104 protein-coding genes (1 of these 104 running past the window's edge) are annotated in these 115343 nt (G+C 27.0%); 95 read left to right on the top strand and 9 right to left on the bottom strand.

Annotated elements, in window-relative coordinates; genetic code table 11:
* The 7 genes from CSBG_RS12130 to tyrS all read left to right on the top strand — a co-directional run.
* A protein-coding gene (locus tag CSBG_RS12130; protein ID WP_008679897.1) for a PhzF family phenazine biosynthesis protein crosses the window boundary here: on the top strand, positions 1-161 show its 3' end. 676 nt of this gene lie to the left of the window's left edge; 161 of the gene's 837 nt are visible here — the last part of the coding sequence; the start codon falls outside the window, past its left edge; its stop codon occupies positions 159-161.
* 258 nt (positions 162-419) lie between these two features.
* Positions 420-938 carry a hypothetical protein gene (locus tag CSBG_RS12125; RefSeq protein WP_008679894.1) on the top strand — a complete coding sequence of 173 codons (519 nt, stop codon included), beginning with the start codon at positions 420-422 and terminating at the stop codon, positions 936-938.
* A 210-nt stretch (positions 939-1148) separates the two neighbouring features.
* Positions 1149-1625 carry a hypothetical protein gene (locus tag CSBG_RS12120; RefSeq protein ID WP_008679892.1) on the top strand — a complete coding sequence of 159 codons (477 nt, stop codon included), beginning with the start codon at positions 1149-1151 and terminating at the stop codon, positions 1623-1625.
* Positions 1626-1783: 158 nt separating this feature from the next.
* Positions 1784-2395, top strand: coding sequence for an NlpC/P60 family protein (locus tag CSBG_RS12115; protein WP_008679890.1), 612 nt, complete (start codon positions 1784-1786; stop codon positions 2393-2395).
* Positions 2396-2483: 88 nt separating this feature from the next.
* On the top strand, positions 2484-3005 hold the full coding sequence (locus CSBG_RS12110) for an RNA polymerase sigma factor (RefSeq protein WP_008679886.1): 522 nt from the start codon (positions 2484-2486) through the stop codon (positions 3003-3005).
* Positions 2989-4377: a DUF4179 domain-containing protein gene (locus CSBG_RS12105; RefSeq protein WP_008679885.1), complete on the top strand. Its 1389-nt coding sequence runs from the start codon at positions 2989-2991 to the stop codon at positions 4375-4377. The genes CSBG_RS12110 and CSBG_RS12105 overlap by 17 nt, the downstream gene beginning before the upstream one ends.
* Positions 4378-5020: 643 nt before the next feature.
* On the top strand, positions 5021-6229 hold the full coding sequence (gene tyrS, locus CSBG_RS12100) for a tyrosine--tRNA ligase (RefSeq protein WP_008679884.1): 1209 nt from the start codon (positions 5021-5023) through the stop codon (positions 6227-6229).
* A 158-nt stretch (positions 6230-6387) separates the two neighbouring features.
* Here the strand turns inward: tyrS and CSBG_RS18325 are convergent, their stop codons facing one another.
* Positions 6388-6558, bottom strand: coding sequence for a hypothetical protein (locus CSBG_RS18325; RefSeq protein ID WP_008679883.1), 171 nt, complete (start codon positions 6556-6558; stop codon positions 6388-6390).
* An 802-nt stretch (positions 6559-7360) separates the two neighbouring features.
* Here CSBG_RS18325 and CSBG_RS12095 point away from each other — a divergent pair.
* From CSBG_RS12095 to CSBG_RS18775, 5 genes are all read left to right on the top strand, one after another.
* On the top strand, positions 7361-8086 hold the full coding sequence (locus CSBG_RS12095; protein ID WP_008679882.1) for a MurR/RpiR family transcriptional regulator: 726 nt from the start codon (positions 7361-7363) through the stop codon (positions 8084-8086).
* A 191-nt stretch (positions 8087-8277) separates the two neighbouring features.
* On the top strand, positions 8278-9873 hold the full coding sequence (locus CSBG_RS12090) for a PTS transporter subunit EIIC (protein ID WP_008679881.1): 1596 nt from the start codon (positions 8278-8280) through the stop codon (positions 9871-9873).
* A 15-nt stretch (positions 9874-9888) separates the two neighbouring features.
* The gene (locus CSBG_RS12085) at positions 9889-11217 is read left to right on the top strand and encodes a 6-phospho-alpha-glucosidase (RefSeq protein WP_008679880.1); all 1329 of its coding nucleotides are present in this window, start codon (positions 9889-9891) and stop codon (positions 11215-11217) included.
* A gap of 186 nt (positions 11218-11403) precedes the next feature.
* Entirely contained in the window at positions 11404-11727 is a 324-nt protein-coding gene (locus tag CSBG_RS12080; protein ID WP_008679879.1) for a helix-turn-helix transcriptional regulator, read from the top strand.
* Between the two features lie 47 nt (positions 11728-11774).
* Positions 11775-11858, top strand: a complete 84-nt coding sequence (locus tag CSBG_RS18775) for a hypothetical protein (protein ID WP_235840812.1) — start codon at positions 11775-11777, stop codon at positions 11856-11858.
* 162 nt (positions 11859-12020) lie between these two features.
* Here the strand turns inward: CSBG_RS18775 and CSBG_RS12075 are convergent, their stop codons facing one another.
* Positions 12021-13223: a YibE/F family protein gene (locus CSBG_RS12075; protein WP_008679877.1), complete on the bottom strand. Its 1203-nt coding sequence runs from the start codon at positions 13221-13223 to the stop codon at positions 12021-12023.
* A 371-nt stretch (positions 13224-13594) separates the two neighbouring features.
* Between CSBG_RS12075 and CSBG_RS12070 the strand changes: the two genes are divergently transcribed.
* The 26 genes from CSBG_RS12070 (at position 13595) to CSBG_RS11950 (ending at position 38767) form a co-directional block, all read left to right on the top strand.
* Positions 13595-14284, top strand: a complete 690-nt coding sequence (locus CSBG_RS12070; protein ID WP_008679875.1) for a response regulator transcription factor — start codon at positions 13595-13597, stop codon at positions 14282-14284.
* A 136-nt stretch (positions 14285-14420) separates the two neighbouring features.
* A complete protein-coding gene (locus tag CSBG_RS12065; protein ID WP_147568006.1) occupies positions 14421-15692 on the top strand; it encodes a HAMP domain-containing sensor histidine kinase in 1272 nt (423 codons plus the stop codon).
* A 281-nt stretch (positions 15693-15973) separates the two neighbouring features.
* The gene (locus tag CSBG_RS12060; RefSeq protein ID WP_008679871.1) at positions 15974-16378 is read left to right on the top strand and encodes a hypothetical protein; all 405 of its coding nucleotides are present in this window, start codon (positions 15974-15976) and stop codon (positions 16376-16378) included.
* Positions 16379-16450: 72 nt separating this feature from the next.
* Positions 16451-17530: an efflux RND transporter periplasmic adaptor subunit gene (locus tag CSBG_RS12055; protein WP_008679869.1), complete on the top strand. Its 1080-nt coding sequence runs from the start codon at positions 16451-16453 to the stop codon at positions 17528-17530.
* Between the two features lies 1 nt (position 17531).
* Complete coding sequence (locus CSBG_RS12050) at positions 17532-18212, top strand: ABC transporter ATP-binding protein (protein ID WP_035285351.1); 681 nt, start codon at positions 17532-17534, stop codon at positions 18210-18212.
* Positions 18202-19410: an FtsX-like permease family protein gene (locus CSBG_RS12045; protein WP_035285348.1), complete on the top strand. Its 1209-nt coding sequence runs from the start codon at positions 18202-18204 to the stop codon at positions 19408-19410. Before CSBG_RS12050 ends, CSBG_RS12045 begins: the two co-directional genes overlap by 11 nt.
* A 165-nt stretch (positions 19411-19575) precedes the next feature.
* The gene (locus CSBG_RS12040) at positions 19576-20727 is read left to right on the top strand and encodes an MFS transporter (RefSeq protein ID WP_008679867.1); all 1152 of its coding nucleotides are present in this window, start codon (positions 19576-19578) and stop codon (positions 20725-20727) included.
* A 380-nt stretch (positions 20728-21107) separates the two neighbouring features.
* Positions 21108-22997 carry an endonuclease MutS2 gene (locus CSBG_RS12035; protein ID WP_008679865.1) on the top strand — a complete coding sequence of 630 codons (1890 nt, stop codon included), beginning with the start codon at positions 21108-21110 and terminating at the stop codon, positions 22995-22997.
* Between the two features lie 168 nt (positions 22998-23165).
* Entirely contained in the window at positions 23166-24314 is a 1149-nt protein-coding gene (locus CSBG_RS12030) for a sugar diacid recognition domain-containing protein (RefSeq protein WP_008679863.1), read from the top strand.
* A gap of 146 nt (positions 24315-24460) precedes the next feature.
* Positions 24461-25609, top strand: coding sequence for a glycerate kinase (locus CSBG_RS12025; RefSeq protein ID WP_008679861.1), 1149 nt, complete (start codon positions 24461-24463; stop codon positions 25607-25609).
* Between the two features lie 3 nt (positions 25610-25612).
* Positions 25613-25954, top strand: coding sequence for a DUF3307 domain-containing protein (locus CSBG_RS18035; RefSeq protein WP_083854771.1), 342 nt, complete (start codon positions 25613-25615; stop codon positions 25952-25954).
* A gap of 60 nt (positions 25955-26014) precedes the next feature.
* Entirely contained in the window at positions 26015-26944 is a 930-nt protein-coding gene (locus CSBG_RS12020) for a sugar ABC transporter permease (RefSeq protein ID WP_235840808.1), read from the top strand.
* Between the two features lies 1 nt (position 26945).
* Positions 26946-27797, top strand: a complete 852-nt coding sequence (locus tag CSBG_RS12015) for a carbohydrate ABC transporter permease (protein WP_008679855.1) — start codon at positions 26946-26948, stop codon at positions 27795-27797.
* A gap of 74 nt (positions 27798-27871) precedes the next feature.
* A complete protein-coding gene (locus CSBG_RS12010) occupies positions 27872-29149 on the top strand; it encodes a sugar ABC transporter substrate-binding protein (protein ID WP_008679851.1) in 1278 nt (425 codons plus the stop codon).
* Positions 29150-29212: 63 nt separating this feature from the next.
* The gene (locus tag CSBG_RS12005; protein WP_008679850.1) at positions 29213-30169 is read left to right on the top strand and encodes a BadF/BadG/BcrA/BcrD ATPase family protein; all 957 of its coding nucleotides are present in this window, start codon (positions 29213-29215) and stop codon (positions 30167-30169) included.
* A 4-nt stretch (positions 30170-30173) separates the two neighbouring features.
* A complete protein-coding gene (locus tag CSBG_RS12000; protein ID WP_008679847.1) occupies positions 30174-30914 on the top strand; it encodes a sugar isomerase domain-containing protein in 741 nt (246 codons plus the stop codon).
* Between the two features lie 15 nt (positions 30915-30929).
* Complete coding sequence (locus tag CSBG_RS11995; RefSeq protein WP_008679846.1) at positions 30930-32954, top strand: DUF6259 domain-containing protein; 2025 nt, start codon at positions 30930-30932, stop codon at positions 32952-32954.
* Between the two features lie 94 nt (positions 32955-33048).
* Complete coding sequence (locus tag CSBG_RS11990; RefSeq protein ID WP_008679845.1) at positions 33049-33789, top strand: SIS domain-containing protein; 741 nt, start codon at positions 33049-33051, stop codon at positions 33787-33789.
* A 269-nt stretch (positions 33790-34058) separates the two neighbouring features.
* A complete protein-coding gene (locus tag CSBG_RS11985; protein WP_008679843.1) occupies positions 34059-34847 on the top strand; it encodes an EcsC family protein in 789 nt (262 codons plus the stop codon).
* Between the two features lie 86 nt (positions 34848-34933).
* Complete coding sequence (locus CSBG_RS11980) at positions 34934-35122, top strand: hypothetical protein (protein ID WP_008679840.1); 189 nt, start codon at positions 34934-34936, stop codon at positions 35120-35122.
* A 26-nt stretch (positions 35123-35148) separates the two neighbouring features.
* Positions 35149-35532 (top strand): VOC family protein, encoded by a 384-nt coding sequence (locus CSBG_RS11975; RefSeq protein WP_008679838.1) that lies wholly within the window; start codon positions 35149-35151, stop codon positions 35530-35532.
* Between the two features lie 14 nt (positions 35533-35546).
* Positions 35547-36074, top strand: a complete 528-nt coding sequence (locus CSBG_RS11970; protein WP_008679836.1) for an N-acetyltransferase — start codon at positions 35547-35549, stop codon at positions 36072-36074.
* Between the two features lie 23 nt (positions 36075-36097).
* Positions 36098-36679 (top strand): hypothetical protein, encoded by a 582-nt coding sequence (locus CSBG_RS11965; protein WP_008679835.1) that lies wholly within the window; start codon positions 36098-36100, stop codon positions 36677-36679.
* A 273-nt stretch (positions 36680-36952) separates the two neighbouring features.
* Positions 36953-37483: a hypothetical protein gene (locus tag CSBG_RS11960; RefSeq protein ID WP_008679833.1), complete on the top strand. Its 531-nt coding sequence runs from the start codon at positions 36953-36955 to the stop codon at positions 37481-37483.
* 22 nt (positions 37484-37505) lie between these two features.
* Positions 37506-38030 (top strand): hypothetical protein, encoded by a 525-nt coding sequence (locus CSBG_RS11955; RefSeq protein ID WP_008679831.1) that lies wholly within the window; start codon positions 37506-37508, stop codon positions 38028-38030.
* Between the two features lie 239 nt (positions 38031-38269).
* Positions 38270-38767: a hypothetical protein gene (locus tag CSBG_RS11950; RefSeq protein ID WP_008679829.1), complete on the top strand. Its 498-nt coding sequence runs from the start codon at positions 38270-38272 to the stop codon at positions 38765-38767.
* 370 nt (positions 38768-39137) lie between these two features.
* Here the strand turns inward: CSBG_RS11950 and cplR are convergent, their stop codons facing one another.
* Complete coding sequence (gene cplR / locus CSBG_RS11945) at positions 39138-40787, bottom strand: ABC-F type ribosomal protection protein CplR (protein ID WP_008679827.1); 1650 nt, start codon at positions 40785-40787, stop codon at positions 39138-39140.
* Positions 40788-41289: 502 nt separating this feature from the next.
* Here cplR and CSBG_RS11940 point away from each other — a divergent pair.
* On the top strand, positions 41290-43242 hold the full coding sequence (locus CSBG_RS11940) for a TetM/TetW/TetO/TetS family tetracycline resistance ribosomal protection protein (RefSeq protein ID WP_008679825.1): 1953 nt from the start codon (positions 41290-41292) through the stop codon (positions 43240-43242).
* 20 nt (positions 43243-43262) lie between these two features.
* Positions 43263-43799 carry a GNAT family protein gene (locus CSBG_RS11935; protein WP_008679823.1) on the top strand — a complete coding sequence of 179 codons (537 nt, stop codon included), beginning with the start codon at positions 43263-43265 and terminating at the stop codon, positions 43797-43799.
* Positions 43800-43883: 84 nt separating this feature from the next.
* On the opposite strand, the gene CSBG_RS11930 is transcribed toward CSBG_RS11935, so the two are convergent.
* Entirely contained in the window at positions 43884-44531 is a 648-nt protein-coding gene (locus tag CSBG_RS11930) for a hypothetical protein (protein ID WP_008679821.1), read from the bottom strand.
* 210 nt (positions 44532-44741) lie between these two features.
* Between CSBG_RS11930 and CSBG_RS11925 the strand changes: the two genes are divergently transcribed.
* The 9 genes from CSBG_RS11925 to CSBG_RS11890 all read left to right on the top strand — a co-directional run bounded on the left by CSBG_RS11925 (position 44742) and on the right by CSBG_RS11890 (position 56189).
* Positions 44742-45125: a VOC family protein gene (locus tag CSBG_RS11925; RefSeq protein ID WP_008679820.1), complete on the top strand. Its 384-nt coding sequence runs from the start codon at positions 44742-44744 to the stop codon at positions 45123-45125.
* A gap of 276 nt (positions 45126-45401) precedes the next feature.
* A complete protein-coding gene (locus CSBG_RS11920) occupies positions 45402-46340 on the top strand; it encodes an L-lactate dehydrogenase (RefSeq protein ID WP_008679818.1) in 939 nt (312 codons plus the stop codon).
* A 285-nt stretch (positions 46341-46625) separates the two neighbouring features.
* Positions 46626-48020, top strand: coding sequence for a L,D-transpeptidase family protein (locus CSBG_RS11915; RefSeq protein ID WP_008679815.1), 1395 nt, complete (start codon positions 46626-46628; stop codon positions 48018-48020).
* A gap of 442 nt (positions 48021-48462) precedes the next feature.
* The gene (locus CSBG_RS11910; protein WP_008679813.1) at positions 48463-49251 is read left to right on the top strand and encodes an SDR family NAD(P)-dependent oxidoreductase; all 789 of its coding nucleotides are present in this window, start codon (positions 48463-48465) and stop codon (positions 49249-49251) included.
* Between the two features lie 81 nt (positions 49252-49332).
* The gene (locus tag CSBG_RS11905; RefSeq protein WP_008679811.1) at positions 49333-49704 is read left to right on the top strand and encodes a hypothetical protein; all 372 of its coding nucleotides are present in this window, start codon (positions 49333-49335) and stop codon (positions 49702-49704) included.
* 95 nt (positions 49705-49799) lie between these two features.
* Positions 49800-49973, top strand: coding sequence for a hypothetical protein (locus tag CSBG_RS18320; protein ID WP_008679809.1), 174 nt, complete (start codon positions 49800-49802; stop codon positions 49971-49973).
* 446 nt (positions 49974-50419) lie between these two features.
* Complete coding sequence (locus tag CSBG_RS11900; protein WP_008679807.1) at positions 50420-51253, top strand: deoxyribonuclease IV; 834 nt, start codon at positions 50420-50422, stop codon at positions 51251-51253.
* Between the two features lie 268 nt (positions 51254-51521).
* Positions 51522-52688: an SAM-dependent methyltransferase gene (locus CSBG_RS11895; RefSeq protein ID WP_008679805.1), complete on the top strand. Its 1167-nt coding sequence runs from the start codon at positions 51522-51524 to the stop codon at positions 52686-52688.
* 126 nt (positions 52689-52814) lie between these two features.
* Complete coding sequence (locus tag CSBG_RS11890) at positions 52815-56189, top strand: AAA family ATPase (protein ID WP_008679803.1); 3375 nt, start codon at positions 52815-52817, stop codon at positions 56187-56189.
* Positions 56190-56453: 264 nt separating this feature from the next.
* Here the strand turns inward: CSBG_RS11890 and CSBG_RS11885 are convergent, their stop codons facing one another.
* Positions 56454-57557 carry a GerMN domain-containing protein gene (locus CSBG_RS11885; protein ID WP_008679801.1) on the bottom strand — a complete coding sequence of 368 codons (1104 nt, stop codon included), beginning with the start codon at positions 57555-57557 and terminating at the stop codon, positions 56454-56456.
* A gap of 226 nt (positions 57558-57783) precedes the next feature.
* Between CSBG_RS11885 and CSBG_RS11880 the strand changes: the two genes are divergently transcribed.
* The 23 genes from CSBG_RS11880 to CSBG_RS11770 all read left to right on the top strand — a co-directional run bounded on the left by CSBG_RS11880 (position 57784) and on the right by CSBG_RS11770 (position 86476).
* Positions 57784-58764 (top strand): alpha/beta hydrolase, encoded by a 981-nt coding sequence (locus CSBG_RS11880; RefSeq protein WP_008679799.1) that lies wholly within the window; start codon positions 57784-57786, stop codon positions 58762-58764.
* 85 nt (positions 58765-58849) lie between these two features.
* Positions 58850-60184 carry an FAD-dependent oxidoreductase gene (locus CSBG_RS11875; protein ID WP_008679798.1) on the top strand — a complete coding sequence of 445 codons (1335 nt, stop codon included), beginning with the start codon at positions 58850-58852 and terminating at the stop codon, positions 60182-60184.
* A gap of 318 nt (positions 60185-60502) precedes the next feature.
* Positions 60503-61819, top strand: a complete 1317-nt coding sequence (locus CSBG_RS11870) for a YgeY family selenium metabolism-linked hydrolase (RefSeq protein WP_008679796.1) — start codon at positions 60503-60505, stop codon at positions 61817-61819.
* A gap of 65 nt (positions 61820-61884) precedes the next feature.
* Positions 61885-63078: a knotted carbamoyltransferase YgeW gene (gene ygeW, locus CSBG_RS11865; RefSeq protein ID WP_008679795.1), complete on the top strand. Its 1194-nt coding sequence runs from the start codon at positions 61885-61887 to the stop codon at positions 63076-63078.
* 108 nt (positions 63079-63186) lie between these two features.
* A complete protein-coding gene (gene arcC / locus CSBG_RS11860) occupies positions 63187-64119 on the top strand; it encodes a carbamate kinase (RefSeq protein WP_008679791.1) in 933 nt (310 codons plus the stop codon).
* 14 nt (positions 64120-64133) lie between these two features.
* Positions 64134-65348, top strand: a complete 1215-nt coding sequence (gene dpaL, locus CSBG_RS11855) for a diaminopropionate ammonia-lyase (RefSeq protein ID WP_008679788.1) — start codon at positions 64134-64136, stop codon at positions 65346-65348.
* Positions 65349-65802: 454 nt separating this feature from the next.
* Positions 65803-66663 carry an ABC transporter ATP-binding protein gene (locus CSBG_RS11850; RefSeq protein ID WP_008679786.1) on the top strand — a complete coding sequence of 287 codons (861 nt, stop codon included), beginning with the start codon at positions 65803-65805 and terminating at the stop codon, positions 66661-66663.
* Complete coding sequence (locus tag CSBG_RS11845) at positions 66657-67430, top strand: hypothetical protein (RefSeq protein WP_008679785.1); 774 nt, start codon at positions 66657-66659, stop codon at positions 67428-67430. The genes CSBG_RS11850 and CSBG_RS11845 overlap by 7 nt, the downstream gene beginning before the upstream one ends.
* A 2-nt stretch (positions 67431-67432) precedes the next feature.
* A complete protein-coding gene (locus CSBG_RS11840) occupies positions 67433-67807 on the top strand; it encodes a GntR family transcriptional regulator (RefSeq protein ID WP_008679784.1) in 375 nt (124 codons plus the stop codon).
* 5 nt (positions 67808-67812) lie between these two features.
* Positions 67813-68532, top strand: coding sequence for an ABC transporter ATP-binding protein (locus tag CSBG_RS11835; RefSeq protein ID WP_008679783.1), 720 nt, complete (start codon positions 67813-67815; stop codon positions 68530-68532).
* Positions 68533-68552: 20 nt separating this feature from the next.
* Positions 68553-69071, top strand: coding sequence for a hypothetical protein (locus CSBG_RS11830; protein WP_008679782.1), 519 nt, complete (start codon positions 68553-68555; stop codon positions 69069-69071).
* A 449-nt stretch (positions 69072-69520) separates the two neighbouring features.
* Complete coding sequence (locus tag CSBG_RS11825) at positions 69521-71872, top strand: ABC transporter ATP-binding protein/permease (protein WP_008679781.1); 2352 nt, start codon at positions 69521-69523, stop codon at positions 71870-71872.
* A 117-nt stretch (positions 71873-71989) separates the two neighbouring features.
* Positions 71990-72664, top strand: coding sequence for a response regulator transcription factor (locus tag CSBG_RS11820; protein WP_008679780.1), 675 nt, complete (start codon positions 71990-71992; stop codon positions 72662-72664).
* Complete coding sequence (locus CSBG_RS11815) at positions 72661-73722, top strand: HAMP domain-containing sensor histidine kinase (protein ID WP_008679778.1); 1062 nt, start codon at positions 72661-72663, stop codon at positions 73720-73722. Before CSBG_RS11820 ends, CSBG_RS11815 begins: the two co-directional genes overlap by 4 nt.
* A gap of 132 nt (positions 73723-73854) precedes the next feature.
* Positions 73855-74709, top strand: a complete 855-nt coding sequence (locus tag CSBG_RS11810) for a MurR/RpiR family transcriptional regulator (protein ID WP_008679775.1) — start codon at positions 73855-73857, stop codon at positions 74707-74709.
* Between the two features lie 279 nt (positions 74710-74988).
* Complete coding sequence (locus tag CSBG_RS11805) at positions 74989-76443, top strand: hypothetical protein (RefSeq protein ID WP_008679773.1); 1455 nt, start codon at positions 74989-74991, stop codon at positions 76441-76443.
* Between the two features lie 22 nt (positions 76444-76465).
* Positions 76466-78364 carry a leucine-rich repeat domain-containing protein gene (locus CSBG_RS11800; RefSeq protein WP_008679772.1) on the top strand — a complete coding sequence of 633 codons (1899 nt, stop codon included), beginning with the start codon at positions 76466-76468 and terminating at the stop codon, positions 78362-78364.
* Positions 78365-78504: 140 nt separating this feature from the next.
* Positions 78505-79218, top strand: a complete 714-nt coding sequence (locus CSBG_RS11795) for a hypothetical protein (RefSeq protein ID WP_008679770.1) — start codon at positions 78505-78507, stop codon at positions 79216-79218.
* Positions 79211-80773, top strand: coding sequence for a DUF4127 family protein (locus tag CSBG_RS11790; protein WP_008679769.1), 1563 nt, complete (start codon positions 79211-79213; stop codon positions 80771-80773). Before CSBG_RS11795 ends, CSBG_RS11790 begins: the two co-directional genes overlap by 8 nt.
* Positions 80763-82121, top strand: a complete 1359-nt coding sequence (locus tag CSBG_RS11785) for an FAD-dependent oxidoreductase (RefSeq protein WP_008679767.1) — start codon at positions 80763-80765, stop codon at positions 82119-82121. The genes CSBG_RS11790 and CSBG_RS11785 overlap by 11 nt, the downstream gene beginning before the upstream one ends.
* A 166-nt stretch (positions 82122-82287) precedes the next feature.
* A complete protein-coding gene (locus CSBG_RS11780) occupies positions 82288-83589 on the top strand; it encodes a hypothetical protein (protein WP_008679765.1) in 1302 nt (433 codons plus the stop codon).
* Between the two features lie 87 nt (positions 83590-83676).
* The gene (locus CSBG_RS11775; RefSeq protein ID WP_008679764.1) at positions 83677-85824 is read left to right on the top strand and encodes a hydantoinase/oxoprolinase family protein; all 2148 of its coding nucleotides are present in this window, start codon (positions 83677-83679) and stop codon (positions 85822-85824) included.
* Between the two features lie 10 nt (positions 85825-85834).
* On the top strand, positions 85835-86476 hold the full coding sequence (locus CSBG_RS11770; RefSeq protein WP_008679762.1) for a hypothetical protein: 642 nt from the start codon (positions 85835-85837) through the stop codon (positions 86474-86476).
* Between the two features lie 219 nt (positions 86477-86695).
* On the opposite strand, the gene ltaE is transcribed toward CSBG_RS11770, so the two are convergent.
* Positions 86696-87742 (bottom strand): low-specificity L-threonine aldolase, encoded by a 1047-nt coding sequence (gene ltaE / locus CSBG_RS11765; RefSeq protein WP_008679760.1) that lies wholly within the window; start codon positions 87740-87742, stop codon positions 86696-86698.
* A gap of 131 nt (positions 87743-87873) precedes the next feature.
* On the opposite strand from ltaE, the gene CSBG_RS11760 reads away from it, so the two are divergent.
* From CSBG_RS11760 to CSBG_RS11720, 9 genes are all read left to right on the top strand, one after another.
* Positions 87874-88770, top strand: coding sequence for a hypothetical protein (locus tag CSBG_RS11760; RefSeq protein WP_008679758.1), 897 nt, complete (start codon positions 87874-87876; stop codon positions 88768-88770).
* Between the two features lie 165 nt (positions 88771-88935).
* Complete coding sequence (locus CSBG_RS11755; protein WP_008679757.1) at positions 88936-89703, top strand: histidinol-phosphatase; 768 nt, start codon at positions 88936-88938, stop codon at positions 89701-89703.
* Positions 89704-89804: 101 nt separating this feature from the next.
* The gene (locus CSBG_RS11750) at positions 89805-90440 is read left to right on the top strand and encodes a hypothetical protein (RefSeq protein WP_008679755.1); all 636 of its coding nucleotides are present in this window, start codon (positions 89805-89807) and stop codon (positions 90438-90440) included.
* 11 nt (positions 90441-90451) lie between these two features.
* Positions 90452-91003: a hemerythrin domain-containing protein gene (locus CSBG_RS11745; RefSeq protein ID WP_008679753.1), complete on the top strand. Its 552-nt coding sequence runs from the start codon at positions 90452-90454 to the stop codon at positions 91001-91003.
* Positions 91004-91067: 64 nt separating this feature from the next.
* Complete coding sequence (locus CSBG_RS11740; RefSeq protein WP_008679751.1) at positions 91068-91250, top strand: DUF1858 domain-containing protein; 183 nt, start codon at positions 91068-91070, stop codon at positions 91248-91250.
* 249 nt (positions 91251-91499) lie between these two features.
* Positions 91500-92261 (top strand): hypothetical protein, encoded by a 762-nt coding sequence (locus tag CSBG_RS11735; RefSeq protein WP_008679749.1) that lies wholly within the window; start codon positions 91500-91502, stop codon positions 92259-92261.
* 219 nt (positions 92262-92480) lie between these two features.
* Entirely contained in the window at positions 92481-93068 is a 588-nt protein-coding gene (locus CSBG_RS11730; protein WP_008679747.1) for a DUF4489 domain-containing protein, read from the top strand.
* A gap of 331 nt (positions 93069-93399) precedes the next feature.
* Complete coding sequence (locus tag CSBG_RS11725) at positions 93400-94539, top strand: aminotransferase class V-fold PLP-dependent enzyme (protein WP_008679744.1); 1140 nt, start codon at positions 93400-93402, stop codon at positions 94537-94539.
* Positions 94540-94595: 56 nt separating this feature from the next.
* On the top strand, positions 94596-96323 hold the full coding sequence (locus CSBG_RS11720; RefSeq protein WP_008679741.1) for an NAD(P)/FAD-dependent oxidoreductase: 1728 nt from the start codon (positions 94596-94598) through the stop codon (positions 96321-96323).
* A 260-nt stretch (positions 96324-96583) separates the two neighbouring features.
* Here CSBG_RS11720 and CSBG_RS11715 read toward each other — a convergent pair whose 3' ends face one another.
* A complete protein-coding gene (locus tag CSBG_RS11715) occupies positions 96584-97345 on the bottom strand; it encodes a hypothetical protein (RefSeq protein WP_008679739.1) in 762 nt (253 codons plus the stop codon).
* 296 nt (positions 97346-97641) lie between these two features.
* On the opposite strand from CSBG_RS11715, the gene CSBG_RS11710 reads away from it, so the two are divergent.
* The 6 genes from CSBG_RS11710 to CSBG_RS11685 all read left to right on the top strand — a co-directional run bounded on the left by CSBG_RS11710 (position 97642) and on the right by CSBG_RS11685 (position 105167).
* Positions 97642-99441: a hypothetical protein gene (locus CSBG_RS11710; protein WP_008679738.1), complete on the top strand. Its 1800-nt coding sequence runs from the start codon at positions 97642-97644 to the stop codon at positions 99439-99441.
* 97 nt (positions 99442-99538) lie between these two features.
* Positions 99539-99808: a DUF3343 domain-containing protein gene (locus CSBG_RS11705; protein ID WP_008679736.1), complete on the top strand. Its 270-nt coding sequence runs from the start codon at positions 99539-99541 to the stop codon at positions 99806-99808.
* 60 nt (positions 99809-99868) lie between these two features.
* Positions 99869-101362 (top strand): YncE family protein, encoded by a 1494-nt coding sequence (locus tag CSBG_RS18770; protein ID WP_008679734.1) that lies wholly within the window; start codon positions 99869-99871, stop codon positions 101360-101362.
* Positions 101355-102545: a hypothetical protein gene (locus tag CSBG_RS11695; protein ID WP_008679733.1), complete on the top strand. Its 1191-nt coding sequence runs from the start codon at positions 101355-101357 to the stop codon at positions 102543-102545. Before CSBG_RS18770 ends, CSBG_RS11695 begins: the two co-directional genes overlap by 8 nt.
* Positions 102546-102618: 73 nt before the next feature.
* Entirely contained in the window at positions 102619-104298 is a 1680-nt protein-coding gene (locus CSBG_RS11690; protein ID WP_008679732.1) for a 2-oxoacid:acceptor oxidoreductase subunit alpha, read from the top strand.
* Positions 104298-105167: a 2-oxoacid:ferredoxin oxidoreductase subunit beta gene (locus CSBG_RS11685; RefSeq protein ID WP_008679730.1), complete on the top strand. Its 870-nt coding sequence runs from the start codon at positions 104298-104300 to the stop codon at positions 105165-105167. The genes CSBG_RS11690 and CSBG_RS11685 overlap by 1 nt, the downstream gene beginning before the upstream one ends.
* 83 nt (positions 105168-105250) lie before the next feature.
* Here the strand turns inward: CSBG_RS11685 and mnmH are convergent, their stop codons facing one another.
* Positions 105251-106348, bottom strand: a complete 1098-nt coding sequence (gene mnmH, locus CSBG_RS11680; protein WP_035285901.1) for a tRNA 2-selenouridine(34) synthase MnmH — start codon at positions 106346-106348, stop codon at positions 105251-105253.
* 266 nt (positions 106349-106614) lie between these two features.
* On the opposite strand from mnmH, the gene CSBG_RS11675 reads away from it, so the two are divergent.
* The 3 genes from CSBG_RS11675 (at position 106615) to pepT (ending at position 110262) form a co-directional block, all read left to right on the top strand.
* Positions 106615-106935 carry a rhodanese-like domain-containing protein gene (locus tag CSBG_RS11675; RefSeq protein WP_008679726.1) on the top strand — a complete coding sequence of 107 codons (321 nt, stop codon included), beginning with the start codon at positions 106615-106617 and terminating at the stop codon, positions 106933-106935.
* Positions 106936-107077: 142 nt separating this feature from the next.
* On the top strand, positions 107078-108778 hold the full coding sequence (locus CSBG_RS11670) for an FAD-dependent oxidoreductase (RefSeq protein WP_008679724.1): 1701 nt from the start codon (positions 107078-107080) through the stop codon (positions 108776-108778).
* Positions 108779-109029: 251 nt separating this feature from the next.
* Positions 109030-110262 carry a peptidase T gene (gene pepT / locus CSBG_RS11665; RefSeq protein ID WP_271816514.1) on the top strand — a complete coding sequence of 411 codons (1233 nt, stop codon included), beginning with the start codon at positions 109030-109032 and terminating at the stop codon, positions 110260-110262.
* Between the two features lie 147 nt (positions 110263-110409).
* Here pepT and CSBG_RS11660 read toward each other — a convergent pair whose 3' ends face one another.
* The gene (locus tag CSBG_RS11660) at positions 110410-111876 is read right to left on the bottom strand and encodes an SPFH domain-containing protein (RefSeq protein WP_008679720.1); all 1467 of its coding nucleotides are present in this window, start codon (positions 111874-111876) and stop codon (positions 110410-110412) included.
* An 873-nt stretch (positions 111877-112749) separates the two neighbouring features.
* Between CSBG_RS11660 and CSBG_RS11655 the strand changes: the two genes are divergently transcribed.
* From CSBG_RS11655 to CSBG_RS11635, 5 genes are all read left to right on the top strand, one after another.
* Complete coding sequence (locus CSBG_RS11655) at positions 112750-112938, top strand: hypothetical protein (protein ID WP_008679719.1); 189 nt, start codon at positions 112750-112752, stop codon at positions 112936-112938.
* Between the two features lie 43 nt (positions 112939-112981).
* Positions 112982-113506 (top strand): GNAT family protein, encoded by a 525-nt coding sequence (locus CSBG_RS11650; RefSeq protein ID WP_008679718.1) that lies wholly within the window; start codon positions 112982-112984, stop codon positions 113504-113506.
* A gap of 44 nt (positions 113507-113550) precedes the next feature.
* Complete coding sequence (locus CSBG_RS11645) at positions 113551-114339, top strand: hypothetical protein (protein WP_008679715.1); 789 nt, start codon at positions 113551-113553, stop codon at positions 114337-114339.
* A gap of 39 nt (positions 114340-114378) precedes the next feature.
* A complete protein-coding gene (gene lepB, locus CSBG_RS11640; RefSeq protein WP_008679713.1) occupies positions 114379-114975 on the top strand; it encodes a signal peptidase I in 597 nt (198 codons plus the stop codon).
* A gap of 140 nt (positions 114976-115115) precedes the next feature.
* A partial coding sequence (locus CSBG_RS11635; protein ID WP_008678879.1) for a helix-turn-helix domain-containing protein occupies positions 115116-115343 on the top strand: 228 nt, incomplete at its 3' end.

The raw sequence follows: 115343 nt of genomic DNA, 5'->3' as shown, positions 1-115343 counted from the left end.
TACTAGCAAATTATTGGAGTAATAAATTAAATAAAATGGATATGAATGCTTATCAAGCTTCAAATAGGAGTGGAGAAATTTCATTAAAATTATTAGAAAATGATAGAGTAAAATTAAGCGGAGAAACTGTTATAGTACTAAGAGGAGAGTTATATTTATAATTTCAGGATATCTAATGTGATATCCTTTTATTTTTATAGAATTAATTAGAATGAATATGCTAAAGTGAATTTAATTATATAGTGGAGATTATTTTTAGTAATAGCGAGAGGAAAAAGAAGACGTATTAAAAGCAAAACTAAACTTTAAATATGTTTTTTATATGTCAATTTAAATATATATGAATATACTATTGTATCTAATAGAATATCGATGATATACAAGAAAATAATTCTTTAATTAGCAGGAGGATATAATTAATGAGAACTTTTTATGATGAATCTGAATTAGATACAGTTGATGACGGAGAATTTATAAAAATGCATTTAGAGTTGGAAGAGGATCTAAAAAAAGAAATGGGAATAGTTAAAAAAGATGATAAAATTGAAGAGGAAGAAGAAGATTGTTTTGAAGAAATTTCAAATCAAAACTACACACCACTTGAATCAAATTGCAAATCTGAAATTCATATTAATCCAGAAAATAAAATAATATATGTATGTCCAAAAACAGCTCAATATTTTTTAGCATCTTCATCAAAATGTTGTGGTCCAATTAATGTAAAATATATCGGTCATGGATTTAATCAAAAGTTTAAGAAGGTTAATGGAGACCTAGGAACTTATTTTATCTTAAATTCAGGAATATTATTTATTCCGAATGAACGCTTAAGGCCAGGGGAAATTGATGTATTGCCTTTTGAAGCATTTGATGGATGTAATAAATTTAAATTTGATGTGGTTTTTACATTTGATCCATGTAAGTGCTGCAAAAAATAAATTGCAGCTATAAAAGATAGGGGCTAAACAGACATCTTAATAGGCATTTAAGATGTCTGTTTTATATAGAAATTATGCTTAAATCAATAAATAAAACTTTCTTAATAGTTTACTATATGAATGTTTTAAATTTCAAACATATTATAATGTGTTTAATTTAAGGTTCAAATGTATGTTATTAAATTAAATCTATATTAGGAGGATATGAGTGTGGAAAGATTAGATTATAATGATCTTAATAAATATAGAGAAGAAATAAATGGATATTTATTTGAAAATATAAATAAAGAAACATATGAGATTAAAGAAAAAAGTGAAAAAATAATACCAGATATAAAACAAACTCCACTACAAGCAAATTGTAGATTAGAAATGCATATCGAATCTGAAAACAAAGTAATATATGTACGTCAATGTAGAGCTCAATATTTTCTGCTATCATCATTAAAATGCTATGATAATGTTAACGTAAAATATATGGGACCTAATTATAATGAAAGGTTCAATGAAATATGTGGAGCTATCGGAAATTATTATATATTAAATGCAGGAATACTATTAGTTCCCAAAAGAAGAATAAGACCTGGTGCAATTGATATATTACCTCTAGTTGCATATGATGGTGATAATTATTATAGGTTTGAAGCTATATTTAATTATGTACCATACCAATGTTGGAATAGATAAAAATATGATAGATTTATAAGTGAAATGAGCTGTTTTTAATTTAGCAGCTCATTTTAATTTATAATTAATTATTTCTTAATTAAAAAGTAATTATGAAAAGTGAGAGCTCTAATGTAAAATTAACTATATAAAGGAAATTATTTGAAAGGGGTTTTAAGATGAGAATCATAAGGGTAAATAAAAATATAGTTTTTATATTAGGTTTAATATTTTTATTAGTAGTTGGAATTTTAGTATTTAATAATTTATATAAGAAAGATAATTATGAAAATGAAGGTATAAATATGACAGAAGAAGAAAAGGCAGTTGTAAATAAAGTTATAGAATTGGCAGAAGAAAAAATAGGATTAGAATATGTATGGGGTGGAAAAGGTGAGATTATGAGTGAGGAGAGATTAGATGAACTTATAGGTTATTATGGAGAAGACTATTATCCATTAAAGAGAGAAACATACATAGGAAATCAGGCTTTTGATTGTTCAGGATTAACTTACTTTGCATATAGAGAAGTTACGGGTGTTGAGATTGGTTATTCAACTTTTGATCAAGAAGATATATTACAAGGGTATGAAGTTGATAAAGAAGATATACAGCCAGGAGATCTAGTTTTTACACCAGGACATGTAGTTTTATATAAGGGAAAAGGTGAAATGATAAATGCATATAATAAATTACCATATCCAATTGGTGGAGTAAAAAAAAGCAAGATTTATTTAAATGATGAAAGTGTAATATATAGACCAATAGATTATATAAATTCTTTAAAATAATAAAAGCTTAGGGAACTTTTTAGTCACTATACAACTCTTAGGTATATAGGTTAATATTTAAGGAGACAAGATTTGGGAGGGAAGAAGCTTGGAACTTGAGGTTAAGAAGGCTATAAATGGTGATAAAGAAGCTCTTTTAAAACTGATAATGAGTGAAAAAGATAACTACTATAAATTAGCTTATGTATATATGAAAAATGAGCATGATGCCTTAGATATATTACAAGAAATGATAGTAGTTTTATATAAAGAAATTCCAAAGCTTAAAAAGCTTGATTCGTTTTACAGTTGGAGCAAGACAATACTTGTTAATCTATGTAAAAAGGAATTATCTAAGAGAAAGAAATATGAAGAAGTTAATTTAGAGAATATGACAGCTGAAAATGCTTTTAATGAATCAGAAAATAAAATTTATTTAAAATCTCTTATAGAAAATTTAAATGATAATCAAAAAGAAGTTATTAGACTTAGATATTATTTAGATTATACTTATGAAGAAATTTCTGAAATCATGGAAATACCATTAGGAACTGTAAAATCTAGAATAAATAAAGGTATTAACAAAATAAGAAAAATTATAGGTGGTGATATAAATGATGGATTTAGATAAAGAGTTAGATAACCTAAAAGAAAAGGATTTAAAAGCTCCACCACAATTTGAAAATTTAATGAAAGAAGCTTTAAATGATGTAAAAAGAGAAAATAAGAAGAAACTAAATTTAAATAATAAATATTTAAAAATAGCTTTAATATTTATAGCATTTATGTTTATTTTTAATTTAAGTACAGTGTCTGCGATGATAAAAAAGTTAATAGGATATGATGATTATTTTTCTTATAATAGCTACGTGAAAAAGCTTAATAATAAGGGAGAACTTCAAGAGGTTAATGAATCAGTAGAATTTAGTAATGGTAAAAAAGTAACAATAGAAGCAATTGTTTATGATAATAAGTATCTTTCTGTTTTTATGAGAGGAAGTATTGTTTATGTAGATAGATTTTTACCAACAGATGAGCCACCTGAAGAATATGATTCTACTAAACCTAAATCTGATATAAGAATTTTAGATGGAAATTTTGCATCAGGCTCAAGTGCATTTAGTGAAAAAGATAAAAATGGAGATACATTAAGTGTATGGACATTTAAAATAGGAGAAAGCAAAAATGAGTTTACTTTGGAAATTACAGAAGAAGGAGAAGCTAAGGAGATAACTATAGATATAGACTCATCTAAGATAGTTGATATTAAAAATATAAAACCAGCTAATAATGAAATTGAAATAGATGGAGTAAGGTTTGTAGTAAATAATTTGAGGATAAGCCCTTTAGCTATAAATTTAGATTATTCAGTAGTTTCAGATGATGAAGAAAAAATTAAGGCTATTAAAAAAAATGATGGAAATTTCTTTAATGAAGGCATAAATTTCAGTCCTAATATAGAAGGAAGAAATATTGAAAGAATGGGGGTAGTTGCATATGATGAAAAGGAAATATTAAGTAATGGAATTAGAATAGTTGAAAACTTTGTTTTAAAGGATTTAGCTATAGATAAATTTAATAAGGCTAAGATAGTTGTTGAAAGAGCTAATTTTAGTGAAGATTTAAATATTGATATTAAGAGTAATATTAAAGATACTTGGATAAATGATAATTTATTTATAGAAGAGTTAAAATATGATGAAAGTAAGGAAGTAGTAGATATAGCTTATTGGAGTAAGTATAAGAAAATATGGTTTGAAAAATATTTACCTTATGAAATACTTCCTTATAATGGTATTATTTCTCTTGAACCATCTTCTAATAAAAGTAATATAAAATATTATTTAGGAGAAGATTATAGAAAATTTGTATTTATGAGAAGACAGTTATACATTGGAGACGGAGATAAGTTATTTGATAGTAAGAAGCTATTTGTTTCCAATAATAAAGCATTAAATATTAAGAAAAAAGATAGAAGCATAAAAATTAAAATTAATTATTGATTAATTAAAAAGTTATAAGAATATTGACAATATTAAAAATAAGATTTATAATCCATATTAATAATAAGCATAACGAAGATTTATAAGTAATTATATTTCGGAGTATAAGATTATGAAAAGCTGTGATAAGAACAAGTAGTAATTAGTAAGGCTTACAGAAAGTAACCGGTTGATGAGAGGTACAAGATAAGCTAATTATGAATACATCTTTGAGCTTCACACCAAATGGAGTTGTTTTAAATACAATGATATGAAAAATGAGATTTATCTTAAATTTTTATTTTACATTATTAATTTTTCATTGTACTACAGCACCTAGTAGGCTGTGACGTATTCCTTGCACACGTTATAGTGCTAGAGTATTACCTAGATATTTTATGGAGTACTTGAAAAGGTAGACAATGTGAGTTGTCTATGAACTTAAGGTGGTAGCACGAAGATTTATCTCTCGTCCTTTTGATATAAAGGACGGGAGTTTTTTATTTTTATATGTAAGTTTGAGTTGACTTGGAGCGAAGCGCGGAATAAGTAAACTTATATATGTCCACTATTAGTTCAAATAGTTTTATTAAATAGCCTTTCGTAAAGTTATTCTTATAGAACTTGCTTGTATTTTAAATAATATAAGAGGAGTGTTAAAAAAATGAAACAAACAATTGATGAGCAAATTAAAATTATTAAAAAAGGAGCAGATACAATAGTTAATGAAGAAGAGCTTAGAAAAAAGTTAGAAAAAGCTGAAAAAAATAATAAACCATTAATTATTAAATTAGGTCTGGATCCAAGTGCACCAGATATACATCTTGGTCATGCTGTAGTTTTACGTAAAATTAAGCAAATGCAAGACTTAGGTCATAAGGCAGTAATTGTTATTGGGGATTTTACAGGAAAAATTGGAGATCCAACAGGAAAGGCAAAGGGAAGAAAAGCATTAACTGATGAAGAAGTATTAAGAAATGCAGAAACTTATAAAACTCAAATTTTCAAAGTTTTAGATGAAAGTAAGACAGAAGTTCGTTTTAATAGCGAATGGCTTTCAAAATTAAATTTTAATGATGTTTTAAAATTAGCAGCAACTACTACTGTAGCCCGTATGTTAGAAAGAGATGATTTTCAAAATAGATATAAAAATAATGTACCAATAGGAGTTCATGAGTTCTTTTATCCTTTAATGCAAGCTTACGATTCAATAGCTCTTAAGGCTGATATAGAACTTGGTGGTACTGATCAAACATTTAATATTTTAATGGGAAGAACACTTCAAAAGACAATGGGAGAAGAAGGGCAAGTTGCAATGTTTATGCCGATTTTAGAAGGCTTAGATGGAATTGAAAAAATGAGTAAAAGTTTAGGAAATTACATTGGTGTAAATGAACCTGCAAATATTATGTTTAAAAAAGTGATGGAGGTTCCAGATAGCTTAATTATAAAATACTTTGAATTAGCTACTGATGAACATCCAGATAAAATAGATGAAATAAAAAATAGATTAGATAGAGGTGAAAATCCTAGGGATATTAAATTAGAACTTGCACAGATAATAACGAACTTATACCATTGTGAAAATGAAGTGAAATCAGCAATGGAGTTCTATAATTCAGCTTTTACTAAAAAGGAAATTCCAGATGATATACCTAATTTAACCGTAGAAAGTAATAAGCTTAGGGATATTGTTTCAAATTTAGTAAGTGAGAAATATGTGTCAAGTAAAAAAGAATTTACTAGGCTTGTTGAACAAGGTGGAGTTCAGATTAATGGAGAAAAAATAAATAGTTTAGATATAAATTTATTAACACAAGATGTAATAAAAATAGGAAAAAAGAAGTTTGTAAAACTTAAAATAAATGCTTAAAACTAATAAAAATAACCCTGCTTTATATTGCAGGGTTATTTTAGTAGATTGAAATTTTTTACTATATCTTTTTTTAATTATTAATTATATAATTAATAGTAGTAAAATAGTAATTATTATTATGCTTATTTAATCAAAATGTTAAATGAAAGCATATATTATTTATTATGAGATAACTTTGATCTTTTAGTAAATTTTTTACCGTTTGAATGAGCACCTTTCTTTTTACCATTTTCAATTCCAATTTCTGCACCAGATTCTGAATACATTTTTCTAAGTTCAGCATTTGATTTAGGACGATCTTTTCTTCTGTTTTTGTTATTATCCATTTCAATTACCTCCTAAAGTATAAGTGTCTATGTTAGTTTCCCACAAGATAATTAAAAAATATTATTAAAATATGACTTGAAATAGTATTTATTATTACTATAGGGAGAAGTTGTATGTTTAAATTTAAATTTGAAATTTAAACATATATAAATAGATAATTATATGAATAAATTTAAATAATTAGTAAAATGAGGTTAAGATTAAATGGTTTGCAAGGGGTGCCTATATGGATGAGAGATAAATTTATAAAGGGTGTAACGAAACGTGATACCAATTGAATGATAAATTTATTAACTTTTATTATTTGATATGGATAATATCAGCGTAGGAAGGCTTATAAGTTATGACTATGACATAGATGGATATGCTGTTGTATCAGCAATTTTAGATAAAGATTACATAGAAAAAGAATAAAAATATAGATTAATAAAATAAATTCAATTATATAAACAATCAATATTTTTATTAAGATACCTCTTTTAATTATATTTAAGAAATAAATATCATCATATTTTTAAATTTAAATAGAAGTTATCAGAAAAAGTTAATGGTATGTATTTTGAAAATAAATATGATAATATATTATAGATACTTTGATTAAATACTTTAATACCTAAAAGTAATAACATATTAAATAAGTTTTTAAGCAGAAGTTCAAATTAAAAGTATAAATTATTTGATTTTTTATATAGGTTACTAAGAGACTAACTTTATTTATATAATCTCAATTACTTGTGGATTTTATTAAAACGCTCTCTTTATGTTAACTTATATTATGGTCATTTAAATTGGAGGTATCTTATGAAGTTTGATATTTATAAAATTGCTGATAATTATAAGTTAACAGAGACAGAAAGACAAATACTTGAATATATATTAAAAAATATTGATAATGTCTTAGATAAGGGAGTAAGGGAAGTTGCACAAGCTAATTATACTTCTGCAACAACAATAATTAAATTATCAAAAAAGTTAGGATACACTGGATATGTTGATATGCTATATAGATTGAATTTTATAATAAAGAATAATGAAAAAAATCAGGAGCGTACATCCGATATAACTAGTTTTATTGATGAAATAGATAAAAGTACAATAGATTCCTTTATTGATAATCTTATAAAGCATAGAAAAGATATAATTTATATTACAGGTACAGGATTTTCATCACCAATTGTAGATTTTTTTTGTAGGAAGATGCTTGTATTAGGTTTTAAATGTATTAAAACAAATTCTTATGGAGTATATGATAATAACCAGATAGGGGGAGCTTTAGTAATAGGTATATCCAAAAGTGGAGAAACAGAAAGTGTAACAAAAGTTATAGATTATGCAGCAAAAAATAAATTAGATATAATAACCTTTACTGGCAGACCTAATAGTCATATGGCAAAACAATCTACGATACATTTTTCTATATTAGATGATAAAGAGTTAGATGATAGAAATATTACATCAAATTACTTCTATGCAAGAGTAATGATTGTAATGGAATACTTATTAGATAAGGCAATGAATAGTTTATAAAGGTTTAAAGAAACTATTATAGGAGAAATTCTATGATAGTTTTTTTGTTTTGTTGTAAAGGTAAACATGTTTACTTTTTGAGTAACATGTTCCTGAAAAGGTTAAACCTATTAACAATGTTTGTTTAAAATGTTATTCTATCTTCAAGGTAATTACCAAGCAGAAATTTAAAAAAGATAGGGGATATTAGAATGAAGGATAAGATTTTAGATAGTATGCAGAAATTTGCTAAAGCTATGATTGGACCAGTCTTATTTTTACCAATAGTAGGTATGTCAATAGCACTAACAGCTATACTTACCAATACAACTTTTGTTAGTGAAGGCGGAGTTATATGGACAATAGGAAAATTCTTTAATGGGATGTTATCACCTATTATGGGGAACTTAAGTATCCTATTTTGTGTTGGAATTGCCATAGGTATGGCTAAAAAGAAAAAAGCAGAAGCAGCTTTTGTAGCAATTATGTCCTATATATTATTTTTAGGAGCAAATAGTAAATGGTTAGAATTATCAGGTAAATTAATAGCTGGTAATACTGCAAGTGAGTTATATGGAACTGGACAAACTATTCAATTAGGATTTCATGTAACAGATATGGGAGTTTTCCTAGGAATGATATTAGGAATAGCAGTAGCTGTAATTCATAATAAGTATGTTAGTAAAGAATTCAAAGGTGCTATGGCATCTTATGGCAATAGTAAATTTGTATTTATAATTATGATTCCAATAGTTGCAGTATTAAGTATATTAGCAACATATATTTGGCCAAGCATAGCTAATGGAATAACTGCTCTTACAGGCTTTATGAGTACAGCAGGTGCTTTAGGAGTATTTGTTTACGGGTTCTTAAATAGATTCTTAGTACCTACAGGATTACATCATTTGATTTGGTCTCCATTCCTATATTCAGCAGTAGGAGATCAAATGATAATTAATGGAGAAAACGTTATAGGTGCTAAGCCTGTATTCCTAGCATTACTTAATGATCCTACGATAACAATGATGCCAGATTCAGCAAGGTTTTTAAATTATGGTTTAGTTAAAACATTTGGAGTTATTGGTGTGGCTTTGGCATTTTATTTCACAGCTAAGAAAGTAAAGCGTAGTAATTTAAAATCACAATTAATTCCATCAACATTAACTGCAGTAATAGCTGGTATTACAGAGCCATTAGAATTTACATTTATTTTTGCAGCTCCATTATTATGGTTTGTATATTCTGTTATAGATGGATTTTTCCAAATGATAGTTTATGTACTTAATGTAAGAGTTTGCGCAACAAATGGTATTTTAGATTTTCTTGTAATAAATTTACCAGCAGGTATCGGAAAAACTCATTGGCCAGTATATATTTTAGTAGGTTTAGTTGAAATAGCAGTAATTTTTATAGTATTCAAATTTATGATTGAAAAAATGAACTTAAAAACACCAGGTAGAGAAGATGATGATAGCGATATTGCAATTGATTTAAAGGAAAATGCAGCAAAAGTTAAAAAAGAAATGAAGTCATCAAACAAAGAAATTGATAATGCTGAAAATGATAGGGAAAAAGCTTTAACTATTATTAAAGCATTAGGTGGAAAAGAAAATATAGTGACTGTAGAAAATTGTTTTTCAAGACTTAGAGTAGATGTTATTGATGATACTGTAATCGATGAACAAACATTAAAAACTACAGGAGCATCAGGTGTAGTTAAGAAAGGAAAGAATATACAAGTTGTATATGGGCTTTCAATAAGTAAAATAAGAACAATAGTAGACGACGCATTAGAAATAGCAGAATAAGGAGGAATATTAGAAATGAAAAAATTTAAATTAGTTATAGTTGGTGGGGGAAGTACTTATACTCCAGGAATTGTGAAAAGCTTATTAGCTAAAAAGGAAGAATTTAAAATAGATGAATTAAGATTATATGATATAAATGAAGAACGTCAAAATAAAGTAGGCGTAATAGTAAAAAAAGTTGTTGAAATGTTTGATCCAGAAGTGAAATTAATATTCACAACTAATCCAGAAGAAGCTTTTAAGGATGCAGACTTTGTTTTTGCACAAATGCGTGTTGGTTTATACAAGATGAGAGAAATGGATGAGAAGATTCCACTAAAATACAATGTAGTTGGACAAGAAACTTGTGGACCAGGAGGATTAGCATATGGTTTAAGAACTATATATCCTATGGTTGAAATGATTGATTTCTGTGAAAAATATGCAAGTAAGAACTATTGGATAGTAAACTATTCAAATCCAGCAGCTATTGTAGCAAAAGCTATGTACAAGCTAAGACCAAATGCAAGGATCTTAAATATATGTGATATGCCAGTTGCAATTATGAGAAATATGGCAAACATTTTAGATTGTGATAGACATGATATAGAAGCAGATTACTTTGGACTAAATCATTTTGGTTGGTTTACAAACATAAGAGTAAATGGCGAAGATAGAACAGAAGAACTTAAAAACTATGTTCTAGAGCATGGATATTTACCTCCAGATTCAAGAAGTGAAGTAAGACATAATGATGCATCATGGCTTCATACATTTACTAATGCAAAGCATATGATGCAAATGTTCCCTAAATATCTTCCTAACACATATATGCAATACTATTTGCTAGGAGATGAGGTTGTTGGACATTCTGACAAAAATCATACTAGAGCAAATGAAGTAATGGAAGGAAGAGAAAAGAAGATATTTGATTCAGTAGATCAATATACTGCTACAGGGGAAATTGATCTTTCACAATTCTTTACTGGAGTACATGGAGAATTTATAGTAGAAGTGGCTATGAGTTTAGCATTTGACCTAAGAAAAAGACATTTAGTTATGGTTGAAAATAATGGTGCTATTAAGAACTTACCAGATGACTCTATGGTTGAAATTCCAGCTTATATAACTAAAGATGGCCCAGAAGCAGTTCGTGTTGGTGAAATTCCTACATTCTATAAAGGATTAATAGAACAACAAGAAGCTAGTGAAAAGTTAGTTGTAGAAGCTGCAATTGAAGGATCATATGAAAAGGCTCTTATGGCATTTACTATGAATAAAACAATTCCATCTGCATTTGTAGCTAAGCAAATATTAGATGAAATGATTGAAGCTAATAAAGAATACTGGCCAGAATTAAAGTAAGAGAAAAAGATACTCTTCATAAATTTATGAAGAGTATCTTTTTATGATTTTTAAATAAAAATCAATTAAGTATATATTAAATTAATTTTAATATTAAATAGTGCAACTGTTAGTTGACAAAATTGTTATCTTTAGGTGATAGATTATTAAGAGATTTAGCATTAAAATTAATATGAGGTGAGAGGAATGGGGTTTAATGAAAAACTACAAGGATTAAGAAAAGAAAAAGGTCTATCACAAGAAGGATTAGCTGAATTAGTAGGAGTATCGAGACAATCAGTCGCTAAATGGGAATCTAAAAAATCATATCCAGAGGTTGATAAATTAGTTCAGCTAAGTAATGTATTTGGAGTAAGTATTGATAAGTTATTAAAGAATATTGAAGAGGAATGTTGTAATAAAGAAATAAAGAAAAGTATTAATGGTATAGATGAAAAAATAATAGATTTTTTATGTAGAGCAAAGAAATTAACTTATGCAGGTGGTGGCAATGAAAGTCAATCTTTTTAAAGGAAGTATTATCAAAAGTTACAAAAGAATATCCTTATAGGGGACCTATGGTATATCAAAATGAAGATTACAAATATCATTGCATTGTTGAAGGTGGTTTTGAATGGTTTAAAGGTTATGAAGAGATATAACTTAAGGATGTTAAAGTATATGAATGTATATTTCATGGGGGAATTATACTATAAGTTAAGAATAACTGGATTATATTAAAAAGTAATTTTACATAATTTCTTATGAGTACCTATATGGCTAAGAGGTAAATTTGTAAAGGGAGTCGCGTTTCGCGACAACCTTTACTTTTTAAATTTAAGTTCATTTTTACATAAATAACAGCCTATAAATGCAGTAATTGGAACTGCTAGTACTATTCCTATGCTTCCAGATAAACCTTGTATTATTTCAATTCCTAAAAGGTCTAAATTTATCAATTTATTAAAAGGCATATTTGCTGAAAAGACTAATATCAAAATACTTAAAGAGCCACCAGCAAATGCTAAAATCAATGTATTAGTCATTGTTCCAATAGTGTCTTTACCAATGTTCATAGCACTTTTAAATAATTCATTAAAGCTTATTTTATCGTTTACTTTATGGATTTCAAATATTGATGAAGCAATTGACATTGCAATATCCATTACAGCTCCAAGAGTTGCAACTAATATTCCAGTAAACATTATTCCCTTAATTTTCAATCCAGTATCCTCAGCAATATATGCTAAACTTTCTGCTTCACTCATATTTAATCCTGAAAGATTGGTTAATGATCCGAAAATATAAGCTATTAATCCTGCTATGATAACCCCTGAAACTGTACCTAAAATAGCAGTTAAGGTCTTTTTGTTAAATCCAGAAACTAGTACAAGAGTAATAGTTATACTTAATATGCTCATTAGAATTCCTGACAGTATGGGATTTACACCTCTAAGCATTAAAGGAACCATTAGATATACACAACATATTAAAGTGAAAATTAGAGCTACTAAAGATTTAACACCTTTAAATCCACCTATTACAACAACTGACAAAATAAATACTGCTATTAATAAATAAATCATATTACTTCGATCATAACTATATAAATTCATTTGAGTAGAACCATCTTTTTCAATAACTCCTACTATTACTTTAGTGCCTTCTTTAACTTTTAAATTATATAATCTACTGATTGGATTTTCTATTTCAAATGTATTTCCAGAATAAGGCTTTGATGAAATTTTAACTACTATCTTTTGAAATCCTACTTCAACATCTTCTATATAAGGATCTTTTGTCAAATCTTCACTTAAAACTTCTGTAACAACAGCATTATAGTATTTCATATGGCCATTATATTTATCAGGTAAAAATCCACTGCTAAATATAGATTTTGAAATAATAATTAAGATGATGCTAAAAAATATAACCCCTATCAATAAAATAAGATTTTCATTTGACTTGATTTTTACAAAATTTTCTCTTTTGTTAATTTTTTTGTTTTTCCCACCCTTTTTACCCATATTATCCTCCAAAGTAATATATTTACTATAATAATTATATTACAGTAAAATTGAAAGGTAAATTAGAGTATTAAATATTATTTAAAGTAATTTAACTATATGTTTTAATTAACAGTTAAAACTATAATTATATTAAATAGTAATATAATTATTTAAGTAAAATACAAGATTAAAAGTAGATAGAGGAGTTAATTCTTATATTAGTTGTTAGATATTACGCTTATTCAAATCTTATTAATTACTTATGCTTAGATATATATTAGATATTTATTGTAAATTATATAGAAATTTCGTCAAATATTACTTTAAGTTGGATAATATTGTATTATAATGTAATAAGATCGAAATTTATAAGCTATAAGGAGAATGGTATGATAAATATATTAATAGTAGATGATGAGAAAGAAATTGTAGACTTAATTGATCTTTACTTAAGGAATAAGGGATATTGTATTTTTAAAGCTTATGATTCAGATAAAGCATTAGAAATCTTAAATTTAGAAAAAATTAATTTAGCAATTATGGATTTAATGATGCCAGGAACAGATGGATATGATTTAATAAAGAAAATTAGAAGCACTAGTAATATACCAATAATAATTATTTCGGCAAAATGTGAAAACCATGATAAGGTTATAGGATTGGATATTGGAGCTGATGATTATATAACAAAACCTTTTGATCCATTAGAATTAATAGCTAGGGTTAATGCTCAATTAAGAAGATGTTATTTATTAAATTTAGAGGATAATAATGAGAATATTATTAAAAGTAGAGATTTAATATTAGATAAAGATAAAATTATTGTAACTAAGGGAGGAAAGGAAGTATTCTTAACCTTAAAAGAATTTAAATTATTAGAATTATTTATGGAAAATAAAAATAAAGTTTTAACAAAGCAAAGGATATTTGAAAATATTTGGAAAGAGGAATATCTATATGATGATAATGTAATAATGGTACATATAAGTAATTTAAGAGATAAAATTGAAGACAATAACAAAGAAAATAAATATATAAAAACAATAAGAGGAATAGGGTATAGATTTGAAGAAAAATAATATTTTTAGGAATAAGAGTTTTAGAAATAAGAGTTTAAGTAGAATATTTATTGTTAACTATATATATACAATAATAATATTTATTATAGCTTTAATATTATTTATCTTTATTTTAATTTGGGGAATTATATCTAATATGCATTTGACAAAAGAAGAAGAAAGGCTTATGGAAGAAGAATTTTTTGTTCAAAACTATGAAGATATTAATATTAATGGAATATTAGAAGTTGGTGGATGGATAGAAACCATAGAAAATAATAAAGTTATTAGTGTAATTGGAGAAAAGAAAGATAATATAAATGACTATAATTTATTAAATGTTATAAATTTCTATGAAGATCAATTAAAAAAAGAAGAAAAGTTTTTTGATTTAAAAGTATATAAGCAAGATGATAAATTATATATAGTGAAAATTCCTAATAGTGAATTTTTTTTAACAAAACAATTAAAAATAAAGAGTTTAGGCAAGAGAGTTAGAGAAACTATAAAATATTCATTAGTTATAGCAGTCGTGTTTATGGTATTAGCCTTATGGGGGGGTTATTATAAGTATATAAAGAAAATTAGAGAGCCTTTAAATCAAATAAATTTAGGTATAGAAAAGATGAGTAAAGGAAACTTATCAGTAAGATTAGACTTTGAAGGATATAAGGAAATAGATAGTATAAGAGATAGCTTTAATTATATGGTAAAAGAAATTAAATTAGTTAATGAAAATAAGGATAAGCTTGAAAAAAGTAAAAGGGATATGATAAGAGATATAGCACATGATATAAAAACCCCAATAACTTCTATTATGGGATATTCACGGGCTTTAAACGATGGAACTGTACAAGATTCAGAGGAGAAAAGAATTTATTTAGATTATATCTATAATAAAACATGTAGATTAAACTACTTAGTAAATGAACTTTTTATATTTACTAAATTAGATAGTATAGATTATAAATTAAATATTAAACAAAATGATATTTGTGAATTTTTAAGGGAAGTAGTAGCCCTTTATTATGGAGAAATTGAGGAAGCTGAATTTAACTTAGAAATAGATATTCCGGAAGATCCAATTTATTATAAATTTGATGCTAAAGAATTAGAAAGAGCTATATGTAATTTAATTATTAATTCTTTAAAATACAATGAAAGAAATACGACTATTTTTATTGGACTAAATAATAATGAAGAAGATATAGAAATAATAATTGGAGACAATGGAATAGGAATTAAAAAAGAAATACTAGATAAAGTTTTTGAGGAATTTGTGAGAGGAGATATTTCTAGAGAGTCTAGTGGTGGAAGTGGACTTGGATTAGCTATTACTAAAAAGATTATAGAATTACATAAAGGAAAAATTATTTTGATTTCTGATGAAGGGGGCGGAAGTAAATTTAAGATAATTTTAAAAAAATAAAAATAGGTGTATCAGAACTATAATTTACTATATTATTTTTAGATTTTCTAAACTAAAAGAACCAAATGAGATGTAATGATTCTTATTTTGTGTTCTTTTTTATAATTATAAAGTATTTAATTTTCAAATAGAATAAGATATTATTTTTGTCCATTAGATATTTAGAGGTAGATTCTATTTTTGCTTAAACTAAACTTAAGATAAACTTAAGGTAACTAATATTGTATTTATTTGAGGTAAATAGTACTATAAAAATGAATATTTTGGAGGGGGAAATAGCAATGGAAAATAATGTAGAAAGAAAAAGAGTAGGTGCTGGGATTATTACAATGTCTGTGCTTTATTTAATTGGACAAGTATTTGTTATATTTGGATCTATAATTAATATCTTTTTTAAAGATGAAACAAATAAGATTTTAGCTGATGCAGGAATGGGGACTCAAGTAAATATAGCTCAAATTTCAATAACATTAGCTATAGCATTAATAATAACTATAGCTGTAATATTAATTTTATGTAAAAAACCTATTGGAGCATTTGTATTTATAGGTATAGAGGTATTATCATTCATTTATTCAGCAATAATTTCTGGAGTTAATTTATATACACCATTAAATCTAATTTTTCCAGGATTAATGATTTTCTTTATTTATAAAAAGAAAGATATATATTTTGTTAAGGAATAATGTGCAAGGTGAGTAAATCTATTTATTAGATTTACTCTATTCATTTAAGAACATTATATAAGAGGTGATGTTATGAAAAAGAAACAATTTATAATAGGAATTAGTATATTTATAATAGCTTTAATTGTAACAGTAAGTGGAGCACTATATGTTAAGAATAAATCAACACTGGATAGTAACAAGGAAAATAAAGTTGATTATTTTGAAATAGAAGACACTAGCGGATTAAAATTTAAGGGAAGCAGTATTATAAGTAATGAGCAAAAGATAATTTTAGATAACTCCAATGGAGAGTTAAATGAAGTATTTGTAGAAGATGGACAAATTGTAGAAAAAGATAAAGTGCTTTTTAATTATTATAATGAAGTTATTCAAGAGCAAATAGATGAGCTAAATAGACAAATTAGTTCATTGAGTTCAAAAATTGATAGAGAAAAAGAAAGAATAAGTAAGTTAGAATCACTAAAAAAAGAAGAGCAAGCATCTTCGGAAATAATAAATCAAGGAGAACAAAACTTAAATCAAGGTGTAAACATACAAGGAGAGCAAGTTGAAAATGCTAGTATGTTAGAAGAGTTAAATGCAAATTTAAATGATGTTATTTCTAAAAGGGATTCTCTTAAAGGAAAAGTAGTGAAAAGTGTAAAAGCAGAAATAGGTGGAAAAGTTTATATAAATAATGAAGATCCTACAAAAGAGTATATGAGAATAATTTCTCAGGATTCTTTAATTGCATCAGAAGCGTCAGAATTTGATATAGAGGAACTTAAAATAGATGATAAAGTAGAAATGAAAATTATAAGTAATAATAAAAAAGTTACAGGTAAGATAACAAAGATTGAAGAAATTCCATCAATGTCAGCAGATCAAAAATCTGTGGTATATAAGTTTTATATTAAGCCGGATGAAAGTATAAAAATAGGATTTAGCGTAGAGTTAACAGTAAATCCAGCAGAGATATCAATCCCAAAAAGTTGTGTTATAGAAGAAGCGGGAAAACTATACGTTAAATTGATTGAAGGTGAAAATAATAAAAAAGTAGAAATATCAGCAATTTTAAAGAATGATAACTACATAATTCAAAATGACACTTTAAAAGTAGGAGATAAGATACTATTAAATCCTTCCGAAGATAGTAAGGAGGAAGTATAATATGATAAAACTGAAGGGTATAAATAAGTATTATTCTTCAGGAGAAGAAAAATTACATGCATTAAAAGATGTAGATTTAGATGTAGCTAAAGGGGAATTTCTAGCTATAATGGGTCCCTCTGGATCAGGTAAATCTACAATGATAAAAATATTAGGCTTATTAGATAAAGAATTTCAAGGAAGTTATTTTCTTGATGAAAAAGAAGTGAAAACTCTAAATGATGATTTACTTAGTAATTTAAGAAATGAAAAAATAGGTTTTGTATTTCAAGATTTTAATTTAATTGATAGATTAACTATTAAGGAAAATATAGAGCTTCCTATGTTATATATGGGAAGAGGAATTAAAGAAACTAAAGATAAAGTAAAAGAGCTCTTAGAAAAAGTAAAATTATTAGATAAGATTGATAAATATCCAAAACAATTATCAGGAGGACAGCAACAAAGAATATCAATAGTTAGATCATTAGTAAACAATCCAGATATAATAATTGCTGATGAGCCTACTGGGGCTCTTGATAGTAAAACTTCAGAAGAGATAATTGAAATATTCAACAAATTAAATAAAGAAGGAATAACTATTATTTTAATCACTCATGATATAAATGTTGCAAAAAAAGCAAAAAGAATAGTAAAGATTTTTGATGGACAACTTAAGGAGGTAGATAATAATGAAATTTAGAGTTTTAATTTTTACTGCCTTAAGAAATTTAAATAGAAATAAGAAAAGATCAATTCTTACAATGATAGGAATAATTATTGGTATAGCGTCTGTCATTACAATAGTGGCACTAGGACAAGGGTATAAAAATAAGACCATTAAGGAATTTACAGGAGAAACAGATGGAGCTGTTGTTCTTATGGCAAGCTTTAGTCCAGAAACTTTTACAGAAGAAGTTTCAAGTATGGAGTTTTTTAATAATAAACATAAAGATTCAGTTGAAGGATTAGATTCGGTAGAATCAGTTGAATTTCAATATAGTAGCAATTCTTTTGGAGAATATATGCAAATGGATGTTAGAGGAAAAGTGATTAATGTTTTAGTTAAGCCTGTAGAAGAGTTTGATATAGCAGAAGATGCTTTTGGAAGAAATTTAACTAAAAATGATAACCTTCTTAAAAATAGAGTTATATTTGCCTCAGAACAAACATTAAAAAGTAATTTTGATGATGTAGAGAAATTAGTAGGCGGAATAGCAACTATAAATGGTATATCCCTTGAAATTGTAGGTATAAAAAAAGCACCACAGGAAGAGGAGATAAGTTTCTTTAATATGGGAGGAGATGTAAGGATTCCAAAAGAAACTTATGATAAATACTTTTCTAGTATTAAAAAAGTGGAAGGATTAAAGATTACTTTAAAAAATGATAGTGATGTAAAAGCTAGTATAAAAGAAATAGAAAATACTTTAAATTCAATTGATGGAAATAGAGTTAAGGGGAAATATGAAATAATAGATACAAGTGGAATAGTAAATTTATTAGGGGGAGTACTTAATACTATAACTATGTTCATTGCATCTGTTGCAGGTATTTCTTTATTTATAGCAGGAATAGGCCTTATGAATATGATGTACACATCAGTTTCAGAAAGAATAAGAGAAATTGGAATAAAAAGAGCACTTGGAGCAAGGAAAAAAGATATTAGGAGAGAATTCTTAATTGAAGGTATAGTAATTACTATGGTTGGTGGATTGGTGGGATATATACTTGGAATGATTATTGCAAACATAATATCAATGTACTTTAAATTAGTAATTACACCAAGTTTATTTACAAGTTTATTAGCAATAGGGATATCAATTGTAATAGGACTTGCATCAAGTTTTATTCCAGCAAGAAAGGCAGCAAATTCAAATACTGTAGATATACTAAAATAGAAAGTGGATTAATTCACTTTCTATTTTTTTATTTAAATCATATAATATATTTATAAATAGTTGGAGGTATTATTTATGTTTAGACCAATTTAACTTAAATTCTAAATTCATTTTTTAACCTTTTTATAAAGGTTTATTTGTTATGTTTTTAGGAGGAAAGTTAAATTGAATAATAGAAGAAATATATATTTAATGAATCTTATAGTATTTTTACAAGGGTTCGTATTTTATGCTCCAATAGCTACAGTATTTAGGGAAAACAGAGGGATATCCTTATCGCAAATTTTCTTAATTGAATCTATTTCTATGATTTTAATAGTAGTATTAGAAATACCTTGGGGGATTTTTGCAGATAAATTTGGGTATAAAAAGACATTAATAATATCAAATTTTATATTTTTTATATCTAAAATTATATTTTTTAAAGCGAATTCATTTTTAATGTTTTTACTCGAAAGAGTATTGTTAGCTATATCAATATCAGGTTTATCAGGATGCGATTACAGTTTAATATATTTATCAATTAATGATGAAGAAAATAGTGAGAGGATATTTGCTAGATATGAATGGTTTTCAACTATAGGTTTTTTACTAGGATCAATAATGTCAACTTATATAGTTAATATATCGATGGGTTTAACTGCTTATTATACTATAATTCCTTATGGATTAGCTTTTTTAGCATCTTTATTTTTAGTTGATGTTAAAACTGAAATTGTTAAAAAAGAAAGTATAAAAGATAATTTCAAGTTTGTAATAAGTAATAAGTCAATAATAATATTTATAGTTGCAACTTCTTTAATTAGCGAAGTAGTTCAAAGTATAACCGTCTTTTTAAATCAAGGACAATATATTAAAAGTGGAATAGATATTAAATATTTTGGTGTTTTATTAGTAGCAATTCAAGTTATGAAGTTAATATCAGTAAAGTCTTATAAATTAAGTAATATACTTGGGAAAAAGAAATCAATAGTGTTTTTAATGATGGTAATATTAGTAAATTCATTTACATTAATAATTGTAGACAGTTCAGTATTGAGTTTTTTATGTATAGCATTAATTGCTATTAGTATGGCAGTAATGGAACCAATGATTATTGATATAAAAAATAAATCAATAGTTTCTAAAAATAGAGCAACTATTTTATCTATATATTCTATGATAGGAAGTATTATATCAGCAGCTATTAAGCCAGTTATAGGATTTTCATCAAACACATCATTAGGTAATGGATTAATTATTTGTGCTTCAATTAGCTTAGTTTCAATAATATTGATAGGATATTTTATAAAAATTACTGATAATAAATATAAATAATTAAAATTTTTATTGACGATAAATAATTTTTATCATATATTATATTTAGATAGATTTTAAAATAAAGAGAGGTATTTTTGTGAGTGTTTAGTATCTAAAATAGTAATTTAACATTAATTCTAAAAAATAGGGTGTTATACCTTTATTTGTTGTGGAATTAATAAAACTATAATAGATACAAGTCCACGAATATACTTTTGAGTATTTTAAATACTCTTATTAGTGTTGAATTTATAGCTGTGGAAGTATCCATGGCTTTTTTATTTGTATAAAATTATTTAGTTTTCAATTATGAATTATTAAAAATATAAGAAAAAATATTATTTAAAATCTATCTAGATTTCGTAGACTTGTAAATAATACAAGGAAGGTTTTTTAACATGAATAAAAGTACACTAGAAAAATTACATTATTATAAATTAAAAGAAATTATTAAGGGATATTGCGTTAGTGGGCTAGGTAAAGCCTTAATTGATAAGCTTGAACCTACTGATAATATGAAGATTGTAGAACAAAGGTTAGAGGAAACATCAGAAGGACGAAGATTATTAGATGCATCTTATCATATACCCTTAGAAGGAATTTTTGATGTAGTACCACTTATTGAAAAGATTGATAAAGGGGCATCATTAGATCCAAATGAATTAGTAATGATATCTAACTTTTTAAGAGGATGTAGAAAAGTTAAATTATTTATAAAAGATAAAGAGGGATATGCTAAGACATTAAGCTCATATGGAGAAAATATAACAGATTTAAGCTATATAGAAGATGAAATAAATAATTCGATTAAAGGTAGCACTGTTGATTCCAATGCTAGTAAAGAACTTAAGAAAATAAGAAGGCATATTGATATTTGTGAAGGTAAAATAAAGGAAAGACTTGAAAAGTTCTTAAAAAATAGTGCTAATAGAGAATATATTCAAGAAAGTTTTATAAGTCAAAGAAATGGAAGATATACCATACCAATAAAGGCAGCATTTAAAAATCAAGTTCAAGGAACTATAATTGAAACTTCAGCTAAAGGGTTAACTGTATTTATAGAACCGAATATAGTAACAAAATATACAACAGAACTTGCAACATTAAGGATAGAGGAGAGCATTGAAGAGTATAGGATTTTATCTACAATTACTGAAATGATTTATGAAAGAATTAGAGATTTGAAGATAAATATTGAAGTAATATCAGAGTATGATATGATTTGGGCAAAAGCTAAATATAGTCGTGAAATAAATGGAATTAAACCTAAAATAAATAACCATGGATATATAAAAATAATAAAAGGAAAGTATCCATTAATTAAGGATGGAGTACCATTAGACTTTGAAATTGGAGAAGATTACAGAAGTTTAATAATTACTGGACCAAATGCTGGTGGAAAAACAGTTGTGTTAAAAACAGTAGGACTCTTAACTTTAGCAACGCAATCAGGATTTCATATAGGAGCAAAGGAAGGAACTGAAATATCTTTATTTAATAAGATATTTGTAGATATTGGAGATGATCAAAGTGTTGAAAATGCTCTAAGCACATTTTCATCTCATGTTAAGAATCTAGCACAAATTTTAAAAGAAAGTAATAAATCTACTTTATTATTATTTGATGAAATAGGTAGTGGAACAGAACCAAATGAAGGAGCAGCACTTGCAATTGCTATATTAGAAGAATGTTATCATAAAGGGTGCATAACAGTAGCATCTACACATTATGGAGAAATAAAAAATTTCTCAAAGGAACATCCTGATTTTGAAAACGCAGCAATGGAATTTAAGAAAGATACACTTGAACCACTATATAAGCTTTCAATTGGGAAATCAGGAGATAGTAATGCCTTATATATTTCAAAAAAGATGGGAATAGATGATAATATTATTGAGAAAGCAAGAAAATATATAGACTCTAAAGAGTATAATTATGATCTAGTTAAAGAAAGTAATATTTCTAAAAAGAAAATTCAAAATAGTACAATTGAATATAATTTATATTCAATTGGAGATAAGGTTAAGCTTTTGGATAACAACAAAGAAGCAATAGTATATAAGGAAATTAACGAACTAAACAATATAACAGTTTTATGCGATGGTGAATTTATTGAAGTTAATTATAAAAGATTAAAGTTAGAAATAAAGGCAGAAGATCTTTATCCAGCAGGATATGATTTAAATCAATTATTTGTAAGTTTTAAAGAAAGAAAGCTTGAAAGAGATATCGAAAGAGGATCTAAAAAGGCTTTAAAGAAGATAAGAAAAGAACATTTTATAAAATAATCGTAAAGCTAGGTATCTAAAATAGATGCCTAGCTTTTTTATATTTATTAATATATAAACTTTTGGATGAAACTGTTGATGATATAATAGTTATAAGGTTAGAGTAGTTATAATATTAATTATATACAAAATAGATAGTTTATTTATTGGCTTAAGGAGGAATATAAAGTGCTAGATTATAATTCATGTATAAAGATAATAAATAGATTAACACCAATATTTACTAAGGATGTAAATATTATAGGGTTAGATGGAATAATAATTGCATCAAGCAATAAAAAAAGGGAAAATACTTATCATGAAGCTGCAAGAATAAGTGCTAGTAGTAATAGAAATATAATTATTACTACTAAGAATATGCATATGTATAGGGGGTGCAAGTGTGGCGTAAATATGCCAATTACTTATAATAATAAAGTTATAGGTGTAGTTGGAATAACAGGAACAGCAGAAGAGGTAATTCCATATGGACCTTTGATTAAAGAATTAGTTCAAATGATTATAAATGAAATTGGTGTAGAAACTCCTCAAAAGGCTCAAAAAAACAACGAGAAAATGTATTTTAAAGAAATAATACAAGGAATACAAAAGGAAGATTTAGAGTCATATAAAACTAGAGCAAAATTATTAGAAATAGATATGAAAGTTTCACGTAAAATGGTTGTCTTTAAAATGTGTAATAATTATAAGAATAACTATAAAAAAATAGAGGATTTATTTAATAAATATTTATCTTCTTTGAATGTACTTGTATTAAATTTGAATAATGAAAAAATAGTATTATTGTTTAATAACAATATAGATATAAAAAGTTATATAAATGATTTAATTAGTAAAATGAAGTTAAGCAAAACAAATAATTATATTTTTATAATAGGTAAAGAGTGTAAAGAAATCTTAGAGTATGAAAGAGCTTATTATCAAATTGGCTTAGTGGAGTCAATTGAAATTGGTAATAGCTTTAAGAAAGTGATTGATGTAAATGAGTATAGTTTAAAATTGCTTATTAAGGGAATTTCAAGTGAGTATAGAAACAGATATATAGAAGACTATTATTATGAAGTTTTCGAAGGTAAAAATAAAGCATCCAATGAAATGTTAAAGACTATAAAGGGATATTTTATTAATGATATGAAGATAGGTGAAACGGCTAAAATGATGTATGTTCACAGAAATACAATTATGTATAGGCTAAATAAATTTAAAAAAATGTATGGAATAGATATAACTAAGCCATATGAATGTACAAAGATATATTTAGCTATATTGATATATGAAGAAAATACAAGAAAAATAGAATCTGATAATAATAAATAAAATATTATATTAAAATTTTTTGTGCATGGTGAACAAAAAAATGATAAAAAGTGTTTTTAATTCTTATGCAGATGACACATTGAAAGCAGCTTTGTAAACAATTACTATATAGTTGTAGATTATAGAACTTATGAGGTGGTGAACATATGAAAGTAGTTATTGCTCCAGATTCATATAAGGGAAGTTTAACAGCTATGGAAGTAGCAAATTCCATTGAAGAAGGGATAATTAAGTATAACAAAAATATAGAAGTTGTAAAAGTTCCCATGGCGGATGGGGGAGAAGGAACTGTCCAAGCCTTAGTTGATGCAACTGGTGGTAAAATAATAAATTTAAAAGTTTGTGATCCTCTATTAAGAGAAATAGATTCATTTTATGGAATACTTGGAGATGGCAAAACAGCTATTATAGAAATGGCTGCAGCATCTGGATTAAACTTATTACATAAAAACGAGTTAAATCCATTAATTACATCAACATATGGAACAGGTCAGATTTTAAATGATGCAATAGAAAAGGGATGTAGAAAGATAATTGTAGGACTTGGAGGAAGTGCAACTAATGATGGTGGAGCAGGAATGCTTAGGGCTTTAGGAATTAGATTTTTGAATAAAGATGGAAGAGATATTCCTGAAGGGGGAGGAGTACTAAAAAATTTATATAAAATAGATAAAAAAAATTTTAATACTGAAATTTTAAAGTGTGAGATAATTGTGGCTTGTGATGTTGACAATACTTTATGTGGAATAAATGGAGCTACAAATGTATTTGGTCCACAAAAAGGAGCTAGTGAAGATGATATTAGGATTTTAGATGAAGGATTATCAGAATATTCTAAAATTATAAAGAGAGAATTTGGAGTGGATGTGTTAAATGTATCAGGATCAGGGGCAGCAGGAGGGACAGGAGCAGCATTTTTAGTAATAGGTGCTAAATTAGAAAGTGGAGTCGACATAGTTATTAGGGAGACAAACTTAGTAGAAGCTTTAAAAGATTCAGATATAGTATTTACTGGTGAAGGAAGAATTGATTTTCAAACAAAATTTGGTAAGGCTCCTTATGGAGTAGCAAAAGAAGCTGAAAAATTTGGACTACCTGTAATAGCTATTTGTGGAGAAATTGGTGAAGGATATGATGAACTTTATAATCATGGTTTTACAAGTATTTTTAGCATAGTGAATAAGCCAATGACATTAGAAGATAGTATTAAAGATTCAAAAAAATTAATAAATGATGTTTCAGAAAGAGTAATAAGGTTAATATGTGAAGGAGATAAATATCTTGATAAAAATTAATTAATAAATAGAGGTGAGATTATTATAAAATATATTTTATTTATTTTAATTGCTCATGCAGTTGGGGATTACTTATTTCAAACTCAACATTTAGCAGAATGTAAAGGCAAAGATAATTATGTTTTATTTATACATTCTATATTATATTCTTTTGGAATAATGGTTGTTTCGTATTTAATGAATTATAATGCTACTTTATATCAATTAGCATTAATTTCAATAACACACTTTCCAATAGATTATGTTAAGGCAAGAGGAATAACACCTAAATATTTTGGTGAGAAAAAAGCTTTATATATAGACCAAGTTATTCATTATGTTATTTTAGCAATAGTATTTAAATAAGTTTTAATTAAAATTTAATAGTTTAACTTTAATAGTTCAACTTAAAGGGGTGTTAAGGAAATGAGGATGGAGTTAGGTTCGAAATATAATTTAAATAAAGATAAAAGAATGTCCTTAAAAACAAAAGAGGCTTTAACAGGATGGTTATTTTTATCACCAGCTTTAATAGGATTTTCAATATTTACTTTTGGATCGATAATATATTCATTATATTTATCATTAACTGATTATGATCTTATGACTAAACCTAAGTTTATAGGATTAGAAAATTATATAAGAGCTTTCACAAAAGATGAATCTTTTTATAAATTTTTTGGAAATACATTATATTTTGTGGTGCTTTTAGTGCCAATAGTATTAGCTATATCATTATTTCTTGCTTTGCTTATAAATAAAAAAGCAGGAAAGATTACCAAGGCATATAGAGTGGCATTATTTCTTCCAAGTATAACGTCTACAATTGCTGTTAGTATGGTTTGGTTGTGGATATTTAATCCTGATATGGGATTAATAAATAATATGCTTACAGCAATAGGATTTAATAACCCACCTATGTGGTTGAATAGTCCAGATACAAGTAAGATGGCGCTAGTTATTATGCGTGTATGGCAGATGAGTGGTTATTATATGATAATGTTTTTAGCTGGTTTACAGACAATCCCAGAAAGCTTGTATGAATCAGCACAAGTAGATGGTGCTAATAAGATTCAAAGTTTCTTTAAAATAACATTACCAATGTTATCTAATACAACATTTGTAGTTATTATTTTACTAGTTATTGAAGCATTTAATATGTTTGAATCAATTTTTATAATGACGAATGGAGGACCTTTAGGTTCAACTAGTACAATTATGTACTATATATATGAGCAAGGGTTTGGAAATTATAATATGGGATATGCATCAGCTATAGCTTGGATTTTCTTCGTAGTTATTATGATAATAACATTAATTCAATATAGATTTAGAAATGAACAGGGGGGAGAATAAGGTGAAGATATCTAAAAGTAAAGGTAAATTTATAGGGAATACAACATATCACATTTTTATGATTATATTAAGCATAATAATGATTTATCCATTTTTATGGGCAGTTATGTCTTCTTTTAAGCCTGTTGAACAGCTATATTCAGGAAATCCTTTAAACCTAATACCAACTGAATTTACATTACAAAATTATAAAAGATTAATGGAAGTTTTACCATTTAATAAGATGCTTTTTAATTCAATATTTTTATCTATTACGATACCAATAGCTATGATAATAGTAGCATCTTTAGCAGCTTATGCAGTTACAAGAATAGAGTTTAAAGGTAGAAATGTATTATTCTTTGCTTTTATAGCAACGATGATGATACCAAGTCATGTTACTCTTATACCTAATTATAAAATAATTGTGGATATGAATTTATATAATAGTTTTACTGCTTTGTTCTTATCAAGTATGTTTACTGCTTCAAATGCATTTAATATATTCTTTTTTAGGCAATATTTTTTGAGTATTCCAAAGGACTTAGAAAATGCTGCAATAGTAGATGGATGTTCTAAAATTGGTGTGTTTTTTAAGATAGTGCTACCCAATGCAAAACCAGCTATAGCAACAACAGCAATTTTATCTTTTAGAAATGTGTGGAATTCATTTTTATGGCCAATGTTAGTTATAAATGATTATGATAAATTGCCTCTTACAGTAGGGTTAAAATATCTTAAGGGAAGTGAACCTAACTGGGCAGTATTATTAGCGGGGGCAACTCTTAGTATAATACCTATTGTAATCATATTCTTAATGTTCCAAAAATACTTTATGGCTTCAACAATGAACTCAGGATTTGGTGGAAAATAAATATATTACTTAGTAAGCAAAGAGAAATTAATATTACTCTTTGAATATATAAATTTATAATAAGGGGGATCATTATGAACAAAATATTAAAAAAATCATTAGGAGTTTTATTATCATTAATGATGGTTATTGGTCTTGTAAGTTGTGGCTCTAACAATGAAAAGGAGAATGCTAATTCAGGTGAACCGAAGACATTAAAAGTTTATACTTGGTGGGATATAACTAAATTTGCACATTTACAAAAGATGAAAGAGGATTTTGAAAGTAAGAATCCAGATATTAAGCTTGATTTTATAACAGTTTCTGGTGATGGTTATGCAGATACTATGATTACTAAATTAGCTGGAGGAGAAACACCAGATGTAATGATGCTTGCTATGGACCAAGTACCACGTTACGCAAAAAAGAATATGATTATGCCATTAGATGATTTAGCAAATCAAGAATATAAGGATTCTTTATATCCAGTTGTTAAGAATGCTTTAACTGTTGATGGAAAAATGTATGCAGCTGGCCGTGATGTTACTCCTAAGGTTATGTATATAAATACAAAAATGTTTAAAGAGGCAGGAATTGAAATTCCAAGTGATACATGGACAATGGATGAGTTTGTAGAAATTGCAAAACAACTTACTAAAGGGGCAGGTGCAGATGCTCAATGGGGATATTACTGGAAAAACTTCACAGATCAGACATATGCTCATATAGCTGCTTTCGGAGGAAATTTATATTCAGAAGATGGAAAATCAAGTGTACTAGCAACTGATGAAAATACAAAAAAAGCAGTACAATTTATGTATGATTTAACAAATACTCATAAAGTAGTACCAACAAATGCACAAGCAACTCAATTTGGTGATAATGAATATTCAGCTTTTATGGCTAATAAAGTAGCAATGCAAATAGGTTCACTTTCAACAATATCAACTTTGGATGCGAATAAAAGTGAATATACAGTTTTACCAATTCCTTCAGTAAATGGTGTTAGTAAATCATCTTCATTCGTAAATACATGGACTATACCAAAAGGAGCAGAAAATCCAGAATTATCTTGGCGTGTAGTTGAATTCTTATCAGGAAAAGAAGGACAACAAATTGCTTTAGATATGAAATTTGGTTTGCCAGCTTCAAATAAGGTTGATACATCAAAATTTGTAAGTGAAAATAGTTTTAATAAGTATTTTGTAGATGCTTTAGAAACTGCTGTTCCATATCCAGTTAACTTAAATGGAGCAGAGTTTCAAAATATGTTTGTAAAAGAATGTGAATCTCTTTGGGCAGGTGCTATTACTCCTGATGAATTTGCACAAAGAGTAGATAATCAAGGAAAAGAAATATTGAGTAAAGAATAAAAATTAAAATTTGGGATGCCTATAGGCCTCCCAAATTTAATATTTAAGGTTAGGGAGAGTAATATGAGAAATTTTTTAGTTTGTGATGGTGGTGGAACAAAAACAGATTTTCTTATATTTAATGAAAAAGCAGAAATATTAAGCTATTACAAAAATGCAGGAACTAATGCTTTATTTATAGATGAAGAAAAAGCTATTAATAATGTTATTGAAGGAATAAACGAATGTATAGAAAAAGCAAGATTATCAATTAAAGATTTAGAGCTAGTATGCTTATTTATACCAGGTTTTGAAAATTGTATCCACAAAATCAAAAAAAGGATTAGTATGAAAAATATCAAATGTTTATCGGATGTTAATAATGCTTTTTTTGGAGCTATGGGAAAATCATATGGAATTGTAGTTTTAAGTGGCACAGGATCCTTTGCTGTAGGAATATCAAAAGACAATAGAAAAGTAGTTAGTGGTGGATGGGGTCCGTTAATTGGAGATAAGGGTAGTGGATACCATATTGGAATTATGTGCCTTGAAAAGCTTGCATATTTTTATGATAACGATATAAAAGATAGCAAATTAAGAAAAATATTTCTAGAAAAGTTTGGAATTGAAGATGAGTATAAAATAAGAGAAATAGTATATTCTAGTGATTTTGGACGAGAAGATATTGCTAAGATTTCTAAAATTGTGGCTGAAGCAGCAAAGGAAAATGATAAAGATGCAATTGATATTTTAAGAAGAGCGGCAAAGGAATTAGTAGAATTAGTTATAACATTAAATAGGAAATTAAACTATGAAAAGTTACCAGTTTCATTAATTGGAGGAGTTACTAATATTGGGGATTTATTTATAAATATTTTTAAAGAAGAACTATCAGTAAAATGTAAAAATTTATATTATGAAAATCCTAAATATGATCCTTTAATAGGAGCAACTCTATATGTTTTATTGAAAGAAGCTAATATAGATATTGAGAGAGATAAAGAGGTATTAAATAATTTATCTAAATACAGGAGGGACTAAAGTTATGTTAATGGATAAGTATTTTGAGGAAATGAAAAAGGTATTAGTAAAAATAGAAGATACACAAAAAGAAAAAATAATAAAAATATCTGAGGAAATAGCAGATAGGTTAGAAAAGGGAGCAGCTTGGCATATAATGGATACAGGTCATATGCTTATGTTTGAAGGTGTAGGTCGTACCGGAGGTATGATGGCACTTCAACCTATAAAGATAACATGTGAAATTGAAAATCCTGTAAGATATAGGCCATCTGTTTCAAAAGGAGCAGTGGGATATGATAGTATCCCAGGATTTGCAGATTTCGTAATTGGAAGATCTAATATATTAGCAGGAGATATTATAATGATAGGTTCAGTGTCAGGATACAAATATTTTCCTGTAGATTTAGCAATTAAGGGAAATGATTTAGGATGTTTAACTATAGCCATAACTACAGTGGAATATTCTAATAAGCTTAAATCAGATCATCCAAGTGGATTAAGACTATTTGAAGCATGTAAATATTATTTAGATAATTGTAGTAATTATGGGGATACATTAGTAAATGTTGATGGGTTAGGACAAAAGATTTGTCCAGCAAGTGGGATTTCAGCAAGTTATATAATGTGGGCTATACAAAGCACTGTAGTAGAAAAGCTTATAGAAAAAGGTCTCAAACCAAGTGTATATATATCAAATCACATGGAAAATGCATCAGAAATAAATGGAAAAGCAATTGATAATTATACAAAGTACGGATATTAAAATGAGAGGTGTATTATGAAGCTAAGAGGAAATACGTTTATTTGTGAATATTCAAGTGAAATTAATAATTTTATTAGTATTAAGAACTCTATTACTGGAGATGAATATATAAAAAAGGATATAAAACAATCTATTATAGAATTATATGGGATAAGTAATAAAAATAAGATTAAATTAATTCCAGAAAAAATTGAAGTATCAGAAAATGAAAATGAATTAGTGATAACAATTAAAAAGTTTTCTAATAAAAACATAATCTGCAATATATATATCAAGTCAATTGAGGATAAAATTATTATTAATGCAGATATTGAAAATTTAGATGAAAGTATAGAAATAACTGAAGTTTTAATGCCACGTATATCAGGAATATATCTTGGAGACAGTCATGAAGATGATGTGATTATTTATCCTCATCATGCAGGTGAAAAAACAATAAATCCTGTAATAGGGTACGGAAAAAATAAAAAAGATTTTTGGAGAGCTAGTAGCGTAAAATTCGAAGATATTTATAGGAGAGAGATAAATTACTGCGGATTAGCTTCAATGAGTTGGATGTATTATTATGATGACAATAATGGACTATATATAGGTAGTCATGATGAAAGATTCCCTGTAACAGGAGTAATTGCTGAAACAAGTGGACAAGAAAGTAATCCGTGGATGGGTTTTGGATTTAGAAAATATAAAAGAATAACTAATGGACAAAAGTATAATACAGGAGATTATGTTATTGCAATTACAGATAAAGATTGGCATTATGGCTCAAAAATATATAGACAATATATAGGCAAATATTTAGATTTTGATCATAATCCAGATTACTTAAAGGAGCAATATGCTTTAAATCAATGTTATAACTTTAAAAGAAATGGAAAAATAGAAAATACATTTGATAAAATTCCACATTTATATGAAAAAGGTAAGGAACTTGGAGTTAACCATATGTTTTTAGCTAGCTGGAATAGAACAGGATTTGATTCATATTATCCTGAATATTATCCAGATATGGAACTAGGATCAGCTATGGAGTTTAGAAGAGGACTTGAATATGTAAGAAACAATGGTGGACAATCTACATTGTATATAAATGCTAGAATTTTTGATGTTGAATCAAATTTCCATGAAACTGTTGGTAAAAAAATGGCTGTTTTAAATGAAAATGGAGAAATGGTTTATGAAACATATGGCCCAGCTAAATTTACAGTAAACTGTCCAGCAGATAAGCTATGGAGAGATTTTCTATTAGATACTGCTGAATTTACAGCTAAAGCTTATGGATGTGATGGAATTTATCTTGATCAACTTGCTTCAGCTGAACCTTTACCTTGTTATAATAAAGATCATAGTCATGAAGATATTGGCGATTTTAACAATGGATATATTTATGTTTTGAGGGAATTGTTGGAAAGGTTAAGAAAACATAATCCAAAATCATATATAATGACAGAAAATTGTGGAGATATTTATGGAAGTTATACATGGGGAAATTTAACATGGAATGGTGCTGACTATGATGAGTTTTATAATGTATTTAAATATACATTCCCTGAATTTGTTCAAGTAAATATGGTTAATCCTAGAGGATGGGAACAAGATGATGAGAAAAGATATAAGTATTTCTTTAAAGATATGCAAAGAGCTATAGTTTTAGGAAATATATTATGGATGGGAATAACAACCAGATTAACAGAAAAGGCTGGAGAAATTCATAACTATGCTAAAAAAGCACTAAATTTTAGAAAGAACATACAAGAATATGTAAGCAAGTCTGATTTTATTGACAATAAATATATCGAATTCATTAGTGAAGAGTGTGAAGCAGCTGGTTATAAATTATCAGAAAACAAATATGTTTTTATAGCTGGAAACTGGAATAAGATTGATAATTCGATATTAAATTTAAAATTTAGTAAAAAGATAAAAAATATTGAAGTTTATGATATAGACTGGAATAAAGAAGAAATAAGTGTAGATAGTAATGAAGTAAGTTTATCTATTGGAAGTAGTAGACTAAAATGTTTTGTTATAAATAGCTAAACAAAAATGAAATAAATATGATAAAGATCATAGCTAAAACCAAAAAATATCTAAATATAGTATATGAAAAAATTATTATTTTTAGGAGGATTTTATGAGATTTAAATATTTCGAGAAAATTAAAGAGCTAATAGATGAAGTTGAAAACGAAGAAAAAGTTGTAATGAATAAAACTGTAGATTTATTTGTTGATGCTATTTTAAATAAAAAATCTATATTTGTATTTGGAGCATCACATGCAGGAATTATTAGTGAAGAGCTATATTATAGAGCGGGAGGATTAGTTGTAATTAACCCGATTTTTGCTAAATCATTAATGTTAGATACATCTCCAATTTCTTTAACTAGTAGTATGGAAAGATTAGTTGGATATGGGAAAACAATTTTAGAAAAAGTTCCAATGAAGGAAGGAGATATATTAATAGTTCATTCCGTTTCAGGAAGAAATCCAGTATCAATTGAAATAGCATTAGAAGCAAAAAAAAGAAATGTATCAGTTATTTGCATAACAAACTTAAAGTATTCAAAGACTGTTACATCAAGGCATCCTTGTGGGAAAAACTTATATGAGATAAGTGATATTGTTATAGATAATCATGGTGATATAGGTGATGCTTGTATTGAATTAGAAGGGTTAGAACAAAAGGTTAGTCCTACATCTACAGTAATAGCAGCTACTATTATGAATTCTATAATAGCAGAAGTCACACAACAATTAGTTAATGTGGGAATAAATAAACCTCCTATATTTTATAGTGCTAATATTGATGGAGGCGATGACTTGAATAAAAAAATATATAATGAGTATAAAGAAGCTATACACTATGAATATTAATTAGAAATATAGAATATGTATTCAAAAATTATTTGGTAAGTATTTTTTATGACTCTCATTTTAATATTATAATTTTAAAATGGGAGTTTTCTTATTTGTAAAATTAGATATATAAGTTTTACTTAGTTTTAAGAGATGAGATGGAGTAAAAAAATTATATATTTATAATTTGTTATTGGTTAAGTTATTGTAATAAATATTCTATAATCCTACTAAAAAGGTATATAATAATACTAAGATTAAAAATATCTTAAAGGTAGTGATTATAAATGAAAAAGATAATAAATAGAGAAATAAATAAGCTAAATAAAAAAGAAAATAAAATGCTTAATAAAAAGGAAAATAAATTTATTAAGAGTAAAGTGGCGCCTATTTCAGATAAGATAGAAGAAAAAATACCACAAAAGCTTAAAGATACATTAGAAAGTGCTTTTTATAATGGATTTAAATTAGTTTTAGAAAAGGGTAGTAAGTATATAGAAAAGCTATATGATAAAGATCAAATTCAACTAGAACATGATGTAAATAATTATTCATTAGATAAAAAGGTTACTAGAAAAAGTCTAAAAGTAATGGATTCTCAAGGAAAGAAAAGTAAGATTATAAATTCAACTATCTCTACAATAGAGGGAGCTGGTCTTGGGGTATTAGGGATAGGGTTACCTGATATACCATTATTTATTGCAATGATATTAAAAACAATTTACGAGATTGCATTAAGTTATGGATTTGATTATGAAAGTGAAGAAGAAAAGATTTATATATTAAATTTAATAAATGTTGCTTTAACAAATAGTGAAGAAAAAGTAATATTTAATGAAAAGTTAAATGAAATTGAATATAAAATAGATTCAAATATAGACATAAATAAAGATATAAATTTAGAAATTAAAAGTACATCACAAGTACTATCAGAAAGTCTGTTAATGGCTAAATTTATTCAAGGGTTACCTATTGTCGGTGTCTTAGGAAGTATAACTAATTATCAAGTTATTAATAAAGTTAGCAAATATGCAAGGATTAGATATAAAAAAAGATATTTAAATAAAAAGCTATAGACTATAATAGTATTTAAACATAGTATTAGTTTAATTAAATATAATATTTAATAGTAAAACTATAGCAAAACATTTGAGGTAAGAGTATGAAGTTAGTTATAAAAGAAATCAATGATAAAAATTATAATGAAGCATTAAGATTAAAAGTTAAAAAGGGTCAAGAAGATTTTATTGAAACCAATGATTTAGCAATTAAGATGTATGAGAAAATTGGATTTCAATTTAATGGTGAATTAGATATAAATGGTGAGAAAATAATGAAATTAGAAGTATAATAAATATATGATAGGGAGATGAATTAATGATGAATATTAAGTTTGTCACAATTACAGTGAAAAATTTAAAAGAATCAATAAAATTTTATGAGGATGTATTAAATTTGAAAATTGCACGAGAATTTTCACCAATGGAAGGAACTAATATAGCATTCCTTAAAGGAGAAAGTTCAGCAATGTTAGAATTAATAGAATATGAAAATAAATCTATAAAAGATGAAGTTAGTCATTCAAAAGTGTCTATAGGATTTGAGGTTACAGATTTAGATAATACAATAAAAGAACTAGAAGAAAAAAATATAAAAATTATTAGAGGGCCTATTAATACTCCTGGTGGAGAAAGATTTATATTTATAGAAGATCCAAATGGAGTAGAAATAGAGATGATAGAGGGATTTAAGATTAACTAAGTGAGGATTTTTTTATGATAATTATAAGACAAGAAGTAAATAAAGATTATAAAGAAGTAGAAAATGTAATTGAAGAAAGCTTTAAAAGTGCAGAATTTACAGATAATGATGAGCATAACTTAGTTAAAAGGCTAAGAAACAGCGATGAATTTATAAAAGAGTTATCTTTATTAGCTGAAATTAACAATAAAATTGTTGGCCACATTCTTTTAACTAAAGCTTTGATAAAAAGTGAAAATAAAGATGTAGAAACTCTTGCACTTGCACCTCTAGCAGTATTGCCAAATCATCAAAAGAATGGTATAGGCAAGAAGCTTGTGAATGAAGCTATAGAAAAATCAAAAGAGTTAGGGTATAAATCAATAGTAGTATTAGGACATGAACATTATTATCCTAAGTTCGGATTTAAAAAAGCAAGTAATTATGGAATTAAGGCTCCTTTTGATGTTCCAGATGAAGCTTATATGGTTTTGGAATTAATTCCTAATGCACTTAATGAAGTTAATGGTGTAGTAGAGTATTCAAAAGCATTTTTGATTTAAGTTAAAAAATAATGGAGATATGTATGAACACAGAATTATTATGTGAAATTTCAGATGGATTAAATAAAATAGGATGTGCTTGGGGCATTGGAGGCTCAATCTTATTAAAATATCATGGATTAATAGAAAAACCAAATGACATAGATATTTTAATTAATTCAAAAGACTGTGAAAAAGTAATTGAATTTATGAATACAATAGGAAATAAAGTAGAATTGTACTCAAAAGATCCATTTAAAACGGAAAATTTCTTTGGATATAATGTAGATGGAGTTATGGTAGAGTTTATGGGTAATTTTAAAATAAATTTACAAGGCAATAAAATATATGAATTTATTTTAGATGATAAATCAATTGTCGATAATTTAATATTAGAAGATAGTAAAATAAATTTTACTTCTTTGGAAGATTGGTTTGTAGCATATTTAGCAATGAATGACCCAAAGAAAAGAGTTCCTTTAATAAAAGAGTATTTTAAACATAATGGATTAAAACATAAGGATTTATTACAAAGAAATTTAGAAAAGAATCTATCAGAGGATATTAATTTATCAATAAAAGAGATTTTGGCATTAGATAAATATTATTTAGGTAACAATGAGTAAAGGCTATTATTTCGCATTAACAGGAGTGAAATAATAGCTTTTTTATATAAGTTTATCTATAGTAAACTGAAATATGTAATTTTTTAAATTTTTATAGTTTCAAAACGGCTTAAAATCATTATTTTTTATTTTATCGTGAAAATATGATTTAGCGAAATTATTTAGTTATATTACAGTTTATTTTAATTAAATAAGGTTTCAATCTACAGAAAAAGAAAACGTATACAAAAATGTAATATTATGGTAATATAATATTAAAAAGGAGGCGATTTTATGAAAAAAAGAAAATTATTTTTTACAAGTTCAATTTTATCTTTATTTTTATTTTTATTTAGTTTTGGTAATGTGGTATATGCGTATTCAATAATTTATGGATCTAAAAATATGCCTAATCAGTATGATATTCAATTATATCCTGTGTGGAATAATATTGATTATAGTACAAATTTAAGTATTGGTAAAAATGCTTGGAATTCTTCAGCTGCTAGAGTATATTTTAATACTTATTCAACACCAACTAGAGCGCCATATGTAAAAGTAACTGATTTTTATTTTGGGAATACTCAGTGGCATGCAATGGCATATTGTTATACGGCTGCGAATGTTTCGCCTAACATACAAATTAATGATTCTTATTATCCATTTGGTGGTAATGGAGCTGAATTAATTGCTCATGAATTAGGTCACATTCTTAGATTAGATGATATTTCAGATAGTACTTCGCTAATGTTATCAGCTGGATATAAAGGGAATCCAACTCCAGCTCAAGATGATGTTAATGGAGTAAATTCTGTATATCCGTAAATATAATGGAGGTATAAATATTATGAAAAAGATTATATTAGGTTTGGCAATAGTATCATTTTTATTTTCTATTGGATTTCTATATAATACTATAAATGTAACACAAAAAGCACATGTAAAGTTAGATTATGAAGCAAAAGACTTAAAAACACTTTCTAAGGACTCGGAATTCATAGTCTCTGGAATTGTAGAAGAAAGTAGAGATGTAGATATTAATGGAGTAAAGTTTCAGATTTCAAAATTTAAGATAGATCAGTCTATAAAAGGAGATTTTTTAAATAAGGATTATATTGAGATTATACAAACTGTTGGTATAGCTGAGGAGTCGTTAATTATCAAAAATGATAATTTATTATTGTTTTTAGAGAAATATGTTGGTCCTATTGAAAATGAAGCATATGTTATTAAAGGATTATATCAAGGTCAATATAAGATAAAAAATAATAAGATTAAAGGTGTTAATAATTTAAATAAAAAACTAAATGATGAAATAGAATCTTATGATTTAAAATTATTAAAAGATTCATTAAAAAAAGATAAGGAATAATTTAAGTTAAATTAATATATAGAAATATTTATAAAGAATAAACACATTAATAATACTAACAAAAGGATAATTAGAGTATATTGAAAAATATACTTGTTATAAATAGAAATGAAAAATAAATAACTGCATCAGTAAGTAAAGGTTTATGGTTATGAGCTTTACGATGAAAATAGTATGAGTATTTTTTATATAAAATATAAAAGTATTTGAATCTAAAGAGTGTACAAGGGGGGGGGATTTTGAAAAAGCTAAACTTTTTAATTATTTTTCTAACTTTTACTACACTTCTATTGATTGGTTGCACAAAATCACAAAATGAAATGGTAATAAATCCTTTTAATGATATTTCAATGGATTCTGTTAAGAAAATTGAATTTAGAAATTTTGATGTATCTAGTAGCAAAAATGAAATAGGAAGAAGCAAAATAGTTATTGATGAGAGTGATATAGAAAAACTTGGAGAGTATCTAAAATCTATAAAAGCTACAGAAAGTAATGAAAAAGCTAAAGAGGCAGTGTTATCAATTGGATTAATTGATAATACCGAAAAAGATAAACATTTTATATCTTCAATAATATTTTGTAAAAATCAAATAATTATTTATAAATATAATAAAGAAAGAAATAGTGAAACTGTAGAAAGCGTATATAAAAATACAAATAGTGAAATTATAAAAGAATTAAGTGATATGTATAATGATATGAATTATAAAGAAGAATTTTTATATAAAAAATAAACTTAATTAGTGAGATTAGATATTAAAAAAAATAATGAGGGTGATCAATAGCTGTGTAAAAACCGGTGATTTTATGGAGGTTTATTCCAGAAGATGCCGGTTTTATTTTTTTAATTTCACATCTTATATTAATAATATATAAAAATATAGAACAAATAAAAATAGACATAAGTTAAGAGTTCTGAATACGTAGTGCACATCATTACACTAAAGTTGAATTTAGCTTAATTAAAAATCCAATGATCATAAATCATTGGATTTTTTTATTTACTAAAGATACTTTTAGCAAAATAATTATTTCTATAAAGAATTTAGGGATAGTAGATAGATTTATTGGGACAGTCTGATGTAGATTAATTATCTACCTTTTTTATTGATTTCTTAGTTCCTTAAGCTGCTTTAATAATTCTAAATATTGATTATCTAATAAAGTCTTTTTATTTGGATCACTTTCAAAGGATAATAAAGAAATAACTTCTGAAAGCTTATTTTCTAATATTAATATATTTTCTTTAAGGATCTTTTCATCTTTATCAAATTTGGGATTAGATTTAAAATTAATATATTCATCGTAACTACCATCAAATTGAATAATTTTATTATTATCTATTTCTAATATATAATCGCAAATATTTGAAATAAATTTCCTATCGTGTGACACTATTAAAAGAGTTTTATTAGTATTTTTCAAAGCATTTTCAAGAGATTGCATGCATTTAATATCTAAATAGTTTGTTGGTTCATCAAGAATTATTATATTATTATCTGAAAGTAAAAGCTTACAAATAGCAACTCTTACTTTTTCACCACCACTTAAATATGAAAGCTTTTTAAATACAGTATCTCCCTTAAAGCCAAAGCCATCTAAATTTGTTCTTATAAAACTTTCTTTGAAAGAAGAGTCAATTTTAATATTATCTAATATTGTTTTATCTGGATCTAGTATATCTTGAGATTGATCCAAATATCCAATAACAGCATTTTTAGAAACTTTTATATTTTCATTATTGTTATTGATAATTTCTTTTAGTAAAGTACTTTTACCACTTCCATTTTTCCCAATTAAAGCAACTTTTTTACCTTTTTTTATTTTAAAGCTAGATTCATTTAATAGAATTTTATTACCTATAGTAATGGTTAAGTTTTTTGCTTCAATAGGGTTTTTAGAAGTAAGCTCTAAATTTTCAATAACATCGATTTTTATATCTTTATCTTCTTTAGGCTTTTCTTTTACATCCAATTGCTCGATTCTATTTTGAATAGCTTTTATATTATTTTCTAATTTCTTTTTACCTTTTTGACCACCCATTTTATGAAGTCTAGCTTCTGAATTTCCCATTCTTTTAGGTGTTCTTCTAATACCATCTCTTATGTTTTCTTTTGATACTATAGCTTCTTCAAGTCTTCTTTTTTCATTAATATATTGATTATATTCAGTATTTTCCCTTGCTTTTTCTGCTTTCTTAAGTTCTATATACTTAGAATAATTTCCATTGTATATATTTATCTTTCCATCTTTAATTTCAACAATAGTATTACATAAAGAATCTAATAGATTTCTGTCATGTGAAACTAGAAGAAGAGCTCCGGAATAATTTTTTAGCATATCTTCAAGGGTTTCAACGCTATTACTATCTAAATTTGAAGTTGGTTCATCAGCAATAATAAGTTTCTTATTTTCACTTAAAGCATTAGCAATTTTCATTTTGACTTTTTCGCCACCAGAAAGATAATCATTATATTCAGTTGGAGCATTGAAAATACTTTTGATTTTGCTAAATGAACATTCATTTGAACTATTACCAAATTGATTAATATAGGAGTAACTTTTAGTTAAGTAAGATGTTCCTTCATCAGAAGGTTCATCACCAATTAAAATTTTTAAAAGCGTAGTTTTTCCTGCACCATTATCACCAACTAATCCTATTTTATCTCCATCTAGTATTTCAAATTTGTCTATATCCAATATTAATTTATCACCATAATATTTCTTTATTTTATTTAATAATGCTAATTGCATAAAAAAATCCCTCCTTAAAATGTAGGAGAGAGTATACGACTTTATAGAAGGGTAAAACAAATAAACCTTAAGCCAGTAATCCACTCTCCGTAAATTTTTACACAACAAAAAAGGCTAATAAAGCTCTTAAATTTTATTGTGAATTAAAAATTATAAAAGTAGATTACATTCTCATGTTTGAAATTACCTTTCCCTTTCTTAAAATTGTTTTCATTTTTCATTATAGCACTATTTTAAGTTATTTCAAATATTTCTATGATATAATTAATAATAAAAAAATATATATATTTCAATTAATTATCTTAATCAATATAGATTTATATTATAAAAAGTTAATAGGCTTATATAAATAAAGTAGCAAAATTGAAATCATATATTATTAAAATTTTTATATAAGTTGCTAAAATAATGGCTTTACTTAAATAATCTTAATTTATAAATATAATTAAGATAAATGTAGACTTTATTACAACTTATATAGTAGTTAAGAAAAGGTGATTTAATGAAAAAGACAATAGGAATTCTTGCTCACGTAGATGCTGGTAAAACTACGTTTTCAGAGCAAATACTTTATCATACAAAGAGCATAAGAAATAGAGGAAGAGTAGATCATAAAAATTCATTTTTAGATACACATGACATTGAAAAAGAAAGAGGAATTACTGTTTTTTCAGAACAAGCTACATTTCAAATTGGAAGTTCCACTTATTATCTTATAGATACTCCAGGACATATTGATTTTTCCACAGAAATGGAAAGAGCATTAAGTATATTAGATTATGCAATTTTATTAATTAGTGGAGTAGAAGGTATCCAAGGACACACAGAGACAATATGGAATTTACTTAGAAAATATAATATTCCAACATTTATTTTTATAAATAAGATGGATAGAACTGGAGCAGACTTAGAAAGAACACTTGAAGAAATTAATGAGAATTTAACTAAGGATATATGCCATATAGATTCTATTCATGGAATGAGTGAAGAATTAATAGAATTTATTTCTGAGAGAAATGAAGATCTTTTAGAAAGATATTTTAACGGCACTTATGAAGAAACTATTTGGATTACTGAATTAAAGAAACTCATAAAAGAAAATAAAGTATTTCCATGCTTAAGTGGAAGTGCTCTTCAAGATGAAGGAATAGATAATTTTTTAAATATATTCAATGAACTTACATATACAAATTATGATGAAGATGATGAATTTTCAGGAAGAGTCCATAAAATACGATACGATAATAATGGAACTAGAATCACTTTTATAAAAGCTATTAGTGGGAGTCTTAAAGTAAGGGATGAAGTTACTTATGAAACATTAGATGAAGAAATAGCTGAAAAAGTAAGTAGTATAAGATTTTATAATGGTAGCAAGTTTACAACAGTTGAAAAAATATCAGCTGGTGATATTTTTGCTGTAACAGGAATTACTAAGGCAATGCCAGGGGAAGGTATAGGAAAAAATAGAGAAAACATTAAATTTAATATGATCCCAACACTAATGTCAAAGGTTATTTTTGATAAATCTTATAATGTAAAAGAGGTTTTGGGATATTTTAGAATATTAGAAAGTGAAGATCCAGCATTAAATATAATATGGAATGAGACACATCAGGAAATTCAAGTTTCTATTATGGGTAAGATTCAACTTGAAGTACTTAAAGAAGTTGCATTAAATAGATTTAATTTAAAGATAGAATTTGGGCCTTGTGAAATTATGTATAAGGAAACTATAGATAGTAAGACATATGGATACGGACATTTTGAACCATTAAAGCATTATGCTGAAGTTCATTTGAAAATGGAGCCAAACAAAAGAGGAGAAGGAATAACTTTTGAAAATAAATGTCATGCTGATGATTTAACTACAGGAAATCAGAACTTAATTAAAACACATATTTTTGAAAGAAATCATCATGGACTTTTAACGGGATCACCAATTACAGACATGAAAATAACATTATTAACTGGTAGGGCACATAATAAACATACTGAAGGTGGAGATTTTAGAGAAGCTACATTTAGGTCAATAAGACAAGGATTAGAAAAGGCTAATAATATACTTCTTGAACCATTCTATAAGTTTAAAATAGATGTAGAGCTTGATTATATGGGGAAGGTTATATCTGATATTCAAAGGTTAAATGGGAGTTTTGATCCTCCAGAAACAAAAATAAATAAAGTTTCTATAACAGGAAGAGGACCAGTAGCTACATTTATGGATTATAGCTCAGAAATACTTACATTTACTAAAGGCAAAGGTAGTGTAAGTTTAATATTTGATGGATATGATGTATGTCATAATACAGAAGAAGTAATTGAGAAAATAGGATATGATAAAAATGCAGATATAGAATATTCATCAAGTTCTATTTTCTGCTCAAAGGGACAGGGGTTTGTAGTTCACTGGGATAAGGTTGAAGAATATATTCATTGTGAAGTAAAAGAATAAAAAATAGGGAGAATATGGCTATGTATAAAGAAGTAAAATTAAAAAATGGGGAAAATTTAATTTTAAGAAAAGCAGAAGTAAATGATGCTGAAAAGATGATTGAATATTTAAATATAGTTGGCGGCGAAAGTGATAATTTACTATTTGGAGAAAATGAGTTCCATTTAAGTATAGATCAAGAAAAATTACATTTAGAAAATATGGCTAACCAAGAAACTTCTATGATGCTAATAGGGATAATAAATAAAAAAATAGTAAGTGTAGCACAAGTATCCACATCAAATAGAAAAAGAATATCTCATAATGCAGAAATTGCTATTTCAGTAAAAAAAGAATATTGGAACCTTGGTATCGGAAGTGAAGTAATGAAAATATTAATAGACTTTGCTAAAGATACTAAAAAAATAAAGAATATAAGCCTAGGAGTAAAGGCAAATAATACAAAAGCAAGAAATTTGTATAGCAACTTTGGATTTAAAGAAGTAGGATTTCATAAGAATTTCTTTTATGTTAATGATGAATATGATGATGAGATATTAATGGACTTATATATTTAGAATAATGAAAGAGTGAAAAAATAAAAAAGTGAAAGAATTGAGAAAAAACCTTAACTTTTTCACTCTTTCACTATTAACTTTTCACTAAAACAAATGTGCCATAAGTTTATTGCCATCTTCAAAAACAGTGACAGTAAAGTAATTCCAAGGAACTATTGTTGCTCCTACTCTTGAAATTGCAACTCTTATCTTAAAACTATGTCCAGAATTTGTATTAGGGTCTAAGCCCTCATAGGTTACTCTATCTAACCTAACCACCATTTCTTCGCCATTAGCAAGATCCATTTGGCTTCTTAATGAATATAAGTCTTTTTTTAGTTTTTCTTTATCGCTCTCAGAAATAGGCTCGTATCCTTTTTCATTGGTATTGCTATATGATATTAAATAGTTATATATAGAATTATCTTCATTTAAGTATGAATATAGCAAGTCATTTATAAAATCTATTTCTTTGTATTCACCAGCAGTATAGTAAATAGATGTTTGATCATCATAAATATTAGTACTTTTTTCTATTGAATTAATGTCTTTAGAAGAAGTATATGATTTCCCGAATGCTTCAAAAGAAGTAGGTACTTTAGGTTCTTCTTTTATGGGATCATCTGATTGAATATTTTCTTCAATAGAATTATTATCAGCTGTATTATCTTTTGAGTTTGAGTTTTTGCATGAAGTAAAATTAAAAGTAATCAATAATGAAATCAATAATAAAAATATTTTCTTTGTTTTCATAAGAACTCCTTTACTAGGTAATTATTTAAAAATACTTATGTAAATTTATTCTATGATAAAATATAAGAAAAGTAAATTATTAAAAGAAAACCTTTAAATAATATTTAATATTTAAAAATATTTATAAATTAAACAATTAGTTGATTAAAGATAATTTCACCAATATAATTGAATATATATTAAATAAATTAAAAATAGGAGGACAAAAAAATGTCAGTTAAAATGTTACACACTTGTATAAGAGTTAAGGACTTAGAAAAGTCATTAAAGTTTTATAAAGAAGCATTAGATTTAATAGAAACAAGAAGAAAGGAATATCCAGAACATAAATTCAGCCTTGTTTATCTATCTAATAAAGAAGGCGGATATGAAATAGAATTAACTTATAATTATGATGTTGAAAAGCCTTATGACTTAGGAAATGGTTTTAGCCATATTGCAGTTGAAGCTGAAGATTTAGAAGGAATGAGAGAAAAGCATATAGCTTTAGGATATGAAGTAACTCCATTTAAAGGACTACCTGGAACAAAACCTTCATATTATTTCGTAACAGATCCAGATGGATATAAAATTGAAGTAATAAGAGCTAAATAAATTTTAATAAGTCTAGTAACTTTACAAAAGTTACTAGACTTATTTTTTTATATAATACACAAACTACTAAAAGGAATATAAATCACACTAAAATATGGATTTCACTAAGTTAGATACAAGTTATAATATTATGATAAATAGCAATCAAATTAGTTCAAATAAATATATTAGTTATATAACAAAAATTATTTAAAAGAAGTACAAATTAATTAATAATTAGTATATAATAGAAATAAATAATAATAAATTAAATAAAAGGATGAAGGAGTATTATATATGAGTAAAATATCAATAATTGGAGCAGGTTCAATTGGAGCAACTACTGCCTTTGCCTTACTACAAAAGGAAGTAGCAAGAGAAATAGTTATTAATGATATTAATCAAGAAAAAGCGCTAGGTGAAGTTCTTGATTTAATGCATGGAAGTTCTTTAAATAGTCCGTGCAATGTTACATTAGGAGCTTTAGAAGATACTAAAGATTCAGATATAATAATTATAACTGCTGGTGTTGCACAAAAACCAGGAGAAACTAGACTGGATTTAGTAGATAAAAACTATAAAATATTTAAAAGTTTTGTTCCAACAATAGCAAAATTAAGTCCTAATGCAATATTACTAGTTGTATCAAATCCAGTGGATATACTGGCATATATGACTTATAAATTATCTGGATTTCCTAAAGAAAGGGTTATTGGTTCAGGTACAGTTTTAGACACAACAAGATTAAGGAGCTTACTTGGAAAGTACTTTGGTATTGATGGAAGAATTGTTCAAGGATATGTTTTAGGAGAACATGGAGATAGCGAGTTTGTTCCATGGTCATCATTAACAATAGGAAACATTCCAATAAAAGATTTTTCAGAACAATTAAAAATAGAATGGGATGAAGCAACAGAAAAAGTAATTGCTGATGATGTTAAAAATGCAGCTTATGAAGTTATCAATAGAAAGGGTGCTACTGCCTTTTCAGTTGCAGCAGTTCTAACAAGAATAGTAGAAGCATTTTTAAAGGATGAAAAAACTGTATTATCAGTATCTACTTTATTAAATGATTATTTAGGTGTTAACAACACATATTTGAGTGTTCCAACAATAGTAGGTAAGAATGGAGTAGAGAAAGTATTAAATATAGAATTATCAAAAGAGGAAAAAGACAAGTTCGTTTCATCTGCTAAGATAATGAAGGAATATATTGATAGAATTAATAATAATTAGAATTGAAATTAAAATCAAAAGGTATGGAATAAAAAATTCCATACCTTTTTATAGTTTTATTTTATATAATTTCAAAGAAATAAGTATATTTAGAAATAAAAATAATATAATTCTTTATATGTTATGTTGCTAAATAGCTAAAACTCTATGATTCAATCGTTAAATTTTAATTAAATATTAAATCTTTATTGTAACGTATATTAAGTTTTAAAATGAAAAATACAAGCATATTATAAATTAGAAATTATGTTGGAATAAAATACTATTAATGAAAGGTATGGATCAATGAAAAGTATTAATCTAAAAGAGCTTTTTAAAAATAAAATTACAGGGAACATAATTATTATAGTGACAGCAATTATATTTACATACTTACTTATAGCAATATTTTTTACAAATCATTTCTTTTTCAATACAGAAATAAATGGAATTAATTTATCATTAAAATCATATGAAGAGGCACCTGATATATTGAAAAAATCAATAAATGATTATAAGCTACAGATAATAGAGCGAGATGAAAAAATAGAAGAAATATTAGGAAAAGATATAGGATTACAGTATAACGAAAAGAATAGTATTTCTAATGTTCAAGATAGACAAGCTTCATTAAAGTGGATTGTGGGGTTAATAAAAAAACAAAATTATAATATAGGTGACTTAGTTGATTACAATAATGAGAATTTAAATAATAAAATTAAAGAATTAGATTGCTTAAATAAAGATATTATAGAACCTAAGAATGTAGGATTTAAATACTCAAATGGTTCATATGAATTGATTGAAGAAGTTTATGGTAATAAGGTGAAAAAAGAGAAATTATATGAAGCTATAGAAAATAGCATTTTAAATGGAGAGGTGAAGATCGATTTAAATGAGAAATTATGCTATGAAAATCCAGAGTATACAGTAAACTCTGAAAAGGCAATGATAGCAAAAGATATATTAAATAAATATGTATCAACTAAAATAACATATTTATTTGGAGATAAAAGTGAAGTATTAGATGGAAGTAGAATAAATGAATGGCTTAGTGTTGATGATAATTTAGAAGTAATAATAAATGAAAAATCAGTAAAAGATTATGTGTTAGAGTTAAGTGCTAAATATAATACAGTTGGAATAGCAAGAAACTTTAAATCTTCCACAGGAAAAATGGTTGAGGTTAAAGGTGGATACTATGGCTGGAAAATTAATTATGTAGCAGAAACAAGGATGTTATTAGAAAATATAAAGCTTGGAGCAATACTTGAAAAAGAGCCAATATATACACAAAAGGGTTTAAATAGAGATGAAGATGATATAGGGGACACCTATGTAGAAATCAATTTAACAAGTCAGCATTTATGGTTTTATAAAGATGGTAAACTTATTGCTCAAGGAGATGTAGTAACTGGAGATCCTGGGAAAGGATATTCAACTAAACTTGGAACGTATATGCTTAATTATAAGCAAAAAGAAGCAACTTTAAGAGGTACAAATTACGAAGCAAAAGTAACATATTGGATGCCTTTCAATGGTAATATAGGGATTCATGATGCAAGTTGGAGATATTCTTTTGGAGGAAAAATATATAAAGGAAATGGGACCCATGGTTGCGTAAATTCTCCGTCATATTTAGCAAAAACTATTTTTGAGAATATAGATGAGGGAACTCCTGTTATTTGTTATGAAGAATAGAAATATTAAAATATAAATGATTAAAGGCATTAGTGGACATAAAGATATCTATGAAGATATAAATATAGTAAAAATTAAATATAACTTAGTATTATCGGGTATTATATAGAAAATAATATCCGATATTTTATCTCAAAAAATATAATAAAGGAAGAGTATCAAAAGATATATAGTGTATATAAAAATTATAGTGATGAATTAAACAACAAATATAATTAAATTTACTTAAGTAAAGTAAAAGGTTTTATGAAAGAAGATAAAAATTATCTTGTATCAATTTCCTCTGACTTTATGATGGGGGAAAATGGTATATTAGAGAAATTAATTAAAGAATGATATAAAGTAGAAAAGGTTGATAAAAAATAATTATTTAAAAATTTAATCTTATGGATAAAATATAGTTTGAGACATTAATATTAATAGTATATTTTGGAGGTGCATTATGAAAAGATTAGATAATAAAATTTCTTTAGTAACTTCATCAACAAGAGGAATAGGATTAGAAATAGCTAAAAAATTAGGTGGAAATGGTTCGAAAGTTTATCTTGCTGTAAGAAGATTAGATGCAGGTAAAAAAATTGCAGATGAAATTATTGCAAATGGTGGTAATGCAGATATAGTATATTTTGATGCAAGTAAGCCGGACACGTATAAAACTATGATAGAAGAAGTTATTAATAAAGAGAAAAGATTAGATGTATTAGTAAATAACTATGGAGGAACTAATGTAAAAGCAGATTTTGATGTAGTTACAGGAAATACAGAAGATTTTTTTAGAATAGTACAAGATAACTTGCAAAGTGTATACTTACCTTGTAAAGAAGTAATACCTCATATGATAAGAAATGGAGGTGGAAGTATAATTAATATATCGACTATAGGCTCAGTAATTCCTGATTTATCCCGTGTAGCATATGTTGTATCAAAGGCAGCTATTAACTCACTAACTCAAAATATAGCAGTTCAATATGCGAAGCAAGGGGTTAGGTGCAATGCGATATTACCAGGTCTTATAGCAACTGATGCTGCTATGGACAATATGTCAGAGGAATTTATAAAAGGATTTTTACGACATGTTCCATTAAATAGAGTTGGAAAGCCAGAAGATATAGCAAATGCAGTAGTATTTTACGCTAGTGATGAATCATCTTTTATTACTGGAGATTTAATTGAAGTTGCAGGAGGATTCGGACTTCCAACTCCATTATATGGTGACTCTATCACTAAGTAAAATGAATTTATAATTATTTTATATAGTAATATATACCATTAATGGGAATAGTGCTATAATAGTAAAAAGGGGGTATTTAATATGAAAGATAACAGAATTAGCTTAGTTATAAAATCTTTTCTTTGGGGTATAGCTTGGTTTGGAGTAGCAGTATTAATAGGATTTATAATAACTAAAGTAACAGCCTATAAAAACTTTGAAAATATTTTATTTATAGAAGGTATTATATTAGTTTTTGTAGGAATCTTTGCATCAATATCAGGTGATCCAATGGGACTTTCTATGCAAGGGCTTGGACAGAATAGTGCTCAATATTCAGCTAGTGCAAATCTAGAAGTTACTAAAATGGAAAGAGAAAAATCTAATAGAAAGTTAGATGTAGCACTAGCAGTTAGTACATTTTCTTTAATATTAGGTGGAGTGTTTAGTGCAGGTTTAACTTTTATTATATAGTTTTATAGAAAGCTATTATGAGTTATAGAAATTAGTATAAAGCTTTTTATTAGTATTATTTATAAAAATATATAATTATAAAAAGGGGAAGGGTTATGAAAAATAATAGAATATCCTTCTTTATAAAAGCTGTGATTTATGGTTTTGGATGGCTTGGGATAGTAACGATGATAGGATTTATAATAACTAGTAGTACACCTTACAATAGCTTTCAAAATATATTATTTATAGAAGGCTTGCTACTAATTTTTATAGGGATTTTTTCATAAATATCAGCAGATTCAGTTGCTCTTTCACTAATGGGAGGGGGTAGAAGCTATAGAACAGAAATAGATATATCCTTTGCTTTTAGTAGTTTATCTTTAATAATCGGTGGAATATTATCTACTACATTAACTTTTATAATGTAAATTAAAAACAGTGTTTTTTGAAAATAGAGTTGTTATTTTAATTATAACAACTCTATTTAATTTATTAAATTTAAATATTAAATTCGTATATCTTTATTAAGTAATAAAAATTATTAATTAGTTCTTGATTTAGTATAGACTATTATAGTATTATTTTATATAACTAACAGAAACTAATAGTTAATAGAATTAGTTTATATATTATAAATCTGTATATGAATATGGTAATAAATATTTTATAAAAGATTATAAAATATAGCACATTATATAGAATATTGAAATAAGACTATACTTTGGAGGTAATTATGTTAAATATAGGATGTCATTTATCAACTACAAAAGGTTTTGAGAATATGGGAAAAGAAGCACTACAAATTGGAGCAAATACATTTCAGTTCTTTACTCGTAATCCAAGAGGCGGTAAAGCAAAAGAAATAAATATGGAGGATATGGAAGGACTTCTAAAAATTGCTAAGGAAAATAACTTTTCAACTATTTTAGCTCATGCTCCATATACATTAAATGCATGTTCAGCAGATGAAAGAACAAGAGAATTTGCAAGAGAAATGATGATTGATGATTTAAATAGAATGGAACTTATGCCAAATAACTTATATAATTTTCATCCAGGAAGTCATGTAAAGCAAGGGGTAGAGATAGGGATTAATTATATAGTAGATTTACTTAATACTGTATTGAGTAAAGATCAAACTACAACAGTTTTATTAGAAACTATGGCTGGAAAAGGTTCAGAAGTTGGAAGAACATTTGAAGAAATAGCAGAAATAATTTCAAGAGTTGAATTAAAAGAAAAAATGGGAGTTTGTCTTGATACTTGCCATATTTATGATGCTGGATATGATATAGTAAATGATTTAGATGGAGTTTTAGAAGAGTTTGATAGAGTAATAGGATTAAATAGATTAAAGGCAATTCATTTAAATGATAGCAAAAATCCATTTAAAAGTCATAAAGATAGACATGAGAAAATTGGAGAGGGTTCTTTAGGATTAGAAGCTATAACAAGAATAATAAATCATCCAAAGCTAAAACATTTGCCATTTTTCTTAGAAACTCCAAATGAACTCGATGGTTATGCAAAAGAAATAGAACTATTAAGAAGTAAATATGTAGAATAAGAAAAATTCTTGCTATCTAGTAATTTCTTGTGTAATATTTATTTATCAATACGGAATTGTATTATTTTGCGAAGCAAAATAGTGAAGAGTGAAATAGTTAATAGGGAAAAAGTTAAGGAGAAAATCCTTACAGGATTTTTTTTAATAAAAGGTGCTTTGCACTTATAGATTAAATTTTGCGTAGCAAAATATCCTAAGCTTTTCACTCTTTCACTCCTAACTTTTCACTAATAAATTGCTTCGTGATTTATTAAAAGGAGTTTTAGATATGGAAGATTTAAAAAATGCTATTTATGAAATACTAAAAGAAGAAATTATAAAGATAGTTATTAGTAATAAAGCAAATAAAGAAGTTGAATATAATAAAATAAGTTTTTTACTTAAGGAAAATAATAAGGGGAAAAAATATTATCAAATAGAAAAATTTACTGATAAGCAAGTTTTTCATGAAAATATTGAAGTTAATCAATTAGAAAAAGCACTATTTGATATTGTAAATGATAATTACAAACAATTGTCAGCGTGGTCTAATGAAACATCTTTTGATTTGAAGATATCAAAAAAAGGTAAAGTATTTTTAGGAAAGAAAAAGAGCAATAATTCAAATCTTTCTAATAAGAGCCATAATAAAGAAAAAAATTATATATTAAAAGAGGGAATGATAATAGAGCCTTTAATAGATTTAGGGGTTTTCACTAAAGAAGGTAAAGTTATAAATTCTAAATATGATAAGTATAAGCAAATAAATAGGTTTATTGAAATAATAGATGATGAAATAAAGAAAAATGATTATAAAGAACTTACTATATTAGATTTTGGATGTGGAAAATCATACTTAACTTTTGTTTTATATTATTATTTTGTACAAATAAAACATATAAATGTTAAAATGATAGGATTAGATCTTAAGGCTGATGTAATTAAAAAATGTAATGAAATAGCTAAAAGATATAAATATGATAATTTACATTTTGAACTTGGAGATATAAATGGATACAAGTATGAAAATAATGTTGATATGGTAATAACATTACATGCTTGTGATACAGCAACAGATTATGCATTATATAATGCAATAAAATGGAATGCAAAGATGATTTTTTCAGTACCATGTTGCCAACATGAATTTAATCATCAAATGGAAGCAAATACATTATCTATATTAACTAAATATGGTATAATACAAGAAAGAATGGCAGCATTAATGACAGATGCAGTAAGGGGAAATCTTTTAGAAGCAGCTGGATATAAAACACAGCTTTTAGAATTCATTGACATTGCACATTCACCTAAAAATATATTAATAAGAGCTTCAAAATCCAAAGTTTCCAAGGAGAAAAAGGAAAAAGCTTTAAAAGAAGTTGATTCACTTATAAGTGAATTTAATTTCAATCCAACATTATTAAATTTATTGAAGAAAGATAATTTAATATAATTCATGGTGCTGTGCTTTCAGAAGTACGGCATTTTCTATATTAATGACTAAGTTTCGACAACTTTGATAAAAATAATATAGAACAGTTCAATTAGAGTATATTAACAAATGAATGGAAGGACATATATGGATAAGAATGAAATAATATTAGATATTGAAAAGAAGCTAAATAAAGAGTTTATTGGCCAAAAAGAATTTTTTAAAGAAATATCGGAATATTTTATAAATAAAATAGAAAATGAAGAAAAAGGAATATCAATTGTAGCAGGACATAAAAATACATTTAAGAAAGTAAGTATAAGGACTATTTTTGATGAATTATATGAAAAGAAGTTAATAAAAAATAAGAATTTAGATGAAATTGATTTAGCATCCTATAATTTTAATCTGGGCTATAATGCTTTTTTAACAGATTTATATGAAAAGTTAGGCAATGATAAATCTGAGGGGTTAATTTTTAAAAATACCGAAAAAGCATCAAAGGAAATAATTAAGCTATTATCAAGTATATATCCTAATACTTGTATTAAGCTAAATAATGACTATGTAATTAAAAATAAATTTTTAGTAGAGGCAAAAGAACAAGATAAAAATAAAATTAATAAAATAGTTTGCCATAATAAGTTCTTTATATTTATTTATAATTACGAAGATAAAAATGAATTTGAAGAATTTTTAGAAGTATCATTAAAAAATAGCGATAGAAATTTTCATACTAGAGAGCTTACCCAAAAAGAAAAAAATATAATTATAAGAAAGAAGTTAACAAATGAAATTGAGAAGATAAAAGATGATTTAGGGATACAAGTTCTATTAGGATTTAAGGATAATAGTAATGAAAAAGAAGAATTTGGTGTTGGTGAATATCTTCAAAAAAACTTCAGTAAAAATAGTGGCTTTGAGATTACAGAATATATATATTATAAAGTAAGTGATCCATTAAGAAACTTAATATTAAAGGAAGCTATAGAAGATGGAGAAAAAATACTAATATATGTAGATCGTAATAAACTATATTGTAATGTAAATAGCGAGATATATAGATTAAATAAATATTCTACTCCTACTTTAGATGAGGTCAGATATAAGTTAGAATCTATAATAGGTGTTAAGGATTTAAAAGAATTTTTAATAAATATAGAAAATAACTATAAGGTACAGAGGATAAGAGAAAGACTAGGGCTAAGAACATCTAGAATATCTTTAAATATGATATTTGCAGGAAATGCAGGTACTGGAAAGACAAATGCAGCAAGGATAACTTATGAATATTTAAATGCTTTAGGATTATTATCAAAGGGAGTATTTGTTGAAGTTAGCAAGGCAGATTTTATAACAGAAAATGTTAATGAAACTGCTAAAAGAACAAATGACATAGTCAATTCAGCAATAGGAGGAGTGCTATTTATTGATGAAGCATATGCTTTGTGTGAAAGCGAAGATGATAAAGTTGGAAAAGAAATAGTAGATGCTTTATTAAAAGGAATTGAAGATAATAGAAATAATTTAACAGTTATATTGGCTGGATATGAAAAAGATATGGAAGAGTTTTTAAGTTTTAATCAGGGACTTAAATCTAGATTTCCAAATACAATTCATTTTGAAGATTATAATCCAGAAGAAATGTATAGAATTGCTTTACAAATTGCAAAAGCAAAGGGATATAGAATTGCAAAGAATGTAAAAAATGATTTAATAGACTTGTTTACTAGAAATCAACTTACAGGAAAAAATGATTTAGGAAATGCAAGGTTTGTAAGAAATATAATAGAAAATGCTATTATATATTCATCAAGAAAATATTTAAACAGTAATAAAAGTGAAATAGATTTATTAGAAAGAGAAGATTTTAACTTTAAAGCTAGTGCTAAATTTGATTTAGAAGAAAAGTTAAAAGATATAATAGGCCTAGAAGAAGTTAAAAATCTTTTAAGAAGTCAATATAAGCTTTTAATTGCTCAGGAAAAAAGAAAATCAGTTGGAGTAAATACAGAAATAGAGCAAAATTTAAATATGGTGTTTGCAGGTAATCCTGGTACAGGAAAAACTAGCATAGCAAGATTGGTTGCACAAATGCTTAATAGTATGGGATTACTAAAAATAGGTCAGTTAGTAGAAACAGATAGATCTAGTTTTGTTTCTAATGTGCCGGGAGAAACTGCTAAAAAGACAGAAGAAAAGTTTAAAGAAGCTTTAGGTGGTGTCTTATTTATAGATGAAGCTTATACTCTTGCTAATGATAGTTTAGGAAGAGAAGCTATAGAAACACTTCTTAAATTAATTGAGGATTATTCAAGAGAAGTAATAGTTATTTTAGCTGGATATGAGAAAGAAATGGAAGAATTCTTTGATGTAAATATTGGACTAAGGTCAAGATTTCCATTATGGACTAATTTTGAAGACTATAATCCAAATGAACTTTTAGAAATGGCTATAAGATTAGTTGAGTCAAAAGGATTTAAATTATCTAAGAATGGATATGCAGCACTTAAAAAGAGTTTTGTTGATATATATGAAAATTCTGATGCACAATCAGGAAATGGTAGAATGGTAAGAAATTATGTTGAGAATTTAATAAGAATTCAAAGTATAAGAATTGCAGAAGAAGATATAAGTGTTTATGAGATGAATTTAATAACATCTAAGGATGTGGAAAGGCTTAATACTTCTCAATATGACAATGAATTTGATTTAGAAGTGAGATTAAAAGATTTAATTGGAAATGAGGAAGCTAAAGAGTTTTTAAGAAATCAATATAAATTAATGAGAGTGAAGGAAAGACGAAAAAGACTAGGTCTATCCACTGATATAAATAGATATATGAACATAATTTTTACTGGAGATATCGGAACAGGTAAAAAAACTGTACTAAATATATTATCAGAAACATTATATAGTATGGGAGTTGTAAAAGCTAAAAGTATAGTGGATTTAAGCAAAGAGGAAATTATAGATAATATGAAAAATGGTATATCTATTGAAGATATTTTAAATAGGCAAGTTGGTAAAGTGGTTTATATAGATAATGCTGAATTCTTATTAGAAGATACATCAAATAGGATAATTAAGGATTTAATTAAATTTATAGATAAGCATAGTAATAGAATAGTTATAACTTTATCAGGAAAAAGCAAGGATATTAAAAGACTTATGCAGGTAAACCCAGAATTAAATTATAGATTTCCATCAATGCTAAACTTTAAAGATTATAAGAAAGATGAATTATTTAATATGTCATTAAGTATTTTAGAAAGCAAGAAATATATTTTAGACGATGAAGCTAAAGAAACTTTAAATAAGGCAATAATTGAATTAGATGAGAACAGAAATTTGAGTTTAAGAAATGGGTTAATGATAAAACAATATTTAGATATTCTTATTAGAGAACAAAGTATTAGAATTTGTGATCATAAAATAAATCCTAAAGAAATGAGTGTAATAATTTCAAGTGATATTATTAAAAGTAAAGATCAATTTTTATTAAAGAATATTTTTGAGTAATTGTTTTAAATATGAAGTTACAAAGAAATAAGGAGAAATAGAAAAGCAATAGTGGTAATAGGATATTTATATATTTTACTTATTCATTGCTTGTAGTTACTATTAATTTCTTTGTAGTAACTACATATCTTCAGAATTTTAGAATATGATTTAATAGAGGCAGTAGTTAGTTTGGTATAAAAATAAAACTAACTACTGTTTTTCTATAAAAAAGTATGATAGGCTTTGTATTTCAATTATTTAATTAAATAAGAAAATATTTTATTAAATATTTAAAGGTTTAATATTATCTACATTAATATTAATACACTCATTTACTTCCAAAATTATATGACTACCTGAATAAGGTTTTCCATTTACTAATATTATAACTTTATCAATTCCATAATTATATCCATAAGTTAAAGCCAAGGATTTTAAAGCAGCTGATTCACCTCCAGAACCAACTTTACTTAATAAATTATAATAAGATTTTGATAAATCAACAGTTAGTGTATTATTTTCTTTATCTAATTTAGCTGAACGAATAGATAAGTCATCGCCAAAACTAAATAAATTTTGGTTTGGAGGATTCTTTAATTCATTTGTTAAGGAAGTTACTAAGGCTCCATCTATTACTTCAATTGGCTTATTTATATAATAAAATACATCATCAGTGCAATTGTAGTAATATATTCTAGAATTCATAGTCTTTTTTACAGTATCAGTTTTGTTATTATTTTCAGTATTAGAATTATTATAAGAATCCTTAGAGTATGGAATAGCAGAACTAAAATCTACATCGAAATAGCCCTTAGGAAGATCACCTTTCAAAGAAGTGTATAGTTTATCTCCAAAATAAATAGCAACCTTATCAACATCTAAATTATATGCATAGGTAGATATCAATGAAGACAATAGTCCACTTTCTGTTGAAGATCCAAGGAACATTTTATCTACGTAGGAAGAAGAAAATACTATAGTTAGAAGTTTTTTATTTTCATCTAATTTAGCAGAGGTAATTTCTACTTCATTAGTTAAATTTAAAAAATTATTGTTAGGAGAATAATCTTGAAGCTCTTTTGTTAAAGCTTTTACTATAGCCTTGTCGGATACTTGAATCTCTTTATCTACATAATAAAGCTGCAATTTTGAAGAGTCGAAATAAAATAAACGAACTTTAGTATTAGTAATTGATTTATCTTCATTAGAATTACTATCTGGTGCTTTATCATCATTTGGTTTATCTTTGTCATTACCTGACTCTTTCTCTTCATCGACAATATTTTGGGAAGGAGTAGATACTGGCTCATTTTTATTTTTATTACATCCGATTAAAATAAGTGAAAATACTAATGAAAATATTAATAGAAATAATCTTTTTTTCATAGAATCACTTCCTAAATTTAATATCAATATAGTGTATTACTGTACATAAATATTATTGACAAAAATACGAAATTAAAATAAATAATTGATTATACTATTTTGGTCATTACAAAATAAATGGCATTTTTATTAAATTTAATAAAAGTTTAATTTATTGTATAAATATTTAAAATATAATATAAATTAAAATAGTAAAGAAACTATTATATTAATGGAAGGAGAAGAAATGAAGAAATTTTTAAAAGTTATAGGGGTAGTAATTTTAGTAGTAGTTTTAGCAGGTGGAATTTTTATATATTCTATAAGAGATAGAATATCCTTATACACAAGTATATTAAAGAAATACAGTGAGTTTGTAGAAAATGGACAAAATTTAACAGAAGATTTGTCATTAAAGTCAATAGATTCTATTGATTATGATGATATTATATATAAAAATACTAATGGAACTCCGTTGACCCTTGATATTTATGGACCCAAAAAGAGTGTTAAGGGTGGTTCACCAGTAATATTATACGTACATGGTGGAAGCTGGGTATATGGAAGTAATGAAATACCTGAAGCTATATCTCCACTTTTAGATGCATTTAGGGAAGAAGGCTTTACAATAATAAGTACTAGTTATGAACTTATGAAGGGAGAAGAGAACTTCAGTAAACAAATTAGTGATGTGAAGGATACAATAAGATGGATACATAAGAATAAAGATGATTTTGGATTTAATGCAGATAGAATAGGTGTTATAGGAGCATCATCTGGAGCACATTTAGCATTAATGGCTGCCTATAGTGCTGAGGATCAGTTTGTTGACTCACAGGAATTAAAAGATTATCCATCAAATATAAAGTATTTAATAGATTTTTTTGGACCAACGGATTTAACAACATTAGATACTAGTAATGTTCAATGGGATTTAGAGCAAATAATAAATTCAGTAGGAGAACAAAGGGAAGATATCTTAAAACTTTATAGTCCAGTGAATTATGTAGATAAAAATGAGCCAAATACTTTAATAGTTCATAGCAAACAAGATAATACAGTACCTTATGAAAATGCAGAAATATTATATGATGAACTTAAAGAAAAAGGAAATAAAGCAGAACTTATAACCTTAGAAGGAGCTAGTCATGATTTTTCACAAATAAACATAGATGAAATTGTATCAGTTGGTATAAAAATGCTAGAGTTTATTGCAAAGAATATGTAGGAGACATTATAAATGAATATTAAATAATTTTTAGCAAACTCTATTTATATAATAGTAAAACTAATTATATAAAGGAGAATAATTTATGAAAGTAATTGTAATAGGATGCACTCATGCTGGTACTTCAGCAGTTGTAAATTTAAAAGAAGTATATCCAGATTCAGAAGTTGTAGTATATGAAAAAAACGATAATATTTCATTTTTATCATGTGGAATAGCTTTAAGTGTTGGAGGAGTAGTTACAGAGCCCGAAAAGCTTTTTTACAATTCTCCTGAAAACTTATCTTGTAGTGGGATAATAGCAAAAATGAAGCATGAAGTGCTAGATATAGATTTTGATAATAAAAAAATTAAAGTTAAGAATTTAGTAAACTCAGAAGAATTTGAAGATGATTATGATAAGCTTATTTTAACTTTAGGTTCTTGGCCAATAGTTCCAAAATTAGAAGGCTTAGACCTTGAAAATATATTACTATGTAAAAATTATAATCATGCTAAGATAATTGATGAAAAGAAAGACTCAGCAAATAATGTAGTTATAATTGGAGCTGGGTATATAGGAGTAGAATTAGCTGAATCATTTGAAATGTTAGGGAAAAAAGTAACATTAATTGATGCAGAAGATAGAATCATGTCCAAGTATTTAGATAAAGAATTTTCTGATATTGCAGAAAAAGAATTTACTAATAGAGGAATTAAATTAGTTTTAGGTGAAAAAGTAGTAAAGTTTAATGGCAATAATGGGAAGGTTCAAAAAGTAATTACTGATAAAGGCGAATATGAAGGTGATTTAGTAGTACTTTGTATAGGATTTGCTCCAAGTACAAAGTTAGTAAAGGGTAAATTAGAAACTCTGAAAAATGGAGCCATAATAATAGATGATTATATGAGAACTAGTAAAAAAGATGTTTTTGCAGCTGGGGATTGCTGTATGGTAAGATATAACCCAGCAAAAGATAGTAGATATATACCTCTGGCAACTAATGCAGTTAGAATGGGAATGTTAATTGCTAGGAATATAAAAGAGCCAACATTAAGATATATGGGAACGCAAGGAACATCTGGCATAAAGATTTATGATGAATGTATAGCATCTACAGGACTAACAGAAGAAGTTGCGAAACTTACTACTAATTTTGAAGTAGAGAGCGTAATATTAAAGGAAAAGAACAGGCCAGAATTTATGCCTACTTTCGAAGACGTTATGATAAAATTAGTTTATGAAAAAGATACAAAGAGAGTTGTTGGAGGACAAATTGCTTCTAAGGTAGATATGACTGAATTTATGAATACTCTTTCAGTGGTAATTCAAAATGAAATGTCTATTGAAGAACTTGCGATGACAGATTTTTTCTTCCAACCACATTTTAATAAACCTTGGAGTATCTTAAATTCTGTAGCATTAAAAGCATTAAAATAGTGTGAAAAATAATAAAAATGGATAATGATAAATTATTAAAAATTTTACATTATCAAAATGATAAAAATGTAAAATTAACCTCGAAAACCTTATAAAATGCTGGATTTAACCAAAGTGATAAAGGATTATCAAAATGATAATCCTTTATTTTTTTAATAAAATAAGAGGTGAAAAATGGCTTGAAATCATAAAAATACTAATAAATCATATTAATAATTAGTAAAAAAGTTGGCATGAGTTTTGCTATAGATATAAATGATGATTTTAATAATAATATTAAATAATTAAATATATTCAAACTATAAGGGGGAAAAGAATATGGATTTTACAAATATTAAATCACAAGCAGAGGGATATAAAGTTCAAATGACTAAATTTTTAAGAGATTTAGTTGCTATTCCTGGAGAAAGTTGTGAAGAAAAAGGTGTTGTTAACCGTATAGCTGAAGAAATGAGAGCATTAGGCTTTAATAAAGTTGAAATAGACCCACAAGGTAATGTTCTAGGATATATGGGAACAGGAGAAACATTAATAGGATTTGATGCACATATTGATACTGTTGGTATAGGAAATAGAGCTAACTGGAACTTTGACCCATATGAAGGATATGAAACTGATACTGAAATAGGTGGACGTGGTACTTCTGATCAATTAGGAGGAATAGTTTCAGCTGTTTATGGTGCAAAAATAATGAAAGACTTAGATCTTTTAAGTGAAAAATATACAGCATTAGTTGTTGGCTCAGTTCAAGAAGAAGACTGTGATGGACTTTGCTGGGAATATATAATTAAAGAAGATAATATAAGACCAGAATTTGTAGTTTCCACAGAGCCAACAGATGGTGGTATCTATAGAGGACAAAGAGGTCGTATGGAAATTCGTGTCGATGTTCAAGGAGTTTCATGCCATGGCTCAGCTCCAGAAAGAGGAGATAATGCAATTTACAAAATGGCTGAAATATTAATGAATATTCGTGACCTTAATGAAAATAATGCAGCTGATGATAAAGAAATTAAAGGCTTAGTAAAAATGCTAGATGAAAAATATAACTCAGAATGGAAAGAAGCTAACTTCTTAGGAAGAGGTACAGTTACAACTTCTCAAATATTCTATACTTCTCCAAGTCGTTGTGCTGTTGCTGATTCATGCTCAATTTCTTTAGATCGTCGTATGACAGCAGGTGAAACTTGGGAAAGTTGTTTAGAAGAAATTCGTAATCTTCCAGCTGTTAAAAAATATAATGCAACAGTAAGTATGTATAACTATGATAGGCCAAGCTATACAGGCTTAGTATATCCAATTGAATGTTACTTCCCAACTTGGGTAATTCCAGAAGATCATATTGTAACAAAAGCAATGGAAGAGTCATATGAAGGTCTTTATGGAACAACAAGAAGTGGGGCTGCAGTAACTGACGAAATGAGAAAAGCTCGTCCACTTACAGATAAATGGACATTCTCAACAAATGGTGTTTCTATAATGGGACGTAATGGAATTCCTGTAATAGGATTTGGACCTGGAGCAGAAGCAGAAGCACATGCTCCAAATGAAAAGACTTGGAAAGAAGATTTAGTTAAATGTGCTGCTGTATATGCTGCATTACCAACAATTTATTGTACTAACAAAGAAAAATAATAAAATAATTTAATTTTAAATTTGTATAAATAAAAATTAAGATAATGAAGGGTAGGAATTTAAAAATGGCTTTAATGGACAAATATATTAATGAACTTAATCAATTAGATTTCTCAAAAATGCATAATGATGACTTTATGGAGACTTGGAAAAAAAGCGACGATGAGTTAAAAGCTGTATTTACAGTTGCAGAAGCTTTAAGAGATTTAAGAAAAAATAATATTTCTACAAAAATATTTGATAGTGGACTTGGAATTTCTTTATTTAGAGATAACTCAACAAGAACAAGATTTAGCTTTGCATCAGCTTGTAACCTTTTAGGATTAGAAGTTCAAGATTTAGATGAAGGAAAATCACAAGTAGCACATGGTGAAACTGTTAGAGAAACAGCAAACATGGTTTCATTTATGGCTGATGTTATAGGTATCAGAGATGATATGTATATCGGAAAAGGAAATACTTACATGAGAGAAGTATCAAAGGCTGTAAGAGAAGGATATGAAGAAGGAACTTTAGAACAAATTCCAACTTTAGTTGATTTACAATGTGATATTGACCATCCAACACAAGCTATGGCTGATGCACTTCATTTAATTAATGAATTTGGTGGAATAGAAAACTTAAAGGGTAAAAAAGTAGCTATGACTTGGGCTTATTCTCCATCTTATGGAAAACCATTATCAGTTCCTCAAGGAATAATTGGATTATTAACAAGATTCGGTATGGATGTTGTTTTAGCTCACCCAGAAGGATATGAAGTAATGCCAGAAGTTGAAGAAATTGCTAAAGAAAATGCTAAACTTTCAGGTGGATCATTTACAAAGACTAATTCAATGGAAGAAGCATTTAAAGAAGCTGATATCGTATATCCAAAGAGCTGGGCTCCATTTGTTGCTATGGAAAAGAGAACAGATTTATATGGAAATGGAGATTTCGATGGAATAAAGGAATTAGAAAAAGAATTATTAGCACAAAATGCTGAACATAAAGATTGGCAATGTACTGAAGAATTAATGAAGACAACTAAAGATGGAAAAGCATTATATTTACATTGCTTACCAGCAGATATTACAGGTGTTAGCTGTGAAACTGGGGAAGTTGATGCTTCAGTATTTGATAGATATAGAAAACCTCTTTACAAAGAAGCTAGCTACAAGCCATATGTAATTGCAGCTATGATTTTCTTAAGCAAAGTTAAGGATCCACAAGAAGTTTTAGCTAAATTAGAAGAAGCTAAAAAGGATCGTCAAGTTAAATAAGCTTAACACTATATAAAATATATGGGCTTTTATCCAAAGACAATATAAGGATAAAAGCCCTAAACATTCAAATTAATCATATATTCTAAGAATTTGAGGGAGAGAATTATGAAAAAGAAAATTGTAATAGCATTAGGTGGAAATGCGTTAGGAAATAATTTAGAAGAACAAATGGGTGCAGTTAAATCAACTGCAAAGGCTATAGTAGATTTAATTGAAGAAGGACATGATGTTGTAATATCTCATGGAAATGGACCACAAGTAGGTATGATAAATCTTGCTATGGATGCACTAACTAAAGCAGATCATAAATACTCATCAATCCCAATGTCTGTATGTGTTGCAATGAGCCAAGGATATGTGGGATATGATTTACAAAATGCACTTAGAGAAGAACTATTAAGCAGAAATATAAATAAATCTGTTGCTACAATTATTACTCAAGTAGAAGTAGATAAAAATGATAAAGCATTTGAAAATCCAACAAAGCCAATAGGAAGCTTTATGACAAAGGAAGAAGCTGATGTTTTAATTTCAAAGGGAATTAATGTTGTTGAAGATGCTGGTAGAGGATATAGAAGGGTTGTAGCTTCTCCAAAACCAAAGAGTATTGTGGAAATTGAAACTATTAAAAGCTTAGCAGATTCAGGAAGTGTTGTAATTGCTTGTGGTGGTGGTGGTATTCCAGTAATTAAAGAAGGAAACCATTTAAGAGGAGCAAGTGCTGTTATAGATAAGGATTTTGCAAGTGCTACATTAGCTAAAGATTTAGATGCTGATTTTTTAATTATATTAACAGCAGTAGAAAAGGCTGCCATAAATTATGGTAAGGAAAATGAAGAGTGGCTAGATAAAGTTACAGTAGAAGAAATGAAGAAATATGTTGAAGAAGGACACTTTGCTCCAGGATCAATGAAGCCAAAGGTAGAGGCAGGTATAGAGTTTGCAGAATCGAAAGAGGGAAGACATGCACTTATTACATTGTTAGAAAAAGCTAAAGATGGAATTCAAGGAAAGACTGGAACAAGAATAATTAGATAGTAGGGGGCTTAATAATGGGAGAAAAGATACTATGGAAAGAAAATACAATGCCAAAAAGCAAAATAGATGGTGATTTGGATTTTTTAAATATGGATGAAATAAATAAAGCTAGAAACTTTCATAAGAGTTTTCCAGAATATAGTGTTACACCATTAGTTAATTTAGAAAATTTAAGTGAAAGACTAGGACTTGGCGGAGTTTATTTAAAAGATGAATCATATAGATTTGGATTAAATGCTTTTAAAGTTTTAGGTGGATCTTATTCAATGGGAAAATACTTGGCACAAAGATTAAATATGGATATATCAGAATTACCATATGAAAAATTAACTTCAGATGAAGTTAGAGAAAAGCTTGGAGATATAACTTTTGTAACTGCAACAGATGGAAATCATGGTAGAGGTGTTGCATGGACAGCTAATAGATTAAAACAAAAATCAGTAGTTTATATGCCAAAGGGCTCTTCATTAATAAGACTAGAAAATATCAGAAAAGAAGGAGCAGATGCTTCAATTACAGATATGAATTATGATGATGCTGTAAGACTTGCAGCTAAATATGCTGAAGAGCATAATGGAGTAGTAGTTCAAGATACAGCTTGGGACGGATATGAAGAAATCCCAGCATGGATAATGCAAGGATATGGAACTATGGGACTTGAAGCATTAGAGCAATTAAGAAATGATTATAAAGTAGAAAGACCAACTCATATTTTCTTACAAGCAGGGGTTGGATCACTAGCTGGTGGAATACAAGGATTCTTTGCTTCAGTATTTGGTGAAGATTGCCCAACTACTGTTGTAGTTGAAGCTAAAGAAGCTGCATGTTATTATGAATCAGCTATAGCAAATGATGGAAAACCAAGAGCTGTTGGTGGAGATATGCCAACAATAATGGCTGGACTTGCATGTGGTGAAGTTAATATAACAGGCTTTGAAGTTTTAAAGAATCATTCAAAAGTTTTCGTTTCAGCTCCAAATTATGTTGCTGCAAATGGTATGAGGGTTCTTGGAAATCCACTTAATGGAGATAAGAAAGTTGTTTCTGGAGAATCAGGAGCAGTTACTTTAGGATTAGTTTATGAATTGATGACAAATCCAGAGTATAAGGATTTAAAAGAATCAATTGGCTTAGATGAAAATTCAAGAGTTCTTTTATTTAGCACAGAAGGAGATACCGATCCAGATAAGTATAGAGAAATTGTTTGGGAAGGAAGCTATAATAGATAATTGACAATGGATAGTAGTGCATAACTGATAATTAAGCAGCTTTTTAGGAATTTTAGGTCTAGAAATTTAGATAGTATAAATGTGTAAAAAGGGAAGTTCTGATTAGATTCGAACTTCCCTTTTTGCGTATATATAAATAACAGAAAAAATTTCTGTTTAAGTTCAAAAACGTCTTTAAGCAAGTAAAATCAACGGATTAAAAGGGGTTCGCGTTTCGTGAGGCTTTTTATAAAATAAGAGATTAACTTTTTAAAGGCAATAAAGCTTACTTAAAATTGAATAAAGTTTATATTAAACAAACTTTTTTAGACTGCGCCTTTTTTATTTAAAATTATTTAAATAAAATATTAATAACAAAAAGAGAAAAAATACTTGAAATTGCTTCCAGTAGTATATATACTGTATATATAGGTATAAACAGTATATATACTGTTGTTTATAAGGAGGGACTTTAATGACTACTTTGATGGAAATAGAAAACTTAGTAAAGAAAATAGGAAGCTTACATTTAAGAGGTATTAATTTGAAAATAGAGCCTGGTTATATAGTTGGATTAGTAGGGGTAAATGGCTCAGGTAAAACAACTCTTATTAATACTATATTAAATTTATATAAGAAAGATAGTGGAAGTGTAAAAATTAATGGCATTTCTATGGATGCTAATGAAAAAGATGCAAAAGATCAAATTGGTTTTGTTCTTGATGAAAATATGTTTGAGGATAGCATGAGTGTAATAAGTAATGGAAAAATTTATGGAAGTCTTTATAGTAAGTTTGATGAAAATTTATTCCGTAAATTTTGTCAGCGTTTTGAAGTACCTCTTAAGAAGAAAGTAGGTAAGTTATCTGCAGGTTTAAAGGTTAGATTCCAGTTAGCCTTTGCTTTATCTCATGATGCAAAACTATTTATAATGGATGAACCAGCAGCAGGATTAAACCCTTTATTTAGAAAAGAGCTTATAAATTGTATGCAGGAAATTGTAGAAGATGGAACTAGAAGCGTGTTATTTTCCACTCATATTACAGAAGATCTTGATCAAGTTGGAGATTATATAGCATTACTTCATAATGGAAAAATATTCTTCTATTTAAGTAAAGAAGAGCTTCAGGAGAAATATCTAATCATTAAAGGTACTAAAGAACAAATTGAAAATCTTAAATTCTCGAATATTATTTATAGAGAGTATGGAGAATATCATAATTGTGCTTTTATTGAAAAGGTAGAAGGAGAAGATTATTTAGATATGGAATTTAAAGTTCCAATAATAGAAGAGGTCATGTATTATTTAGACAAAGGAGGGTACTCTAAATGCTAAAAATTATTATAAATGATTTATTAGTAAATTTGAAAAAGACATGGGTAAATGTTGGACTTAACATTATTTTATTTATTTTCTTAACTACTTATATATTAACTATTATAATTGTTCCACAAATACCTATGGATATGCCGAGAACAAATGATACTATAATTAAATTACTTTTAGAAGAGCATATATTAAGATCAATTATTCCTGCTATTTACGGAGTAGCATTTATTACTATGTTCGATATAACCAAAAAAATCCCGTTAAGGCTTAGTAAAGCAATGTTTGTATGTGCAGCAGGCGAAAAGGAAAAAATGAAATATATGTATTTACAGTTAGCTATAAAAATTATTTTGGGATTTATGTTTATTTTTATAGCAAGTTATAGTTATATAGGAAGAATCTTTCTTAACAGAGGTATAATATTAAGTTTAGTAGAGCTTATTTTATGGTTCTTTATTATATTAGATATTAATTTAAAAATAGGTATAGGTGAACAAGGATTAAAAAAGAAAGACAAAGAAGGATATATAATATATTCTAAAGAGGAAGAAATGGTTAATTATTATTGGATTTGTTTATTAATGCTGGAGGCTATAGTTTTTTATTCATTGTCTATTCTTAATGTGCAATTGAATTTTTTAGGTGTAATAGGTTGGAGTGTAGCTCTTATAGTAAATGCGTACATTGCTTATCGTTGTATAAATCCAATTCTAAAGAAATCTCTTTCATATGAAGATGTTTATAGACAAATACCAGATACGAAAGAAGGTTAAGAATGAATATTATTTTAGATACAGAGAGTAATATTTCAATTTATGAGCAAATAGTTAAATCTATAAAAAATTCAATTATACAAGAAGAGATAATGCCAGGAGATTTATTACCATCCATTAGATCCCTTGCTAGAGATCTTCAAATAAGTGTAATTACAACAAAACGTGCATATGAAGAACTAGAAAAGGAAGGATTAATTTATTCAGTTCAAGGTAAGGGCTTTTACGTAAAGGAGCCAAATCGTCAAAAACTTAGAGAGGAACAGCTTAAAGATTTTGAAAATAATTTTGAAAGTTTAATTAATGAGGGTAAAAAATTAGAACTTACACTTGAAGATATGCAAGATATTTTAAAGACTTTATATGAAGGGAGATAGCCTTTATGACAAATAGTATACAATGTGAAAATATAGTAAAAAAATATAAAGAATTTTCACTTAAATCAGTTTCTTTAACAATTAAACCAGGATATCTTACAGGACTTATTGGAGTAAATGGAGCTGGGAAAACTACACTTATTAATATTATATCTGGATTAGATACTGACTTTGAAGGAAAAGTAAATATAAATGGAATTGATATAAAAAAGAATACTTCTGAAGCAAAACAAGAAATTGGTCTAATTTCTGAAAAGCTTTCATTTTTTATGGATAAGACAGCATATGAAAATGGAGTACTTCTTGGAGAATATTTTAATAATTGGATTATGGAAGATTATTATATATGGCTAGATAAAATGAATATTCCTAAGGGGCAACCCTTATACCAGTTTTCTAAAGGTATGAAAATGAAATTTCAAGTAAGCTTTGCTATGGCGCATAGTCCAAAATTTCTTCTCTTAGATGAACCTACTGCTGGATTTGATCCTGTTTTTAGAAAAGATTTTTTAAATATGCTACAAGATATATTAAATCAAGATATAGGTATTCTTATGTCAACTCATATAACTAGCGATCTTGATAAGATTGCAGATTATATTATTTTACTTGATAATGGTGAAATTAAAATAAATGATACTAAAGAAGCCCTTGAAGATAATTTTAAAAGAAAGCAATTAGAAGATTCATTAAATAAAAAATTTCACATAAGTGATTTACTTTAAAAATAAGGAGGTATAATAAAATGAACTATTTGGAAAATGAAAAAGAAAGAATAAAGTATTATTATCAAAAATTATTGATTGGCGTATTATTATTTTTTTACTTTGTAGTTATTCAATCAAATGTTTCTTCTCATAAAGTTATATGGGGAAAGGGATTAGATCCTAAACCTATTTCTTTTATAAATCCTATATTAGTTTTTGGAGTAATTATATTGACACTTTATCTTAACAATCATTTATTCTGGATAAAGGAACAAGGGAAACGAGTTTTTATATTAAGAAAATATGATACTATACCATTAAGTAAAAAGGAAATGTATAGTTCGAAATTTAAAATAATAATTAATAATTTACTAACTTTCTTATTAGGAGATATCATAATTTATATAGGCACTATGATGTTTAATTCTTATTTAGAAATTGATATTTTGATGAACATTGTGGAGATATTGCAAGTTTTTTTAGTATCAGTAATTTTAATAGGATTTCTTTTAATAATAAATCTTATCCAAGATAATAAAACTAAAAGAGAAGTTTAAGTAAAATAAGTATGAATTAATAAAGATATAATTTTATTAATTAAAAATAAAAAATATTAGAATGTTATTTCCTATGAATTATGATAGAAAAAAATTTTTATCTATCATAATTCATAGGAAATTTTTAAAATTAAGTTTTATTAAATATGGCTATAATCATATATATAATAGTTTTACTAAGTTCATATTTAGTTCATAAAACTAAAATATTATATAAGTTATAGTAAGTATTCTAAGTTTATCTTAATTATATTCATAACTTATAATATTTAAGTAAAGTCATTATTTTAGCAACTTATATAAAATTTAAATAATATATGCTTTCAATTTTGATATTTTACTTAGATAAGCCTATTAACCTTTAATCATATAACAATATAGGGATGAAGATAATTAATTGAAACATATATTTAAATTATCGTAGTAAAATTTATTGCAGGAGGGAAAGTATGTTATCGCTAAAGAATATAAAAAAATCATATGTAACAGGCGAATTTAAACAAGTTGCTTTAGGTGGGGTAAGCTTAAACTTTAGACAAAATGAATTTGTAGCAATACTTGGACCAAGTGGTTCAGGAAAAACTACTTGCCTAAATATTATTGGAGGATTAGATAAATATGATAGTGGAGATTTAATTATTAACGGGAAATCCACTAGAGAATTTAAGGATTCAGATTGGGATGCTTATCGTAATAATAGTATAGGATTTATTTTTCAAAGCTATAATTTAATAAGCCATTTAAGTATTTTAGACAATGTAGAAATGGGAATGACATTAAGTGGAGTTTCATCTGCTGAAAAGCATAAGAAGGCTTTAGAATCTTTAGAAAGAGTTGGGCTTAAAGATCACGTTCATAAAAGACCAAATCAGCTTTCAGGTGGACAAATGCAAAGAGTTGCTATTGCACGAGCGCTTGCAAATGATCCAGATATAATATTGGCAGATGAACCAACAGGAGCTCTTGATACTAAGACTAGTATTCAAATAATGGACCTTATAAAAGACATAGCAAAAGATAAACTAGTTATAATGGTAACTCACAATCCAGAGCTTGCTAAGGAATATGCAGATAGAATAGTTGAGTTTAGAGATGGTAATGTTATTTCAGACACTAATCCATTAGAATCTGAAAAAAATAATATTTCATATAGTCTTAAAAAGACAAGTATGAGTTTCTTAACAGCATTAAAGTTATCAGGAATGAATATAAGAACTAAAAAATGGAGAACTTTTTTAACAGCATTTGCATCAAGTATAGGTATTATAGGAATAGCTCTAATTTTATCACTTTCAAATGGATTTGATAAGCAAATAGATATTTTTGAATCAGATACCTTATCAGGCTTTCCAATTATGATAACTCAAAAAGCTGCCGAAGTTGATATAAATAGCATGATGGAACATAGCAAAGAAATGAGAAAAGAGATGTCTGGAGATAGTGAGACAGAGGGAAAATATCCAGATACAGATGTTATTTATCCATATAATACGAAAGAAAATACATTTATGCATACTAATAAGCTAACAGAAGAATATATAGATTATGTTGAGAAAATTGATAGCAATTTACTTTCAGGGGTATCATATACTCGCTTGGTCAACATGAATCTTTTAAAGAGTGATGGTAAGGTTGCGACTCCAGTAAGTGTTTCAGATTTAAATTTATCATCTTATCCAATTAAGCTAGATAATAGTACAGAAGGATATTTAGAAACATCATATGATTTACTTTCAGGTGAATATCCAAAAGAAATGACAGATTTAGTTTTAGTTGTAGATGAATATAATAAAATAGATACAACAATTTTGGATGCACTTGGAATTGATAGTAATAAAGAAGAAATTAACTTTAATGATATTATAAATCATGAATTAAGAGCTATATTAAATAATGATTACTATACTAAGGTTGGAAACTACTTTACATTAGCAGGAAATCCTAGTGATATGAGTGAAATATATAATAATGAAAGAGCAATTCCACTTAAGATCACAGGAATCTTAAGATTAAAAAAAGACGTAACAATTCCTGTTTTATCTTCAGGACTTGCTTATTCAGATGAATTAAGTAAGCACTTTATAGAAGATGCTAAAAATTCAGAAGTAGCAAAGGCACAAGAAGCTGCTGATTATAATGTATTTACAGGAGAAAGATTTGATAAAGTAAGTGATAGACCAGATAGCAATAATCAAAATACTAAGGAGAATATACTTTCTTCAATAGGGGCAGTTGGTACTCCATATATGATTACTTTATATCCAAAAGATTTTACAACAAAAGAAGCTGTAACTGACTATTTGGATGATTGGAATGAAGGAAAAGAAAAAGAAGATGTAGTAATATATAATGATATGGCAAGTACATTTGTAAGTTTATCAGGTGGAATAATGGATGCTATAACAATGGTTTTAATAGCATTTGCAGCAATATCTTTAGTAGTTTCATTAATAATGGTTGGAATTATAACTTATATTTCAGTTCTTGAAAGAACAAAAGAAATAGGAGTTTTAAGAGCATTAGGAGCTAGAAAAAAAGATATAACTCGTGTATTTAATGCAGAAACATTTATTGTTGGAAGCTGTTCTGGTATTTTAGGAATAATAATTGCTTGGCTTTTAACATTCCCAACAAATAATATATTATATAAAATAACTGACTTAAAGGGTGTGGCAGTTTTAGATCCAGTTCATGCTATTATATTAATAGTTATAAGCGTATGTTTAACAATGTTAGGTGGATCTATACCGGCTAAGATGGCATCTAAAAAAGATCCAGTTGAAGCATTAAGAACAGAATAAATTCAAAAGTTATAGGCAAATATCTATTAAGGTATTTGCCTATGTTTTTAACTGTACTATAATATTTATTTAAGAGATGATTTTTTTATTTAAGAGGTAAATTTTGAGGAGAATATAATGATAAATATATTAATTGTTGAAGATGACAAAAGCTTAAGAAGATTAATGGAAGTATTTTTAAAGCAAAATGGATATGAAGTATATTTAGCAGAAGATGGAGAAAAAGCTATTGAAATATTTGAAGATAAGCATATTGATTTAGTAATATGTGATATTATGATGCCAAAAGTAAGTGGATATGAATTAGTAAAAGATTTACGTAATTCCAATTATGAACTACCAATTTTAATGGTTACAGCAAAAGAAACCATAGAAGATAAGAGAAAAGGATTTTTAGTTGGTGCAGATGATTATATGGTAAAACCAATTGATTTAGATGAAATGCTTCTTAGAATAAATGCACTTTTAAGGAGATCTAGAATATCAAATGAACATAAGTTAATAATTGGAGATGCAGTTTTAAATTATGATACATTAACAATAACAAAAGGGGAACAGATAATAGAATTAGCTAAAAAAGAATTTTATTTACTATTTAAACTACTTAGCTATCCTAAACAAATATTTACTAGAAATCAGCTTATGGAGGAGATTTGGGGTGTGGATATTGAAAGTGACGAAAGAACTGTAGATGTTCATATTAAACGAATTAGAGAAAAGCTAAGTGATTTTAATGAATTTAAAATTGTTACAGTGAGAGGGCTTGGGTATAAGGCGGAAAGAAATATATGAAAAAGATATATAATTACTTTAGACACACTTTGCAAGGAAAAATAATAGTATACTTTTTTACAACAGTTCTTTTAAGTAATATAGTTACATTTTTTATTGTATCTCCAATAGTAAATAGAAAAATTTCAGGTAGTGAACAATATTTAATTCCTATACTTAAAGAATTTCATGGATTAAAGTTTGTAATTTTAGGAATAAGTTTTATAATTTCTTTAACATTATTATGTTTTATTTCTACATTAGCTGTTAAACAAATAAAGAAATTAACTAAGGCAACAAATGAAGTTGCAGAAGGAAATTTTGATGTTAAATTAGAAACAAAGGAAAAAGATGAAATAGCTCAATTGATTTTTCATTTTAATGATATGGCAAAGAAATTAAAAAATACAGCCTATATTCAAAAGGATTTTGTAAATAATATATCTCATGAATTAAAGACTCCAATTGCATCAATTCAAGGTTTTGCTAAGGTTCTTAAAAATAAAGATTTAACAGAAGAAGAAAGAGAAGAGTATTTAAATATTATAATTGAAGAATCAAAAAGACTTGAAAACTTATCAAGTAATATATTAAAAATATCTAAACTAGAAAATCAAGATGTATTAGAAAATCAAAGCAAGTTTGCATTAGATGAAAATATAAGAAGAGCTATACTTTTATTACAAAATAAATGGATAGAAAAGAATATTAAATTTAATTTAGATTTACCAACTACTTATTACTATGGTAATGAAGAATTGTTTTTACAGGTTTGGACTAACATTATAGAAAATGCCGTTAAGTTTTCACGTGAAAATGGAGAAATTAATATTGGAATAGAAAAAAGTTTTGATTTTATAAAAGTCTATATAGAAGATAAAGGGATTGGAATGAATGAAGAGGTAGTAAGTCATATATTTGATAAATTTTATCAAAAAGATGACTCTAGAAGTGCTTCAGGATATGGATTAGGACTTGCAATAGTTGAAAGAATAGTTGAACTTTCAAAAGGAAGCATTTATGTAAAAAGTGAATTAAATAAAGGAAGTACTTTTATTATAAGTTTAAGCAGAGGATAAGGGGAGAATTACTAATAATATGAAGTAGTCTGAGAATAAATTAGATATTGTATTAGTTAAAAGTAGTTATTTATTTAATTTTATAATATAATTATCTTACAAAAGTAAAATAGTAAAGTAAGAGGGATATAAATGAAATCTTCATTAGTAAAAGATAGAAGTGAGTTAACTAAAGCAGAAAATAAGATTTGTGATTATATAGAAGAGTATATGAATAGTAGTATATACATGACAGTTACAGAGATAGCAAATAATTGTGGGGTAGGAGAAGCAACGGTTACTAGATTTTGTAGAAAATTAGGATTTAGAAGTTTTCTAGAATTTAAAATGACAATGGCTCAAGAGTTTAAGAATAGTGGATATGATAATGAAGATATTATTGAAAGTGAAGTAGTATCTGAAAATGATTCTTTAGGTGAATTTGTAAAGAAATTCTATGAGATTAATGTAAATTCTTTAGAAGAAACCTTAAAGAAAATAGATTATTCAATGATTGAAGAAATATCAGATATTTTAGTTAAAGCAAAAAGAATTTCTTTCACTGGTGTTGGCCATTCGGGTATAATTGCAGAAGATGCTTATTATAAATTTATGAAAATAGGATTAATTTGTAATTGTTATAGAGATAGTCATACTCTAGTAATGATGGCATCGTTAATGAAAGAAGGAGATGTTCTATTTATTATCTCGAATAGTGGTAATACAGAGGAGATTAATATAGCAGCAGAAATTGCTAGAGAAAATAATGTAAAAGTAATTTCTATTACAGAAAATTTGTTATCTAAATTAGCAAGGGTTAGTGATTATGTTTTAAATTATACAGACCAAGAAATAAAAATTGATATGGAGTCTTTTGGAATAAGGATATCACAAAATTTTCTTATAGATTTAATATGTACTAATGTTATAAGAAAAAATAAAGAAATAGCAGTAGTATCCAAGAGTAAAACTGAAAAAGCAATTGAAAAGTTAAATATAAAGCGATGAGAATTATAAAAATCTCATTGCTTTTATTTTTGTAGTAATAATTGAGAAAAATATTTTCAATTAAAAAGAAAAAAAATTTCAAAAATCTATTGATGAAAAGGTTTTATAATGTTAATATTAAATAAATAATATAGTGATATTAACATTTAAGTAAAAATAAGTTATTTAATTTAGTACTGCAGACTAAAATTATATATTTTCTTAGTAGACATAATAAAATGCATCATAATACAAAAGATATAAAATTATGATTAAATGGTATAAAAAGGAGAGAGGAAATTGAGAAAGTCTACAAAAAAAATAATATGCTTTTTTGTCGGGATATTAGTTATATTAGGAGTTTTTTCAAGAAATGTATTTGCTAATTCCATAGAAAAATATAAGGGAAGTATTGTAGCAGACAGTATAAATAGTAAAATTCCAGAAGAAGTAAGAGAAGAAAATACACCTAACTTAGATTTAATGTATATGATTTATATTGAAAATAGAGATGGAGGAAGTATTTATCAAGAATTTCCAGATGGATCAAAAAGAAGTATAGGAAATGTAATAAGATCAGGTAAATATCCAACAAATTCATCTGCAGGATTCTGGGCATCACACTATGATGCAGCAAATGACGGTACTCATTCCTGCATTACTGCATCAGCTTCAAATAACGTACATGTTAGGGTTGGTCCTAATGAAAGTTACGATCCTATAAAAGCTGCAGAAATAACAAAAGCATCAGTACCAAGTCTTTCCCCAGCTGATATTGAAGCAGCAGGAGTTTGGATGCCTAAGCAATTTACTATTGGAACAGAGGATGATTATGTTTATGCAGAAATAAATAATCCATCAAAATTTACAGAGAGCATAATTTATACAGATATTCTTGGAGGAAATGAAATATTTGGTGGAGAAAGCGGAGCCTTTGTTGGGAATCCAGTACAGTTTTTAGATAACGATGAAGAATGGAAATCTCTAGATTACTATTATAATGGAAGTTATGATAAGCCTATACCTGAAGATTTAAGGATAGTGGTTAGTAAACCATCTATATCAATTGGTTCACCTGTTAGTATTGAATTTGAAAACTGGGCAGCAGGAGATACTGTAAATGGTGAATATAAAGAATCTAACGGAAGAGTATTATTGAATTATGCTGATGGAACTAGTAAACATATAGCAGATATAATTCAAAGAGTAAGAGGAACAGGTAGATTTGGTGGAAGTGAATATTCACATGTGGGAACCTTTAGAGCAAGTCATCCTGGGGTTATTTGTTTATCAACATCTCCAAAGGTGGGAAGGTCAAATTGGGGAACTTATATTGATTATTCTGGAGGAATTCAGCTAGTACCAGCTAATCATGCCAAGTTTTTAGCTTATAATGTTGATCAAAAATCATTTATAGATGGAGCTTACTCTCAGCAACCTCACTATGGAATAATAGCAAGTATCGGAGCAAATAAGGAAGATCTTTATAATCCAGAATATGCACCTAATGGAGAGATTACATTTGATCCTATTTTAGAAGCAGTAGCACCACTTTATTCTCAATATTTAAAACCTAAATATATAGATGGAGATATTGAAAATAGTACTATGTTTGTTATATCAGAAGACTTTGGAGTAAATTGGAAAGAAACTCCGACAATAATGGGGTTAACTGGTTTTGAAAATCATTCAGCATCATTTGAAGAATCACCGGTTGCAAGTTGGACAAACATAAAGATACTTCTAGAATATTAATTATTTAAATGAGGTGAATAATATGAGAAAAAGGTTAAAATTTAAAGTAGCGGCTGTGTCTGCTTTACTATTATCAATTGTGTTAGTATCATTTTTTTCAGCAAATAAATTAGTTTATGCAGATGAAAATATAACTATAAATATTAATGAAGAAGATTTGGATAGAGAGCTAAATGATGATGAACTAAAAGGAATGTTTCCAGATGAGAAATTAAGAGAGGTAATTGTTAGGACAGCTACTCATACTAGTTTTAGTAATCCTCAAAAGATACCAGATATAGAATCTAATAAAATTACTTTAAGAAAGCTTCAGTCTATAAAGTATTTATTAGCAATGGAAGAAAAAATAGAATCATTACAAGGGATATCATATTTACCAAACTTATTAGAAATGAACTTAGATGGTAATCACATAAATGAAATTCCAGAAGAGATAGTTAAATTAGAAAGCTTGGATAAGTTGATTCTTTCAAGAAATAGATTGAATAAAGTTCCGACATATATAGGTGCTATGAAAAAGCTTCGTTGGCTTGATGTATCCAAGAATTCATTAACATCTTTGCCAAAGGAAATTGGTAATATTATAACATTAGATAGATTAGATATTTCTCAAAATAAAATTAAGGAAATTCCATCTGAGATAAATAATTTAAAAAAACTTATAAGACTACTTGCTTATGAGAATGAGTTGACAACTTTTCCAAGTGATATAGTAGGATTACCAGTTTTAAGAGAACTAAATCTTTTTAATAATATGATTACGGAATTACCTGATAATATAGGATCTTTTCCTGAACTTATGTATTTAAGAATAGGAGAAAATAAATTGACATCTTTACCAGAAAGTATAGGTGAACTGGAAAAACTATTCACCTTATCTGTAAATAATAATGAATTAATAAATCTTCCAGATAACATAATAAATCTCAGTAAATTAACAGAAATAAATTTATCAAATAATAAATTAGAAAGATTACCAGATAATATAGGAAGATTAACTTCAGTAAAAGAATTGAATTTAGATAATAATAATATAAAAATATTCCCGGATTTATCTAATTTAGTTGACTTAAAAACAATATATATATCAAACAATAATATAATTAATTTTGAAATAGATTTTTTACCGACATCAGTACAATATATAGATTTATCAAGAAATCTATTGACTTCAGTACCGATAATAGAAAATATAAAACACTTAGATTTATCTTTTAATAAAATTGAGAATATTCAAGAAGGGATAAAAAGTATGAATTCAATTTCATATTTGGGCTTGAATGGAAATTTAATAAAAACGCTACCTAAAACTATAGGAGATATGATAACTTTAACAGGAATAAATTTAAGTAATAATAAGCTAGTAGAAATACCAAGTGAATTTGGAAACTTGGTAAATTTACAAGGTCTATATCTTAGTAATAATGAATTATTAGAAATACCCAATACATTGGGAAGCATCACAGCATTAAGATTTCTTTCTTTAGATAATAACAGATTAACTATAATACCAAAAGAAATAGGAACTATTGAAAAGTTAAAGAAAGTTGATTTGAGTAATAATTATTTAACTAAGTTAGAATTTAGTGATAAAGCTAATGTTTTAGCAGATGGTAATTTTATTGAGAATATGGAAGGACAATTAAGGTTAGAAAATATATCAAATAAAAAAATAGATTTAAAAATAGGAGAAGAAATTAATTTATTAGATTATATAGAAGTTAAAGGTATGGATAGAGAGTTACCTGTAGAAGTAATGGAAATTGAAGATATATCTAATAAAGAGTTCTTTAAAATAGGAAGCAATTCTACTAGCATAGTAGGAGAGAAAAAGGGAAATGGTAAAGTAATAATAAAAATTAGAAATTCTGTAGGAGAAAATTCTAGTAAAACCTTAGGTGTAAGAATTAAAAGTAAATAAAAATGAAAGAGCTTGATGAAAATCAAGCTCTTTTTGAAAAAAAATTTCTCAAAAAATGAAAAAATATTTCAAAAAGTATTGAATTGGTATTTTTATAATGATAGAATTGTATTAAGGAAATTGAGAAAGGAAGGTATAGTATGAATTTAATTAATATTTTGAACGAAAAAGAAATATCACTAATAGTAAGTCTTCCAGAAAATAATGTAGAATTAGCAAAAGCAGCATTATTAGCAGGAGCAGATGTGTTAAAGATTCATATAAATGTTGAACATAGAGCTAGCAAAACTAGATTTGGATCTTTAACTGAAGAGTTAGAAGTAATTAAAAAAATTGTATCACTTTGCAATGAGTATGATAAACCAATAGGAATTGTAGCTGGAGGTCATGATAAGATACCAATGAAAGAAATTGAAGGTATAATGAATGAAGGGTTTAGTTTTATATCATTATACGATAAGCATATGAATCCATTAATATTCAATAAAGACATATATAGAATGGTTGCAATAGATAATAATTATAAATTAGAATATGTAAAAGCTTATGATGAATTACCTATAGATGTATTAGAATGCTCTATTATGGATCCAGAAACTTATGGAGATGAGCTTACAGTAAGAGAAATATTACAATATCAATCAATTCGTAGTACAACCTCAAAGCCGATGGTTATACCAACACAAAGAAATATAACACCAGAACAAGTTCTAATATTACAAGAAATGGGTATTAATGCAATAATGATTGGAGCAATAGTAACTGGTAAAACAAAAGATTCAATTTATGAAAGTACATTGAAATATAGAAATATGATAGACAACTTTAATAGTGAGAGGGTTATAAATGAATAATAATAAAATCTTATATATCCCACTAGATGATAGACCGGTTAATTTAGAAGTAGTTATTCAATTAGCCAATTTAGCAGAATTAGAGATTAAGGTGCCAAAAAAAGAAAACTTAGGAAGCTTTTTTAATGAAGGAAATGTAGAATTAATAAAAGAGTGGATTAAAAGTGAAAAGTGTGATGCTTTAATAGTATCTCTAGATATGTTGATTTATGGAGGACTAATAGCATCTAGAACAGATAAAAAATCATTAGAAGAATCTAGAAAGATATTAAACTTTTTAAAAGATTATAAAAAGGAAAATAAAGAAATAAAAATATATGCATTTTCAAATATTATGAGGTTATCTATATCAGTTTCAAATGACGAAAGTCAAATATGGTGGGGCAAAATAAATGAATATAATGAATTAAGATATAGAGTAGAATCATTAAATGAAGTGAGTCTAAAAAATAAGTTGAATCAAATAGAATCAGAAATACCACAAGATGTTTTAAACACTTATTTAAGAACACGAGAAAGAAATCATAAAGTTAATATGGAATCAATAGAGCTTGTTAAAGAGGGGATAATTGATTTTTTAATATTATCACAAGAGGATTGCTCAAAATATGGACTTCATTTAATAGAGCACAAAAGAATCCATGAAAAAATAAATAAGTATAAATTAGAAGATAGAATATATGTTTATCCAGGTGCTGATGAGATCGGACAAATTCTTGTTAGTCGCTATGTAAACGATATAAGAGGATTTAGACCTAAGGTATATGTGGATTTTGATGACAAGGAAGCAGAAGATAGTATTCCAAAGTTTGAAGATAGATCACTTAAAATTAATATAAATGAACATTTAAAAAGTACTAATGCTTTGATTATGGATAAATATGATGAATGTGATTATATACTGGCTGTAACTACTCCTAATATTCCTTATATAGATATGGCCTCTGATACTATAGAAAACTATAATAAGAAAATAGTAATTGATAATTTTATAAGTAGAATTAAGAACTATATAAATTTAGGTAAAAAAGTATCAATTGCAGATTTAGCCTTTTCAAATGGTGGGGATGAATATCTTATAAAAAGATTAAAAGAAGAGAATTTACTATTAAAAGTAATATCATATGGAGCTTGGAATACGGCTGGAAATGCAATGGGAACGTCTATAGCTCATGGAAATATTATTTCAAATATAAATTCAAATAATAATCTAAATTTTAAAAAATCATTAGAGAGTCTAAAATTTTTAATTGAGAGATATTGCGATGATTATATATATCAAAGTAGTATTAGAAATGAAACAAATAAAGAAGTATTAAAAGAAGGATTAAGTATTTTTAACATGAATAAAAGAGTTGAAAAAATAGATTCTTTTGTTGAAAAGTCATTAAATAGAATGACTAATGATTATTTTTATAAAAGTAAAGTTAGCTATTTAGAAGCTAAAGGAGAAATAGAAGAGGTAATAGTAAAGGCTAAATTACCATGGAATAGGACATTTGAAGTAGAATGTGAGGTTAATATCAAATTTAAGGAGGGAAGATATGAAGATTAAAGGAAGCAAAAGTTGCGATATTTTGATTATTGGCGGGGGGCCTTCAGGTATTATAGCTGCAAAAGCAGCAGCTGCTGATGGGAATAAAGTAATTTTAATAGAAAGAGGTGGATACTTAGGTGGGTGTGCTACTAAATCCTTAGTTATTCCTCTTATGACTTTCCATGCTGGTAAAAAGCAAATAGTAATGGGATATGCAAATGAACTTATTGAGAGAGTCAAACAAAATGGAGGAACAATAGGGCATATAGAAGATCCACTTGGCGTAGCAGCAACAGTGACACCTATAGAAACAGAAGTTTATAAGTATATAGCTCAAGAATATTTATTAGAAGCAGGAGTAGAAGTTTTATACCATACAGAGGCTTTAGATGTGGAAGTTAATGAAAAAAATATAAACTCAATACTTGCAAAGACTAGATCAGGGATATATGAGATAAATGCTAAATACTATATTGATGCTACAGGTGATGGAGAAATAGCATATCTTTCTGGAAACGAAATGAATATAGGTAGAGAAAAAGATGGTAAGTGTCAACCTATGACTATGATGTTTAAAGTAAGCAATGTAGATATAGATGAATTGGTTAAATATGTTGAAGACAATAAGGATGAGTTTGTATTAGGTAAAAATATAAAAAGCCTGTTAGATACAAAAAGAGTTGCAATTTCAGGATTTTTTTCAAAGATAAAAGAAGCTACAAAAAATGGTGATTTTACTGTAAATAGAGATAGAGTTCTTTTTTTTGAACTAAATAGAAGAGGCGAAGTTGCAATAAATATGAGTAGAGTTATAGATAAAATTTCAGTCAGAGATTTTGATTTATCTGAAGCTACTATAGAAGGTAGAAGACAGGTAATTGAAATATATAACTTTTTGAAAAAATATATACCAGGATTTAAAAAAGCAATATTAGTTCAATCTGGAGATGAAATTGGGGTTAGAGAGTCAAGAAGATTAGTTGGAGAGTATCAATTAACAGAAAAGGATATTGTTACAAAAAAGATGTTTGAAGATACAATAGCGCTTGGAAGTTGGCCTATAGATATTCATGATCCAGATGGTAAGGAATTAGATCTTATGGAAATGAAAATTGGTGACTATTACGGAATACCATATCGAGCATTATTGCCCAAAGAAATTAACAATTTAATTGTTACAGGCAGAGCAATAAGTACAACTCATGAAGCATTAGCATCCATGAGAGTTTCTCCAATATGCATGGCTTTAGGGCAAGCAGCTGGAATAGCAGCTAAAATTTGTTTTAAATTTAAAAAAGATTTTAGAGAATTAAGTTATGAGGAGCTTAAAGTAGAATTGTTAAAAAGTAATCAAGTTATTGAATAAAATAATTTGCTAAACTATTTAATAAATTATCAATTGTAGGGATGTGATAAATGAATTAATATAAAATAATTTATAAGAACTCATGACATAAATTTTAACTTTAAATTTACTAAACCTAAATTATTAAAGTGCAATTATAAAAATAATATTAAAAAGGGGAATGAAAATGGGAGAAGTTTTAAATATTCAAGTTATTCTTATATTATTAGTTTTTGCTGTGTTTACAGGACTTATGATAGCTAAAAAGTTGCCGACGCTTTTAGCATTACCACTGCTAGGAATTATAATAGCGGTTATTGCAGGAGTTCCATTTATGACTCCAACAGAAGAAGGTGGACAAACTCTGATGGCCCACGTAATAGGCGCAGGATCATCTAGGCTTGCAGGAACTATGATGGCGGCTATTTTCGGAGCTATGTTTGCAAAAGTTATACAAAAACAAGGTATATCGAATACTATAATTAGAAAAGCAGCAGAGCTTGCAGGGGATAAGCCTTTAGCTATTGCATTTATTTTAACAACAGCTTGCGCAATAGTGTTTTCGGCTTTAGGTGGAGCTGGAGCGGTAATAATGGTTGCAACTATAGTAATACCGCTTATGTTATCAGCAGGAATAAAACCAAAGGTTGCAGCAGGATCATTTCTTATGGGTTTAGGACTTGGAGGGTTATTTAATGTTGCCAATTATCAATTTTATGTTGATGTAATAGGAATGGATATGGAGCTTGTAAAATCTACTTCATTAGTTTTAGGTTTAATATCTATTGTAGTAACAGCAGCTTATATATTAATTAATGTAAGAAGCAAGAGTGTAAGAAGTACATGGGCAATGCCAAATAGTAATTTTGAAACAAAGACTCATGATGATGTAAATGTATTTGCATTGATATCACCATTACTTCCAATATTATTAGTATTCTTCTTTAAATTTAGTGCGGAACTTTCATTATTGATTTCAGTAGTATATACAATTCTAGTTACTAAACCATCGCAAATAATACAAATAGCAACAAGCTCACTTGTAGAAGGTATACAAGATGTAGCAGGAGTAATCGGATTGATGATTGGAATTGGTATATTATTAAATGGTGTATCAGCAAATGCAACAATAGCATTGATGCAACCACTTATAGGAGCTATATTACCTACTTCTCCAATACCATATATTATAATATTTACTATAGCATCACCACTTGCATTGTATAGAGGACCTCTTAATTTATATGGATTGGGTTCAGGTATTGGAAATGTTATGGTTGCAGCAGGAACATTAAGTCCAGCAGCTATAGGTATGGCTTTAAGAGCTACAGGAGTAGTACAAGGAATATCAGATCCAACGAATACTCATAATGTAATCGTTGCAGATTTTGCGAAAGTAGATGTTAACTCAGTATTGAAATCTACACTTCCATATACTGTTATAATAACATGCTTATCATTAATTTATACAGCTTTAGTGATATTTTAATATTATGTAAATAAAGAATACTATTTTAGAAAATAAAGGTGCGTATAGGTGCACCTTTAATGATAAATGCATCAGGAGGGAAATATAATGGGTAAGGTAAGGATTGGAATAGATGTTGGTGGAACATTCACAGATGCTGTAGTAATAGATAATAATAGTTATGAAGTAATAGGCAAAGCTAAAATACCTACAACTCATCATGAAAAAGAAGGAGTTGCAAAAGGGGTAATAGAAGTTATAAAAAAGGTACTAGAAGAAAATAATATTTCTCCTAATGATGTAGTTTTTATAGCTCATGGAACAACTCAAGCAACTAATGCCTTATTAGAAGGTGATGTTGCAAAGGTTGGTATAATTGGAATGGGAAAAGGAATAGAAGGTGAAAGAGCTAAAAATGAAACTAAAGTTAATAATATAGAGCTATCACCAGGAAAATATTTATATACAGAACATAGATATATAGACTCTGGAAATATATCGCAAAAGTCTATAGGAGAAGCTATAAGACAGCTTAAAGATACTGGATCAGAAGTGATTGTGGCATCAGAAAGTTATTCAGTTGATAATCCAGAAAATGAAAAAATTGTTATAGAACAATCATTGAATAATGGTATATATGCTACTGGGGGATATGAAATATCACAGCTATATGGATTAAGAGCAAGAACTAGAACCGCAGTAGTAAATGGAGCATTAATTCCTAAAATGATGGAAACTGCAAATATGACAGAAACTTCAGTGAAAAATGCGAATATAAAAAAGCCACTTATGATAATGAGATGTGATGGCGGAGTTATGACCATTGATGAAGTTAGAAAAAGACCAATTTTAACAATGCTATCAGGTTTAGCAGCTGGTGTTGCAGGAGCATTGATGTATGAAAAAGTGTCGGATGGAATATTTTTTGAAGTTGGAGGTACTTCTACAGATATATCTGTAATAAAAGATGGAAAAGTAATGATTAAGAATTCTCAAGTTGGAGGACATAAACTTTATTTGAAATCTTTAGATGTCAGAACACTTGGTGTTGCAGGTGGAAGTATGATTGTTGTTGAAAATAATAAAATAGTAGATGTAGGACCTAGAAGTGCACATATAGCAGAAAAAGAATATGAAATATTTGCAGGTAAAAATGAAATATCAAATCCACAATTAATTTATATATCTCCAAGACCCGAGGATAAGTGTAATTATGTAGCTATTAATTGTGATGAAGGGAAAAGTTTTGCATTGACTTTAGCAGGGGCAGCAAATATTTTAGGTTATGTAAATGAAGATGACTATGCAAGAGGAAATATAGAAGAAGGAAGAAAAGCTTGGGAAGTATTAGCTAAAGAAGTTAATATGTCTATAGAGGAAACTGCAAAGACTGTTATGGATATAGCTATAGGAAAAGTGAAGAAGGTAGTTGATGAGCTGATCTTAGAATATAAATTAAACAAAGCTATAATAAGACTTGTTGGAGGTGGAGGGTCAGCATCTATAGTAACTCCATATCTTTCAGAAGTTATGGGCGTGAAATTTAATATCGCTAAGAATGCACCATATATTTCTACAATAGGAGTTGCTTTAGCATTAGTTAGGGAGCAAATAGAGAGAAGTGTTATAAATCCTACAGAGCAAGATATAAAAAAAATCAGAATGGATGTATTTGAAGCAGTTGTAAAATCTGGAGCAAACCCTGATACAGTAGAAATTACTGTAGATGTTGATGCTAAAAAGAATATTTTAAGAGCATCAGCAACGGGAGCAACAGAGCTTAGGACTAAAGAGCTTGGTGCTGAAAAGAAGTCAACGGATGAACTAATAAATGTAGTATGCAATTCAACTGGAGTATCTAAAGAAAATGTTAAGCTTATTGGAGAAACGGGAAGATGGAGTATATTTAAGTGTATTGAAACTACAAAAAAGCTATTTGGATTAATATGTAGCAAGAAAGAAAAAATAAGAATTCTTGATGAAGATGGTGTCATAAGATTACAAAAAGATAAAGGTAAATTACTATTTTGTACAAAGAAAGAACTATATAAAACTTACAATAATTTTATAGATGAAAATACATTATTCACAGATGCGGGGGCACAACTTCCGAAGATATATGTAATATTTAAACAAAAGCTTATTGATCTATCAGGAGTTATTAGTAAAGAGCAGCTATTGACATTAACAAATCTTGAAATAGAACTTTTAGATGAAGATACAAAGATTGGAATATTGGCAACTCAAGAAATTTAGGAGTGATTATATGAAAGACTTATATTTTTTGACTGATGAAATATTAGCTTTATTAGAACTTAAAGAAGATAGTTTGTTTCATAAGATACCTAAAGAAAAGATAAAGTATTATATTAATGAAGCTAATAGAATAGGGAAAAATATTGCAAGTAAATATAAAAATGAAGAGATAGAATCACTTTTAAAGAGTAATAAAGTGAATGTATTAATAAAGGATAATTCTAAAGCTAAAAGTTTAGATATTAGAGGAGAAATAACTTTTGATAAAAAGGAAAAACAAATAATAATCTATAAAAATTCTATGGATCAAATAATAGGAACATTAAAAAAGTATGGATTCAATATATCAAAGCAGGAAGTATATAATATTCATTTAGCTCATGAATTCTATCATTTTCTAGAGTTCAAAAATGAAGAAAATACTAATTATTTATTAGATGAGATAGATATAATTTTTTTAGGCCCAATTAAAAGAAAAGCGACGATACTAAAAACAAGAGAAATAGCAGCACATGCTTTTTGTAAAGAGTTATTAAATTTAAGCTTCCATCCAAAGATATTGGATTATATATACTTAATAGAAAATAAGAAAATTAACTTAAAAGAATTTAAAGATTATATAGAAGAATTAGAATTAAAATATATAAAATAATTAAATCTTTTACAAATATGTTGAGATTGAAATAAATTATTTTAAGGACGCTTTTAATAAATTAGATATGGGAACTATAGCTTTAGTAAAAATGATTTTAAAATATCAACTATTTTAAAACAACAATCTGTAAATATAAAAAACAGTAGTTAGTTTTTCATTTACACAAAACTAACTACTGTCATTTTTTATTGTAGGAAAGTCATATTTATAAGAATATTAATTTCTGTTTTTATTTAAGTATGTTTTTAATGTATCAACTATTTTTGAGATATCTTCTTTAGTAACCCAATAATGAGTTACAAATCTCATTTGACCATTTTCAACATCATTTATTTTAATATTATTTTCTAAAAAGTAATTTACTAATGCTTTAGTATCTATATTAGAATTTTTAAAACTGAAAAATACCATATTTATTTTAACATTATCTAAATTAACACTAAGTTCAGGGATTTTATTTAATTCACTAGCTAAAAGCTTAGCATTTTCATGGTCTTCGTCTAATCTTTTAGACATATCATTTAGTGCAACAATTCCTGCAGCTGCAAGGAAACCAGCTTGTCTTAGACCACCACCCATAAGCTTTCTCTTTTTTCTAGCTTTAGCTATAAAATCTTTACTTCCAGCTAAAATTGAACCAACAGGCGCACATAATCCTTTTGATAAGCAAAACATAACAGAATCACAATATTTAGTGACTTCTTTTACATTAACTCCAAGGGATGTAGATGCATTAAATATTCTTGCACCATCTAGGTGAATAGGAAGATTATATTTTTTGGCTGCATTAAATACCTCCTCCATATTTTCAAGAGTTAATATATTACCACTTGAGTGAGCATTTTCAATACAAATTAAAGATGTAGAAGGAAAGTGTATATCATCATCTTCAAAACGAATTCTTTTTTCAATTTGATCTGAGCTTATAATACCATTTGGGGAATCTATAGTCCTTAATTGTACACCAGAAATTACAGAGCTTGCCCCAACTTCATGAGCAACTATATGATTAGAATCAGCTATAATTACCTCACTACCTCTTTTGCAATGAGTAAATAAAGCAAGTTGATTGCCAAAAGTACCACTTGGAACAAAAAGAGCAGCTTCTTTACCTACTATTTCTGCAGCAAGAGTTTCAAGTTTTATAACGGTAGGATCATCTCCATAAACGTCATCACCGACTTCAGCATTAAACATAGCTTCTTTCATAAAATCTGGTTGTTTAGTTACAGTATCACTTCTTAAATCTATAAAGTTTTTCAATTAAAGCACCTCGTTTACATAAATTTATAACAATTATTAACACTATTATAATATAATAGAAGTAGATAATAAAACTAATTTATAAATAATATAGATATTATTTATTTTAAAGCAATAAAGGAGTTGTTGTTATGGGATCAGAAAAAAGAAGCCTAGAGAACATGAGAATATTTGGAGCTTTCGGATTAGTTTTAGGATTTATAGCTAATTTAGATTACTATTTTAAATACAAAGGAATTAAAATTCCATTTTTTAATAATATAGATATAAATTCTATAAGTATAATGATGATATTTTCTATAATAGCATTAGGAATTTTTTCTATAAGTAATATTAAGTTAAATGCAGAAGAGGATATACTTATAGAAGTTAAAAAGAAAACAATTATTTTAAAGATAGTCTGTATTCTTTTTGTTGTCTATTCAATGATTATAGCCATATTATCTAAAGATCCAGCTTTAGTTAGAATAGAAATATTAGCTGAAATAATTTTAATTTTAATATATATAATTGAAAGAAAGATAAAATTATTACAAATTACCGATAGGCAATTAAAATGGAAGAGAGATTATGAGTATCCAGGTAGTTATAATAAGGAAAGCAATATATTTTGGAGAATGAAATCTAAGTTTTCGCCCCATATTAAAGTTAAATGGAAAGATAGAATCAATAGGGTTAGGTGGATAAAGTTATTATTAATTATATTTTTATTATCAGGATATTTCGATAAAGAGTTTTATATATTTTTAATATTATTTATTCCAGATTTTATATATTTTTTTGAAGTTTTATTTGGATTGTATACTAAAACTAGTGGAATATGTACAGGAGTTGTAGAAACTACAAAAGGATCTACTAAAATACCGGTTTATAGAATCTATATTACTGATTATGAAAATGAATATGAAATAGCATTTAGTGTACGAGATTATTGTTATATTGCTGAGAGGGATGAAGTAGTTGTAGTTCATAGTATGATAACGAAGCGAGTTATAGAGGTTCAAGGAATAAGAATGGATATTTTATAAAATAATAAATTAGGCTATCATAAATTAATTATTAATAAATTTTTTATAATTAATTTATGATAGCCTTTTCATTTAAAGTTTGAAAATAGAAGTTACTTTAGATATATGTTATTATATTATTTATGTAATAAATACTTAAATGACGGAAAAGGATAGGTGAAGAAAATGAAAACTAATTATCATACACATAATTATAGATGTAACCATGCTATTGGAACAATAGAGGATTATGTAGAGGAAGCAATAAAGGAAGGTTATGATGAAATAGGAATATCAGACCATCTACCTCATCCAGGCAAAAATATAGATAATGGAAATAGAATGTCATATGAGGACTTAGATATTTATTTTAAGGAAATAGATGATGCTAAAGAGAAATATGGAGATAAGATATCAGTAAAAAAAGCAATAGAATGTGAGTATTTTGAAGATTATCATTGGTTATATGATGAATTTAAAGAAAAATATAAAGTTGACTATTTATTATTAGGAGTACATTTTTTCCCATATAAAGGTGAATGGCTTTATGTAGGTGGAGTTAAATTAACTCCAGAAATTTTGGAATGCTATATAGACTATGTAATAAAGTCTATGGAAAGTGGATATTTTGCTTACATAGCTCATCCAGATTTATTTGCAGTATCATATAGAAATTGGGATGAACACTCAATTAAAGCATCAATAAGAATTTTAGAAGCAGCAGAAAGATTAAGTATGCCTCTTGAAATCAACATAAATGGATTTAAAAGAGGGAAAGTTAAATATAACTTAGGTGAAAGATATTTTTATCCTGTAGAAGAGTTTTGGAATTTATCAAAAGAATATAATGTTAAAAGAATACTTGGGGTAGATGCACATGATCCTGAAGATTTAAGACTTAGATTTAGGGGAGAAGAATTTGCAAAAAAAATTAAATTTAGAAATTATAGATAGAATATAAAATAAATAAAGGAGTAACAAATGTTACCGAAAATGATGTAACCCTATGCTACACTATCATTATAAGATTAATGATAGATATTGGAGGAAAAAAGATGAGCTTATATTTAGGAAAAATTCACTATTGGTTATTTAATAAAATAGTTTGGTTTGAAGGACTTGAAGAAGAAATAATTACTTTAGCAAAAAATGAAGGATTAAATATAGAAAATTTATCAAAAGAAATAAATAATAAATATGGAGAAAAATTACCTAATCTTCCTCTTGAAGAAATGATTGATACATCAAATATTCATGGATGGTTACAAGACAAGATTCATTCTGCTGAAGGAAGACTTGCAACATGGACAGGAAAGCTATTAGAAAAAGAAAATGTATCTTCTAAATTAGAGTCGTTATATATGAATCAAGGTATAAAGGCTGCAAAGGAAGCAAAAGAAGAAGGAAAATCTGTAAGCAACGCTGTTGAAATATTTAATGCAGTAAATGACTATATATTAGATGGAATGCCTTGTGATAGAGTAAATGAAGTAATTTCACAAGATGAAAATAAAGTTGTTTGGAAGAGAAGGCTTTGTGTTCATAAAGATATATGGGATGCTGCATACGGAGATGTAAATTATTTTTATACTTTAAGAAATCTATGGATAACATCTTTTGTTAACGAAGTAAAGAAAGATTTTAAATATAATGTATATGAAAATGATGAATTTTCAATAGAAAGAGTATAGGGGATGAGAAAATGAATGCAATAGAATTAATGATGGATGAGCATAAAAATATAAAAGAAATGCTAAAGGTAGTTAGAAAAGCTTGTTTTTCTGTCTTAGAAGGGGAAGAAGTTAATTATGAAGATTTTTATAAGATGATACATTTTATAAGAAACTATGCAGATTCTCATCATCATAAAAAAGAAGAAATAATGTTATTTAATAGAATGGTTGATGAAATTGGTGAAACAGCTGAAAAAGTAGTTAAATATGGAATGTTAGTAGAGCATGATCTTGGCAGACTATATGTAACGAATTTAAATGAAGCATTAGAAGCTTTAAAGAATGGAAATGCTGAAGCTAAATTAGACGTAATAGCTAATGCGGTTTCTTATACAAACCTTCTAGAAAGACATATTCACAAAGAAGATAATGTAATTTATAAATTTGCACAAAGAGAATTAAAAAAGGAAACTATGTATGTAATTAATGAAGAATGTGTAAGCTTTGAAGAGAAAAATAATAATGTTAAAGATGAAAATCTAGAAATACTTAAAAACTTAAAGGAAAAATATTGCATTTAGTAGTTAATATAAATTAAAATTAATATGATGTTAAATTAAAAAATATTAAGGATAGGTGATATATATGATAACTAAAGACATGACTATTGGAGAAGTTATAAAGGTAAAGGAAAATGCACCACAAATTTTAATGGACTTTGGAATGGGATGTGTAGGTTGCCCATCATCACAAGCAGAAACAATAGAAGATGCAGCAATGGTACATGGATTAGAGTTAGAAGCATTACTTGAAGCTCTAAATAGATAAAAGACTAAAATATTTATAATAAAATGAATTAGTATGAATATACATTGAATTTATTTAAGCAAGGACTTTATAAGTCTTTATACTTAAGTAAATTCAGTGTTTTTTTTTATTTTATACACAATTTTGGGTAAAAAAAAGTTACATTATACGACTTTTTAATAGCACCACTTTTATATTTCAACATAACATGTATTATAAATAAATATTAAATTAATTTAGAGTATCGTAGTTTTAAGGAAAGGAGAATTTATGTCCATTAACTTCAAAAAATTTGTGCCACGTCCAGGTCTTGTTAATAAGCAAGGACGTTTACCAGATCCATCGGAGTTAGTTTGCATAGAAGTACCTAAGGTATTTGATCAATGCTTAATAAAAAGATGTCTTGTATATGAAGAAGGTCCAGATACAAATACGACAGATAGTGAATTAAGAAGTGATCCATTAATTGAGCCTAAGAGATATATTTCTAGTAGGGACTTCAATGTAACATTAACTTCAGTAGATAAAATACCAGTTAAGGGAAACCCTAATTTTAAAAAAATAATTCTTAATTACGTTATCTCTTTCTATTCTGATTATATTGATAACAATGGTGTAAATAGAAGTGAATTCTATGAAATCCATAGAACGGATATAATTGGTAAATTCTATTGTCCTGATTCAATAGCTCAAATTTCAGCAAGTACGGAACCAGAACAATGTGAGGGTGAAGATAGTAATATTATAAAACTTGAAATGGTAGCAGAGGCACTAGATGGTCAAATAGTTGAAGATGAAGAAGACAACGAAGTTCTAGATATAACTTTAGGTTACTATATAGTTGTAAAGTGTGAGCTTATTGTACAATTATTAATACCTGCTTATGATTACTGTCCAGTTCCAAGAGAAGCATGTGAAGAAGAACCTGAGGAAGATCCATGTGAAAGATTTGATAGAGCACCAGTTCCTAAATTTTATCCAGACCAAAATTTAGAGCCGTTATTCCCAGAAAGTGATGAAGCTGAGAGATAAGTAGTTAGCAAAATTTAGTTTACTACAAAAACAGTTTTACAAACGATAGTTACAAATATTACCAATGAATAAATATTAATAATACTTTAATAGTAGTATTATATTAATTCAGTACAATATTTGTGATAAAAATAATATTAAAACTAAAAACTAACGAATACTAAATTAATAAAAGAAGATATTTTATAAAAGATAGATATGAAAGGGAGGATTCAATTTATGAATTCAATGTCTAGAAGATACCAAGAGCAATATAGAAGAGATTGTGAAAAAGATTATAGAAAAGATTATGAAAGAGAAGAAGAAAAGTGCCCTACTATTATAAAATGTGGATGTCCTTCTTCTACTCCATTACCAGTTGTGGCTGCAGCAGCAACTACTACTATAACACTTGCATCACTTACTGTAGATACTTCTTGCATTTGTGATCCAGTTATTAAACTAGATTTTTCAAGTGCCTTTACTGCATTAGCTGCTGTTACTATAGGCGGATTAAGCCTTCAAGTATTTAGGCAATGTAGAAATCAAATAACTCCAGTTCCAATAGGACCTTCACATCCTGTACTTGGAGCATTAACAGCTATAGTTCTTCCAGCAGCAGTTTACACATCATTTACTGTTTGTGATGAAGATACTTGTACTAATAACGACTGTTGCACTTATACAGTAGTTGCAACAATTGCAGGTCCTCTAGCAGCTACAGTTGGAGCAACATTTAATAGCTCAACTTTAACTGCAACAGTAACTTGTAGATCAAATGCATGCGCTAGAAAATGTGAAAGAAAGTGCGATGAAAAACATTACTAGTAATCTTATAAAAAAATAAGTTAAGTAGTATAGTTTTATATAAGAAATATAAGCTAAAAGTATAAATTAATATAAGTCCCGGATGTGAATTTTCCATTCCGGGATTTATTTTGTTTAATTAATACTTAATCATGTTCTATTGATTTTAACATCTTTATTAGATTAACTATATTTATAGTGGTAAGCACGAAAGTTTCTAAATTTTAATATAATAAATAGTAAGGATTTTATAACTATATTGGTTATCTAAATAGATATTATTGATGAAAGAGATATCTATAATTAAGCTTTAAAATATATAAAATTAATAAACATTTATAAGGAGGGTAAAATGATTTATTTAGATAATGCAGCTACATCTTTTCCAAAGCCGTCTAAAGTTTATGAAGAAGTATTAAATTGTATGAAAAATTATTGTGCAAATCCTGGAAGAGGTTCTCATGATATGGCAATTAAATCAGCAATGAAAGTTATGGAGACCAGAAATTTAATCTGTGAACTATTCAATATAAAAAATCCGTTTAATTTGGTTTTTACAAGTAATGCAACAGAAGCATTAAATATAGCTATTAAGGGAGTTTTGAAAAATGGAGATCATGTTATTAGTACAGTTATAGAACATAATTCTGTTCTAAGACCTCTTAATTCAATGGAAAAGCAGGGAGTAGAAATAACTTTAGTAGGAATAGATAAAGCTGGCTATGTAAATCCTTTAGATATTAAAAATGAAATTAAAAAAAATACTAAAATAATAATTATTAATCATATTTCTAATGTATTAGGAAATATTCAAGATATTACTGCTATAGGAAAGATAGCAAGAGAAAAAGAAATTATATTTATGGTTGATGCATCTCAAAGTGCTGGAGTTATATCAATTGATGTTGAAAGTTCATATATAGATTTATTGGCATTTCCTGGACATAAGGGATTGCTTGGCCCTCAAGGGACAGGTGGATTATTTATAAGAGAAGGAATAAACTTAAGTAATTTCAATGAAGGGGGAACAGGTAGTAACTCACATTTTATGATTCAACCAGATTTTATGCCAGATAAATTTGAAAGTGGAACTTTAAATACTCCAGGTATTGCAGGATTATGTGAAGGATTAAAATTTATAAAAAGAGTTGGTATAGATAGTATCAAAAAAGTAGAAGATGAATTAATGAAATATTTTATAGATGAAATAAGAAAACTTTCTTATATAAAGATATATGGGAATAATTCTTTGAATGAAAGAAGTGCTGTAGTTTCATTTAATATTGATGGAGTTGATGCATCTATTGTTGGTGAAGAATTAAATGAATATGGAATTGCTGTTAGAACAGGTTACCATTGTACTCCATTAATACATGATATTATAGGAACTGAATATGCAGGTACAGTTAGAGTAAGTCCTGGGTGTTTTAATGTTCTTCAAGATATAGATGAGTTATTAGAATCTATTAGAAAAATATATAATTCACGATAGAAAATCTCCAATACATATATGATTATATATGTAATAAACATTAGGATGTGAAAGTTATGGAATCTTGGAATAACTCAAAGTATGTTTATCAAGTAGATAATCCTAGTGATGACGAAAGATATAATATGCTTGAATATATACTAAAGGATCAAAAAAGAGTAGATGATATAAATAATATAGTTGAATTAATGAGCCCACCTACAGATATAACTAATATATGTAAAAGTGGTTATGCAAAAGATATAAAAGTAGCAATAATTGGTGCAGGAGAAGCAGGTTTAGCTGCAGCAGTTGAATTAAGGAAGATAGGATGTGATATTACATTATTCGAAGCAAGCCAGAGAATAGGAGGAAAAGTTTACACTTATTATTTTGATAGAAAAAATAATAAGTATGGTGAGCTTGGAGAAATTAGCATACCAGTATCACATTATACCACATGGCATTATATTAATCTTTTCAATCTTGAGACTAGACCTTTTGTAAATAATAATAATAATTCTTTACTTTATATTAGAGGGGCAAAGGCATTAAATGATCAAAAGGGAAAACAAGTAGTAAAGAATATACATCCAAAGTTTGATTTATCAAATAGTGATAAAAAGAAATTAAAAGAACAAGTAGATAAAAAATTTTATAAAAAGTATTTAGAATCTCTTACACTCGAAGAAAGAAGAGAATTATTAGAGATCAAAGATAAATATTCAGAAAAAATAGAGCAAATAGATAAATTAAGTTATAGAAAAGCATATGAAAATGCTGGATTTAGCGAAGAGGCAATATCAATGCTGGGATATCTTGATGGAAGTAAGCAATTTTTTCAAATTGGTCTTATGGAAATACTACAAAGATATTATACAGTAGATTCAGAATTTAATTATTATATTAAGGATGGAATGATAAATTTACCTCTTTCATTATATGGAGCTTTATTCGATGAAAATGAGAAAATATTTAATGGCATCGATAAAGAAAAATTAGGAAATGTAAAAGCAAAAATGGGGACACCAGTTGAAGGAATATATAGTTCAGAAACAGAAGATAGAATTACTATTAAGTATGCAGAAGGAGAAATGAAGAAAGAAGTCCTGGAGAAATTTGATTATGTAATATGCACAATACCTTTTCAAAGTTTAAGAAGAATGGATATAGAGCCTAACTTTAATTCAAGAAAAATACGTGCAATAAATGAAATGAATTATGAGACATCAGGGAAAATATATCTTTATCTTAAAGAAAGATTTTGGGAAATGGGAGGCAAATCAAAAGGAATAGTAGGGGGAAAAACCTTTACTGATATTCCACTAGTATCTATTTATTATCCTTCAGATCATTCAGAAGCTTTAAATGATAAGATAGGTAGTTATATATTAAAACCAGGTGCAAGTCCCAAGGAGTCAGGAGTATTGCTAGTAAGTTATAGTTGGTGTAATGAAGCAATGTTACTTGGAAATGAAAATGCAGAATTACAAATTCGTGATGCTATAAGATATATAGAAAAGATTCATAATCTTCCACTGCAATATATTGATGATAATTTAATTGATTATAAGTCATTAATTTGGTCTGATGTTCAATATATATGGGGGGCAGGGGCATTATCAAAACCAGAAGATAAGATATTATTTTCTTATGGAGCAAAAATGCCAGAAATGAATAATAGAGTGTTTTTTGCAGGAGAGCATATATCTCAAAAACATGGAACTCAACAAGGTTCTCTTCAAAGTGGTATGATTGCAGCTAATGAAGTTGCAGAAAGAATAATGATAAATAATAAAATTTAACTTTAATATAGAAATTAGTATTTATCATAAAAAAATAATGACCTGCACAAAAGTTGTAGGTCATTATTTATATTATAAAAAATCCAATTTAAATTTATTTATTAAGTACTTTCATTAAAGTATATAAATATTTTAAAAGGTGATGATAGATAAATTCAATTAAATATATAGGAACACTTAAACTGTCATCACCATTTATAACTACTAAATTTAGTAGAAATACTAAACACTTTTAGTTATAGCTAAGAAAATAAATTTTATTAATCAACATCATCGTCGTCATCATCATAACAGTCAGGGAATAAAGGTTCTAAGTTTTGATCTGGATAGAACTTAGGAATTGGAGCCTTATCAAAGATTTCGCATGGATCTTCATCTGGTTCATCCTCACAAATAACTTTAGGAACAGGACAATAATCATATGCAGGAATTAATAGTTGTACAAGAAGTTCACATTTTACTACAATGTAGTATCCTAAAGTGATATCTAAAACTTCATCCCCATTTTTATCTTTAAGTATTTCACCGTGTAGTGCTTCTGCAACCATTTCAAGTCTTATGATGTTAGAATCTTCTTCTAGGTCAGTACTAGCTGAAATTTGAGAAATTGAATCAGGACAATAGAATTTTCCAATTACATCAGTTCTATTAATCTCATAAAATTCACTCTTAGTTTTACCATCACAATCAAGATAATCAGCATAGAAAGAAATCATGTAATTAAGCACTACTTTTTTAAATCCGCGTTTACCTTTAATTGGTATCTTTTCTACTGAAAGAAGTGTTATATTGAAGTCTCTACTAGAAATATATCTCTTAGGATCGACTAGTGGATCGCTTCTTAATTCACAATCAGTTGTATTTGTGTCTGGACCTCCACAATATACTAGGCATCTTTTAATTAAACATTGATCAAACACCTTAGGTACTTCAATACAAACTAACTCTGCAGGATCAGGTAGACGTCCTTGCTTATTTACTAGACCTGGACGTGGTACGAATTTTTTGAAGTTAATGGACATATAATATCCTCCTTTTAAAATAATAAAAAACAAAAATTTATTTACTCACATTACATGATATGTAGGAAGATAAAAGAGGTGATATTAAAAAATATATATAAAATAAATTTTTTACTCCATAAAATTGCATAATATTTGCTTATTTTAAATATAATTTTATAAATGGTTTATTTAAAAGAGAAAATAAACGAAATGAGTAGCTATATCTTATAATTAATGGTTTTTGACTATTAATATATAGGAAAATAATAGGCTAAATAACTTTATAATAGAATTCTATAAAGGGGAGAGTGAATATGAGTGATGTATGCCCATGGATATATTTAGATTATAAAGAAAACTTATGGAAATTTTCATTAAATAATAATAAAGAATTGAGCTACAGAATTATGTATAAAGAAGGGAAGTGGACTAAGGAAATTGTAATTGATACAAAAGTACTTGGATTTTCTACTTATATTGATGAAAATGAAGGAATACATTTGTTATACAGTAATTCTAAATATGAACTAAGATATTGTACAATGAAGAATAAATTATGGGTAGGGAAAACTATTTATCAATTAGATAATAAAGATTTTGAGATAGAAAACTTGAAAGTTGAAATTATAGGATCTAATATGCATATTTTCTATTTGTTAGTTGGTAATGATGGAAGTGATCATGGAGTATTAATGCATTGTACTTTGAATGGACGAGAAACCACTATTAATAGATTAGCAGATATTATTTTAATTTCTAATTTAAAGGAATATTATTCTGTAAATGTAAATTATAAAGGAGATATTTATGTATTTTTCCTTTCAGATGAAGGGGATGAGATATCTTTAAATTATTGTAACTTTGAAAATCAGAGGTGGCTACAATCAAAAAGACTTTATGGAATTCAAGGTGAGGATATAGAATTTGAAGTTGCTATTGATAGGCAGGATATTCATATATTAAATAAATCTAGAGAAGGTTTAATACATTCTTTGGATCATGTTTTTATAGATTCTATAGGAAATGTAAAGCACTTTAAAATATATGAAAATAAAAATAATTTATTAGAAACTATTTTATTTATTGAAAGTAATAAATTATGTTCTTGTTGGTTGGAAAATGATAAGATTATTTATTCAATTTTCAATAAGGATAAATGGGAATTTCCTGTTTACTTTGATAGAGGAAATAATGATAAGTTAGAAAAATATAATGCCTTTATTTGTACAGGTAATGATAGTTATATTAAAGAAAAAAAGGTTTATGGAACTGATAACTTAGATATGAAGATATATGATCCAAGTGAATTTTTAATTACTATGAAAGATTCATTAAAATATGATAGAAGTAAATATGAAGAAAATTCTTATTCCGAAAATGAATTAGTTGAAAGCTTAAAGGTGGAATTATCTAGAGAAAAAGTAGAAAATAATAACTTAGTAAATAGAATATCACATTTAAATTTGAGGTTACAAAAAAATCAAAAGTTTATGGATGAATATGAGCAACAAATCACTAGAACAATAGAGCAGAAAAGGAAGGCGGAAGAAAACTGTAATGTATTTTTAGAACTACAAAAAAAGATTCAAAAGGACCTTGAGGATACTAATGGTCAATTATTAGAAATTAAAAAATCAAAAGAAGAACTTGAGGATAGAGTGAAAGATTATTGGGATGAAATTATATCACTTAAAAATCAATTAGATATATCAAGTGATAAGGTTTGTAAATTATCATTTGAGTTAGATGAAGCAAATAAAAAGAATAAAGAAGAAAAAGAGTCTAAGATAATAGTAGAAAATAATATGAAAGAAATTCTAAAGGAAAATGCCTCACTTATGATAGAAATAACATTATTAAATGAAGAAAATAAAAAATTAGTCTCTGAATTAGTGGATAAAAATAAACAGCTAATAGAAGAAAAAGAATATAAGCTGCAAGTAGAAAATCAATCAAAATATCTGCAAGAAGAAAATCTATTAATAAAAGAAGAAGTTAGGTTAATAGCTGAGGAAAATAATAAATTAAAAGCAGAATTAGATTTAGAGAGAAATCAGTCAGTTATGGAAAGGTTATTAAGAAGAAAAACTAGTAATAGTCAAAATAATTTTTAATATATTGTGTAAATTAATGGAAAGAAACTTGCAGTATTTTAGAAAATACAATAGAGGGGAAAATTGCTTAAGAGTTAGGAATTTAGAGGAGAATATTATGAAATCAGAAGACTATGATTATGTAATGGCATTTACATCTCATTATAGAGCTGTATATATGTATGATAGATTAACTCAAAAGAAAATAAAAGTGAAATTAGTTACGGCACCAAATAAGATTAATATTAGCTGTACACAAGCATTAAAGTTTAAAGAAAAAGATAAAGAAGAAATACAAAAAGAATTGGCTAAAAATAATATATATCCAACTGCAGTATTTAAGATAATAAAAGAAGGTAAAAAAGAAACTTATGAGCTAATTGAATAAAGATAAATTAACTTTATATAACTATAGTATTAAGTAATTAAAAGGGGGGAATGAGAATCCGTGGCGAATGTAAGAAAAAAAACTATCTATTATATATCTAACTTAAGTACTGGCAAGGTATCTATAATTGATGGAGATAGTTATAGTGTTATAAAAGAGGTTGAAGTTGGTCCTAGACCGCAAGATATCGTTGTTGATGAAAAAAATAATGTTTATATTGCAACAGATAGAAATAGTAAGGTTACACTTATTGACCACTTGCATAACACTAATAAAACTTGGTATATGCCTAATAATGGTAATATAAAAGTGGATTCCATTTCTCAAAAAATTTATGTTTGTAATACAGAAGAGGTATGTATTTATAATCTAGGTAATGGAGATATACTTGGAAGAATAACAGGATTTATTGCTGCAGATAGCATGGAACTTAATAAGAGTAGAAAAAGATTATTTGTACTTGATATTTTTCAAAATGAAATAAAAGCTTATGATACTACAGATTTTAATTTAATTAAGGTTTACAAAGAAGTTGGAAATACTCCAAATTTTATGTTTATGGGGGACAGTGAACGATATTTATATATTTCCAATAAAGGATCAAATAGAGGGACTTATACTGGAAATGTATCTATATTAGATCTTGAAACGGGAAGTGTTTCATATATAGATTTTCAAGAAGGATCAAGTATTACGGATTTAGATGGAAGTGAAAATTTTTTATATGCAGCAAATAATGGATTACATAGAATTGAAGTTATAGATACAATAAATAAAAAATATATAGCAAGTATTAGTACTACTTTGCCATATTTACAGAGAATTAGATTATCTCCTGATAAAAAAGTACTCTTGGTAACAAGTAAAGATAATGAAGGAAAAGGAGTACTTGATAGAATAGATGTTTCTAATAATGTTATTTTAGATACTTTTACTTTGGATGATAAGAATATAGTCCCATATGATATAGGAATTATTATAGAAAATAAAGAAATAGAAGAAAAATATTATATTTCTACCAGTGCAAATGATAAGTGGAAGCAAGAAAAGGGAAACACTATATTAGCAAAAAAAGTTTTATCGACTTATAAAGAAAAGATGAATTTTCCACAAGTGTCAGTGGAAATATCATTGAAAGAAGATGATATTTTAAGTATAGAAGAAGTAATTTTTGAAAATTGCAGTGTTATAGAAGAAAGTAAAAGAAGAAAAATTTTTGAGAATAGAGATAAATATTTAATACTAGAATATAACTTTGATATTCCATACTATATAAAATGCAAAAACCAAAATGAAGAAAAATATATAATTGAAGGAAGACTTAAAGGAAAACAAAAAGCTAGATTATATATTTCAGATTATAAGGAAGGTAATGGAGTAGAATATGTAGTAAAATCGCTAACTAAGCTAATAAGTTCTCCAATAAATAAAGGTAATGTTATTAAGCTTGATGTTATCTCTATAATTTCAACCCATGCAATTATAGAGGATCTTGTATTTATACCATTTTGTAAGCAGTGTATGGAACTTAAGGAGGATATTATGTATGAATGACAAAAAATACGATTATTTTTTAGTAAGAAATAAAATGAAAAATTTACTAAGATTTTCATACGATCATAGACTAGGGATATATTATGAAGTGCTTATAAATGGAAAATGGCAAAAAAAAGAAGTTATTTATAAAGAGAGTTTTGAAAATTTTTATGTTATTGAAGATTTTAATAAAAATATAAATTTATTGTGCCAAGATGTTAGTGGAGATATTATATTATGTATATTGGATGGATATGAGTGGAAGTATAAAACTCTCTTTTATATGAAATATAATGAAATAATGCCTGTAGAAGCAAAAATTTTTTGTTCTAAAAATAACATACATCTTTTATATAATCTAATAAATGAAAGTAATACTATAGAAATGATAATCCATCAGTCTTATAAGGAATTAAGTGACTGGTTGCCATTGGATGTTCTTATCAATATAGACTGTTATTCAAGTCTGTCTTATTCTATTTCTCAAAGTTATAACTCTTGCGTAATTCTAATAAATTCTATGGTATACGGTATATATAAATTGAGTTCAAGAGCATTCAATATATCTAAAAATCTTTGGGAAAAGGAAATGGTTATATATATATCTAGAATGCCTTACAAAGATTTTTCTTTTTGTGTAGTAGAAAATAGAAGTCATTATCTTATTGTTACTGAGGAAAGTAATCTTAATGTACTAGTTTATCAATATAGAGATATATTAACTGATAAACAAATAGAACTACAAAAAAACTTAATATTATTTGAAGATGAAGAAGTTGATTCATGTGTAATGCTAACTTTAGATAATGTATTATGGGCATTATGGATAAGTGATAAAAAGTTGTACGGATGTTTTTCTAGAAACAATGGACAAGACTTTAGTGATCCAATAGTATATAAAATTTTTGATAATATAATACCTACAAAAGCGCATTATAAAGAGTTTATAGAGGAAGAAAAAATATATATAGATAATGAAATATATATTATTAATAATAATATGGAAGTAGACTTATTTTTACATGAACTTTTAGTAGCTCAGGTAGCTTTAGATATAGATAGCAATAAGCAACATATGAAATTTAAAGATATAGTTTATGAAAATATAAATATAAATCATAAGGACATAGAAGATAGAAGTAGTGAGAAAAAGTTATCAATAAAAAATGGGTTTTTGACAATAAATAGTAGGGAATTGTAACAATATTTATACTTAATGAATAAAGTACTAAATTGAATAACTTAATATAGAAAATAAAAAAGGAGGGAATTAAGTGGAATATAATATTTTAATTGGTGGAAGTGCTGGACAAGGTCTTGATACATTAAGTGACTTTCTAGAAAGGTCAATAAAGAAATTTGGATTCTATGTTTTTTCAAATAAAGATTATATGTCAAGAGTTAGGGGAGGCCATAACTTTATACAAATAAGATTTGGAGAAAATAAAATATATTCACATAAAAATGAATTAGATTTAATACTTGCTTTAGATGAAAATACAATTTCATATCACAAAGATAGATTAAAGGATGACGGGATTATAATATCAGATAAAAGTATAAAGAATGAATATAAAAAAATTATAAAATTACCTCTTATAGAAACTGCTAAAGGATTAAGCTTATCAAAGGCATTTACATCAGTAGCAGCAGGAGTAATATTAAAATATTTTTCAATAGACTTAGAAAATATAGATAAATATTTTAGTAGTAAGCTTTCAGAAGATATAAGGAATAAGAATATACAAGCAGTTAAATTGGGATATGATTTAATTGAATCAAAGCATAAAATGCAAGGAAATGATTTAAGTGATCATATATTAATAAATGGTAATAATGCTATTGCATTAGGAGCTATTGCAGGAGGGTTAGATTTTTATTCTGCATATCCAATGACACCAGCAACTAGTATAATGACTTATTTAGCTAAAAAGCAAGTAGAAACAGGAATGGTTGTAGATCAAGCAGAAGATGAAATAGCTGCTATAAATTTTGCTATTGGAGCATCATATGCAGGAGCAAGAGCTATGACAGGAAGTTCTGGTGGTGGAGTTTCATTAATGGTGGAATCATTTGGGCTTGCAGGTATAACAGAAACACCAATAGTTATAGTAGATTCACAAAGGCCAGGACCAGCAACAGGACTTCCAACAAGAACAGAACAAAGTGATTTAAGCTTTTTATTAACAGCATCTCAAGGTGAATTTTCAAGAATATTAATAAGCGTTAGAAATGCTGAAGATGCATTTTACAAAACTGTTAAGGCATTAAATTTAGCTGATAAATATCAAACTGTTGTAATCTTATTAACAGATCAATATTTAGCGGATTCAAATATAACAATTCCGAAATATAATTTAAATAATATTGAAATAGAAAGATATATTTCAAATGGAGAAGAACTAAAAGAAGATGAGGAATATAAGAGATATAAGGTAACTCAAAGTGGAATATCTCCTAGAATGATTCCAGGTAATTCTAAGAATCAAGTAGTTTTAGTAGATAGTGATGAACATACTGAGGAATCACATATAACAGAAGAAGCAGAGGTTAGAAATGCTCAAATGGAAAAAAGAATGAAAAAATTAGAGCTTATTAAAAAAGATATAGAAGAGCCAGAATTTATAGGCAAAGAAGATTTAGAAATTCTATTATTAGGATTTGGATCAACTTATGGAGCATTAAAAGATGCAGTTGAAGAATTAAATAATCAAGGTGAAAAAGTTGGTGCTTTAAGTTTTGGAGATATATATCCATTACCAGAAGAAAGTTTAAGAAAGTATGCAAAGCAAGCTAAAAAAATAATAAATGTTGAGCAAAACTTTACAGGGCAATTAGGTAAGCTAATAACTCAAGAAACAGGAATATTAATGACTTATAGCATACTAAAATATGATGGAAGACAAATATGTGGAAATGATATAGTAGCTAGGTTAAGAAAGGAGGAGTTTTAATGTTAGATTTAAATTTGTATAAGAGTAATGATGAAATTGCTTGGTGTCCAGGATGCGGAAACTTTGGTATATTAGCATCTTTGAAAGAAACTTTAGCAGAACTTGAATTAAAACCAGAAGATGTAGTTATAGTATCAGGAATTGGGCAAGCAGCTAAAACTCCTCATTATTTAAAAGTAAATGGGTTTAATGGACTTCATGGTAGGGCATTACCACCAGCACAAGCTATAAAAATGGTAAATAAGAATCTTAAAGTTATTATAAATAGTGGTGATGGGGACTCATATGGGGAAGGTGGAAATCATTTTATTCATAATATAAGAAGAAATGTAGATATGGTACATCTTGTTCACGATAATCAAATTTATGGATTAACAAAGGGACAGGGTTCACCAACAACTGCAAAAGGTCATATTACTTCTATGCAATTTGAAGGAGTATATTTAGAACCAATAAATCCATTAGCGTTAGCTATTAGTGCTGGAGCAACATTTGTAGCTAGAAGCTTTTCAGCAGATAAGGAACATTTAAAATCAACGATTAAAGCAGCAATGAATCATAAAGGATATGCATTAGTAGATATAATGCAGCCATGTGTTGTATTTAATAAAGTAAATACCTTTAAATGGTATAAAGATAGAATATATAAATTAGATGATAGCTATGACCCAACTAATAAAATGGAAGCACTTAAAAAAGTAGAGGAATTTGGGGATGAGGGAATTCCAATAGGTATAATATACAAAGATGATAGTAAAGAAAGCTATCATGAAGTACATCCAGTATTAAAAAATGGAGTTAATTTAATAGATAGAAAATGGGCTGTTGAAGATACAGAAAAGCTTATAGATGAATTTTTATATAATTAAAAGATAAGAGTTATAAATTAATTTTAAAAATAGGCTGTCGTAGAAAAAGATTTAATTATTCGACAGCCTATTTTTTATGTAAATTATTTTAAGGTTTTAAAAAAATCTGTGACTTCCTTAGAGCTTCCTCGAAAAATAATTTTATCTTCTATTTTTTCTAAAGAGTATTTATAAAGAGGATCATAGTACTCTTTAAGGAATACTTCTATCCAGCCTTTATGGAAATCAACACTATTAGTAGATAATTGATTTTTATAGGCTAAATTAAGCTCATCTAAAACTACTTTGAATCTATCTCCACCAAGCTTTTTCTTAACTCTATCCATGCTTGAAAATATGTAATTAAACCATTCACTTAATCCCAGCTCTTCTCCAAATTTATTAATATACTCTATTTGAGAATCTATAACATATTCTTTTAATGTATTTTCTACACGCTCTTCTAGGGAAGATTCTAAAAACACTACGTTTCCACTGTGAAAATAGTTAAAAAAGTCTTGAGGAATAAAATTCTTTCCGATGTTTTTGCCTTCATCTTCAAAAATAATATGTTTAAATCCCTTTTCTTTACACTTAATCAAAGAATAAGCTAAATTATTTTCAAAGTTAATTTGTGTAGGTTGAGGATTGGCATGGGCACCAAATGATGATCCTCTATGATTAGCTATTCCTTCTAAGTCTATTGAATTTTCTATTTTTTTCAAAACTATAGTCTTTCCAGAACCTGTGAAGCCTGTTAAAACAATAGGATTATAATTTTGATTTTCTATAGATAATGAACTAATAAGATAATTACGAAAGGCTTTATATCCACCTTCTAGTCTGTAAATCTCTCTGCCTAAAGCATCTGTAATCCATTCTTGAGCAATCCTTGAACGTGATCCACCTCTAAAGCAATATAACATAGTAGAGGGATTAGACTTTATAAATTCAATCCAAGAGTTTAATCTATCCTCTTTTACTTTACCTGATACTAATTTATATCCAAGCTTTGTAGCTTCTTCATTTCCTTTTTCTTTATAACAAATTCCTATAATGTGCCTTTCTTCATTATTTAAAATTGGTAAGTTGAAAGAATTTAAAAATGCTCCTTTTTCATATTCTATAGGTGCTCGTACATCTATAAGTGGTATATTTTCTAATACTATTTTTTTAAAGTCATTTATTACTGGGTAGTTCATATTAATCACAATTCTTTCCTTCTATTTTTGATATTTATTAATTATTACTATTTTTTGTACGCTTTATTCAATATTATAAAATTTTATGTGTATAAGTTGCAATAAAGATTTTAAATTTAATAAATATTGTTTAAAGTGAAAATAATAAATAGTATGATTAATTTACAAATTAAGTTGTGTGACATAGTCACATAAAAAATACTTTTTATATTGTAGAATAGTCACATAATTAAAAAGTTAATTTTATTGGTAGGAGTGAATGTAGAATGTTTGGTTTATTTAATAAAAATTCAGGAAAAGTTATAAATGTAAATGATATTGATAATTTAATTGGTAAGATAGATTTAATTGATATAAGAGAACCATACGAATATAAAACTGGAAGCATAAAAAGTGCAAAAAATATTCCAATGGGGGATCTTCTAAATGATCCAGAGAAATATTTAAATAAGGACAAAGAATATCATATAGTATGCCAATCAGGAGGAAGAAGTTCAACTGCATGTAATAAGCTAAGAGGCCTTGGATTTGATGTAGTTAATGTTGCTGGTGGAGTTGGGTCATATGTTGGAAGCAAAAGAAAATAGCAAATGCTAACATATAATGAAAAAATGAAAGAGTGTAAAAATGAAAAAATTATGGATAAAACTCCTATAGGAGTTTTTGAAGTTACAATATTAATTGTTAATTATCAATTTGGCTGAGTAGTAGCTAGCAGGAGGGTTCTGTATGAAGAAAAAAATATTAATAGTTGGTGGAGTAGCTGGAGGAGCTTCAGCTGCAGCAAGATTAAGAAGATTAAGTGAAGAAGATGAAATAATAATGTTTGAAAAAGGTCCTCATGTATCATTTTCAAATTGTGCATTACCATATCACTTAAGTGGAATTATTGATGAAGCAGATAAGCTTGTGTTAATGAGTCCTGAAAAGTTTAAAGCTCAATATAATATAGAAGCTAGAGTAAATAGTGAAGTAATATCAATAGATAGAAAAAATAAAGAGCTTGAAATAAAAAATACTCAAACAGGCGAAATTTATAGAGAAAATTATGATAAATTAATTTTATCACCGGGAGCAAAGCCAATAGTACCTAATATTCCTGGTATTGAAAAAGTTAATATGTTTACTATAAGAAATGTTGTAGATATAGATAAATTAAATAAATTCGTTAAGGAATTAAATATAAAGGAAGTAGCAGTAATTGGTGGTGGATATATAGGAGTTGAAGCAGCTGAAAATTTAAAAGAAGCTGGATATGAAGTTTCTTTAATAGAAGCTATGGATCAAATATTAAAGCCGTTTGATTATGATATGGTTCAAATACTACATAAGGAAATCTATGATAATGGTGTTAATTTAGTTGTTGGAGATAAGGTTTCAAGCTTTGAAAAAGATAAAGTAGTATTATCATCAGGTAAAAAGGTTAATGCAAAGGCTGTGGTAATGGCAATAGGTGTTTCACCAGAGGTATCATTAGCAAAAGAATCAGGCATAGAACTTGGTGAAACAGGAGCTATTAAGGTTGATAAAAATTATAAAACTAATGACGATGATATTTATGCAGTAGGAGATGCAATTGAAGTATATAATTCATTAACACATTCCATGACAAAATTATCTCTTGCAGGTCCAGCTCTAAAGGAAGCTAGATCAGTAGCAGATCACATAAATGGTAAAAGAGGAATAAATAATGGTTATATTGGATCTTCAGCAATAAAGGTATTTGATTATAATGCTGCTGCAACAGGGTTAAATGAATCATTAATTAAAGTTTTAAATATGAATATAAAGTATGATATTGTAAGACTTATAACTAATGACAAAGTCGGGATAATGCCTGACGCATCACCAGTTCATTTTAAACTTATATATGAAGTTCCTACAGGTAAGGTATTAGGAGCACAAGCAATAGGAAAAGGTGATGTTGCTAAGAGAGTTGATATAGTAGCAACTATTATAAAACTTGGTGGAACTATTGAGGACTTAAAAGACTTAGAATTATGTTATGCACCACCATATAGTACAGCAAAGGATGTTGTTAACTATGCTGGCTATATAGCATCAAATTTATTAAATGGAGATTTTAGGCAGGTTAATGTTGATAAGGTAAGAAAGCTAGTTGAAAGTGGAGCTTATATAATAGATGTAAGAGAAATTAGAGAGTATGAAAATGGGCATATAAAAGGTGCTAAGAATATTCCACTTAGTCAACTTAGAGAAAGAATAAATGAAATACCAAAGGATATTCCAGTTTACTTACATTGTAGGACGGGTCAAAGAAGTTATAATGCAGCATTAGCATTACAAAATTTAGGTTATAGAAATGTTTATAATGTAACAGGAAGCTTCCTTGGACTATCATTTTATGAATATTTTAATGATAAGACAACTGAAAGAGAAAGTATAGTTACACAATATAATTTTAAATAGCTCAAAAGACTTCAGGAAGGTTTTCTTGAAGTCTTTTTCTATTAGTAGGTTTTAGTAGATAAAGGGATAAATCACATGTTTATTTTGTGTATTTAATATAAACTTATACATATAATATTTAAAAGTTGTATAAAGTTTTTATTTAAATGTGTTAAAATATAGAGTATGAGATAAAATATGTAAAAATTTTTATTGCAATTTGCTTTTATAATAGTATATTTTATTTAAATAAGTAAAAAAACAATATAAGAATGGAGAGTGAAGCTATGAAAAAAGTAGAAGAAAGATTTTTAGAATATGTAAAAATAAATACAAAATCAGATGAAACAACTAGAGTAACTCCAAGTACAAAGGGACAATTAAATTTAGCAGAAAAGTTATGTAATGAGTTAAAAGAAATAGGATTAAAGGATTCAAAGATAAGTGAGCATGGATATGTTTATGCAACACTAGAAAAAAATTGTAATAAAGATTTACCAGTTATAGGTTTTATAGCTCATATGGATACAGCTCCAGATTATAGTGGAGAAAATGTAAATCCTAAAATTATAGAAAACTATGATGGTGAAGACATTAAGCTAAACAATTCAGTAGTATTATCTCCTAAGTTTTCACCTGAATTAAAGGAATATGTAGGAAAAACATTAATTACTACAGATGGAACTACACTTTTAGGTGCCGATGATAAAGCGGGGATTGCAGAAATTATGACTGCAATGGAATACTTAGTAAATCATCCAGAAATTGAACATGGAACTATAAAAGTAGGCTTTACACCTGATGAGGAAATTGGAGAAGGTGCAGATCACTTTGATGTTGAAGAATTTGGTGCAGATTTTGCTTATACAATGGATGGTGGAAGAATTGGAGAACTTGAATATGAAAACTTCAATGCTGCAGGCGTAAAAGTTCAAATAAAAGGAGTTAATGTTCATCCAGGTTATGCTAAAAATAAGATGCTGAATTCAATTATGGTAGCTAATGAGTTTATAAATAGTCTTCCTTTAGATGAAGTTCCAGAAAAAACTGATAAATACGAAGGCTTTTCTCATCTTACAGATATAGAAGGAACTGTTGAAAATACATCATTAAATTATATTGTAAGAGATTTCTTTGAAGATTCTTTTGAAGCTAGAAAAGAAAAGTTTAAATCTATAGAAAAAGAACTAAATGTTAAATATGGAGAAGGAACTGTAGTTGTAAGTATAAAGGATCAATATAAAAATATGAAAGAAAAAATTGAGCCTGTTATGCATATAGTAAAAAATGCAAAAGAAGCAATGATAGAAGCTGATGTTGTTCCAAATGTTAGACCTATAAGAGGAGGAACTGATGGGGCAAGACTTTCATTTATGGGCTTACCAACTCCAAATATATTTGCAGGTGGCGAAAACTTCCATGGAAAGTATGAGTATGTTCCAATAGAATCAATGGAAAAAGCTGTAGAAGTTATAATTAACATAATAAAAAGATATAGCAAATAATTAATATTTAGAAGTTGAATTTTTAATTATTATTTAAATGTAAAAATAATAATTAAGTTTTTAATGATAAATTAATAGTATTAATTACTTTATAATAAAAATGAAAATTACTACAAGCTTTTAATTCTTGTAGTAATTTTTTATAAGTTACTCTATTATATCGGATATATTTTCTTCAGTATCTTTTGGATCAATATTTGAAGAATTAGATGTTTTAGTAGGTTTTTTATTAACAAAATTATTTAGTACATTAGCTAAATCTACTCCTGTTATATCTTTCAATACTTCAAAACCATTAGTAGTAACATCAGTTACAATTTTAGCAACTTTTGATGCTCCTTGAGATCCACCATTATCTATAACAGTTAATTTATCTATTTGTTGTAAAGGACTTGCAACTTCTTTCATTACATCTGGTAAGCTATTTACTACCATTTCAACTATTGCAGCTTCTCCGTATTTAGCCATTGCCTCAGCCAATCTGTCTTTTGCTTCAGCTTCTGCAATACCTTTAGCTTTAATGGCATCAGCTTCAGCTAAACCTTTAGCTCTTATAGCCTCTGCATCTGCTTGAGCTTGGATTTTTTTAGCATCAGCTTCGGCTATTGCTCTTACTCTTATAGCTTCAGCCTCAGCTTCAGCTTGTCTAATAGCTTGAATCTTATGTGCTTCTGCAGCAACTTCAACTTCATATTTTTTAGCATCAGCAGGCTTTTTCACTTCTGCAATTAATTTCTTTTCAACAACTAAAGCTTCTTTTTCAGCAAGTTCAGCTTGTTGTTCAGCTAAAATAGAGTTATTTTCAACTTCTTGCAATTTATAGGCTACGTCAGCATTTGCTTTTGCTTTATCTTGTTCAGCTCTAAATGCTTCAAGTTTAATTTTTTTATCTCTTTCACTTTGAGCAATTTCTGCTTCTGCTTCGAGTTTTGCTTTTTGTCCTTCTCTTGTTGCACTAGCAGTTTTAATTTCTGTATCTCTTTTTCTTTCAGCTTCAGCTATATCAGCTTCTGATTTAGCAGCAGCTATTTGAGGCTTAGCTCTATTTTCTAAGTATCCACCTTGAGTACTTATTTTTAAAATTGTATAAGATATTAGGACTAAACCCATTGATCCTAATTCATTTCTTATATCATCTTCAATTCTTTGTTCAAATGAAGCTCTATCTTCATTAATTTGTTCAACAGTTAATGTAGAAATAATACCTCTTAGTTTACCTTCTAATATTTGCTCAACTATAGTTTTTATTACATTTACTGTATTTTTCTCTCCACCACTACAAAATTGTTCTACTGCTTTTAATACGTTTTCGCTATCATTTTTAACTTTTACAACTGCAGTACCAACTATATTAACAAATATACCCTGTTTAGCAGGTGCTTCATTTACATCTGTTGTCATTGAGATATTTTCTAGTGAAATAGTTGAAGATGTTTCTAGTACGGGAATCATTAATCCCCCTCTTCCAAGTAAAACCCTTTTTCGAAGACCTGTAATTACCATTGCTTTATCAGCAGGTACTCTTCTCCAGAAAGATAGAAATACTATTAAAACTATAATTACAATAATTATTATTGGAAGTACGTTTAATAGCTTTTCAAGAAAAATATCCATTATTATTTCCCCCTTTTATAAATTTAAATTCATATTACACTCATATTTTATCATAAAAATTTAAAAATTATGAGATATTTAGAAAAATAAGGTTAAACTATTTATAGCATGAATACTTATTATGATATAATATGTATAAAATGTTGAAATTTATATAGTGAAATAAAAAAATATGAAATATTCTAATTGTAATAAAGACTATATATTTAAATTGAAGTGTTTTAATAATAACAATAAGGAGGAATTAAAAAGTTGGAACAGAAATTAAAAAAAGTTTGTTAATATTATTAATAGTTTTATTTGTTCCATTATCTTATCTTAAATTTTATACTGTATAATTATATTATAAGGAAAATTCAAGTGTTGAAATTATTAAAACAAAGAAGATAAATTTTATAAATAACTTTTATTGCTATGATAAAAAAGAAAATTTAAATTTATATAAAGATTCTAAAGATAATATTATATATGAAGATAAAAGATGAGGATTATTTGATACTACATATGCATATTTAATATTAATATGGTGGGGGGGATTATTTTCTATTTTAGTAATTGTTTTTATAAAAATAGAGAGTAAATTAATAACATAACTTTACATAATTAATGATTTTTTCAAATAATAAGTTAAAATTTAAATTGAATGAAAATAGAGAATTTTTCAGGAGTTTAATAATACTATAAAAAAGTCGGTTGAAGTGGGAATCGATGAAAATGAATGGATGAAAGATCAATAAAATTATTGGTATTGTTTATTAATAGTGTTCTAAAATATTTGATAACAAAAAATCTCTTAAGAAGTTTATAAAACGGTGGCAAAAAAATATATATTGAATATAAGTAGAAGAAAGTGCTATATTTTAGGAGAGAATTATGATAAATATTTTAGTGTTAATAGCATTAATTTTAGGATTTATATTAATTAAATGTGGAAGAAAGAGTATGAAGAAATTAATTACTTACGTAGGTTTAATAATAGTAATTGTTTCAGCTATTTGTATAATGCAGGAATTTTTCAGTGACCTTATCTGTGGTGTTACTGGCGTATTAGAAGGAATTTAAGTATCATTTATAATAAATTAAAACAAATTATATGAGGTAGAACATGAACATAGACTTACGATTATTAGATATATCAGATAAAGAAGAATATTGGAAGGTAGGATTTAAAAATCCAGATGAAGAAATGTTTTATTATACTGGAACAAAAAATCATCCTACAAAAGAAGAAATAGATGCATTTATTGAGAAATCAATTAGTAGTGAAGAAAGAAGGCATTTCTTAATATGTGATAATGATATAATCATCGGAGAGGTTGTACTTATGGATATAGATGATGAATATAAATCATGTAGTTTTAGAATAGCTATATTTAATAAAAATAACTTTAATAAAGGGATTGGATTAAAAGCTACTAATAAAGCTTTAGAGATTGCATTCACAAAATTGAATTTGCATAGAGTTGAATTGGAAGTTTTCGATTATAATCCTCGCGCAAGAGCTATGTATGAAAAAGCAGGGTTTAAGTTAGAAGGAACAAAAAGAGATTCTATTTATATAAATAATAAATTTTATCATGTACATATTATGAGCATATTAGAAGAGGAATTTAGAGATATTTATAATTAACATTTTTTAAGTTATAGATTATTAAATTTATAGAGGTGTGTAAATTGAAAAAGATTGATATGTTTTTATCAAAATTAAACAAGTTTATTGATTTAATTAAAGCTAAGTACATGATTATTTTTAAACAGAAAACTTATAAAGGTGAAAAATATAATATTAATTATGTTTTTGAGAGAAATAAAAGTTCTAAGGATTTATTAATAATATTCACAGCATGTACAAAAGTTGGTCAAAAGGCAAGATATAACTATGTTAAAACTGTAGGAAGTTTTAAGTGTAATAAACTTTTTATTTTAGATGATTTTGGATTTGACTTTAGAGGAGCATACTATTTAGGAAAAAATAAAGATTTTGCAATAGAAAAAGATGTGAATTCTTTGATAAATGAAATAACAAAAGAAGTGGAAGCAAAAAAAATGATTTTTATGGGATCTAGTAAAGGTGGATATTCAGCTTTATATTTCGGATTACCAAGAAAAGATAGTATAATTATTACGGGGGCACCACAGTATAGGCTAGGTAGTTATTTAAACTTACCAGGCCATAAGAAAATTCTCGAATATATAATGGGAGATACTAGCATAGAATCTATAGAAATTTTAGATAACTTAATGCGAAATATTATAGAATCTAATAAGAAAAATAATAATTCTATATATCTTCACTATTCAAATAATGAAGAAACTTATGAATCAGATATAAAGCCTTTAATTGAGGAAATAAATAGACATAATTTTAATAGGTATTATGATTTACATGACTATAAAAATCATGCAGATTTAACAAGGTATTTTCCGAATTTTGTTAAAGATACACTTAAAAAATATTTATAGATAGTATGAATTATAGGTTGTATTAAGGAGGATATTAACTTGAATAATAAAAATATTATAAAGGAAATAAGGGGGCTAATTTTAACTATATTAGGAAGTGTAATAATAGTGTCATTAATAAATACAGAGGTGTTAGCGAGTGCTAAGGTCCAGCAAGAATCAATGGAGAACACATTATATAATGATGAAAAACTTATAGTTGATAAAATTAGCTACAATTTTACAACACCTAAAAGAGGGGATATTATAATATTTTTTGATAATGAAGAAAAGGGTAATGTATTTGAAGAAAGTTATAAATATTTAAAAGAAATAGCTTCAATATCATATAATACTGACACTAGAACTAGACTAGTTAAAAGAGTAATAGGTGTTTCTGGAGATGAAATAGATATAAAGGATGGTTATGTGTATTTAAATGGTGATATGCTAGATGAAACTTATGTTAAAGGTAGTACATACATTAGAAATAGAGACTTTCCAATTAAGGTAGAAGAAAATACATTGTTTGTTCTTGGAGATAATAGAGAAAAAAGCAGAGATAGTAGGGAGTTTGGACTCATTAATATAAATCAAGTTGAAGGAAAAGCCATATTTAGGTTATCACCATTTAATAGATTTGGAGCTATAGAATAGAGTTAGGATATATATTAGATTTAAAAATATTTTTTAACTAAATAATTAATATCAGGAAGTGGATAGTATTATTATGATATGCTCCCATTATAGTAGACAGTTAAAATAATAAAACTGTTCTATAATGGGAGGATTTTTTTATGTCAAGAAAATCAAAAGTATCAACCGAGATAAAAGTCCAAGCTGTTGAAGATTATTTAAGAGGTATAAAAAGTTTATCTGAAATAAGTAATGAACTAAATATCTACAAAAGTGCTATTTCAGCTTGGGTCCGTAAATATAAAACCTTTGGGAAAGAAGGTTTATTAAACAAAGGATATAATACATCCTATTCTGCTCAACTTAAAACTCAAGCCGTTATTGATTAT

Origin of the sequence: Clostridium sp. 7_2_43FAA (genome assembly GCF_000158375.2) — a bacterium.
Taxonomy (GTDB): domain Bacteria; phylum Bacillota; class Clostridia; order Clostridiales; family Clostridiaceae; genus Clostridium; species Clostridium tertium.
The sequence above is the reverse complement of the archived record's forward strand: the minus strand, read 5'-3'. Positions and strand labels throughout refer to the sequence as shown.

What these genes read in the sequence shown, in the direction of transcription:
- CSBG_RS12125 (WP_008679894.1), top strand. Translation starts at nt 420, where the DNA reads ATGAGAACTTTTTATGATGAATCTGAATTAGATACAGTTGATGACGGA.
- CSBG_RS12115 (WP_008679890.1), top strand. Translation starts at nt 1,784, where the DNA reads ATGAGAATCATAAGGGTAAATAAAAATATAGTTTTTATATTAGGTTTA.
- CSBG_RS12105 (WP_008679885.1), top strand. Translation starts at nt 2,989, where the DNA reads ATGATGGATTTAGATAAAGAGTTAGATAACCTAAAAGAAAAGGATTTA.
- tyrS (WP_008679884.1), top strand. Translation starts at nt 5,021, where the DNA reads ATGAAACAAACAATTGATGAGCAAATTAAAATTATTAAAAAAGGAGCA.
- CSBG_RS18325 (WP_008679883.1), bottom strand. Translation starts at nt 6,558, where the DNA reads ATGGATAATAACAAAAACAGAAGAAAAGATCGTCCTAAATCAAATGCT.
- CSBG_RS12095 (WP_008679882.1), top strand. Translation starts at nt 7,361, where the DNA reads ATGAAGTTTGATATTTATAAAATTGCTGATAATTATAAGTTAACAGAG.
- CSBG_RS12090 (WP_008679881.1), top strand. Translation starts at nt 8,278, where the DNA reads ATGAAGGATAAGATTTTAGATAGTATGCAGAAATTTGCTAAAGCTATG.
- CSBG_RS12085 (WP_008679880.1), top strand. Translation starts at nt 9,889, where the DNA reads ATGAAAAAATTTAAATTAGTTATAGTTGGTGGGGGAAGTACTTATACT.
- CSBG_RS12080 (WP_008679879.1), top strand. Translation starts at nt 11,404, where the DNA reads ATGGGGTTTAATGAAAAACTACAAGGATTAAGAAAAGAAAAAGGTCTA.
- CSBG_RS18775 (WP_235840812.1), top strand. Translation starts at nt 11,775, where the DNA reads ATGGTATATCAAAATGAAGATTACAAATATCATTGCATTGTTGAAGGT.
- CSBG_RS12075 (WP_008679877.1), bottom strand. Translation starts at nt 13,223, where the DNA reads ATGGGTAAAAAGGGTGGGAAAAACAAAAAAATTAACAAAAGAGAAAAT.
- CSBG_RS12070 (WP_008679875.1), top strand. Translation starts at nt 13,595, where the DNA reads ATGATAAATATATTAATAGTAGATGATGAGAAAGAAATTGTAGACTTA.
- CSBG_RS12065 (WP_147568006.1), top strand. Translation starts at nt 14,421, where the DNA reads ATGCATTTGACAAAAGAAGAAGAAAGGCTTATGGAAGAAGAATTTTTT.
- CSBG_RS12060 (WP_008679871.1), top strand. Translation starts at nt 15,974, where the DNA reads ATGGAAAATAATGTAGAAAGAAAAAGAGTAGGTGCTGGGATTATTACA.
- CSBG_RS12055 (WP_008679869.1), top strand. Translation starts at nt 16,451, where the DNA reads ATGAAAAAGAAACAATTTATAATAGGAATTAGTATATTTATAATAGCT.
- CSBG_RS12050 (WP_035285351.1), top strand. Translation starts at nt 17,532, where the DNA reads ATGATAAAACTGAAGGGTATAAATAAGTATTATTCTTCAGGAGAAGAA.
- CSBG_RS12045 (WP_035285348.1), top strand. Translation starts at nt 18,202, where the DNA reads ATGAAATTTAGAGTTTTAATTTTTACTGCCTTAAGAAATTTAAATAGA.
- CSBG_RS12035 (WP_008679865.1), top strand. Translation starts at nt 21,108, where the DNA reads ATGAATAAAAGTACACTAGAAAAATTACATTATTATAAATTAAAAGAA.
- CSBG_RS12025 (WP_008679861.1), top strand. Translation starts at nt 24,461, where the DNA reads ATGAAAGTAGTTATTGCTCCAGATTCATATAAGGGAAGTTTAACAGCT.
- CSBG_RS12020 (WP_235840808.1), top strand. Translation starts at nt 26,015, where the DNA reads ATGAGGATGGAGTTAGGTTCGAAATATAATTTAAATAAAGATAAAAGA.
- CSBG_RS12010 (WP_008679851.1), top strand. Translation starts at nt 27,872, where the DNA reads ATGAACAAAATATTAAAAAAATCATTAGGAGTTTTATTATCATTAATG.
- CSBG_RS12005 (WP_008679850.1), top strand. Translation starts at nt 29,213, where the DNA reads ATGAGAAATTTTTTAGTTTGTGATGGTGGTGGAACAAAAACAGATTTT.
- CSBG_RS12000 (WP_008679847.1), top strand. Translation starts at nt 30,174, where the DNA reads ATGTTAATGGATAAGTATTTTGAGGAAATGAAAAAGGTATTAGTAAAA.
- CSBG_RS11995 (WP_008679846.1), top strand. Translation starts at nt 30,930, where the DNA reads ATGAAGCTAAGAGGAAATACGTTTATTTGTGAATATTCAAGTGAAATT.
- CSBG_RS11990 (WP_008679845.1), top strand. Translation starts at nt 33,049, where the DNA reads ATGAGATTTAAATATTTCGAGAAAATTAAAGAGCTAATAGATGAAGTT.
- CSBG_RS11985 (WP_008679843.1), top strand. Translation starts at nt 34,059, where the DNA reads ATGAAAAAGATAATAAATAGAGAAATAAATAAGCTAAATAAAAAAGAA.
- CSBG_RS11980 (WP_008679840.1), top strand. Translation starts at nt 34,934, where the DNA reads ATGAAGTTAGTTATAAAAGAAATCAATGATAAAAATTATAATGAAGCA.
- CSBG_RS11975 (WP_008679838.1), top strand. Translation starts at nt 35,149, where the DNA reads ATGATGAATATTAAGTTTGTCACAATTACAGTGAAAAATTTAAAAGAA.
- CSBG_RS11970 (WP_008679836.1), top strand. Translation starts at nt 35,547, where the DNA reads ATGATAATTATAAGACAAGAAGTAAATAAAGATTATAAAGAAGTAGAA.
- CSBG_RS11965 (WP_008679835.1), top strand. Translation starts at nt 36,098, where the DNA reads ATGAACACAGAATTATTATGTGAAATTTCAGATGGATTAAATAAAATA.
- CSBG_RS11960 (WP_008679833.1), top strand. Translation starts at nt 36,953, where the DNA reads ATGAAAAAAAGAAAATTATTTTTTACAAGTTCAATTTTATCTTTATTT.
- CSBG_RS11955 (WP_008679831.1), top strand. Translation starts at nt 37,506, where the DNA reads ATGAAAAAGATTATATTAGGTTTGGCAATAGTATCATTTTTATTTTCT.
- cplR (WP_008679827.1), bottom strand. Translation starts at nt 40,787, where the DNA reads ATGCAATTAGCATTATTAAATAAAATAAAGAAATATTATGGTGATAAA.
- CSBG_RS11940 (WP_008679825.1), top strand. Translation starts at nt 41,290, where the DNA reads ATGAAAAAGACAATAGGAATTCTTGCTCACGTAGATGCTGGTAAAACT.
- CSBG_RS11935 (WP_008679823.1), top strand. Translation starts at nt 43,263, where the DNA reads ATGTATAAAGAAGTAAAATTAAAAAATGGGGAAAATTTAATTTTAAGA.
- CSBG_RS11930 (WP_008679821.1), bottom strand. Translation starts at nt 44,531, where the DNA reads ATGAAAACAAAGAAAATATTTTTATTATTGATTTCATTATTGATTACT.
- CSBG_RS11925 (WP_008679820.1), top strand. Translation starts at nt 44,742, where the DNA reads ATGTCAGTTAAAATGTTACACACTTGTATAAGAGTTAAGGACTTAGAA.
- CSBG_RS11920 (WP_008679818.1), top strand. Translation starts at nt 45,402, where the DNA reads ATGAGTAAAATATCAATAATTGGAGCAGGTTCAATTGGAGCAACTACT.
- CSBG_RS11915 (WP_008679815.1), top strand. Translation starts at nt 46,626, where the DNA reads ATGAAAAGTATTAATCTAAAAGAGCTTTTTAAAAATAAAATTACAGGG.
- CSBG_RS11910 (WP_008679813.1), top strand. Translation starts at nt 48,463, where the DNA reads ATGAAAAGATTAGATAATAAAATTTCTTTAGTAACTTCATCAACAAGA.
- CSBG_RS11905 (WP_008679811.1), top strand. Translation starts at nt 49,333, where the DNA reads ATGAAAGATAACAGAATTAGCTTAGTTATAAAATCTTTTCTTTGGGGT.
- CSBG_RS18320 (WP_008679809.1), top strand. Translation starts at nt 49,800, where the DNA reads ATGAAAAATAATAGAATATCCTTCTTTATAAAAGCTGTGATTTATGGT.
- CSBG_RS11900 (WP_008679807.1), top strand. Translation starts at nt 50,420, where the DNA reads ATGTTAAATATAGGATGTCATTTATCAACTACAAAAGGTTTTGAGAAT.
- CSBG_RS11895 (WP_008679805.1), top strand. Translation starts at nt 51,522, where the DNA reads ATGGAAGATTTAAAAAATGCTATTTATGAAATACTAAAAGAAGAAATT.
- CSBG_RS11890 (WP_008679803.1), top strand. Translation starts at nt 52,815, where the DNA reads ATGGATAAGAATGAAATAATATTAGATATTGAAAAGAAGCTAAATAAA.
- CSBG_RS11885 (WP_008679801.1), bottom strand. Translation starts at nt 57,557, where the DNA reads ATGAAAAAAAGATTATTTCTATTAATATTTTCATTAGTATTTTCACTT.
- CSBG_RS11880 (WP_008679799.1), top strand. Translation starts at nt 57,784, where the DNA reads ATGAAGAAATTTTTAAAAGTTATAGGGGTAGTAATTTTAGTAGTAGTT.
- CSBG_RS11875 (WP_008679798.1), top strand. Translation starts at nt 58,850, where the DNA reads ATGAAAGTAATTGTAATAGGATGCACTCATGCTGGTACTTCAGCAGTT.
- CSBG_RS11870 (WP_008679796.1), top strand. Translation starts at nt 60,503, where the DNA reads ATGGATTTTACAAATATTAAATCACAAGCAGAGGGATATAAAGTTCAA.
- ygeW (WP_008679795.1), top strand. Translation starts at nt 61,885, where the DNA reads ATGGCTTTAATGGACAAATATATTAATGAACTTAATCAATTAGATTTC.
- arcC (WP_008679791.1), top strand. Translation starts at nt 63,187, where the DNA reads ATGAAAAAGAAAATTGTAATAGCATTAGGTGGAAATGCGTTAGGAAAT.
- dpaL (WP_008679788.1), top strand. Translation starts at nt 64,134, where the DNA reads ATGGGAGAAAAGATACTATGGAAAGAAAATACAATGCCAAAAAGCAAA.
- CSBG_RS11850 (WP_008679786.1), top strand. Translation starts at nt 65,803, where the DNA reads ATGACTACTTTGATGGAAATAGAAAACTTAGTAAAGAAAATAGGAAGC.
- CSBG_RS11845 (WP_008679785.1), top strand. Translation starts at nt 66,657, where the DNA reads ATGCTAAAAATTATTATAAATGATTTATTAGTAAATTTGAAAAAGACA.
- CSBG_RS11840 (WP_008679784.1), top strand. Translation starts at nt 67,433, where the DNA reads ATGAATATTATTTTAGATACAGAGAGTAATATTTCAATTTATGAGCAA.
- CSBG_RS11835 (WP_008679783.1), top strand. Translation starts at nt 67,813, where the DNA reads ATGACAAATAGTATACAATGTGAAAATATAGTAAAAAAATATAAAGAA.
- CSBG_RS11830 (WP_008679782.1), top strand. Translation starts at nt 68,553, where the DNA reads ATGAACTATTTGGAAAATGAAAAAGAAAGAATAAAGTATTATTATCAA.
- CSBG_RS11825 (WP_008679781.1), top strand. Translation starts at nt 69,521, where the DNA reads ATGTTATCGCTAAAGAATATAAAAAAATCATATGTAACAGGCGAATTT.
- CSBG_RS11820 (WP_008679780.1), top strand. Translation starts at nt 71,990, where the DNA reads ATGATAAATATATTAATTGTTGAAGATGACAAAAGCTTAAGAAGATTA.
- CSBG_RS11815 (WP_008679778.1), top strand. Translation starts at nt 72,661, where the DNA reads ATGAAAAAGATATATAATTACTTTAGACACACTTTGCAAGGAAAAATA.
- CSBG_RS11810 (WP_008679775.1), top strand. Translation starts at nt 73,855, where the DNA reads ATGAAATCTTCATTAGTAAAAGATAGAAGTGAGTTAACTAAAGCAGAA.
- CSBG_RS11800 (WP_008679772.1), top strand. Translation starts at nt 76,466, where the DNA reads ATGAGAAAAAGGTTAAAATTTAAAGTAGCGGCTGTGTCTGCTTTACTA.
- CSBG_RS11795 (WP_008679770.1), top strand. Translation starts at nt 78,505, where the DNA reads ATGAATTTAATTAATATTTTGAACGAAAAAGAAATATCACTAATAGTA.
- CSBG_RS11790 (WP_008679769.1), top strand. Translation starts at nt 79,211, where the DNA reads ATGAATAATAATAAAATCTTATATATCCCACTAGATGATAGACCGGTT.
- CSBG_RS11785 (WP_008679767.1), top strand. Translation starts at nt 80,763, where the DNA reads ATGAAGATTAAAGGAAGCAAAAGTTGCGATATTTTGATTATTGGCGGG.
- CSBG_RS11780 (WP_008679765.1), top strand. Translation starts at nt 82,288, where the DNA reads ATGGGAGAAGTTTTAAATATTCAAGTTATTCTTATATTATTAGTTTTT.
- CSBG_RS11775 (WP_008679764.1), top strand. Translation starts at nt 83,677, where the DNA reads ATGGGTAAGGTAAGGATTGGAATAGATGTTGGTGGAACATTCACAGAT.
- CSBG_RS11770 (WP_008679762.1), top strand. Translation starts at nt 85,835, where the DNA reads ATGAAAGACTTATATTTTTTGACTGATGAAATATTAGCTTTATTAGAA.
- CSBG_RS11760 (WP_008679758.1), top strand. Translation starts at nt 87,874, where the DNA reads ATGGGATCAGAAAAAAGAAGCCTAGAGAACATGAGAATATTTGGAGCT.
- CSBG_RS11755 (WP_008679757.1), top strand. Translation starts at nt 88,936, where the DNA reads ATGAAAACTAATTATCATACACATAATTATAGATGTAACCATGCTATT.
- CSBG_RS11750 (WP_008679755.1), top strand. Translation starts at nt 89,805, where the DNA reads ATGAGCTTATATTTAGGAAAAATTCACTATTGGTTATTTAATAAAATA.
- CSBG_RS11745 (WP_008679753.1), top strand. Translation starts at nt 90,452, where the DNA reads ATGAATGCAATAGAATTAATGATGGATGAGCATAAAAATATAAAAGAA.
- CSBG_RS11740 (WP_008679751.1), top strand. Translation starts at nt 91,068, where the DNA reads ATGATAACTAAAGACATGACTATTGGAGAAGTTATAAAGGTAAAGGAA.
- CSBG_RS11735 (WP_008679749.1), top strand. Translation starts at nt 91,500, where the DNA reads ATGTCCATTAACTTCAAAAAATTTGTGCCACGTCCAGGTCTTGTTAAT.
- CSBG_RS11730 (WP_008679747.1), top strand. Translation starts at nt 92,481, where the DNA reads ATGAATTCAATGTCTAGAAGATACCAAGAGCAATATAGAAGAGATTGT.
- CSBG_RS11725 (WP_008679744.1), top strand. Translation starts at nt 93,400, where the DNA reads ATGATTTATTTAGATAATGCAGCTACATCTTTTCCAAAGCCGTCTAAA.
- CSBG_RS11720 (WP_008679741.1), top strand. Translation starts at nt 94,596, where the DNA reads ATGGAATCTTGGAATAACTCAAAGTATGTTTATCAAGTAGATAATCCT.
- CSBG_RS11715 (WP_008679739.1), bottom strand. Translation starts at nt 97,345, where the DNA reads ATGTCCATTAACTTCAAAAAATTCGTACCACGTCCAGGTCTAGTAAAT.
- CSBG_RS11710 (WP_008679738.1), top strand. Translation starts at nt 97,642, where the DNA reads ATGAGTGATGTATGCCCATGGATATATTTAGATTATAAAGAAAACTTA.
- CSBG_RS11705 (WP_008679736.1), top strand. Translation starts at nt 99,539, where the DNA reads ATGAAATCAGAAGACTATGATTATGTAATGGCATTTACATCTCATTAT.
- CSBG_RS11695 (WP_008679733.1), top strand. Translation starts at nt 101,355, where the DNA reads ATGAATGACAAAAAATACGATTATTTTTTAGTAAGAAATAAAATGAAA.
- CSBG_RS11685 (WP_008679730.1), top strand. Translation starts at nt 104,298, where the DNA reads ATGTTAGATTTAAATTTGTATAAGAGTAATGATGAAATTGCTTGGTGT.
- mnmH (WP_035285901.1), bottom strand. Translation starts at nt 106,348, where the DNA reads ATGAACTACCCAGTAATAAATGACTTTAAAAAAATAGTATTAGAAAAT.
- CSBG_RS11675 (WP_008679726.1), top strand. Translation starts at nt 106,615, where the DNA reads ATGTTTGGTTTATTTAATAAAAATTCAGGAAAAGTTATAAATGTAAAT.
- CSBG_RS11670 (WP_008679724.1), top strand. Translation starts at nt 107,078, where the DNA reads ATGAAGAAAAAAATATTAATAGTTGGTGGAGTAGCTGGAGGAGCTTCA.
- pepT (WP_271816514.1), top strand. Translation starts at nt 109,030, where the DNA reads ATGGAGAGTGAAGCTATGAAAAAAGTAGAAGAAAGATTTTTAGAATAT.
- CSBG_RS11660 (WP_008679720.1), bottom strand. Translation starts at nt 111,876, where the DNA reads ATGGATATTTTTCTTGAAAAGCTATTAAACGTACTTCCAATAATAATT.
- CSBG_RS11655 (WP_008679719.1), top strand. Translation starts at nt 112,750, where the DNA reads ATGATAAATATTTTAGTGTTAATAGCATTAATTTTAGGATTTATATTA.
- CSBG_RS11650 (WP_008679718.1), top strand. Translation starts at nt 112,982, where the DNA reads ATGAACATAGACTTACGATTATTAGATATATCAGATAAAGAAGAATAT.